The organism is Scytonema millei VB511283, from assembly GCF_000817735.3.
GTDB classification, from domain to species: domain Bacteria; phylum Cyanobacteriota; class Cyanobacteriia; order Cyanobacteriales; family Chroococcidiopsidaceae; genus Chroococcidiopsis; species Chroococcidiopsis millei_B.
Genome location: NZ_JTJC03000004.1, coordinates 115,344 through 230,686 on the forward strand (window position 1 = coordinate 115,344; position 115,343 = coordinate 230,686).

Annotated in this window: 102 protein-coding genes, 2 tRNA genes and 2 pseudogenes (1 of these 106 only partly in view); 61 read left to right on the plus strand and 45 right to left on the minus strand. The window is 45.1% G+C overall.

All coding sequences use genetic code 11. The features are described 5' to 3' along the window. Positions 1-840: the 5' portion of a helix-turn-helix domain-containing protein gene (locus tag QH73_RS15555; protein ID WP_039717221.1), read on the minus strand. 636 nt of this gene lie to the left of the window's left edge; the window shows 840 of its 1,476 coding nt (coding positions 1-840); it begins with the start codon at positions 838-840; the stop codon falls past the left edge of the window. A gap of 834 nt (positions 841-1,674) precedes the next feature. On the opposite strand from QH73_RS15555, the gene QH73_RS15560 reads away from it, so the two are divergent. The 5 genes from QH73_RS15560 to QH73_RS15580 all read left to right on the plus strand — a co-directional run bounded on the left by QH73_RS15560 (position 1,675) and on the right by QH73_RS15580 (position 8,129). Further along, on the plus strand, positions 1,675-2,556 hold the full coding sequence (locus QH73_RS15560) for a DUF2382 domain-containing protein (protein WP_039717220.1): 882 nt from the start codon (positions 1,675-1,677) through the stop codon (positions 2,554-2,556). A gap of 196 nt (positions 2,557-2,752) precedes the next feature. Further along, positions 2,753-3,187 (plus strand): hypothetical protein, encoded by a 435-nt coding sequence (locus tag QH73_RS15565; RefSeq protein WP_039717219.1) that lies wholly within the window; start codon positions 2,753-2,755, stop codon positions 3,185-3,187. Between the two features lie 61 nt (positions 3,188-3,248). Beyond that, complete coding sequence (locus QH73_RS15570) at positions 3,249-3,770, plus strand: hypothetical protein (RefSeq protein ID WP_039717218.1); 522 nt, start codon at positions 3,249-3,251, stop codon at positions 3,768-3,770. Positions 3,771-4,189: 419 nt separating this feature from the next. Beyond that, positions 4,190-7,330: a hypothetical protein gene (locus QH73_RS15575; RefSeq protein ID WP_039717797.1), complete on the plus strand. Its 3,141-nt coding sequence runs from the start codon at positions 4,190-4,192 to the stop codon at positions 7,328-7,330. Positions 7,331-7,394: 64 nt separating this feature from the next. Further along, entirely contained in the window at positions 7,395-8,129 is a 735-nt protein-coding gene (locus QH73_RS15580) for a hypothetical protein (RefSeq protein WP_039717217.1), read from the plus strand. Between the two features lie 163 nt (positions 8,130-8,292). On the opposite strand, the gene QH73_RS15585 is transcribed toward QH73_RS15580, so the two are convergent. From QH73_RS15585 to rbp, 3 genes are all read right to left on the minus strand, one after another. Continuing rightward, positions 8,293-8,499 carry a hypothetical protein gene (locus QH73_RS15585; protein ID WP_132867139.1) on the minus strand — a complete coding sequence of 69 codons (207 nt, stop codon included), beginning with the start codon at positions 8,497-8,499 and terminating at the stop codon, positions 8,293-8,295. Positions 8,500-8,602: 103 nt separating this feature from the next. Next, positions 8,603-8,791, minus strand: a complete 189-nt coding sequence (gene rpsU, locus QH73_RS15590; protein WP_015154529.1) for a 30S ribosomal protein S21 — start codon at positions 8,789-8,791, stop codon at positions 8,603-8,605. A gap of 130 nt (positions 8,792-8,921) precedes the next feature. Next, positions 8,922-9,218, minus strand: coding sequence for an RNA-binding regulator (gene rbp / locus QH73_RS15595; RefSeq protein WP_039717216.1), 297 nt, complete (start codon positions 9,216-9,218; stop codon positions 8,922-8,924). A 424-nt stretch (positions 9,219-9,642) separates the two neighbouring features. Between rbp and QH73_RS15600 the strand changes: the two genes are divergently transcribed. The 3 genes from QH73_RS15600 (at position 9,643) to QH73_RS15610 (ending at position 10,565) form a co-directional block, all read left to right on the plus strand. Then, complete coding sequence (locus tag QH73_RS15600; RefSeq protein WP_132867141.1) at positions 9,643-9,822, plus strand: hypothetical protein; 180 nt, start codon at positions 9,643-9,645, stop codon at positions 9,820-9,822. A 113-nt stretch (positions 9,823-9,935) separates the two neighbouring features. After that, positions 9,936-10,115, plus strand: a complete 180-nt coding sequence (locus tag QH73_RS15605) for an NblA/ycf18 family protein (protein WP_039717796.1) — start codon at positions 9,936-9,938, stop codon at positions 10,113-10,115. A gap of 24 nt (positions 10,116-10,139) precedes the next feature. Then, positions 10,140-10,565 (plus strand): hypothetical protein, encoded by a 426-nt coding sequence (locus QH73_RS15610; protein WP_052290234.1) that lies wholly within the window; start codon positions 10,140-10,142, stop codon positions 10,563-10,565. Between the two features lie 12 nt (positions 10,566-10,577). Here QH73_RS15610 and QH73_RS15615 read toward each other — a convergent pair whose 3' ends face one another. The 9 genes from QH73_RS15615 to QH73_RS15655 form a co-directional block, all read right to left on the minus strand. Then, positions 10,578-12,164, minus strand: a complete 1,587-nt coding sequence (locus QH73_RS15615; RefSeq protein ID WP_132867142.1) for a B12-binding domain-containing radical SAM protein — start codon at positions 12,162-12,164, stop codon at positions 10,578-10,580. Between the two features lie 247 nt (positions 12,165-12,411). Then, a complete protein-coding gene (locus tag QH73_RS15620) occupies positions 12,412-13,245 on the minus strand; it encodes an acyl-CoA desaturase (protein ID WP_374189042.1) in 834 nt (277 codons plus the stop codon). A gap of 192 nt (positions 13,246-13,437) precedes the next feature. Then, complete coding sequence (locus QH73_RS15625) at positions 13,438-13,686, minus strand: hypothetical protein (protein WP_132867144.1); 249 nt, start codon at positions 13,684-13,686, stop codon at positions 13,438-13,440. 348 nt (positions 13,687-14,034) lie between these two features. Then, positions 14,035-14,304 carry an RNA recognition motif domain-containing protein gene (locus QH73_RS15630; protein WP_039717213.1) on the minus strand — a complete coding sequence of 90 codons (270 nt, stop codon included), beginning with the start codon at positions 14,302-14,304 and terminating at the stop codon, positions 14,035-14,037. Positions 14,305-14,506: 202 nt separating this feature from the next. Beyond that, the gene (locus QH73_RS15635) at positions 14,507-14,812 is read right to left on the minus strand and encodes a P-II family nitrogen regulator (protein WP_039717212.1); all 306 of its coding nucleotides are present in this window, start codon (positions 14,810-14,812) and stop codon (positions 14,507-14,509) included. 155 nt (positions 14,813-14,967) lie between these two features. Beyond that, positions 14,968-15,453 carry an allophycocyanin subunit alpha gene (gene apcA, locus QH73_RS15640; protein ID WP_039717211.1) on the minus strand — a complete coding sequence of 162 codons (486 nt, stop codon included), beginning with the start codon at positions 15,451-15,453 and terminating at the stop codon, positions 14,968-14,970. Positions 15,454-15,704: 251 nt separating this feature from the next. Next, complete coding sequence (locus QH73_RS15645; RefSeq protein ID WP_015154540.1) at positions 15,705-15,884, minus strand: CAB/ELIP/HLIP family chlorophyll-binding protein; 180 nt, start codon at positions 15,882-15,884, stop codon at positions 15,705-15,707. A 92-nt stretch (positions 15,885-15,976) separates the two neighbouring features. Continuing rightward, positions 15,977-16,147 (minus strand): NblA/ycf18 family protein, encoded by a 171-nt coding sequence (locus QH73_RS15650; protein WP_039717794.1) that lies wholly within the window; start codon positions 16,145-16,147, stop codon positions 15,977-15,979. Between the two features lie 460 nt (positions 16,148-16,607). Then, on the minus strand, positions 16,608-16,805 hold the full coding sequence (locus tag QH73_RS15655; RefSeq protein ID WP_039717210.1) for a hypothetical protein: 198 nt from the start codon (positions 16,803-16,805) through the stop codon (positions 16,608-16,610). Here QH73_RS15655 and QH73_RS15660 point away from each other — a divergent pair. Then, positions 16,792-17,022, plus strand: a pseudogene (locus QH73_RS15660) (AI-2E family transporter); the annotation flags it as partial. The gene QH73_RS15655 and the pseudogene QH73_RS15660 overlap by 14 nt on opposite strands. 34 nt (positions 17,023-17,056) lie before the next feature. On the opposite strand, the gene QH73_RS15665 reads toward QH73_RS15660, so the two are convergent. After that, positions 17,057-18,628: a cation:proton antiporter gene (locus QH73_RS15665; protein ID WP_039717208.1), complete on the minus strand. Its 1,572-nt coding sequence runs from the start codon at positions 18,626-18,628 to the stop codon at positions 17,057-17,059. A gap of 199 nt (positions 18,629-18,827) precedes the next feature. Here QH73_RS15665 and QH73_RS28290 point away from each other — a divergent pair, with 199 nt between their 5' ends. The 3 genes from QH73_RS28290 to QH73_RS28300 all read left to right on the plus strand — a co-directional run bounded on the left by QH73_RS28290 (position 18,828) and on the right by QH73_RS28300 (position 19,424). Beyond that, on the plus strand, positions 18,828-18,995 hold the full coding sequence (locus QH73_RS28290) for a hypothetical protein (RefSeq protein WP_236147043.1): 168 nt from the start codon (positions 18,828-18,830) through the stop codon (positions 18,993-18,995). 5 nt (positions 18,996-19,000) lie between these two features. Beyond that, a complete protein-coding gene (locus QH73_RS28295) occupies positions 19,001-19,051 on the plus strand; it encodes a hypothetical protein (protein WP_236147059.1) in 51 nt (16 codons plus the stop codon). 205 nt (positions 19,052-19,256) lie between these two features. After that, positions 19,257-19,424: a hypothetical protein gene (locus QH73_RS28300; RefSeq protein WP_236147044.1), complete on the plus strand. Its 168-nt coding sequence runs from the start codon at positions 19,257-19,259 to the stop codon at positions 19,422-19,424. A gap of 65 nt (positions 19,425-19,489) precedes the next feature. Here QH73_RS28300 and QH73_RS15680 read toward each other — a convergent pair whose 3' ends face one another. Next, positions 19,490-21,577, minus strand: a complete 2,088-nt coding sequence (locus QH73_RS15680) for a cation:proton antiporter domain-containing protein (protein WP_039717207.1) — start codon at positions 21,575-21,577, stop codon at positions 19,490-19,492. 167 nt (positions 21,578-21,744) lie between these two features. Next, positions 21,745-22,266: an AI-2E family transporter gene (locus QH73_RS15685; protein ID WP_052290233.1), complete on the minus strand. Its 522-nt coding sequence runs from the start codon at positions 22,264-22,266 to the stop codon at positions 21,745-21,747. A gap of 175 nt (positions 22,267-22,441) precedes the next feature. Here QH73_RS15685 and cobO point away from each other — a divergent pair, with 175 nt between their 5' ends. Then, positions 22,442-23,113 (plus strand): cob(I)yrinic acid a,c-diamide adenosyltransferase, encoded by a 672-nt coding sequence (gene cobO, locus QH73_RS15690; RefSeq protein ID WP_039717206.1) that lies wholly within the window; start codon positions 22,442-22,444, stop codon positions 23,111-23,113. A 72-nt stretch (positions 23,114-23,185) separates the two neighbouring features. Here the strand turns inward: cobO and QH73_RS15695 are convergent, their stop codons facing one another. Both QH73_RS15695 and QH73_RS15700 read right to left on the minus strand, forming a co-directional pair. Further along, positions 23,186-23,347, minus strand: a complete 162-nt coding sequence (locus tag QH73_RS15695; protein WP_015154571.1) for a YqaE/Pmp3 family membrane protein — start codon at positions 23,345-23,347, stop codon at positions 23,186-23,188. Positions 23,348-23,515: 168 nt separating this feature from the next. After that, on the minus strand, positions 23,516-23,875 hold the full coding sequence (locus QH73_RS15700; protein ID WP_015154570.1) for a translation initiation factor: 360 nt from the start codon (positions 23,873-23,875) through the stop codon (positions 23,516-23,518). A gap of 181 nt (positions 23,876-24,056) precedes the next feature. On the opposite strand from QH73_RS15700, the gene QH73_RS15705 reads away from it, so the two are divergent. Both QH73_RS15705 and QH73_RS15710 read left to right on the plus strand, forming a co-directional pair. After that, positions 24,057-24,896, plus strand: coding sequence for a peptidoglycan recognition protein family protein (locus tag QH73_RS15705; RefSeq protein WP_039717205.1), 840 nt, complete (start codon positions 24,057-24,059; stop codon positions 24,894-24,896). Between the two features lie 47 nt (positions 24,897-24,943). Beyond that, positions 24,944-25,237 carry a hypothetical protein gene (locus QH73_RS15710; protein ID WP_039717204.1) on the plus strand — a complete coding sequence of 98 codons (294 nt, stop codon included), beginning with the start codon at positions 24,944-24,946 and terminating at the stop codon, positions 25,235-25,237. A gap of 81 nt (positions 25,238-25,318) precedes the next feature. Here QH73_RS15710 and QH73_RS15715 read toward each other — a convergent pair whose 3' ends face one another. The 9 genes from QH73_RS15715 to QH73_RS15755 all read right to left on the minus strand — a co-directional run bounded on the left by QH73_RS15715 (position 25,319) and on the right by QH73_RS15755 (position 36,598). Then, positions 25,319-25,945: a ribonuclease H-like domain-containing protein gene (locus QH73_RS15715; protein WP_039717203.1), complete on the minus strand. Its 627-nt coding sequence runs from the start codon at positions 25,943-25,945 to the stop codon at positions 25,319-25,321. A 224-nt stretch (positions 25,946-26,169) separates the two neighbouring features. Then, positions 26,170-28,956, minus strand: a complete 2,787-nt coding sequence (locus QH73_RS15720; protein WP_039717202.1) for a hybrid sensor histidine kinase/response regulator — start codon at positions 28,954-28,956, stop codon at positions 26,170-26,172. Between the two features lie 72 nt (positions 28,957-29,028). After that, the gene (locus QH73_RS15725) at positions 29,029-31,329 is read right to left on the minus strand and encodes a methyl-accepting chemotaxis protein (protein WP_132867145.1); all 2,301 of its coding nucleotides are present in this window, start codon (positions 31,327-31,329) and stop codon (positions 29,029-29,031) included. 265 nt (positions 31,330-31,594) lie between these two features. Continuing rightward, complete coding sequence (locus QH73_RS15730) at positions 31,595-33,988, minus strand: methyl-accepting chemotaxis protein (protein ID WP_052290231.1); 2,394 nt, start codon at positions 33,986-33,988, stop codon at positions 31,595-31,597. After that, entirely contained in the window at positions 33,978-34,121 is a 144-nt protein-coding gene (locus QH73_RS15735; protein ID WP_165587714.1) for a hypothetical protein, read from the minus strand. Before QH73_RS15735 ends, QH73_RS15730 begins: the two co-directional genes overlap by 11 nt. Positions 34,122-34,181: 60 nt before the next feature. Then, the gene (locus QH73_RS15740) at positions 34,182-34,703 is read right to left on the minus strand and encodes a chemotaxis protein CheW (protein ID WP_052290230.1); all 522 of its coding nucleotides are present in this window, start codon (positions 34,701-34,703) and stop codon (positions 34,182-34,184) included. Further along, complete coding sequence (locus QH73_RS15745; protein WP_015154562.1) at positions 34,703-35,062, minus strand: response regulator; 360 nt, start codon at positions 35,060-35,062, stop codon at positions 34,703-34,705. Before QH73_RS15745 ends, QH73_RS15740 begins: the two co-directional genes overlap by 1 nt. 67 nt (positions 35,063-35,129) lie before the next feature. Beyond that, on the minus strand, positions 35,130-35,318 hold the full coding sequence (locus QH73_RS15750; RefSeq protein WP_132867146.1) for a hypothetical protein: 189 nt from the start codon (positions 35,316-35,318) through the stop codon (positions 35,130-35,132). A gap of 89 nt (positions 35,319-35,407) precedes the next feature. After that, positions 35,408-36,598 (minus strand): response regulator, encoded by a 1,191-nt coding sequence (locus tag QH73_RS15755; protein ID WP_039717200.1) that lies wholly within the window; start codon positions 36,596-36,598, stop codon positions 35,408-35,410. Between the two features lie 224 nt (positions 36,599-36,822). On the opposite strand from QH73_RS15755, the gene QH73_RS15760 reads away from it, so the two are divergent. Continuing rightward, positions 36,823-39,957, plus strand: a complete 3,135-nt coding sequence (locus QH73_RS15760) for a UPF0182 family protein (protein ID WP_063777353.1) — start codon at positions 36,823-36,825, stop codon at positions 39,955-39,957. A 28-nt stretch (positions 39,958-39,985) separates the two neighbouring features. Here QH73_RS15760 and QH73_RS15765 read toward each other — a convergent pair whose 3' ends face one another. Both QH73_RS15765 and QH73_RS15770 read right to left on the minus strand, forming a co-directional pair. Beyond that, a complete protein-coding gene (locus QH73_RS15765) occupies positions 39,986-40,480 on the minus strand; it encodes a GNAT family N-acetyltransferase (protein WP_039717199.1) in 495 nt (164 codons plus the stop codon). Next, positions 40,455-40,754, minus strand: coding sequence for a type II toxin-antitoxin system TacA family antitoxin (locus QH73_RS15770; RefSeq protein WP_039717198.1), 300 nt, complete (start codon positions 40,752-40,754; stop codon positions 40,455-40,457). The genes QH73_RS15765 and QH73_RS15770 overlap by 26 nt, the downstream gene beginning before the upstream one ends. Positions 40,755-41,037: 283 nt before the next feature. Between QH73_RS15770 and QH73_RS15775 the strand changes: the two genes are divergently transcribed. Further along, positions 41,038-41,688, plus strand: a complete 651-nt coding sequence (locus QH73_RS15775) for a hypothetical protein (protein WP_039717197.1) — start codon at positions 41,038-41,040, stop codon at positions 41,686-41,688. Then, on the plus strand, positions 41,685-42,089 hold the full coding sequence (locus QH73_RS15780; RefSeq protein ID WP_052290229.1) for an OmpA family protein: 405 nt from the start codon (positions 41,685-41,687) through the stop codon (positions 42,087-42,089). Before QH73_RS15775 ends, QH73_RS15780 begins: the two co-directional genes overlap by 4 nt. A gap of 49 nt (positions 42,090-42,138) precedes the next feature. Here QH73_RS15780 and moaC read toward each other — a convergent pair whose 3' ends face one another. Continuing rightward, entirely contained in the window at positions 42,139-42,645 is a 507-nt protein-coding gene (gene moaC / locus QH73_RS15785; protein ID WP_039717196.1) for a cyclic pyranopterin monophosphate synthase MoaC, read from the minus strand. A gap of 36 nt (positions 42,646-42,681) precedes the next feature. Between moaC and QH73_RS15790 the strand changes: the two genes are divergently transcribed. Continuing rightward, positions 42,682-42,755: transfer RNA gene (locus QH73_RS15790), tRNA-Arg, on the plus strand. Between the two features lie 36 nt (positions 42,756-42,791). Here the strand turns inward: QH73_RS15790 and QH73_RS15795 are convergent. The 3 genes from QH73_RS15795 to QH73_RS15805 form a co-directional block, all read right to left on the minus strand. After that, positions 42,792-44,018, minus strand: a complete 1,227-nt coding sequence (locus tag QH73_RS15795; protein WP_039717195.1) for an MFS transporter — start codon at positions 44,016-44,018, stop codon at positions 42,792-42,794. Between the two features lie 75 nt (positions 44,019-44,093). Further along, positions 44,094-45,098 (minus strand): glycosyltransferase family 2 protein, encoded by a 1,005-nt coding sequence (locus tag QH73_RS15800; protein WP_039717194.1) that lies wholly within the window; start codon positions 45,096-45,098, stop codon positions 44,094-44,096. Positions 45,099-45,192: 94 nt separating this feature from the next. Then, positions 45,193-45,882: a C40 family peptidase gene (locus tag QH73_RS15805; protein WP_039717193.1), complete on the minus strand. Its 690-nt coding sequence runs from the start codon at positions 45,880-45,882 to the stop codon at positions 45,193-45,195. 62 nt (positions 45,883-45,944) lie between these two features. Between QH73_RS15805 and QH73_RS15810 the strand changes: the two genes are divergently transcribed. Beyond that, on the plus strand, positions 45,945-46,898 hold the full coding sequence (locus QH73_RS15810; RefSeq protein WP_039717192.1) for a serine hydrolase: 954 nt from the start codon (positions 45,945-45,947) through the stop codon (positions 46,896-46,898). Positions 46,899-47,071: 173 nt separating this feature from the next. Further along, a complete protein-coding gene (locus QH73_RS15815; protein ID WP_039717191.1) occupies positions 47,072-47,764 on the plus strand; it encodes a hypothetical protein in 693 nt (230 codons plus the stop codon). Positions 47,765-47,824: 60 nt separating this feature from the next. Here QH73_RS15815 and QH73_RS15820 read toward each other — a convergent pair whose 3' ends face one another. Both QH73_RS15820 and QH73_RS15825 read right to left on the minus strand, forming a co-directional pair. Further along, positions 47,825-49,159, minus strand: coding sequence for an ABC transporter substrate-binding protein (locus tag QH73_RS15820; RefSeq protein WP_039711219.1), 1,335 nt, complete (start codon positions 49,157-49,159; stop codon positions 47,825-47,827). A gap of 273 nt (positions 49,160-49,432) precedes the next feature. After that, a tRNA-Ser gene (locus QH73_RS15825) sits at positions 49,433-49,524 on the minus strand. A 149-nt stretch (positions 49,525-49,673) separates the two neighbouring features. On the opposite strand from QH73_RS15825, the gene QH73_RS15830 reads away from it, so the two are divergent. The 3 genes from QH73_RS15830 (at position 49,674) to QH73_RS15840 (ending at position 51,898) form a co-directional block, all read left to right on the plus strand. Then, positions 49,674-50,111, plus strand: a complete 438-nt coding sequence (locus tag QH73_RS15830; protein ID WP_039717190.1) for an NUDIX domain-containing protein — start codon at positions 49,674-49,676, stop codon at positions 50,109-50,111. 183 nt (positions 50,112-50,294) lie between these two features. Further along, positions 50,295-50,690: a RidA family protein gene (locus QH73_RS15835; RefSeq protein ID WP_039717189.1), complete on the plus strand. Its 396-nt coding sequence runs from the start codon at positions 50,295-50,297 to the stop codon at positions 50,688-50,690. A gap of 326 nt (positions 50,691-51,016) precedes the next feature. Beyond that, positions 51,017-51,898, plus strand: coding sequence for a DUF2382 domain-containing protein (locus QH73_RS15840; RefSeq protein ID WP_039717787.1), 882 nt, complete (start codon positions 51,017-51,019; stop codon positions 51,896-51,898). Between the two features lie 364 nt (positions 51,899-52,262). On the opposite strand, the gene QH73_RS15845 is transcribed toward QH73_RS15840, so the two are convergent. Further along, a complete protein-coding gene (locus QH73_RS15845; protein ID WP_039717188.1) occupies positions 52,263-53,180 on the minus strand; it encodes a histone deacetylase family protein in 918 nt (305 codons plus the stop codon). Between the two features lie 100 nt (positions 53,181-53,280). Then, positions 53,281-54,318, minus strand: a complete 1,038-nt coding sequence (locus QH73_RS15850) for a glutathione S-transferase family protein (RefSeq protein WP_039717187.1) — start codon at positions 54,316-54,318, stop codon at positions 53,281-53,283. A 373-nt stretch (positions 54,319-54,691) separates the two neighbouring features. On the opposite strand from QH73_RS15850, the gene QH73_RS15855 reads away from it, so the two are divergent. From QH73_RS15855 to QH73_RS15870, 4 genes are all read left to right on the plus strand, one after another. Then, a complete protein-coding gene (locus QH73_RS15855) occupies positions 54,692-58,369 on the plus strand; it encodes an NACHT and WD40 repeat domain-containing protein (protein WP_309476489.1) in 3,678 nt (1,225 codons plus the stop codon). Between the two features lie 257 nt (positions 58,370-58,626). Then, positions 58,627-59,478 carry a dioxygenase family protein gene (locus QH73_RS15860; RefSeq protein WP_039717186.1) on the plus strand — a complete coding sequence of 284 codons (852 nt, stop codon included), beginning with the start codon at positions 58,627-58,629 and terminating at the stop codon, positions 59,476-59,478. Beyond that, the gene (locus QH73_RS15865) at positions 59,465-59,989 is read left to right on the plus strand and encodes a lipocalin-like domain-containing protein (RefSeq protein WP_236147045.1); all 525 of its coding nucleotides are present in this window, start codon (positions 59,465-59,467) and stop codon (positions 59,987-59,989) included. Before QH73_RS15860 ends, QH73_RS15865 begins: the two co-directional genes overlap by 14 nt. 75 nt (positions 59,990-60,064) lie before the next feature. Further along, positions 60,065-60,802 (plus strand): DUF928 domain-containing protein, encoded by a 738-nt coding sequence (locus QH73_RS15870; protein ID WP_236147046.1) that lies wholly within the window; start codon positions 60,065-60,067, stop codon positions 60,800-60,802. A gap of 49 nt (positions 60,803-60,851) precedes the next feature. On the opposite strand, the gene QH73_RS15875 is transcribed toward QH73_RS15870, so the two are convergent. Together QH73_RS15875 and QH73_RS15880 are read right to left on the minus strand one after the other, a co-directional pair. Beyond that, a complete protein-coding gene (locus tag QH73_RS15875; protein ID WP_309476490.1) occupies positions 60,852-63,956 on the minus strand; it encodes a CHAT domain-containing protein in 3,105 nt (1,034 codons plus the stop codon). Beyond that, on the minus strand, positions 63,949-66,555 hold the full coding sequence (locus QH73_RS15880) for a beta strand repeat-containing protein (protein ID WP_165587715.1): 2,607 nt from the start codon (positions 66,553-66,555) through the stop codon (positions 63,949-63,951). The genes QH73_RS15875 and QH73_RS15880 overlap by 8 nt, the downstream gene beginning before the upstream one ends. Before the next feature lie 641 nt (positions 66,556-67,196). Here QH73_RS15880 and QH73_RS15885 point away from each other — a divergent pair. The 17 genes from QH73_RS15885 (at position 67,197) to QH73_RS15965 (ending at position 90,433) form a co-directional block, all read left to right on the plus strand. Then, complete coding sequence (locus tag QH73_RS15885) at positions 67,197-68,654, plus strand: hypothetical protein (protein WP_039717183.1); 1,458 nt, start codon at positions 67,197-67,199, stop codon at positions 68,652-68,654. An 8-nt stretch (positions 68,655-68,662) separates the two neighbouring features. Further along, positions 68,663-69,886 (plus strand): DUF1822 family protein, encoded by a 1,224-nt coding sequence (locus QH73_RS15890; RefSeq protein ID WP_039717182.1) that lies wholly within the window; start codon positions 68,663-68,665, stop codon positions 69,884-69,886. A gap of 2 nt (positions 69,887-69,888) precedes the next feature. After that, a complete protein-coding gene (locus tag QH73_RS15895) occupies positions 69,889-72,222 on the plus strand; it encodes a CHASE2 domain-containing protein (RefSeq protein ID WP_039717181.1) in 2,334 nt (777 codons plus the stop codon). A 350-nt stretch (positions 72,223-72,572) separates the two neighbouring features. Further along, positions 72,573-72,725 carry a hypothetical protein gene (locus QH73_RS15900; RefSeq protein WP_165587716.1) on the plus strand — a complete coding sequence of 51 codons (153 nt, stop codon included), beginning with the start codon at positions 72,573-72,575 and terminating at the stop codon, positions 72,723-72,725. 255 nt (positions 72,726-72,980) lie between these two features. After that, positions 72,981-73,115 (plus strand): hypothetical protein, encoded by a 135-nt coding sequence (locus QH73_RS28845; RefSeq protein ID WP_286194121.1) that lies wholly within the window; start codon positions 72,981-72,983, stop codon positions 73,113-73,115. A gap of 17 nt (positions 73,116-73,132) precedes the next feature. Continuing rightward, on the plus strand, positions 73,133-73,414 hold the full coding sequence (locus tag QH73_RS15910; protein WP_052290226.1) for a hexameric tyrosine-coordinated heme protein: 282 nt from the start codon (positions 73,133-73,135) through the stop codon (positions 73,412-73,414). Between the two features lie 47 nt (positions 73,415-73,461). Then, positions 73,462-74,154, plus strand: coding sequence for an alternative oxidase (locus QH73_RS15915; protein ID WP_132867149.1), 693 nt, complete (start codon positions 73,462-73,464; stop codon positions 74,152-74,154). A 577-nt stretch (positions 74,155-74,731) separates the two neighbouring features. Then, positions 74,732-75,838 carry a 4-hydroxyphenylpyruvate dioxygenase gene (gene hppD / locus QH73_RS15920; protein ID WP_039717180.1) on the plus strand — a complete coding sequence of 369 codons (1,107 nt, stop codon included), beginning with the start codon at positions 74,732-74,734 and terminating at the stop codon, positions 75,836-75,838. 4 nt (positions 75,839-75,842) lie between these two features. Further along, complete coding sequence (locus QH73_RS15925; RefSeq protein WP_039717179.1) at positions 75,843-76,994, plus strand: homogentisate 1,2-dioxygenase; 1,152 nt, start codon at positions 75,843-75,845, stop codon at positions 76,992-76,994. A gap of 6 nt (positions 76,995-77,000) precedes the next feature. Next, positions 77,001-77,195: a hypothetical protein gene (locus QH73_RS15930; protein ID WP_132867150.1), complete on the plus strand. Its 195-nt coding sequence runs from the start codon at positions 77,001-77,003 to the stop codon at positions 77,193-77,195. Beyond that, complete coding sequence (locus QH73_RS15935; protein WP_039717178.1) at positions 77,192-78,112, plus strand: hypothetical protein; 921 nt, start codon at positions 77,192-77,194, stop codon at positions 78,110-78,112. The genes QH73_RS15930 and QH73_RS15935 overlap by 4 nt, the downstream gene beginning before the upstream one ends. Positions 78,113-78,143: 31 nt before the next feature. Beyond that, positions 78,144-78,302 carry a hypothetical protein gene (locus tag QH73_RS15940; RefSeq protein WP_165587718.1) on the plus strand — a complete coding sequence of 53 codons (159 nt, stop codon included), beginning with the start codon at positions 78,144-78,146 and terminating at the stop codon, positions 78,300-78,302. Beyond that, positions 78,295-79,167: a geranylgeranylglycerol-phosphate geranylgeranyltransferase gene (locus QH73_RS15945; RefSeq protein WP_039717177.1), complete on the plus strand. Its 873-nt coding sequence runs from the start codon at positions 78,295-78,297 to the stop codon at positions 79,165-79,167. The genes QH73_RS15940 and QH73_RS15945 overlap by 8 nt, the downstream gene beginning before the upstream one ends. Positions 79,168-79,185: 18 nt before the next feature. Beyond that, complete coding sequence (locus QH73_RS15950) at positions 79,186-81,390, plus strand: AMP-binding protein (RefSeq protein ID WP_039717176.1); 2,205 nt, start codon at positions 79,186-79,188, stop codon at positions 81,388-81,390. A gap of 63 nt (positions 81,391-81,453) precedes the next feature. Beyond that, positions 81,454-82,425 (plus strand): 2-hydroxyacid dehydrogenase, encoded by a 972-nt coding sequence (locus QH73_RS15955; protein ID WP_039717175.1) that lies wholly within the window; start codon positions 81,454-81,456, stop codon positions 82,423-82,425. A gap of 539 nt (positions 82,426-82,964) precedes the next feature. Beyond that, positions 82,965-86,585: a WD40 domain-containing protein gene (locus QH73_RS15960; protein WP_039717174.1), complete on the plus strand. Its 3,621-nt coding sequence runs from the start codon at positions 82,965-82,967 to the stop codon at positions 86,583-86,585. Positions 86,586-86,869: 284 nt separating this feature from the next. Continuing rightward, positions 86,870-90,433, plus strand: coding sequence for a WD40 domain-containing protein (locus tag QH73_RS15965; protein WP_039717172.1), 3,564 nt, complete (start codon positions 86,870-86,872; stop codon positions 90,431-90,433). A 470-nt stretch (positions 90,434-90,903) separates the two neighbouring features. Here QH73_RS15965 and QH73_RS15970 read toward each other — a convergent pair whose 3' ends face one another. Both QH73_RS15970 and QH73_RS15975 read right to left on the minus strand, forming a co-directional pair. Then, positions 90,904-91,080: a hypothetical protein gene (locus tag QH73_RS15970; RefSeq protein ID WP_165587719.1), complete on the minus strand. Its 177-nt coding sequence runs from the start codon at positions 91,078-91,080 to the stop codon at positions 90,904-90,906. 81 nt (positions 91,081-91,161) lie between these two features. Then, complete coding sequence (locus QH73_RS15975; protein WP_236147047.1) at positions 91,162-92,217, minus strand: hypothetical protein; 1,056 nt, start codon at positions 92,215-92,217, stop codon at positions 91,162-91,164. Between the two features lie 861 nt (positions 92,218-93,078). Between QH73_RS15975 and QH73_RS15980 the strand changes: the two genes are divergently transcribed. The 7 genes and pseudogenes from QH73_RS15980 (at position 93,079) to QH73_RS16010 (ending at position 97,753) form a co-directional block, all read left to right on the plus strand. Further along, the gene (locus QH73_RS15980; RefSeq protein ID WP_039717170.1) at positions 93,079-93,654 is read left to right on the plus strand and encodes a hypothetical protein; all 576 of its coding nucleotides are present in this window, start codon (positions 93,079-93,081) and stop codon (positions 93,652-93,654) included. Positions 93,655-93,787: 133 nt separating this feature from the next. Then, entirely contained in the window at positions 93,788-94,399 is a 612-nt protein-coding gene (locus QH73_RS15985) for a helix-turn-helix domain-containing protein (protein WP_015155307.1), read from the plus strand. 38 nt (positions 94,400-94,437) lie between these two features. Further along, positions 94,438-94,656, plus strand: a complete 219-nt coding sequence (locus tag QH73_RS15990; RefSeq protein ID WP_039717169.1) for a hypothetical protein — start codon at positions 94,438-94,440, stop codon at positions 94,654-94,656. 338 nt (positions 94,657-94,994) lie between these two features. Then, positions 94,995-95,384, plus strand: a complete 390-nt coding sequence (locus tag QH73_RS15995) for a YdhR family protein (RefSeq protein WP_039717168.1) — start codon at positions 94,995-94,997, stop codon at positions 95,382-95,384. Between the two features lie 85 nt (positions 95,385-95,469). Beyond that, positions 95,470-95,721, plus strand: a pseudogene (locus tag QH73_RS16000) (DUF1830 domain-containing protein); the annotation flags it as partial. A gap of 184 nt (positions 95,722-95,905) precedes the next feature. After that, positions 95,906-96,577 carry a carbonic anhydrase gene (locus QH73_RS16005; RefSeq protein ID WP_201278195.1) on the plus strand — a complete coding sequence of 224 codons (672 nt, stop codon included), beginning with the start codon at positions 95,906-95,908 and terminating at the stop codon, positions 96,575-96,577. A 165-nt stretch (positions 96,578-96,742) separates the two neighbouring features. Beyond that, positions 96,743-97,753: a bestrophin family protein gene (locus QH73_RS16010; RefSeq protein WP_039717166.1), complete on the plus strand. Its 1,011-nt coding sequence runs from the start codon at positions 96,743-96,745 to the stop codon at positions 97,751-97,753. A gap of 174 nt (positions 97,754-97,927) precedes the next feature. On the opposite strand, the gene QH73_RS16015 is transcribed toward QH73_RS16010, so the two are convergent. The 4 genes from QH73_RS16015 to QH73_RS16030 form a co-directional block, all read right to left on the minus strand. Then, on the minus strand, positions 97,928-98,524 hold the full coding sequence (locus tag QH73_RS16015) for a GUN4 domain-containing protein (protein WP_039717165.1): 597 nt from the start codon (positions 98,522-98,524) through the stop codon (positions 97,928-97,930). A 66-nt stretch (positions 98,525-98,590) separates the two neighbouring features. Beyond that, positions 98,591-98,833 carry a hypothetical protein gene (locus QH73_RS16020; RefSeq protein WP_039717164.1) on the minus strand — a complete coding sequence of 81 codons (243 nt, stop codon included), beginning with the start codon at positions 98,831-98,833 and terminating at the stop codon, positions 98,591-98,593. A gap of 160 nt (positions 98,834-98,993) precedes the next feature. Next, complete coding sequence (locus QH73_RS16025) at positions 98,994-102,269, minus strand: efflux RND transporter permease subunit (protein WP_039717163.1); 3,276 nt, start codon at positions 102,267-102,269, stop codon at positions 98,994-98,996. A gap of 73 nt (positions 102,270-102,342) precedes the next feature. Continuing rightward, positions 102,343-103,584, minus strand: coding sequence for an efflux RND transporter periplasmic adaptor subunit (locus tag QH73_RS16030; RefSeq protein ID WP_039717162.1), 1,242 nt, complete (start codon positions 103,582-103,584; stop codon positions 102,343-102,345). Positions 103,585-104,302: 718 nt separating this feature from the next. Here QH73_RS16030 and QH73_RS16035 point away from each other — a divergent pair. From QH73_RS16035 to QH73_RS16075, 9 genes are all read left to right on the plus strand, one after another. Then, positions 104,303-105,556, plus strand: a complete 1,254-nt coding sequence (locus QH73_RS16035) for an NAD(P)/FAD-dependent oxidoreductase (RefSeq protein ID WP_039717779.1) — start codon at positions 104,303-104,305, stop codon at positions 105,554-105,556. 417 nt (positions 105,557-105,973) lie between these two features. Beyond that, on the plus strand, positions 105,974-107,506 hold the full coding sequence (locus tag QH73_RS16040) for a GMC oxidoreductase (protein ID WP_039717161.1): 1,533 nt from the start codon (positions 105,974-105,976) through the stop codon (positions 107,504-107,506). Positions 107,507-107,655: 149 nt separating this feature from the next. Next, positions 107,656-108,408, plus strand: a complete 753-nt coding sequence (locus QH73_RS16045) for a type 1 glutamine amidotransferase domain-containing protein (protein WP_039717160.1) — start codon at positions 107,656-107,658, stop codon at positions 108,406-108,408. Positions 108,409-108,588: 180 nt separating this feature from the next. Next, complete coding sequence (locus QH73_RS16050; RefSeq protein WP_039717159.1) at positions 108,589-109,392, plus strand: SDR family NAD(P)-dependent oxidoreductase; 804 nt, start codon at positions 108,589-108,591, stop codon at positions 109,390-109,392. A gap of 72 nt (positions 109,393-109,464) precedes the next feature. Continuing rightward, positions 109,465-109,770, plus strand: coding sequence for an antibiotic biosynthesis monooxygenase family protein (locus QH73_RS16055; protein ID WP_039717158.1), 306 nt, complete (start codon positions 109,465-109,467; stop codon positions 109,768-109,770). Between the two features lie 6 nt (positions 109,771-109,776). Continuing rightward, positions 109,777-110,529: an SDR family oxidoreductase gene (locus QH73_RS16060; protein WP_039717157.1), complete on the plus strand. Its 753-nt coding sequence runs from the start codon at positions 109,777-109,779 to the stop codon at positions 110,527-110,529. 67 nt (positions 110,530-110,596) lie between these two features. Further along, positions 110,597-112,987 carry a xanthine dehydrogenase family protein molybdopterin-binding subunit gene (locus tag QH73_RS16065; protein ID WP_039717156.1) on the plus strand — a complete coding sequence of 797 codons (2,391 nt, stop codon included), beginning with the start codon at positions 110,597-110,599 and terminating at the stop codon, positions 112,985-112,987. Between the two features lie 104 nt (positions 112,988-113,091). After that, on the plus strand, positions 113,092-114,009 hold the full coding sequence (locus QH73_RS16070; protein WP_039717155.1) for an FAD binding domain-containing protein: 918 nt from the start codon (positions 113,092-113,094) through the stop codon (positions 114,007-114,009). A 220-nt stretch (positions 114,010-114,229) separates the two neighbouring features. After that, complete coding sequence (locus tag QH73_RS16075; RefSeq protein WP_039717154.1) at positions 114,230-115,261, plus strand: glycosyltransferase family 2 protein; 1,032 nt, start codon at positions 114,230-114,232, stop codon at positions 115,259-115,261. Positions 115,262-115,343: the final 82 nt, after the last annotated feature.

Sequence of the window (115,343 nt, forward strand, 5' to 3'; positions counted from 1 at the left end):
TAAAAAGTACTTCGCCCACAATCCAGGTTGAACGATGACTTTTAAACCTGTCAGCTTCGGATTGCCTGCCTTATCTGTCTCAAAATCTCTTGCAACATTGACATTCCAGATTTTTAAATCGGCTACGGTAAAGGCTCCTACCTTGCCTTGTTTTTCCCAAACTACGTGAGCTAATATCTGTGCAGGCTGTCGTACCAGGTCATACAGAATTTTTAGTTGCTCATGTCTACATAAATCTCTACGTTTGATTAATCCGGTGTATTCCAGCAGTTGTTTATCATCTAATAGAAACTCACTTTGCCACGGATGATTCAGATTTGCAGCAGCAGCGCAATAAATTAGATGAATAGCGCCTGCTCTAGGATCGAATCGATCTATGACAGCTAAAGCTGCTGACTCAGATATGGTATCAGGAGACAAGTTTTCTAAATTGTCTGTGACGTAGTAAGAGATCGTGCCTTTTTTGCCATCAGCTGCTTTTTCATAGCTCAAATTGTTTTGGGTTTCGGTCTTCCAGGGTAGATCGCGCTTTTGAGATAACACTTCTGCCACTCCATGCAACAAGAGTGACAAAGCTGCAAGACTCGTCTTGCCATCTGGAAACAAAGAAGCTTTCTTGAATGGTTTGGTTGGAGATTTCAGCTGCCTAGACTTCAGAAGAATCTTTTTGACAGCCCCCAATTTGCTTGTCTGAGGTGATGTGGTATTTGATTCTGTAGCTATTGTTGCTTCGCGGTCTACCTCGGTCTTGCTTGCGTCATTTCGCCGAAGAATAACTATTTCTACTACCGGTTGAAGCAGACTCCCAAGCCGATTACGCAGTAATTCTGGTAATTTCATCTCTTGCTTGGTATACCAATCAAATCTCTCGTATTTTTTGCTCTTACTAGAAACGCAAATTATTGCACCTCTATATAAACATATCCCGGATTCAACGATATTTTCCTACCTAATTTGGTAGAACTTGCGGGGTTGATTGAAGTATTAATTACAGGAATGCTAATTAAGTGAAAGTGTGCGAGTAAATTTTATCTATCAAAAGGCATATTCTGAAAGTAGTACTGATAAAAGTAGGCGATCGCATAAGTGCCGTCTTCATCAACAGATTTGAGCCGATTGGATTTAATGTAGTTCTAAGGTACTAGGATCGGCTCACTTTTTTCAAAACGGGTTGCATAAATTGGCTTTAAATAGCATCAAAATCTTACCGAGCAATAGTTTTACAACTTTACACCTACTGCTAGCACTTAGTCACACTTTTGCTAGAAACAAGTCACACTTTTGCTAGAAACAAGTCACACTTTTTCATTGTGGGGCGTAGATTTAATATACTTGTATTAAAATCTTACATTTTTAACTCAAGCTAAAAATGTAAGGGCTATTGAATCGGTCGAATAATATATTTTTCTAAATCTACGGTTTTAGAGATAGCCTCAAAGTAAAATCATTGTAAATGAAATAATAAAAAACCTTACACCCTGTAAATTTTAAGGAATGTTACTCAATTAAAACAGAGATTGCTCGCCATAACGCAGTCAAATATCTATCTGCATGAGTAGTGAAAAATTCAAAGTTTGATTCTGCGGATAGGTGAAAAGAATGTGGCTTTGATGGCTTAATGTTGTGTGTATTGTCTTGTTACTCATGAATCATTTCTAAGTGGAGAAGAAAGTTATGCCATTACTAAGCATTAGTGATTTTGATACAGAATATCAAAGTACGTTTGAAGACAATGACATCAAAGGTATGGATGTTTATGGTGAAGGGGATGGGGAAAAGTTTGGTACAGTAAAAGATATTTTAGTAGACGAACAAGGTAATTTTCGGTATTTTGTTATTGACGTAGGATTCTGGATTTTTGGTAAAAAAGTACTACTGCCAGTTGGTCGCGCTCGGATCGATCGCAACGCTCATCGCGTCTATGCAAAAGGTTTGACTAAAGAGCAAGCGGATCGCTTACCCGAATATACAGAAGGCATGACAGCAGACTACGACTACGAAGAACGGGTCAGACGAGTTTATCGTACAGAAGCTTCTTTAGATGCATCAGCACCTCTAGACTCGGCATCTACTGCTGCGATGATGGGTACTGCTACCCCAACTAGCTATAACCGCGATACTTACACTTACGAGCATGACAGAGATTTATACGATACAAGCACTCATAGCGATCGCACCATTAAACTTTACGAAGAACGGTTGATTGCCAGCAAACAGCGCCGCAAAACTGGAGAAGTTGCGATCGGCAAGCACGTTGAAACTGAGACAGAACGAGTTTCAGTACCAATTGAAAAAGAGCGCGTCGTGATTGAAAGAATTACCCCAACCGATGCAGGTAGAGCTGTTGCACCTGGCGAAGTTGACTTCCATGAGGGTGAAGTTGCCCGTGTAGAAGTGTACGAAGAAGTTCCAGACATCCACAAAGAAGCCTTCGTTAGAGAAGAAGTCAGAGTCAAAAAGGTCGTAGAACAGGCAACTGTGGAAGCACAAGAAACGATTCGCAGGGAAGAATTAGATGTCGATGTCGATGGTCGCCCAGTTATCAGTGACCAGTGACCAGTTATCAGTTATCAGTTATCAGTTATCAATGACCAGTTATCAGTGACCAGTTGACTTTTGACTTCTACTGACCTGCGATCGGTGACCAGTTAATTCTAACTTCTGACTCCTGACTGCTTTTTACTGATAACTGATAACTGATAACTGATAACTGATAAATGTTCTATTCATTTGTAAATTGTAGGAGGTAGAAATGAGTTTGATTAAAAGGTTTCGGAAAATTGCGACTGTGCTGATGTTAGTTTTGTTTATTACTACAACTACAGCCTGTAGCAGTGCAGTTCAAGCCAAACAGCCAACAACGCTACCAACAGCTAGTCGGAGTGCAGATTACTCGCAAATAGCAAGAGGAAATACTCAAGCCGGACAAGATTTTGGCGGTTGGGTCGTGCAAACGGCTAGGGGAATGGTTAAAGATGCCTACGTGCGCGACAACAATAAATTAGGTGTTGTCATCTCACCTGAAGTTCGCCCAAACGAAGTTAAGCCATTAGCAAAATCTCTAGCTCAAGGTTTTCGCCGCAATTTCCCCAACCAAGATTTGACTGTGTTGATGTACGCACCGGATAAAAAGCTAATTTTGACAGCTAAGTACGACACTCAAACTAATCAGATTGAATACAAGTAGTGTCATTTGTCATTTGTCATTGGCTAGGAATGCAAATGGCAGTTGTAAAAAGGAGAAAAAAATGAGTAGTAGCGACAAATATAGAAAAGAAGTGATGAACGATCTCGCTCAAGGTAATGTGGAAAATCTTGGTGATGCACCTGCGAACTTAGAGCAAGACTACGAAAACTTTGATGATTTTGCTCAACGCTCATCCCATGACGAACGCCGTCGCTTATTCGGACGCTCTTTCCACCCAGATCGGATTCCGACAAACCAGATGGAACCGGAACTGCAAAAAGCGATCGCCCAGATTAAACCAAATGAAAGAGATGATGTGGCGCGGGCTTTCTTCAAGCACTTAGGTAAAAGAGGATTGCACGATCGCGATTTAGAAAAGCAACTAGGGCTATCTACCCATCACGCCAGCCGGATGAATGCCGACGATGTAAGTAAATTAGCTGCATTTGCTTATCACAACCATCCCGATATTTTTCAAGAGGTATTGGCGGAACAACCTGCATTCGTGAAATTCCTCAGCAATCCACTCGTCGGTGCTGCATTTGGTGCGATCGCGGCTAAATGGTTAGGTGGTCGTAAGTAAGTACAAATTGCATAGGTGAGAGAGACTACTACAAGCATTAACCGAAACAAAGCCGAGAAATGATTTTACTGTAACAGGTAAAGCTTGTCTCTCGGTTTTGGTATAGAAGGAGTCAGGGCTATTTCTCCCAATTTTAACGGTTGTTGGGGATGAATGACTTTGATTTTGGTATCGATCGCCTGCTTGACGATCGCATCAGCAAATACTTTTAGCGATCTTCTTTGTGTGAAACAAAATTTTACTTTTGAATATAACTTAAGCTCGCATCATTTCTAACAGCTCAAATACAATCCTTGAGGAGTAGAACATTCCTCACTTGGGAAAGTAGTAACGACCTTAGTTAATAGCTAAGCTGACAATTAAAAGGCAGCTCAAATAAGAAATTTGACTTGCGATCGAGCATGAATGGAGTGAATCATATGTGGGAAATCGCAGAAATAGCAAAACAATTTGACTTCGCAAATCTTTACTTAGCACAAGTTATAACGACTGAAGAAATTCTGACTCCAGAAGAAGCTGCTGCCATTTTTTCTGGACCGCAATTCTTGGTGGCATTAATTGCAGGTGTAGTGATGGCGTTTGCCTTTCAACTCCTGTTAACTAACTTTTCCGTGGCTCTAGGTATTTCCGCGTTAGGTGGGGGAGATGCTGACGATACGGATAATTTAGGCAACACAGTTCGCACAATCTCAACCGCAGTGGGTCTGTTGGCTTTATCCACTGGTGGCGTAGCTCTGTTCGCGGCTAGTTTTTTAGCAGTGAAGCTGAGTTTAGTCAGCAGTGCGGTATTAGGAGCAATTATTGGGGTAGTTATTTGGTCTACCTACTTTTCCATTTTGGTGTGGTTAGGCTCAACTACAGTCGGTTCGCTGATCGGCTCTTTAGTCAGCACTGCTACCTCTGGCTTTCAAGGACTGGTAGGGACAGCAGCTACCGCTTTGGGTGCTAATGCAGCCAAGAACCAAGCTGTGGATACGGCTGAAGCGATCGCCGCCGCAGTTCGGCAAGAATTCACTACAGGACTCGACCCAGACGCGATCGGTAAGACATTGCAAAAGTCTTTGGGAAATTTGCAACTACCACAACTGAATCTAGACGAGATTCGCGGTCAGTTTGAAACAATTCTCAACAGCTCGGATTTAAAATCTGTGGCTGATAGCGATTTGCTACGTAACATTAACCGCGAGACATTTGCAGATTTGGTCAGCGATCGCACGGACTTATCCAAACAAGACGTGAATCGGATTGTAGACCAGTTGCAAGGAGTTTGGCAGCAGGCGATCGGCAAAGGTGAAGCAGATCCACAAGCTCAATTAAGTCAATTTATTCAAGAAGCTTCTCCCGAACAACTCAATTCCAGCGATTTGAGCGAAAAACTGGAACAACTGGTACAAACAAGTCAATCGAACGGGAAGCAAAGCAACGGTTGGGGAAATCGAGCCGTGCAATTGGGTGTCAGCGCCTTGACAACAGCAGTACTCGAAAGAACTAATCTGGCTGGGGTTGATGTGGAGAATATTTCTGGTCAACTGCAAAAGTTCGTCGATAAGTTACCAGAAGTAGACCGAGAAAAGATTTCCGGTCAGTTACAGCAATTTAAACAGCAGGTGCAACAGCAAGCACAAAAACTACCAGCACTGCCAAATAGCACCATCCGCAGCGATGTAGATGACTATTTGCTGAAATCTTACCCGTGGCATCTCAACCGCGAAACGATTAAGCAAGAATTTAGAGATGTTATCTACGATCCGCAAGCCGATCCAAGTAAAGTCAAACGAGAGCTGGAGCAGTTGGACAAAGATTATTTCGTTCAAAAGCTGAATCAGCGTGGCGATTTACTTGAGAACAAAGTCCAAGAAGTTGCTCAGCAACTAGAAGAGATCCGCAGCGAGATTTTAGCTACGGTTTCTGCTGGTGCGTCACAAGCGCAATCGCAAGACCTGCGCAGCCGTGTAGAAAATTATCTGCGATCGACTGGCAAGGAAGAACTAAATCCTGAAGGAATTCAACGTGACTTCCAAACTCTTCTAGAAGATCCAGAAGCGGGTGTGGAAACACTCAGCGATCGCCTATCGCAATTCGATCGCGATACTTTGGTACAACTGCTCAAACAGCGCCAGGATATTAGCGAAGAGGAAGTAAATAATATTGTCGGTCAACTCGAAAGCACTCGCGATCGCGTTGTTAACCGTGCCAAAGAATTGCAAGAACAGGCGCAAGCCAAAGCAACAGAAATACGACAAAAAGTAGAAGAATATCTTCGCAACACCAATAAAGAAGAACTCAACCCTGAAGGGATCGAGCGCGATTTTCGCACCTTGCTAGAAGATCCGCAAGTGGGAATTTCTGTATTACGCTCAAGATTATCGCAGTTCGATCGCGAAACTTTAGTTGCTCTACTTTCGCAACGTCAAGATTTGAGCGAGGAGCAAATAAATCAAACTCTCGATCGCCTCGAATCAGTCCGCGATAATATCTTACAAGCACCGCAACAGCTAGCAGGTAAAGCCAAAGAGCAATACGACAAAACGACAACGGCGATCGCTGAATATCTGCGTAACACCAACTTAGAGGAACTCGATCCTGAAGGAATCCAGCAGGATTTGCGTAAAGTATTGTCAGATCCTCAAGAGGGAGGCATGGCACTGCGCGATCGCTTGTCTCACGTCGATCGGGAAACCTTGGTAAAACTGCTATCGCAACGGCAAGACTTGAGCGAAGAACAAGTCAATCGGGCGATCGACTCTGTGGAAGAAGCAATCAACAGCATTGTCCAAGCACCGCGCCGTTTGGCAAGCCGCGTCCAACAGCAGGCGAGCGATTTTGAGGCAACTTTAGAAGGTTACTTGCGGAATACGAATAAAGAAGAACTCAATCCCGATAGCATTAAGCGCGACTTGCAACTATTGCTCAACGATCCCCGCGCTGGATTGGGTACTTTAGGCGATCGCCTCTCGCACTTCGATCGTTCGACGATTGTGGCTTTACTGTCTCAAAGAGAAGATATCTCGGAAGAAGAAGCAAATCAAATTGTCGATCGCATCCTTGCCGTACGCGATTCTGTTGCCGAGCAAATTGAGAAAATTCAGCGTAGCGTGCAATCAGTTGTCGATGGGGTGTTCGAGCGCCTGCGTAACTACCTCAACTCGTTAGAGCGTCCCGAACTCAACTATGAAGGAATTCAGCAAGACTTCACGACCTTGTTTGACGATCCGCAAGCGGGATTTGAGGCTCTACGCAATCGTTTGAGCCAATTCGATCGCGACACGCTAATCGCCGTGTTGAGTTCCCGCGAAGATATTTCCCCAGCCGATGCCGAGCGGATTGTGGGTCAAATTGAAGGTACGCGCGATCGCGTTCTGCATCAAGCCGAACGCATTCAACAAGAAACGCAAAAACGGCTAGAAGCTTTGAAACAACAAGCTCAGGCAACAGCAATAGAAACCAAAAAAGCCGCAGCTGGTGCAGCTTGGTGGTTGTTTAGTACGGCTCTAACTTCTCTTGCCGCATCTGCGATCGCCGGAGCGTTAGCCGTGAACGGGATCGGCGGATTGTTTTAACCAAATAGAGACGCGATCGAATCGCGTCTCTACAGCCTTGAAACTTTGAAATTGGAGCAAAAAAATGACTTTAGGCTACCACAGACGAGCAGTAGGCACATTTGAGCGGCGTAAAGATGCGGAACGCGCCCTGAATGAATTAAAGCGTTCTGGTTTTGGGATGGGTCGGGTTTCCATCATCGCTCAAGATGCAGACAGCAAACCTGATATTGCTGGTGTAGATGTAGAGGATCGCGATCGCGTCGGTAACAAAGCTGATGAGGGCGCAGCAACCGGGGCGGTGACAGGCGGAGTTTTGGGCGGACTGACTGGCTTACTGATTGGACTAGGCACTTTAGCAATTCCTGGTGTTGGTCCAGTGATGCTAGCGGGCGAAGTTGCTACAGCCCTAGCTACAACTGCGGCTGGTGGTGCGATTGGTGCGGCTGCGGGCGGTTTGCTAGGCGCACTAATTGGCTTGGGGATTCCCGAGGAAAGAGCCAAAGTTTACAGCGATCGCGTTTCTAGAGGACATTATTTAGTTATTGTGGATGGCACTGACGACGAAATCGCCCACGCAGCCAGAATTCTCGGCAGTAGCGGGATTCAAGAATGGGGTGTATATAACAACCCAAATGCGACCAATACCCGCACCGATGTTGTGACTGATGTAGAGCGCGTGAATTGGACTAGACAGGCTTACCGCACTGAAGGCGTTGTCAATAACGTCAATACCGCTAACCCCACCTACCGCGCCGAAGCCAGTGTTGACGACACTCCTGAAGTCATTATTGTCGATCGTCGGGACGAGACTCACTGAACCAGCAGAGTATTGACTGGTTCCAGGTAATGCCTGCATTTGCCCCCGGAAAGCTGTTTGAAGAGATAGTAGCTCCCAGTAGCTACTTTTTCTAATTAGGGTAGGTGAAGTTAGCTACTTGAGAAGTGATGAAGAGCGATCGCTCTGGTTCTAAACAATAGCTTCAGCTTGCTAGATCGATCGAAGCATCTCGGTGAAATCGAACCACTCGTGAGAGTGAAATTCGATAATTGGTGGAAGGACATACTGTCAGTGCGATACTATCTCGCTCGGAAACTAGTATTTGCTTGACAGTACAGGCTTGTCTTTTGTTATTGCAGTAAGCAATAATGCGATCGCCGATTTGAATATCCAATACTTGAATTTTCATGACTTTGCTCTGTTAGGGTTTTCCTAACATTTGCTAAATTCCGTATGTGGTACAACAATGATGTCATTTCAATCTGGAAAAACTGAAATTTCAGACAGCTAGCTTAGTAGCGGGAACGTCTTTTACGCTGCTTATGCTTAGCGAGTTCCTTACGTTTATGTTTTTCAATTGGCGTTTCAAAGTGACGATGTTTCTTGATGTCTAAAAAAATCCCTGCTTTAGAAACTTCGCGCTTAAATCGACGCAAGGCTGACTCAATTCCTTCATTTTCACCCAAAATAATTTGTGCCATCTATTCTCCTCTCAATTGAGTAAATTAGGATAGAATTTGGGCAATTTATCCTGAAATTAAGTTGTTAGCAAAAAAGGGTAGACTCCCGATCTACCCTTAAACCTTAGAGTTAAATTATCTGTCTTAAAGCTTAGTAGCGACCAGAGAAATTACCTCTGCGATTACCACCGAATGAGCTTCTGTCTTCTCTAGGCTTTGCCTTATTAACCTTCAGGTTGCGCCCCATCCATTCAGCACCATCAAGAGCATCAATGGCAGCTGTTTCTTCAGTATCTGTATCCATTTCCACAAACGCAAAGCCGCGCATCCGACCAGTTTCGCGATCGGTTGGGAGTTGCACCCGCTTTACAGAACCGTACTCTGCAAAAGCAGCACTGAGGTCTTCTTGCGTTACCTCGTATGATAAATTGCCGACATATATAGACATATGATTGTCTCCAAAATCAAAAGGTGTAGAGATTTAGATTTCGGAGAGAAGCCTGTTAATTTTAAAAACAAACGATATAACCGAATTTTAGTCTCAGTAAATATATTAGCGCACTATTGAACTCTCGCACGAGAGCGATCGCGTCGGAATGGGCGTATTAATACATCTTAGTTAGTAATAAAAGACCTTCGCCATCTTTTAACGAGCTGTGTAAACGATCCCTCCGGCATCGCTAGATGTATGCGCTCAAAAGCCTTTGGTGCTTTGTTTTGTGGAACTTTCCTCTTGCTTTATATAGTTGGAATCTAGTCAAAAGATACATAACTCCGATTGAGTGCGGTCAAGACTAGTCGTTGAAATATTCAAGCAGATCGACAGAAATATTTTGTTATAATAATTTACATACGCTTACACGAGGGCATCCATGCGCTACACCGATAAAGAAGGGAATACCCTCAACCTGAATGAATGTATGACTGCCGATAGCTTCTTGATGGAGCCTGATGTTTATACCTGCGAACCACTGGAAATGCATTTCAACCAAAAAGGAGATCTCAAAGCAGGAAAGAGACCGAAGAAAGCAGTAGTTAGCAAATCTTTGTAGTGGCGATTAGCCCAGTATGACAATAGCGAGCGAACTAGGTATCTAACCTCAGACAAAGATATCTAGCTAGACTCGATCTTCTAGTTTTCGCCCCAGTGGGGCAGGAGTCAGCGATGAATCAGCCGATTAAATTATCTGTAGAGCAAGAATTTAGCCTCAGAAGCTTTGCCGACCAAGTGCAGCAGATGTCCCGCGAACAAGCCCAGGAATTTTTGATTGTGCTGCATAAGCAGATGATAATTCAGAAAACAATGTACCAGGAATTTCTGAAGCATGAGTGGCATCTGGACTAGGATCGCGCTTTTGGGGCAGAGCTGGTGAGAAAGCGCCTCCAAAACCTCTATCTACCTGCTTTATCCGATATATCTGGTGGTAATTCAATCTCTTTTGAAGCTGTGCGGCTACAGCTAATAGCCAACAATCGGGTGCAGATTTGGACTAATGCCAATCTAAGCAATGGCGAACTCGTGCCGATTAGTCTGAGTGCAACCATAACCATCGAGCGACGATGCCGCCTTGCTTTTTGCGAACCGAAGTTTGAAGCAGATAGCGTACCAGAATCTCGACGAGAAATCTCTCAAACCCTAAGCATCATATTGGTAGAGATTTTAGATCGCATGATCCATTTGGATCGCTTCGATCTCGATGGCATCACGATCCGACTCAACCAATTGGAAACCCAAGAAAAACTATTGATTTTCAGGGGCTACGCCCAAATTGAGCGCATCCCCGCCAACTCCTAGTTTGCTAGTAAATCAGGTGCTGACGTGCATCAGTGCTTTAACTGGTAGCGTCGCTTCTGCCAGTGGATCGTAGCCTAGCTGCTGGGTAATTCGCTCTCTTGCTAAAGCGCGGTACTCCCAGAAATGCTCTCCAGCCGCACACAGCCCCAGATACATATTCAGAACTTGAGGTTTCGCACGCACGATTACCCACAGCTGTCGCCAAAATTGCGCCCGAATTTCAGCTCGTCGCCAGCCCTGATGCCAGATCAACCGTGCTAATAGCCGCAGCCCCTTGCCTGGAGCAAAGCGCATACTCTGCTTTCGCCCAGCCGGGGGAACAATGCTAAGGCATTGTTCAAAACAGCGCTTGAGATAGTTTGCGGGTTCGTACAACATCCAGAAGCCTTCTACATACTCTCTAGCAATTTCAGCAACTGGTCGAGTGGGAATGAAATTCATCAACGTGTTCTGATCCCCGACTTGGGTGACACCAACGCTCTCTAATAAGCGCTGTTCTTTTTCCAGCCGATTCCAAAGGGCAGTATTAGGCAATGCTTGCAGAATTCCTAGCATTGGTTGAGGAATACTAGTTTGTTCCACAAATGCTTGAATTCGTTCTCCAGCGCCCGAGCGTTCTCCGTCAAAGCCCAGGATAAAACCTGCGTAAATTAACAATCCTGCCTCATTAATCTTGCGACAGGCTTCTATTAGCGGGTTACGGGTATTTTGCAACTTGCGAGTGGTTTGCAGGCTATCAGTATCTGGAGTTTCGATACCAAGAAAGACGGCATAGAACCCTGCTTCTTGCATGAGTTGTAGCAGTTCATCATCCTCTGCTAGGTTAACCGAGGCTTCAGTGATGAATGTGAAGGGATAGCTGCGTTCCTTCATCCAAGGAATCAATTCTCGTAGGAACCGTTTGACATTGCGCTGATTCCCAATAAAATTGTCGTCAACGATGAAAAGCGACCCCCGCCAGCCTAAGTCGTAGAGATTTTGCAACTCTGCTAAGGTCTGACTTGGTTCCTTAGTGCGCGGTTTACGACCATAAAGCGTGATAATGTCACAGAATTCGCAGTTGAAGGGACAGCCGCGAGAAAACTGAATCGCCATCATGAAGTAGGCATCCCGCTGGAGCAGATCGAAGCGGGGAATCGGGCTAGTGGTAACGTCAGGCTTCTCGGTAGCGCGAAATATTCCTTGTTCTTGACCTTGGGAAAGTGCTTCTAGAAATTGCGGGATAGTTAGCTCGCCTTCATCCAATACCAGGTAATGCGCTCCAGAGGCAAGGGCATCTTGAGGGACTGAAGTTGGATAGGGTCCCCCCACTGCCACCTTCTTGCCCAACCGTACAGCTTTTTGAATCAGGGCGTGGAAGTCCGGTTTCTGAACCAGCATGGCAGAAAGAATAACCATGTCGCACCACTGCCAATCGCCATCTGTTTCCTGGTTTACATTACGGTCATAAAACCTAATTTCCCAATCCTTTGGCAGCATTGCTGCAACTGTAATAATTCCCAATGGCGGAATGACTGCTTTGAGTCCAGCCATTTCCATACAGCGATCGTAAGACCAGAAAGACTGGGGAAAACAAGGGTAGAGCAAGAGTGCCTTCATACACGAAGTCTCCTCGTATGGATTGGATTTTAAGTGTGAAGAAGCGCGATCGCATCAGTAATTTCTGCTTCTGATGTGAATAGGAAAGCCTCTGGCACTACAATCGATAATGGTTTCAGATACTTGCTTTTAGATTAACGTAGGTACAAGTTCTACCTGCTACACTTAGCATTTTACTGGAATCAAGCCCACGTTCAGCAGGCAACATAGCATTAGCCTCTTCAACAAGCTAAGATTCGAGTGCGTGTTATGAGGCTGTTGGTGGTAAAACAATTTTTCGAGCTAACCCCATTTGCTTCAGGAGCAGAATTGTCCACCAGGTCAGATCGATTTCCCACCACTTCCAACCCGCTTTTGCCACGTTAGGATAGGCATGATGGTTGTTGTGCCAGCCTTCCCCGTAGGTGAGAATTGCTGCCCACCACAGGTTACGAGAATTATCATCGGAGTCATGGCTGCGGTAGCCAGTGATATGGCTTGCAGAGTTAATCAGCCAAGTACTGTGCCAAAGTATCACTGCTCTTAGGAATAGTCCATAGATAACCAATGACCAACCCCCAAGCAGGTATAGTCCAACTCCGAGTGGGATTTGCAGCAACAGATAGTAGCGATCGAGCCAACGGTAGAATCCATCTTTTGCTAAATCCGGTGCAAATTTCCGGTTGGATTCGTACTCAAAAAATTCTGGACGTTTGTACAGTAGCCAACCCATGTGGCTCCACCAGAAACCCCGTTTTGCAGAGTAGGGATCTTTGTCAATGTCTTCGGTGTATGTGTGATGTCTGCGATGTCCTGCGACCCAAAAGATCGGACCACCTTGCAACGCTAGCGAACCGATCAGGGCGATCGCGTATTCCAATCCCTTCGGCACTTGCAAACTACGATGAGTCAGCAATCGATGATAACCCAAGCAAATTCCAATGCTGCCAAATAACCAGTGGAGGAAGACTGCTACCCCCAGAGCCGACCAGGAGAAAAACCAGGGTGCTAATAAAGCTATAGCATGAACTGCCGCAAAAAACGTTATGCTCGTCCAATTCAATACGAGCGGCTGACCGTTCTCGCGGTCAGTTTCAACCATATTCGTCATGAAAACCTTACTTATTACTTATATTTCTTATCCTAGCCAAGTGTTTTATCGCTCGTGTCCGCCTAGAGTTTGAAGTAGCTGTATTGCTAAAGTAGAGAACTACAAATTATTGGAAGGTTAAGTCGAATACAAACTATCTTCACAACTTCAAGCTGTTGAGCTTGGCGATAACTACAGCAGGTCTCAGAGCTTGAGCTGGTTGGTCATTGCGATCGCTATTTGTGGTTGATAAACTGGCATTTCTTGGTAACAGTGACTACAACGCCAGTAAATTCCTGCCAAATCTATATGACGGAGCAAAATGTATGAACAACAAGGGCATGTAGACTTCCTCAATCTAGATTGCTCAGCATACACGGCTAGATTCTCTCGGCTGTTTTCAGTTGTATAAGGAGCCAGCGATTGAAGAGACTTATTTAATAAAACTTGCATTTTTCCAACCTACGTTTGTTAATATTCGATTTAATTTTTACTGGGATCGCAGTAATCTATAGTTGAATCCATAGCTCTTATTTGCACTTCAAGTTTAAAATCTCTCAATTAAGCCTTTAACTATGTTTTTTTCGGAAGTGACTGCGATCGCAATTCTGAAGCAACAAAGCGGGCAATGTCAGATGAGACAATTAGTAGGAATTAAAATAAAGATCGTTTGAATCTCGCGGTAGTAGAAACCTACTCGCAACAGTACGCATGTCCCATTTTTTACTGCACTGCTGCGTTCTTGTATATTAAACGGTTAGAGAAATCAAAAAAGCAATTGCTTCCTACTGAAAATCTTTTCTACAAGCGGCTCAACGAAACGTCTTTTAACTCAATCCTAGCTCTATTCACTGTGAGGATACGACCCATCCATTCAATGCCTCTAAGCATCTGAACTGCCGATATTTCTTCGGCACATGTTTCCATTTCTACTACGGCAAATCCTCTATTCTTGCCAGTTTTATGATTTGTAGGTACATGAACCTGTTTCACAATTCCATACTCTAAAAATATCCGCTTGAGGTCGTCTTCTTCAACCTCAGAAGATAGATTTTCTATATAAATTGACATACAATACCTCCCAAACCTATCAGGTGTAGAGCTTTAGATTCGGGAAGATGTCTATGGCGGAGTGTCTAATGCTTAGTCACTTAGCCGAAAATAATTCTCATTAACTTAATCTTAGCATAAAATGCTCGATCGCGCTTCAAGAACTAATTCTTGAGCAGCTTTTTCAGTAGCTTGTTAACTTCTTCAAACTCGCGTTTAACAATCAATACAAAGCTTCTACCTTTTGTCGGAAGGCAATTAAAGCGTGCTTGCCATGATGCTCTTTAAGTGCCAAGAAAATTGTATCTGACACTTCTGGCGACACAATTGTCTTGATTTCAATATTAGTGTTGTAGCCTGCCATGTCTCCCAAGCGTCTGCCGTGACCGCCCTCACCTTGCACTTGAATGATAGTATAGCCACTTACATTGTGACTTTTCAGTAATTGGACAATGCTATCTTTGAGTACTGTTTCGCCGATAATAGTAACTAGGACGGCGGATTGGACTGGGGTGGCTTCGGGTGACATAGGAAACTCCACTTTGGTATTTAGTTTTACTCTGTGTCATTTAACCAATTTTATCCGACCAGACCGACCAAAGCTTAAATCGCTCGGCAGAATTCCGATCGGAGTTATGTTACATCGACCTAAAATACTTAAATCGATCGGCAAAAGCCCTCGCTCTACTGCATAGCACCGATTAAGTAGTCGAAGTAAGCACCAGCTTCGCCAGCGTCTTCTCCAGACATCATCGTGCTGGTGACATTCTTCATGGCTCGGACGCTCTCGACGACAGCTTCGATAGGAGTCCCCAGAGATCTGTACATTTGGCGGACACCAATCACCCCAATTTCTTCAATTGGCGTAGCATCACCAGCCACAATAGCGTATGTAATCAAACGTAGATAGTAATCCATGTCCCGCAAACAAGTTGCAGTCATTTCCCGACCGTAAGCATTTCCCCCAGGAGAAACGATGTCCGGTCGCCTTTGAAACAGTTGACTTCCAGCTTGTTTGATAATGCCTTCTCGATTAGCTGTCAGCGCTTGAGCAAGGCGCAGGCGGCGATCGCCACTCTGGGCTAAGATCTTAATCTGCTCCAATTCGCCAGGGGTAGGATAGCGAGTTTCTGCGTCTGCGTTAACAATCAACTTCTTGACAATACTCATGAACAGACTCCTTTAAAGAATGAGAGCGAATTTATTCAAACTATCGCGATTCAATCTAAATATTAGGTCTAAACTTTTTGTTGACTTCTAAGTGGATGAAAAAAATCCCTGTTTCGGTTCCCTGTTTCATCCTCTCGCCCAGACGAGTTCAGATGAATAGATCTATTAAACAGCTTATTTGTCAGTGAAGCTGACCTCACTAACGACAAAGGCGCGATCGCGGTCAGCATCACAGTAGAACAACTGCTAACTTATAGAAGATTCCAGAAGTGAAGAAAACCTTGACTAGAAAATACTTCAATTAAGATGACAGACAAAAAACCAATCATTGCTAAACGACCGTTCCAAATTTCAGACTGGGGTGTAAATCCCCAAAGCCAAGCATTGCGATCTTTAAGCGAAGAAGAGGTAAGATTTGTGTTAGCAGACATCAGTTAATACTCCAATTTTTGTTAGCGATTTACTTAGTGATGTAAAATCATCACTGTTTCTTGGTTTCTAGCAAATCAAAATCTCGCTCTAGCTACCAATTTTTTTTCAGGAGTTCTTGATATGTCGTTTCCTGAATCATCATATGCTTGTACTGCACGAGCAAGAACTCTTGAGCTTGTTCGCGAGACATTTGCTTCACTTGGTCGGCGAAACTTCTGAGGCTAAATTCCTGCTCTAAAGTTAATTCGATAGCTCGATCCATAGCTGCCTCCTGTACCCAAGTTAGGGTGAAAACTGTCAGCCGATGTTGCATTAAAAGCTAGAAATCTAAATCTGAAATCAATCGACTCGTAGTGTTAACATCTTGCCAAAAGCAAACGCGGTTAACCCAATTGACGTAGCGATCGCAACAGTAAAGACATCTTGGAAAGCATTACAACATTACTCTCCAGATATGGGGTACTCAGATAGAAAATCGACTTTTTAATCGGGTAGGTATCGAACGTATCTTTGCGATTTGAGGCACACAGAGCTAGCTCTCCTACTTTTCACCTCGCACAATTAATGTAACATACTATTTACATATTTAGATACCTAGAGCTGATTGTGATGTTGCTTCTACCTTTACCAACAACTATGCACCGATCGCGCAGAAGTATGTTATGTCCTGCCATTATCAGGATTACTCCCGATTGAGAACATTTCGTCAATAGACCATGAGACTAATCGTAGATTTTTTCAGGAGGAGTTTTTAAATCCCATCCAATTCCCAGCCATGAAAGTAGTTTCAGAATGTAATGGGTAATATCTATTTCCCACCGATAAAAACCTTGTCGTTCCGAAGCAGGATAGTAACGATGGTTGTTGTGCCAACCTTCACCTAAAGTAATCAGGGCTAAAAGTAAGTTATATATCATCATTCAGAACGTTGAAAGTTATTGGTTAACTCCAACCGTGATGGCGCATCAAGTCGCGCTGTTACCTGCGGTAACGCTGACGGCACAAATTTTCTTTACTACCTTTTTTGGAGCTTTAGGGTTGCTAATGGCACTTCCCCTCGCAGTGGTTGCTAAAACCTGGATTGAAGAAACTTTGTTTAAGGATATTCTGGATCGGTGGCAGCATTCTTCTGAATAGCCCCACGTTTGGGCGAATAGAATTCGCCAAATACTTAATCGCTCTGCCCATCTCCAATTTGTAACACTTCTGGCAGAAACGGCGACAGTTCTCGATTTAATCGTCCGGCTTTGACAAATTCTGCATATGTATTCGCCTCCGTTGCTAACAGTTCGGAGCGTAATTGTTGGGCGCTAAAGTTCTTCAGATCGGGATACTGGTTTTGCAGTTGCTCGATTTCTGTTTGCAAATCCTCAATTGAGCCTTTAATCAGTGCTTCTTGGTAGCGATAAAACTCTGGCTCGATGCCTGGGCGCTGGTCTGCTTGTAACTGTTGCAGGACGCGATCGAGTGCCACCCGTCGCGCTAAAAATTCCATATACTGCTCTTGTTGGGGGCGATCGCCTAATAAGTTTAACTTTTGCAGCAAAGATTTAATTGTCAATCCTTGAAACAGTAAGGTAAATAGCACTACCCCAAACACGGTAGCGATAATTTTATCTCGCTCTGGCAGCGCAGCCGATACGCTCAACGCCAGAGCAATCGAGACGGAACCGCGCAATCCGCCCCACCAAAGTACGGTTTGGTCTGGTAAGGGGATATTGGATTTGGTCGTGTAATTACTCAACTGGCTGAGAATATAAATGGCGATCGCCCGCATGACAACAATCGCCCCCACCGTCACGGCAATAATGCCTAAATTCTCTCCCAATGTTGTAAAGTGAACTTGGTCGCCAATCAGCAGAAACACGATCGAGTTAACGAAAAATGCCAAAAACTCCCAAAACTCGCTGACAATAATTCGCGTGCGGGGATTCATCCCGATGCGAGAACCAAAGTTCCCTAAGATCAAGCCGCAAGTCACGACTCCAATTACTCCAGAACCGCCCAGATCTTCGGTAATTATGTAAGTGCCGTAAGCAGCAACCAAAGTTAAAGATTGTTCGACTAAAGGTAAATCGAATCTTTGCGTCAGATAGGAAATACCAAAACCAATTAAGCCTCCTACGGCAACACCAACGCCCACAACCACAAACAACTGAATTAAAATTGGTTGAACTCCCAAGTGGGTGTTTCCGAAAGACAGCGCCACTAAAAATTCAAACGCAACTACCGCCATGCCATCATTAAATAAGCTTTCGCCTTCCATTAAAGTTGTCAAGCGACTGCTGACACCCAACTCACGAAATACAGCCGTCACGGAAACCGGATCGGTGGCAGAAAGACTCGCGCCAATCAGCAACGCTGTCGTCAGGGGCAATGCGGCAAATTGATTTAAACTCAATCCTACGCCGACAATTGATATCACTACACCGACTACGGCATAAAGGCAAATTGGCACCAGATGTTGCTTTAAGTCCGACCATTTCAAATTCCAAGCCGCTTCAAATAGCAACGGTGGCAGAAAAATTGACAAAATCAGTCCAGGGGAGAGTTCCACGAGGCGAACATCTACAAACGCCAATCCCAAACCGACAATGACTAGTAGTAAGGTATAGGGAATTTGGCGAAACCAACTGAAGATTTGCGGTAGCGTTGCCACACCCAGAGACACTGCTAGAACTGCCAGAAATTGCTTGATGTTTGTCTCAATTGCCGCCTCTGCGATCGCCGATTCGATTACCATACGTCAATTTTTAGTCACTTCAAAAGTCAATCTTAATTAGACTCCTGCGCTGATGACGAACCTCTAGAGGTAGGACTTTAATCCAGTTATCGCCTGACCAGTGACCAAGTGAGAGAAAGGCTTGTTCAATAATATTCGCGATCGCTTCCAACACTTTAGAAACAGAAAATCTCATCCGGTGGAAATTTAGTGGGCATTCTTGGCTTTAACTGTTAGTTCCTATGTCATTGCAACTCTTGGCTTGCCGTCAAACAGTGCTGCCGTGATTCTTGGGGCGATGATTATCGCACCTTTCCTGTTGCCAGCAGCTATGCCAAGGCAGAACCAAAAAATTCTGGTAGTCTTGCCTAAACTGCAATTTCTGTAGCTTTGATGCCACCAATTTGCACGATTGGCTTGGGTTTATCGCGGGCTGATTGGTAGATGAGTTTGGGAGCGACGCTCCTTTACTTAACAGGACTTACGCAGTCGATCGCCCAAACCCCCTTAAAAAGGAGGCAAAAGTTCCGCCCTTTTTAGGGGGGGGGAACCAGGGGGGATCGAATCTTAACCGAGATGTATTGCCCTTGGTACGAGCTTTTTCCGCCTGATTCGACAAGTACAGCTAGAAACCAGTTTACAGCGAGCTTTGGTAGATCGAACTATGACTTTTCAACGGTTGGAGTTGCTGAGCAAAGAAACAAACTGGTTTACAAATCCACCCCAAGTCCGTTTGAACGTGCGGGCAAAAGAACCAGTGACACCTCAGCAAGCAAATGTAGGGATTAAACAACGCCGCCTATCGCCAGCAAATTAGCCCCTTCAGTTAGCCTTACTCTAGTTATAGCAATTGTCTTTTCCCTGCTCCCTACTCCCTACTCCCTACTTTTGAGGAAAATGAATCACAATAATCGAAACTTCTGGATGACTGCGAGCGATCGCTTCTGGTGCAACTCCTAAAGCTGGTAAACCGATAATATCTGGATGAGTTCCAGCTGTTAAGATCAATAAGTCATCTTGCCGCAGCATTTTGGAAACTCGATTAATAAAGTTACCCCTGAGTTGTTGAATTTGAGTATCTGAACTCAATCCTAATTCTTCAGGATTAAAAGACTTACGCCTGCGGGAATTGGCTGTCACCTGCAACAGTTGTAGCGATGCCTTGAGTTCGTCAGCTAGAGACTTAGCCAGCGACACCGTTTGTCCAAAAGCAGCAGACGATCTTTCAGTATCGGCTATTGCTAAAAAGACGCGATGAGTATTTTCAATTGGCTGGGCAAATCGAGCAATTAATACGGGAACTGTAGCACGACGTAACACGTTATCGATCGCGCTGCCAAAAAAATTTTCGCGATAAGTTGAAAACCCTTTCCAGCCACAAACAATTAGATTGGCATCGCGTTCTAAGGCAGAGCGTAAAATTCCTTTATCGACCGAATCATCAATACGTCCGATTGGTTCAACTGCCGTTACAGCTGCATGAGCGATTGTTTCTGCCGTGGCTAACAACTGGCTTTGCTGAATTTTTGCTTCTGGGGCGATCGTTCCTTGTTTATCAGCCAAAATATGTAAAGGTAGTAAAGTTCCCGCAGTTTTTTTAGTCAGAATCAAAGCCAAATGGAGTAAATTATCTTCAGTACTAGGGTTAGCTACAGGTACTAAAACGCGAAGATTTTGAGCTGCGGCAAAGCCTTGTTCTAGTTGCTTGTTTCCACGACTTTTGGCGGGAGTTGGCGCTTCATTTTTCACCCCTCGACCCCAACGACTAGTTACCCAAGGAGAAGTAATACAGGTAACTAAAATCATGGCAACAGTGCCGTTAACAGTTGCTTGGTCTACTAGTTGAATCTGAAAAGCGACTGTAATTGCTGCTAGGGTCGATGCAGCTTGGGCAACAGAAAGACCGAACATGACCATAATGCCAGGAAACTGAAAGCCAAATAGCTTACCACTGCCCCAAGCAGGGACAAATTTAGCAACGATCGCGACAACAATCATCACTCCTGCTACCAACAGCGATCGCGGATCGCTAACTAATAGCCTCGGATTAATCAGCATTCCCACTGAAATTAGAAAAAAAGGCACGAACAAGGTGTTGCCAATAAACTGAATCCGATTCATCAGCGGACTCAGTTGGGGAATCAGTTGAGTAATCGCAATTCCCGCTAAAAATGCTCCTACAATTGGCTCGATATCAATCAGTTCCGCCGCATAAGAGATAACAAATAAAGTAGCAACTACAAATGTAAACTCAGCTCCTTCGTCATGCCCAAAACGGCGAAAGAACCAACGACCAATTTTCGGAACTCCCCATAAAGTAGCAAAGGTATAAATAGTTAAAGCTGGAATTAGAAATAACCAAAAACCGAGGGAGAGGCTGCCTTGGTGTGCCTGAACGACGACGGCGAGAACGAGTAGAGCTAAGACATTGGTAATTAAAGTTGCTCCCAAAGTTGCCGTGACTGCCTGGGTACGCATAATTCCCGTTTTGGTCGCTACTGGTAACGCCAAGAGTGTGTGGGAAGCAAAACAAGAAGCTACAAGTATTGCTGCCAAGAAGCCGTATCCTATCGCCAGCATCGCCGCCGTACCCAGTGCCATCGGCACGATAAAAGTAGCAATGCCAAAAATTACCGCTTTGTCTGCGTTGTATTTTAGGTCGTCAAGGCTGGTTTCTAGTCCAGCCATAAACATGAGAAACAGCAAACCTACAGTACCGAGCAGGATAATTGTGCTATCTCGCTCTAAAACGCCTAGTCCATAGGGTCCTACTACTACTCCCGCTAAGATTAAACCGACAATTCCTGGTAGCCTTATCCGCTCAAATAATAGCGGTGCAACCAGCATAATCGCCATAATTGTTAGGAAAACGGGTACTGGATCGGTAATCGGACCAGCGAACACCGAGGGAGTCAAAAATTCGCGAACGCGATCGCCCCATATTTGCAATTGATGCCAAAAATTTATCATAAATTATGCGATAACGCAGACAGAAAGCAGGAATCCCTACATTTTTCATTTCATTATCGATTATTCCTTGCCTTACTGCATTTCTTGAATGTCGAGTAAACTAACTAATACTCCTGCCAGTGGTACGGAAAGGAAAACTCCTACCAATCGCGCTACTCGCGCCCTTACTAAATAAAGCAAAAAACATATTGCTGAAGCAAAACGCAACCGACTAATACTTGAAGCGCCAGCCAAATTCCTTGAGGCAATACAATCAAGAAAACAAGGGTAATTCCAATTGTGGCTCCAATTCCAGGAATTAAGTCAAAAACTCCGGCGATCGCGGCTAAAACTAAAGCAAAAGGTAAATCTAAAATAATAAATACAACCCATATCGATACGCCAAAGAAAATCGAAAGTAGTAACCTTCTCCAAAAAAAAACAATAAAGTTATGTTGAATCGCCTCAGTAATTTGGGGACGAAAATGTTCGGGAAAAGCCTTGAGAGCAAAATTCCAAATTCGCTTGCCATCGAGTAGCATGAAGAAAGCTACAATTGCAATGACGATGAGTTCGATAAAATTGGACAGGAATCTTTGTAAAGTCGCAAAATCCATCCCTACACCTGCTAAAGCTTGCTCTCTTAGCTGTTCTTCTAAAGTGCCAAAATCAACTTGAAAATTCCATCTAGTTAAGTGGGTTTGAAGCAAGAATCCCCCGATTTATTGGCAGGAGTGTCAATCTGACTGCTAAATTTAACTGTGTTAAGAGTTAGATACCTAATTCATCTACTTACTTTAGGAGATGACTGCACTGGTATGTTCGTCCATCCGTGTTCAAAGAAGTTTATCCTAAAATTATCCCAGTCTGTTTATTATCAACCTAATGCCAACCAACTCTCAACCCGATCGCAGCTTAGAAACCACCAGCGATGTCGCCGTCGCCGAATCATCTTCCCTCACGCCAGAACAATATCGCCAAAAAATGCAGCGCCGCCAGCAGGTACAACACGATCGCGTTGCTAAAGCCTCGAAAGAGAAAGGTTTGATTATTGTCAATACGGGTAACGGTAAAGGGAAAACCACAGCAGCTTTAGGCATGGTACTGCGATCGCTCGGTCACGGCTATCGCGTGGCGATCGTCCAATTTATTAAAGGTGCTTGGGAACCTGCGGAAAAAGCTATTTTCAGTCAGTTTGGCGATCGCTTAGAGTTTCATGCTATGGGAGAAGGTTTCACTTGGGAAACCCAAGATCGCGATCGCGATATCCAAAATGCCAATACAGCTTGGCAGAAAGGATTAGCCTACATCCTCAACTCAGACTTTAATTTGGTGTTATTAGATGAAATTAATGTAGCACTTAAACTGGGATATTTAGAAATAGGAGAAGTCTTAACTGGATTGGAGCAAAAACCAGTCAATAGTCACGTTATTTTAACAGGAAGAGGCGCACCTGCCGCGTTAATCGAAAAAGCAGATTTAGTCACGGAAATGACTTTAGTTAAACATCCATTTCGCGAACAAGGTGTCAAAGCTCAACCAGGAATTGAATATTGACAGTTATTAGTGGCTAGTAACTAGTGACTGATGACTAGAATCGAGCCACTAGCCACTCACTATTACCAATGCCTACTTTTTAGAAAGAATGATCCATACAGCGTGGACAATACCTGGAACGTAGCCTAGTAATGTTAACAGGACATTAATCCAAAAATCGATTCCTAAACCTACTTGTAAAAAAACGCCTAGTGGTGGTAAAAAAATGGCACACAGCAATCGAATAATGTCCATTTCATCCTCCCATGTAAATGTGCAAAAGTAACTTCCCGGCTGAAATAACCACAGATAAGCTACTGTATTTTTACCACTCTAGGTTGACATAATTGCTAAAACCGTGACATCACCATTGAGATAGATTTGGCTCTAGCAATAATCCAAAATCCAGAATATAACATCTTCTCAGCCGCCACTAATCTTGACTTTGTAACCTATTTGAGTCAAAACTTGCAGTAGTTTTTGCTTGTGGTCGCCTTGAATTTCAATTTCATTTTCTTTCACCGTACCCCCAGCACCGCACTGAGATTTGAGTTGTTTGAGCAATGCTGTCAAAGTTTCTGGCTTGGCTTGAAAACCTGTGATGACAGTGACAGTCTTTCCCTTACGTCCAGCACGAGAAGATTGGACGCGCAGGTTTTGCTGAGAGGGTGGTAAGTCTGGGACGGCTCTTTCTGTAGCCGCCGAGTTATCGCCACCAAATTCACGGTAGACAACTTTTTCTTGTTTGTTAGAATTAGACGATTTACGCTTTTCGGTTGACATAAATGCGATCGCTCTATGGGTAAAGATTTTTGTAGTGCCTGTAACTATTCCACTGTAAAACAGTCTAGTGCAAGAAAGCAGATGGCAAAAAGCAGAAGGTAGGAAGAAACAATGGAGTAGGGAGTAGGTAGCAGTGATAAATGACGAATGACAAATGACGAATGACAAATGACAAATGACTATGGAAATTAGTGTTTGGAAAACGAGAGCTTTACTAATATTTCTTCTATCTTTATGCGTTGCTGTAGCACTTTCTCTATTTCCGCAAACACCCCAGTTACAGCAAATAGATGCATCTGTTTTACCTGCTGTCCCTGTATCCTACGAAGAAACAGTTGTGCCTGCATCTGAAGTTATACAGCGCCAGGAGCAACAGCAAAAGGTTGACAATTCTCCCAAGGAGTCACAGATAGCTAATGCTGCTACTGCTATTAGCTATAAACCAAGATATCAGATTGCTTGGGCGCATCCGCTCAATTATGGCGATCGCTTCGCCACAGATATTTACGGCAAACCGGTCTACAACAAACCGATTATCGTCTTGCACGAGACTGTTTACTCCGCCGCTTCTGCAATCAATACCTTCCGAACTCCACACCAGCAAGACGATAAACAAGTGAGCTACCATACCCTAATTGGGTTAGATGGTACGGTAATATATATAGTCCCGCCAGAAAAACGCGCCTTTGGAGCAGCCAATTCTGTCTTTATAGGTAGTAATGGAGCCGAAACCGTCAAAACTCACCCCAGCCTTGCATCTTCAGTCAATAACTTTGCCTATCATGTCTCGCTAGAAACTCCAGCAGACGGACGCGATCGCGATCGCCGTCACAGTGGTTATACTCAAGCTCAATATAAATCTCTCGCTTGGTTAATTGCTCAAAGTAAAGTCCCTGATGCAAGAATTACCACACATAAAGCAGTCGATCGCTCTGGTAGTAGAAGCGATCCGCGCTCTTTCGATCGCCACAAGTTTCTCAGTTTGTTGCACGCTTATAGAGGAATAAGTCGTAAGTCGTAAGTCGTAAATCGTAAGTAACTGCTCCCTGTTCCCTGTTCCCTGAAACAATGGCTTTAAAACCCGATGATGAATTCAAGCATCGCCTTTTGCCTCAAGCAACTACTTTAGTTGAAAAGGCAGTAGGAACGGCTAATTCAGTCGTACTTGAAGCCCTACTTGATGCCTGCTATCTTTTGGAAAATAGCTCGAATAGCGATGCACCCATAGTGGCGATCGAGCGAGATGTCCGCACTGATACAGGAACTTATCATTTATTCGTCCGCCGCCTCAGCACTAGCATTCCTGCGGGTAAATTCCAAATTTTGATCGTCCGCGAACTAGCATCTGGCTTGATTCAGTGAGCAGTTATCAGTTATCAGTTATCAGTTATCAGTTATCAGTTATCAGTTATCAATGACAAATGACAAATGACAAATGACAAACTAATGTTCAAATAAATCTTTGAATTGCAATAAGTCAAGCGCAACGATGGTTGGCAAAGTTTGAAAACAGGTTTGCGCGAGTTCCCAGCGTTCTTCTCGTTTGAGCATTTCTGTGAGTTTTTGCCGCAACGAGATTAAATAGCGGACATCATTAGCAGCATATCGGAGTTGTTCTTCAGATAAATTTGCTGCATTTCCCCAATCAGAACTTTGGGCGCTTTTATCGAGTTCTACTAGTTCTAATTCTTGCACTAATTCTTTCAAACTGTGGCGATTCGTGTATGTTCGCACTAATTTGCTAGCAATTTTTGTACAAAAAATCGGTGCGACTTGAATACCAAGATGATGTTTTAGAGTGGCAAGATCGAACCGGGCAAAATGAAAAATTTTCTCGACATCTGCTTCTAATAATTGTTTTAAATTAGGTGCATCCGTTTGTCCTTTGGCAATGCGGACAACTGCAACTCTGCCCCGATTATCGCACAACTGTACCAAGCAAAGGCGATCGCGGTGGACAAGCAAGCCCATTGTTTCCGTATCTACTGCAATTGCTTTAGCATCCATAAATTGAGCTAAAGTCTCATCGCTCAGGTCGCGATCGCAAATCTGAAAATCTTCCCCTACCATTGCCTTACCTAGATCTTTCGTTACTAAAATACTACAAGGGAGTAGGGAGCAGGGAGTAGGGAGTAGGGGGGAGAAGAGAGCGGAGGGAGCTGAGGGAGCAGGGAGCGCTTCGGTGCAGGGAGTAGGGGGGAGAAGAGAGCGGAGGGAGCTGAGGGAGCAGGGAGCGCTTCGGTGCAGGGAGCAAGGGGAAAATAACTTACGACTTACGACTTACGACTTACGACTTACGACTTACAACTTACAAAAGAGCCTACTTTATTGAGCAATTCAGGGGTCGTGAATCCTTTGGTAAGGTAATCTGTTGCACCAACGCGCCGCGCTTCGTTGCTCCATTCTTCTGATAAACGGGAAGAAATGACAAGGGCGGGTAACTGCATACCTGCCTGCCGACAGCGATCGATCAGGGTGAAACCATCCATCCCTGGCATCTCAATATCGGTAATTAACAAAGCTGGTACGGGATGGCTAGAAAGCCAAGTCCATGCTTCTAAACCGTCGCGACAAGTCTCAACTGTGTAACCGTTTGCAGTCAAACTTGCTTCAATTCGCCGCCTCACCAGCGCTGCGTCATCAACAACGAGAATAGTACGACTGGCAGCAGCAGGTTCGGCAAATATTTCTGCTAGATCGAAGTTGGAAACGACAGTGCGATCGCCATCTCCAGTGGGACTCATCCACAAGTGTGCTGCTAGAGAGGCAGGTTCTAAAACCGCGATCGACATCCCATCGGTTTGTAAAGTCACCCCCATCAACCCTATTGGTGAAATTAAGGGAATAGGCAAAGGCTCGATTAATAGTTCCGACTGTTCTAGCAAGTCATCTGCTAGTAACCAAGCATCTCGTTCGGCTGTGACAGAGGAAAAAGTAGAACGAACCCGCAAACAAATTGCTGTATCTGACAACGGACGGTTTGCTCTTGCTCCTGGCTGCCAGTATTCTAATAGGTCAAGGCATGGCATTTTGGCTTCATCTTGAGTCACAAACCAGTTAGGAGCGTTAGACATTGGGTCGCGATCGCTGGGCGTTGCTGATAAATTACTCCAAAGAGTCGTAGTCACGATCTCTTCGGCAGGAATGGCAAAGTTGCGATCGCCTGCCTGTACCAGGACGCAGCGTACTAATAAGTGCGGTACGGGAACCTGCATCTGAAAAGTTGTCCCTGCTCCCAGTATCGTTTTTAGGTTGAGGTGTCCGCCGATAGTAGCAATTTGGGTGGCAACTACGTCCATCCCTACCCCGCGTCCAGAAATGTCGCTCACTTCGCTACGAGAGCTAAAGCCAGGTTGACAGAGAACGGCAAGTAAATCGGCGGGGGTATCGGTACGAGTCAGGGGTAGTCCTCGCGCTTGGGCAAGTTGGGAGATCTTGCTGGCATCGATCCCACCTCCGTCATCTTGCAAAGATAGCAGGTAAAATTTACCTTGGCGGCGTAGCGATAAGATAATCGTGCCTTGTTCCGGTTTCCCTAATGCTAGGCGATCGGCAGCAGGCTCTAAAGCATGGTCGTAGGCGTTACGCATTAAATGTAATAGAGCTGGCTCTAGGTGCTGTACCGTACCAGCATCGAGTTCCAAGTGTTCCCCCTGTACGATTAACTGAGCGGGCTTACCAAAGCGATTCATGAGATCGCGGAGAATACCTTTAGCTCGGAAGCCCAAAACCTTAAACGGGATCAGCCGACTTTCTTCTACTGTTTGTTGGAGGTTGAGGACATTGCGATCTAACAATTGCAAGCTATCTGCTGTCAGCCGCGAACTCGTCGCTGCTTCTGCACCCAATTCTGACAGGCGCAAACTCAGTTCTAGCAAGCGATTGACAATCGTATAACCTTGACGATACCGCTCTAAAACTGGAGCTGTTGATACACTAGAGCGCTGTTGCTGTAAGTTGTCTAAAAGGGCGTAATCGTCTTGAACTTGTCGTAACTGCGTCAGATATTGCACGCTATCTTGCGCCAACGATAGCAGTTGTCCGATTTGCGTCTGCAACGATTGATAAAATCCTTGTACTGCCCGTGCAGATAATAGTGTCTCCACCAAACGCTGAGACGATCGCTCCAAGCGTTCTAGAGGGACGGGAACTTGGATATTGGTTTCAGCGGGAGTCGGGAGTCGGGAGTCGGGAGTCGGAAGAGTGGCTGGTGGCTGGTGGCTAGTGGCTAGAATTGCTCCCTCTACCCCTCTTTCTTCCCCTGCTCCCTGCTCCCTGCTCCCTGCTCCCTTCCCAGCAGGCAACTTCCCACCCTGTCTGGCACAGTCTTTTAACAGGAGGAGATATTTAGACCACTGCGATCGCCAGAAATCGGTTTCGGGGCGACTGAGTAAAGCTTTGCTATAACGTAGCAAGTCTAACCAACCAGCCCCAAATTCTAAATCGTTACCGATTTGTATCAGTTGCTGAAGTGTTTGTTTTGCTGTTTTGATAACTTCTGGAGGCACTTGACCGCGATCGGGCATTTCTTCTAGTGCCATTTCCAAGTCCAGCACGACGAGATCGAAGCCTTGTTCGGCAAACTCTTGAAATAATTTCGTTTGTTCGTTGGTTTCCGGTAAGTAGAGTTGCTGAATTTCTTGGCGTAGAGCTGCAATGCGATCGACGCTAGGTTGGACGGCGGCGATCGCCGCTTCTCCTGTTGCTTCGACTTGCAAGCTTGCGGTCAGAAGTTCTCCCGCCTCTGCCAGCATTTGTGACAGATGACCGTCTTCTAGCGGCGGTGCAATTTGCAGGTAGCGCAAGTCTGAAAGTAAGTCCTCTAGAATAGTTGAGACATAAAGAATCCCATCAGCACCCACCGTCACAGCTCCACCTTTGATCGTGTGGACGCAGCGATACGTTTCTTGAATGTCTGCCGTCCAAGTTTGAGGCTGAAGCTTTTGGACGAGATTTATGTATGTTTGCAGATAGGTTTGAGTATCAACAGCAAACATACTGCGTAGCTCTTGCTGTAATTGCAGCTCGGCTACGTCAACAAAATCTGACTCAGCAGCAGTGGAGCTATATTGTTCCGACATATTAAGGTATATGGGTGTAGGATGTATTTACTGATAACTAGATACTGTGTAGGGATGTTACATGTAATGTCTCTACACTGCTCCCTGCTCCCTACCCCCTGCTCCCTGCTCCGCTTCAGCAATACGGAAGAAGCTGACTTTTTCTAATAACGTCCGCGCCATGTTGTCAATTAACCCGGCTTGTTCTTGGGTGAAACTGGATTGCTGTTCTGTCTTAGCAGCTACCGTCGCAATTTCTTCAATCGATCGCAGCGTTGTTTGTGCTTCTGCGGCGATCGCTTGGCTAGATGCAGTCACTTGTTGTCCTACCTGAGCCACGCGGTCAGTTACGGCTTTAATCAGCTCAAATACGTGTTGCGATTGTTCTACGCTACCAACGAATTGATTCACTGAATGGCTGATGCCTTGCACGTCTTGGTTAATCCCCGACACTACAGTTTGAATTTGGGCTGCCTGCTGCTGCAATAACAACAAGCCTTGATTTGTTTGAACCGCAAGATCGTTAACTTGAGTTGCGATGGTTTCAAACTCGCGGGCAACACTAGCAAATTGGTCGGGGTCTTGCTGTCCAGAGGCACGAGCGGCAATCATAGAAGCATTTAAAGCAAGTACCCGTGTGAGGGCGGCGACTCGTTTTTGGTCTTTGGCAAATTGGGCGGCTGAGGTCACGAAGTTAGTCAAAATTTGGGCGCGTTTGACGATTTGTTCCGTACCTGAGTGGAGAACTTTAATTTCTTCGGTCAGTTTCACCATTTCCTCCTGTCCTTGGGTGACAGCGATTTGTGCCTGTTGCACGGCTTGGTCTGATGCCAATGCTTGCTGCGCTGTTTGTTGGGACAAATCGGAGAAAGTGACAACTGAGGCTTGCACGGCATTGACCGATCGTGCCTGCTGCTGTGCTTGTTGGGCTGTTACTGCTGCTAGTTGTTCTAACTCTGTCGATCCGTGAGTCACTTGTTGGGCAGTAGATAACACAGTCGCCATGATTCGAGCCAATTCTTCAATCAGGCGGTTGAGAGTATCTGCTACAAGTCCAGTAGCGCGATCGCTGACAGGTGCTTGTACTGTCAAGTCTCCGCCTTCCAGTGCTGCTACTGCATCGAGTAGATGACCCACATCTGATTGTAAGACGTGGCTCTCCTGCTCGATTGCCTCTTTCAATTGTTTAATTTCAGCAGTTCCCTTTAAGTTATCTAACAAATCTTGGATTTGGTCAGCCATCTGATTGATATTGGCTCCTAGCATTGCTAATTCGTCACTGCCTTTGACTGCAAGACGTACATCCAAATCGCCCGCTCCCAACTTTTGGACGGTTTGAGTTGCTGCCTCAATTGGTTGGAGCGATCGGTTGACCAAAAGCACTGCGATCGCACTTACTGCAACTGCTGCTGCTAAGGTACCAAGGGCAAAAATTTGCGCCAAGCGATTGTTAACTGCAAAAGCAACGTTTCGGTCTGACAGAATAAAGCCATCCCAACCCAGATCTGGTAGTCCTTGGATTGGCTCGAACGGAGCATATCCCCCAACCACATGCCGCTGTTCTGAAGGTTTGTAAGATTCTGTCGGTGCAGCTTTTCGATCCTGGCGCAGTTGTGGAAAAGGAGTGAGGTGTTCGGCGGCATCCATGCCTAAAGTCTCGGCGGCATCATTGGTGACAAAAACCTTGCCTGCTTTATCAACCAAATGATAAGTTCTGTCATTTTCACCATAGCTCTTAATCAAATCGTCCAGAAACCGAACTGGCATTTGGGTACGCACGACACCAATTATTTTATTAGTGACTGAATCTCGCACGGGCGCAGCAAGGTAAATCACAGTTTTACCCGTAGATGGTGCAACTCTGGGTTGAGAAATAAATCGCTTTCCAGTGGCAAGGACGGCTTGAAAGTAATCTTCTGTTTTGTGACTGCCAAGTTTAGCCCCTTGGGAGACTAAGATATTGTTGCCGTTTAAATCGATAAAGGCGATATTGTCATAGACTTCATAAGTTTCGGCGTACTTGGTTAGTACCTGCGTACGGTCTTTTACAGAAACAACTTGCTTCACTTTCTCATTGCGCAAAATTGGCAGGTTGCTGAGAGCTTGAATATCGCCGTAACGCTCAAACAGAAAACGCTCAACTTTGTCCATCATTGCCACAGTTTCTTCCTGCTTGGCAAGCTCAATTTGCGCGTTTAACATGTTGGCTGCGATGAGATTGGCTGCGATCCCAGTAATGACTACAGGTAGCGTACCAATTGCTACTGCTGCCAAGGTTGTTTTCAAACGCAAACTCAAGCCTTTTTTGATAAATCCAATGGATTTACTTGAAGGTGATGGAGCTGCATTGTTGGGAGCAGATGGCGAGCCGAGGTCTGATGAATTCGTTGTCATAAGAGCAGGAAAAATGACTGGATAAGCAAATCAAAAGTCAAAAGTCAAAAGTCAAAAGTCAAATATTCGTAGGGGCGGGTTTAGCTAGGCGAGCGAGTGATGACAGAGTTGTTTTTTCCAAAACCCGCCCGTACAGACATCCGTAGGATGATAGTCAAATATTTGTAGGGGCGGGTTTAGCTAGGCGAGCGAGCGATGACAGAGTTTTTTTCCAAAACCCGCCCGTACAGACATCTATAGGGACGATATGCCGCACAGCGGTGCGTTAAGTTGTTGTCAGTTCGATAGCAACAGCATCTTCAACTTCAGACAATAATTCCAAATCTGAAAAAGTTGCATTTTGCTTCAGGGCAGATTCAGGTAAGCGGAAGAATTGAATACTGCTGAGTAGTTTGCGCGATAGCTGTTGCATCTGTTCCGATTGCAAGCGCGTACTCTGAGTTAGCAAAGCGGTACGTTTGGCTAGTTCGGCAATATCATTCATTGCTTGAGCTGTAGACTGGGTAGCGTGGAGAATGTCATCGCTAGAACGAGATACCCCTAATCCAGCCTGTACGACCTCTACGGTACTACTGCGGACGTTACTAAACACTTGGTTCGACTGTTCCACACCCGTCGTAAAGTCGCTCACCAATCCACCCAAGCCTTGTACTTCGCCGTCAATTGCCGATACTACACTATGGATTTGGTCGGTACGCTGTTGCAGAGTGAAGAGTCCTTCATTGGTCTGCTGTGCTAGGGTACTGACTTGAGCCGCGATCGCCTCAAATTCTCGCGCTACAACTAAAAACTGTCTCGGGTCGCGCTGTTCGGAGGCGCGGGCTGCTACCAGGGTGGCGTTTAAAGCTAGTACTTGGGTCAAAGAAGCAATCTGGCTTTGGTCTTGCACGAATTGGTCTGCTAGACCGACGAATTCGCCCAGAGTTTTCATTTTCTGAATAATTCGGTCAGTACCTTGACTGAGGACATCAATACCTTTAGTCATTGCTTCGAGGGCAACTTGACCTTGTTCTACTGCCGATTGCACTTCGGTGAGAGATTGATTCGAGCGATCGACCGTTCCCGCAGAGTCTTGCGCCGATTGACCTACCTGTTGGGTTAACTGTAGTACCTGTTCTACTTCTTGTGCTTGGGTTGCCGCGTTATTTGCTACAGTTTCAGCTAGCTGTCCCAAGGCACTAGAACCAACGGAGACTTGTTCTGCTGCGGCATATACCTGAGCTAGCACTTGCCCGAGCTTTTCTAGCAGGCGGTTGAGGGTGTCTGCCACGAGTCCAGTCGCGCGATCGCTTACATCAGCTTGCACTGTTAAGTCACCTTCTTCTACTGCCGATACCACATCGAGGATGTGGATCACCTCCATCGACAGCGCTTCCCCTTCTTGTTGGTTGAGTTCTGCTTGTTTTAACTGTTCTTGCGTAGATACCGTCCGCGATACTTCCTCCCGAATCCGATCCTCGTTAGCCGCAACCTGTTTCAACAAGTTAAAAAACGAAGTTGACAACCGACCGATCTCGTCTTGCTGCTGCATTTGCATTTCGGTCTCGGTATCCGCTTGTGCTAGCTTGTTACATTCATCTAGAATCGGGCGCAGGCGACGATTGAGACTGCGCACGAAGAGTAAAACTACGGTTGTTAATAACAAACCCGCACCTAACGCACCAGCAATCGTAATTGTCAATACTGGACCGAGAACAACTCCTTCCGGTACTGCTGCCATCATTAACCAATTGGTGCTGGGAACTCTTTGATAAGCCCAGAATTTACCTCCCGTCCACAATAGTCCCGATCGCTCTTTTTTGTCTGGCGATGATATTTTCGACCAGATGGCTTTGAGTTCTGGAACTGTCTCGTAACCGCTCTGATTTTTAGCGCGGTCGGGTGCGGGTGGGTAAGACATGAGTTTACCCTGTTCGCTGGCAAGGACAAAATAGCCCTGGTTACGAATCACAGATTTGGAGATCTGGTCGCTCAAAGCCCCTAAGTTTACGTCGATCGCGGTAATACCAAGAATTTTATTGTTGCGATCGCGTATTACCTTACTAAAACTGGTCATGGGGATGTTATACCAGGAGTAAGGCTCAGTCCAGCTCTCGCTTCCCTGTGCTATGGGATCTTTAAAGTATGATTGATTTGGATAATTGTCCTCTTTGAACAAATCCACTTGAAAGAGTTGGTCGTAAGGTGCAGCTAAACGCTTACCTGGCTGCTTCGGGTCTTTCTGGTCTATATAAAAATACGTTCCATGCCATTGACGGTCTGGAAGAATTGCATAAGCAGTTTGTTCCATTGCCATACCCATAGCCAAAGTAGGGCGTTTGTGAAAAGCCTCTAGAATCAAACTGTCGTACAGCTCTGGATTTAAAGTTTTCTTGCTGCTCAATAACTCAGATGTACCAGCCAAATCGCGCATCGATTGCTTAACGGGTTCTAACTTACCTTCAATCGAAGTCACCTCAGTGTTTAAGTTATCGCCGATCTGAGCAAGGATTTGTTGTTTTAAAGACTGATAGAAGAAAAAACTAATACCACCGAGACTAACTAACGCACCGCCCATGACGGAGATAAACAGTACTGTACCGATGGAATTAAACCGAATTTTTCGCCCAGGACTGTTTTGCGGGGCAGACGGGGAAACGGTAGGTTGATTAGTAGTCATATGATTGAGAATATTGTTTACAAGAAAGGGAGTCGGGAGTCGGGAGTCGGACAAGGGGGACAAGAGAGCTGAGGGAGCGATCGGGAGCGATCGGGAGCTGAGGAGATAAAATAACTAACTGGTCACTGGTCACTGGTCACTGGTCACTGGTCACTGGTCACTGTCACCTCACACCCCACACCCTATTTACTGGTCACTGGTCACTGATAACTGATAACTGCTCCCTCGATCGAGTCGATCGCCATCTTAGGGGTTGCCACAATGAATCTGCTAAGATTTCCGGTTTGAACAGTCGCATGTTTGGCTCAATGTTTGACTGTACGGCATCAAATAAATCTGGTGGCAATTGGGAATGCGATCGCATTCCCAGGGTGCGATCGACAACTAACCCTAGTCCTGCTTGTTCCGCCGCCGCAGCGCTTAATTGCACCACTGTCAGTCTTTCTGTGGCAAAACCCTTGGCGATACCCAAGAGTTGACGTAGAGAAACTAACGGAGTAACGTGACCTGCATGATGGAGTACCCCCATCACCACTGGCGAGTAGAACGGCATCACAAGGATCTGCGATCGCTCGACAATTGGAATTTCTGCTACTAGAGTTAGCGGCAAGACAAAAGTAAATTGTTCGACTTGAGTGAGGATATATCGCTGTTGCTTTTCCTCAAACTGGATCGATGCATCATTTTGGGCGATCGCGTCAGGAGAGGGATTCATTAGCGTACCTTTTGTAAAGCTTGCTCGACGGTTTCCCGCGTCACGGGTTTGATCAAATAATCATCGGCTCCAGCCCGTTTCATGCCATAGTCAATCTCCAGAGGAGTCTTTTTAGTCGAACAGAAAATGACGTGCTGCTTTGCAGTTTTCTGGTTAGAACGCACCTCACGCAAAAACTTGTAGCCGTCCTGTTCTGGCATCACAATATCTAGAAATACAGATGCATAGTCTCGATCTGTAAGCATTTGCATAGCTTCCTTCGAGTCGGAACAAGCATCGACTTGATGCCCTAAACCTTCTAATAAAGAAGTGAGTAAGTGGCGATCGACCGAGCTATCATCAACAACTAAAAATTTCATGAGTTTGTCGTCCTTTAGTGTGGTTTAATTGACCTTAATATTTAGAATTCCCATCAACAGTTGTCAGTTATCGTAGGGGCGGGTTTTGAGTGCAGATTGCTGCCGTCAAGCGCGTATCTTTTGCTAAACCCGCCCGTACTGTAGGGGCGGGTTTTGAGTGCAGATTGCTGCCGTCAAGCGCATATCTTTGGCTAAACCCGCCCGTACCCAAGTTTAGTTGTCGTAGGGGCGGGTTTTGAGTGCAGATTGCTGCCATCAGGCGTAACTCTTTTGCTAAACCCGCCCGTACTGGTGCATAAAGAAAAGGTATAGGGTATAGAATTTAATCGTAAATTGCACATCAAATTACACAACCATATCTTTAGTAGTAGGAGCTATTTCAAATAGCATTTGCCGCAAATCCGTGCGAAATGTTGGCACTTCGGCAGGGGTACGGGGCTTAGCTAAAAACTTGCAGTTTGCCCACTGCGCTCGCCATTGGTTAGAAACAGATTTCTCGGCTGTTAGTAACACGAGAGGAAGCGATGCTAGTTGGGGTTGTCGTCGAATTTGCTTGATCAAGTCGAATCCAGAAGCTCCTGGCATATTGATATCGAGAAAAATTGCTAAGGGTTGAGATTCCATCATTGTTTGCACCGCAGTCAGAGCATTGTTGGAATACTTCACTTGGTATCCCCAACCTTCTACGAGCTGACGAAATTGTTGGATTAGTAGAGGCGAGTCATCGACGATAAAAATTTCTGCTGAAGCTGGAGAATTGTCAGGAGTGTTAGCTGACTTTTCTATTTCTACTAAGCCTTTTTCGATCAAACGGCTAAAGAATTTTGCGACTTCTAAAGGATCTTTTCCCATCGTGCGGGCGATCGCCGCTAAATTTTTACCTGGTTGGACTAAGTTTTGTAACTGCTGCTGTTGTGCTGTTGGCATAGAAGCAGCTGCTATTGCCTCCTGTTTCAATATCAGAGTGCTATCGAGGGAAGGAATGTATTTTTGCAGTTGCTTCCATTGACTTTGGCGGTTTGCGGCTTCTACAAACAAACCACTCAACTCAAAGCCGCGAATTGGAGTATTGACCACAAGTTCGGGTTCGGAAAAAAACTGAGCTTGTCCGGCGTAGTCAAACAAATATGTATCTAAATCGATGAGAATTTTTTGCCGCAGTGCTTGCGTTACGTCGTCGTGAGTGACCAATTTCATATTGACCATCTCTACGACAATTTTGCTTAAAGGCGTGGCTTCCTTGCTAGATAATTCCTGTTGTAGCTGTCCGAATGCTTGTTGTGCTTGTGGTTGGCGCAGTTGAGGTATAGATTGATTTAGAGTTGCTAAAAAAGGCTTCCACGCTGCTAGTTTCTCAATTCCAGAAGAAATGACCCGCCCTTGCACAACTCCTAGATAGCGAGGTTGAGGAATACGAGAGCGCTCTCCTTTGCTTAATTGAATTTGCCAGTACCCTGTCAGGGTATCGTCAAAAACTTGCTTCAGTCGGTCGGTTAGTTCTGATGCCCCAAACGAAAAGCTTAAATTTGATTGCATACCAATTATCCGCGAAAGTCCCTATACTCTGGCAACCCTAGTTTTCTCGCTTTTATAGTTCCCTAAATTTTCAGATTGCTAACATCTTCGTCAAGAATTTAAGTGCAGGCGATAACGGCAACAAAGGGCAAAAGCTATCTATACTTTTTCTTAAGAGTCGCTAAGTAAGCGAGTTTTCTGCATTTAACGAACATAAAATTTTTTCAGATATTGACAGTAAGAAAGTGTTAAGAAAACCTATATTTTTGCAGCGCTGTTTTCAATTTATCGCAATTGCCTTTGGCTTGTGGTTAATTTTCGATCTTGTCACCCGTCTGGGGGCAGAGATTTTTTGGTTTCAAGAAGTCGGTCACTTGCCAGTATTAAGGCTGCGACTATTGACCCAAGGTTTATTATGGGCGATCGGCTTTGGCATCACGGCTTTGTATTTGTTAGGTAATTTGGTGGTGGCTGAACGACTGGCGCGGGAGTCGGGAGTCGGGAGGAGCCAGTCGCTTGCGGGGGTTCCCCCCGTTGTGCGAACTGGCGTTCGGGAATCGGGGAACAGGGAGCAGGGAGTAGGGAGCAGAGGAAGAGAGCTGAGGGAGCTGAGGGAGCAACAACCGTTAACTGTCAACCGTCAACCGTTTTCACGCAGTGTAGCGCCAGCGTCTACCGTCAACAATCAACTACCAACTACCAACTACCAACTACCAATTACCAATTACCAACTACCACCACACCTATTTCTCCCCCTAGTCCTGTTATTAAATCTTTTGGTGGGGCTGTTGTTGTGGCATTACGGTCAAATTGCTAGGCAGTATTTGCAAACTGACTTGAACTTACCGAATATATCGCCGCTGATTCCCAAGTTATTTAGACCAGCATCAGTTTTCTCTCTGGGGGAACGCTTGTTTTCTCAAGCTTGGGCGCTGGGGGTGTTGGCAGGATTAACGATCGCCCTATTATTCTATACGCGCTTTTTTCTGTGGGCGATCGCGATTGCGTTCAGTGGAATTTTTGGTCTAGTTCTGTCTGGGAATTGGGCAAGAATACTGAAATATCTCAATCCCACCACTTTTAATACTGCTGAACCCGTCTTTAATCGCGATATTAGCTTTTATATCTTCACCCTCCCATTAGGAGAATTATTAGAATTTTGGCTGGTGGGGATGTTTTTGTATGGTTTAACTGCTGTCGCCCTGACTTATCTTTTAGCTGGAGATAATTTAAGTCAAGGGCGATTTGCCAGGTTTACGCGATCGCAACAGCGACATTTAGAGGGATTAGGCGGCTGCTTCATGCTAGCGGTTGCTCTCAGTTATTGGTTGAACCGCTATGAATTACTCTATTCTCGCCGTGGCGTGTCCTTCGGTGCAGGTTATACGGATGTAACGGTACAACTACCAGCCAATACTTTCTTAAGTTTACTGGCAGTGGCGATCGCTATTTTTTTGTTTTGGGGCGCAGTTTTTAGTTATCCCAAGCAATTCAGACGCAAGTTTTTAATTGGGAGTGTTAGCGCATATGTACTCATTGCTCTGGGAACTGGTACGTTATTACCGTCAGCCGTGCAGCGTTTTGTCGTACTCCCGAATGAGTTGGAAAGAGAACGAGCATACATTCAGCGAAGTATTGTATTAACTCGTCAAGCATTTAACTTGGGAATCGATAACCGTACCTTCGATCCACAAAATAATCTTACCTATAAAGATATTCAAGCCAACGACCTCACCATTCGCAATATTCGCCTGTGGGATCAACGTCCGCTATTAGAAACAAATCGCCAATTGCAACAAATCCGACTGTATTATCGGTTTCCCGATGCCGATATCGATCGCTATACCTTACTACAAGATACAGTTGCGCGCCGACCCAGTGCCGCACCACCATCTACAACCGAACAACAGCAACCTGGTGTAAATGCAACCAATACGGAAACAAGGCAAACTCTGATTGCCGCAAGAGAGTTAGACTACAGCGCCGTACCTCAAGAAGCGCAAACGTGGGTAAACCAACATCTGATTTATACGCACGGTTATGGTTTTACCCTCAGTCCCGTAAATACGGCGGCGGCTGGAGGACTACCGGAGTATTTTGTCAAAGATATCAGCGATACAACGACTGATGGCAGTACTCTAGCTGTCTCTAGCGCAGCAATCCGCGATAGTATTCCCATCGGACAACCGCGAATTTATTTTGGGGAAATTACAGATACCTACGTCATGACGGGTACGCAGACAAAAGAATTAGACTACCCAAGTGGTAATGATAATGTTTATAACGTTTATGACGGTCGAGGTGGGATTAACATCGGTTCGTTTTGGCGGCGGTTGCTGTTTGCTAAGTATTTAAATGACTGGCAAATGTTATTGACGCAGGATTTTACACCCCAGACGAAGTTACTATTTCGGCGTAATATTAATCAGAGAATTCGGGCGATCGCTCCCTTTATTCGCTACGATCGCGACCCTTATTTGGTAGTTGCAGATGCGGGAGATCGGCAAAGTTATCTTTACTGGATTGTCGATGGATATACGACTAGCGATCGCTATCCCTATGCCGAGCCTGGTAATGAGGGAATTAATTACATCCGCAATTCAGTTAAAGTTGTTATCGATGCCTATCACGGTACGGTCAATTTCTATGTTGCCGATCCTAGCGATCCGATAATTAACACTTGGCAAAAAGTTTTTCCTGGTTTGTTTCAACCTTTAGACAATTTACCAAAAACTTTGCGATCGCACATTCGCTATCCCCTGGATTTGTTTAGCATCCAAGCAGAACGGTTGACGACATATCATATGACCGATCCGCAAGTATTTTATAACCGAGAAGACCAATGGCAAATTCCTACCGAAGTCTACGGCAACGAAGCAAAATTAGTCGAACCTTATTATTTAATTACCAGCTTACCGACCGTACCGTTTGAGGAATTTATCCTTTTATTGCCTTATATTCCTAGTCAAAGAACGAATTTAATTGCTTGGTTGGCAGCGCGCTCGGATGGCGAGAACTACGGCAGATTATTGTTGTACGAGTTTCCTAAACAACGACTGGTTTATGGTCCAGAACAAATCGAAGCGAGAATTAATCAAGATCCAGTCATCTCTCAACAAATTTCGTTGTGGAATCGACAAGGTTCTAGAACAATTCAAGGAAATTTATTGATAATTCCCATAGAACAATCGCTGTTATATGTCGAACCACTTTACTTAGAAGCAGCGCAAAATAGCTTGCCAACTTTAGTACGAGTCATCGTGGCTTATGAAAATAGAATTGTGATGGCAGAGACTTTAGAGCAAGCATTAAAAGCTATTTTTCAACAAGAAGAAACGCCTGCAACGCCAATTATTCGTCCGGTAGAAGAACCTAGCTGAAAATAAACCTCTAGTGTGACTCAGATACTTATTTGAAGAACGACTCAATAGTTTGCAAAGGAAGAAACATTTGTAAGGGAGAGTCAAGACTTTCAAAACCAAAACGCAAGTAATAGGCTTTAGCCGTTTCATCTTTAGCATCCACAAACAGCCCAATTCCACCTGCATTTTCTGCTACAACCAGCGCCCGCTGCATCGCCTCAACTACCAGAATTCCGCCAATTCTTTGTCGTTGCCAATTTGTGCCCACTGCTAAACGAGCTAATTTTACCCCAGGGATAAGGGAAGGATATTTCTTCGCCCATTTTTGGGGCAGTGCTTGTAAGCGTATCTCGCACAAAGTCAAGGTAAAAAAACCAATAATTTCTCTAGGACAAGCGCAATCAATGAGAACGAAAGTACGAGAAATGCCTTTCTGTATATGCTGCCGTGCTGTCTGTTTCAGAAATTGGTTAAGGGCTTCGTTGCCACAGTCAAACTGTTCGCGTTCGTGAGATTTATCGAGTAGTTGAATGACTTTCACTAAAAAAATCTTGGTGTCGAGCAATTGCTGAGAGCAGTTTTTGATTGGCAGCAGGTGGGTTTTCTAGTGAATGAAAAATCTTGTCTGCATCTTGTTGTGTAATGCTAATTATCCGTTCTGCTTCTAGAACTTTTTGGGCTTCTTTGAGGGCTGCTTGGATGAGAAATTGGTTCAAGGTAGCACCAGACAAGTCAGCAGCTTTTTGTAAGGTTTCTTTGACTGAAGCAGAAACCCTTGCCGTGACTCGTTCATCATTTTGAGGGCGTTTAGGCATGATACATTTTGGCTTTTTATAGTGTTACTATAACTGAAGTGGTGACAAAATGACACCAACTTTTGCTTTTTAGTTTTATTTACCTAGTTTAATTTACATAAAGAGGAAGTTGACTTGAAAGAACCTTTTTGGTAGCTATCTTGAGGTAGGTGTATAAAAAGATGCCTGTTAGCATCGGAGTTTAATTAAAAATTAAACATTAAAATGCAGTATTTAATGTACGTCTAACTTCAAAAGCAACGATCGCACCGAGTCAGAAGTTACGAATCGTACGAGCGGACAAGTGAGCGATCGCCCGCGTGCGGAATCAACTGTCGGACGCAGCAACAATGGAATACTCGTGTTTTTGCTGGGTGTAGTTTTCACCCTACTACTAGTCGTTTTAGTCGGTGGTGGATTGTATATATTTACGCAGCAGCGATCGACTCAATCGGCGACAAACCTAATACCATCAAATAGCGAACCTCAACCCAACGCTGCGCCGCCTCCAACTCAAGCTGAGACGAGTACGACAGCCGCGAGTCCTCCTGCTGCAACAACTGCGATCGATCCTGCGTTACCCGCGCCACAAACTCTTAGCCTCCAAGTCAATCATGCAAATGCCACGACAGCGCGACTTACGGAGATTACCTTTTCTGACGACCACATCACCGCCGATCTCAGCGTGACAAACGGTCATCGTCATGCCATTCGACTCAATAACAGTCACGATATGGTAATCGCAGATAATTTGGGCAATCAGTATAATCTGGCAGAACCACCAAACAACGAAGATATTAGAATTGACCCCAACACGACCCTTAAAGGAAAATTTGTCTTCAACGGTCGAATTGCTCCTGATGCAACTACTTTGACCTTAACTACAAATAATAGATTTGGTGGCAATGAAAATTTTAGTAATAACCCGAGCAAACAGCAGTCCAAAAAGCTTTGACAGATCTAAAAGCCCAAGAAACTAGCACAGGTATTCTAATTAATTTACCAGAAAATATTTTATTTGATTTCGATAAATCGAATATTCGTCCTAGTGCTAAACCAACGCTACAAAAACTGAGCCTACTGCTGAAAAACTATGCCAAAGCACCCGTTACTATCAACGGAAACACTGATAGTAACGGCAGTGATGCTTACAATCGAGTTCTTTCTCAGAAACGGGCGGAAGCAGTTAAAAACTATCTGGTACAAAACTTTAGTACTAACGGCAGCCAGATGACAGCTAAAGGTTGGGGTGAAAAACAGCCCATCGCCCCGAACGCGAAGTCTAATGGTGCAGATAATCCCGCAGGAAGGCAGAAAAATCGGCGGGTAGAAGTGATTATAAGTCGTAAGTCGTAAGTCGGGTATTCGTAAGTCGTAAGTATTTCACGCACCACGCAGCTATCAACTATCCATTACCTATTACCGCATAATCTCCCGACTTCCCGCCCGTCTTACTCACCAAATGTATCGCTTCAATTTGCATCGATTTTTCTAGGGCTTTTGCCATGTCGTAAAGTGTTAAAGCAGCGACGGAGACGGCGGTGAGTGCTTCCATTTCTACACCCGTTTCGGCTTTGGTTCTAACTGTGGCAATAATTTGATAGCCAGGGAGTTCGGGATCGGGGGTAATTTGGACTTCGATTTTTTGTAGTGGTAAGGGATGGCACAGGGGAATGAGATTGGATGTTTGTTTGGCTGCCATAATTCCGGCTAGTCTTGCCGTTCCCAATACATCGCCTTTAGGGGCGTTGCCAGCTTGGATCGCTGCCAAAGTATCTGCTTGCATCCTCACTCTACCAGAGGCGATCGCTTCTCGGACTGTTGGCTGTTTGGCGGAAACATCTACCATCTGAGCTTGCCCTTGCCAATCGAGATGAGTCAAATTAGCGGTAGAAAAATTTTCTTGTGTCATTTAGTCAAAGTGTGTGTTACTATAAGTTTCTGGCAAGGGTGTGTAGCTCAGTGGACTAGAGCACGTGGCTACGGACCACGGTGTCGGGGGTTCGAATCCCTCCTCGCCCGTTTTTCATGTGTGGGGGCAGGTTTGCAAACCTGCCCCTATTTTAATGCGTATGCATCCTGACCCCTGCCCAAGGCAAAACGTAAAGAGGCAGGAAAACTTTTGCTCGAATGGGTCAGAAAAATGAGTAAAGCGAGGAAAGTTAGCCCGCCAGCCGCACCAAACATCGCCCGATAACCGACTTGTTCGGCTATTAAACCTAAGAAGGGACCCGCGATCGCAATTCCCACATCAAACCCCACCATACACACGCCAAAGATTCTCCCCCGTTCGTCTGGCTGGGCGCGGTCTACCAAGAGTGCGGCAATGGTAGGCAATAGCATTCCTGCCCCAGCCCCTTCGATAATTGCTGCCCATAAAAACATAGTGGCATTGGTAGCTTGCCATAGCAGCAGCATCGATACCGAGTAGAGAATCAAGCTGATAGAAATAAATAAACCCCTGCCGTAACGGTCGGAAGCTCGTCCGGTCGTCAAGCGCACAACAAAACTGGCGATCGCAGCTGCGGTGTAAAATAAGCCTGCATTTAAATCTACTTGAGTCGATTTAATAAATAAGGGTGCAAAAGTACTTAAAGTACCGAAAGCCAAACCGACGAGTAATAAAACGATCGCGGGGATACGCAGTCGCGGACTGAATAATAAACTCCAAAACCGATCTGCTGAAGGACTTTCGGTTGCCACTTTCGCGATCGGTGGATTGTAGACTTGGGAAGTAAACAAGATGCCCAAGAATCCCAACCCTGCTGAGAGGAGAAAGAGGGGTGCATAGCCAGCCCCAGCTTGTAAAAAACCGCCGATGGCGGGTCCCACTGCCATTCCAATCGCGGTCACTAAACTCATATAGCCGATAACTTCACCGCGATGTTGGGGGGGTGCAATATCGGCGACTAGGGCGCTGTAGCCTGTGGTAAACGCGGCAATACTGATCCCGTGGAATGCCCGTAGTACCATCAATAAAGGCAAAGATGTAATGACTAAATAACCTAAAGGAGCGATCGCCACTACAGCCGTGCCGATATACAATACCAGCTTACGACTGCGGCGATCGGCAAGTTGTCCTAACCAAGGACGAAACAATAACAGTCCAATGGCAAAACAGCCCATCACCATACCAATTTGTTGCTTGTTCGCCCCCACATCCTCAATATAAAGGGGCAGAACGGGCAACAATGCTGTCAGACTAGACCAGAAACTCAGCCCAGCACAGAATAAAATCAGCAGATTTCGTCGCAAACTGCGATCGAATTTAAGAAAAACGTTCAAGGTTTAACAGAGGGAGTAGGGAGTATCGGGTGTAGAGAGGTTACATGTAACCTCTCTACACCCGATATTTTTACTTTACTTAACATTATGACCTACCACCTCTCGCACGCGATAGATTGGGCGACCTTGAGATTCATGATACGTCCGCATCAAAAGTTCTGCCAATAGCCCGAAGCAAAACAACTGTACCCCAGTGATGAATAGCAAGACAGACAAAATCAATAAGGGACGATTGCCAATACTTTGACCCAAACCCAATTTTAAGAAAGTCAAATATAGCCCGATCGCCGTACCTAAGACTAGAGACAGCAGCCCAAAAAGACCGAATACGTGCATGGGACGGGTGAGAAACTTCTTCATGAAGGAGATTGTCAGCAGATCCATCAACACGCGAAACGTCCGCCACAACCCGTACTTGCTGCGACCAAAACGCCGTGCGTGATGTCTCACGGGCATTTCGCCAATTCTCGCCCCTTCAATAAAGGCTAAAGCGGGTAGAAAGCGGTGCAATTCTCCGTAGAGATTCATATCGGCTACGAGTTCCGACCGATAAGCTTTGAGAGAACAGCCGTAGTCGTGTAACTTGACACCTGTGGTGATGCCAATGAGTTTGTTAGCAATTTTAGAAGGAAGTAAGCGAGTTAAAGCTGCATCTTGTCGTTGTTTGCGCCAACCGCTTACCAAGTCATAGCCCGCATCTAGTTTGGCAAGTAAAGCAGGAATATCCGCCGGATCGTTTTGTAAATCTGCATCCAGAGTGACGATCGCTTTCCCTGTAGCATATTTAAATCCAGCTGCCATTGCTGCTGTTTGTCCGTAGTTGCGTCGTAACAGGACGGCTTTTAAATCGGTGCGTTCTGTTGCTTGTTGCTTGAGGAAATCCGCCGAACCGTCTTTGGAGCCATCATCAACGCAAATGATATCGTATGTTAAACCACTGGCTTTCATGGTAGAAGCGATCGCCTCCAGCAAATGAGGTATGCTCTCCACCTCGTTGTAAACTGGTACGACCACCGAAACATCGAGTTGATTTGAGGCGATCGCCCCATTGGATTGAGTTAAGCTATCGGAAACGATCATGAGTAGTGAGTAGTGGCTAGTGGCTAGTAGCTAGTGGTTAGTGGTTAGTTAATTGTGACTTGTGACTTGTCTCTTAATTTTTGACTTCTGACTTTTAACTTTTGACTTTTGAATTCCGAGTTCCTTCGTAACACTTAACGACTCTGCCGTAGGAACGCAGTTGTTGAAAGTACGAGCGACTGATTTCGTCTCCTTCTGCTGTTAAGCAATCGATCGCAATACCATTGCGCCCCATTTTTTGCCCAGAACTATGTATATAAGATCCAGCGCCCAAGTACAGTCCCACATGGGTAGCTTTCTTATCCGTCCCAAAGAATACCAAATCCCCAGGTGAGAGTTCTGCTTCAGAAATTGTTTCGACAAAGGCTTCTTGTTGGTAAGCATCCCTGGGTAGCCAAACACCCACTGAAACAAAAGCTGCTTGGATCAAGCCCGAACAGTCATAGTTTGGTCCTAAGGTTCCACCCCATAAATAGTAATTGGGTTGTTGCATTGCTTGACGTGCATAGTCAATCACTTTTGGCAAGCAGCGATTAATTTCTGTAATAGAAAGAGCGATCGCCTGATAGGGAGCTTTTGCTGTAGCTAGCTTTTGTAGATCGGACGCTGGTAGCCAACCTGGATAATCATCTTCACACAAACACACCTCAATTGCTGACGTGTTGTCAGGTATGGTCGTTACTTGTAAATGTCTTCCTGCTGCTGCTTGAGTTGCCAAGCGATCGCACTCAGGAGAATCATATATATTTAGAGGACTGAGGCACTGATATTCAATGTTGGTCATTGGTCATTGGTCATTGGTCATTTGTAATATAACTCCCTGCTCCCTGCTCCCTGCTCCCTGCTATGGTATTTTTCCGCAAAGACGAACAACTAGAAAATTTGGGCGATCGCGTTTTAGAAGTGACTTGGGCAGAATTTCCCACTTTGGCGCGTAATCAAATTGCTCTGACGTGGATTGTCTACGATCCTCCAGTCCCCGTCAATACAGGTGGCGCTTTGAGTCCCCAAGCCTTTTGGAATTTTCCAATTCGGGGGTATAGCTATCGCGGTGTGGAACGAATCTATCCTGCTAGTATCGTCAAACTATTTTATTTGGTGGCGATTCAAGAATGGCTAGAAAAAGGCATGGTGGGGTCTTCGCCAGAAATCGAACGCGCCATGCGCGATGCGATCGCTGATTCTAGCAATGATGCAACTAGTTTAATTGTTGACGTTCTCAGCGGTACGACGAGCGGTCCCGAACTCCCAGCCGCGCCTTTTGAAACTTGGAAAACTCAACGCAACATCGTTAATCGCTACTATCAGTCTCTTGGTTGGGAGGAGATGGCAACAATTAACGTCAATCAAAAAACTTGGTGCGATGGTCCCTACGGGCGCGAACGAGCGTTTGTAGGAGAATTGATGGACAATCGCAACATGCTGACAACCAACGCTACAGCAAGATTGTTACACAGTATTGTAGGTGGGGTAGCTGTGTCTAGCGGGCGATCGCAAGCAATGATGGCATTACTCAAGCGCAGCCTCAATCCTGCCGATTTATCAACAGATAATGACGAAGACCAAATTACGGGATTCTTAGGTGGCGGATTACCCCCAGAAGCACAATTGTGGGCAAAAGCTGGCTGGACGAGTCAAGTCCGCCACGATGCTGCTTATATAGAAATTCCTAATTTGCGACCATACTTATTAGTCGTATTTACCGAAGGTCGCGCCCACAGCAAAAATCGTCACATCTTACCCTTTATCTCGCAACAGATCGCTACCGCAGTCGCTACTTTGGGAAGCCGGGAGCAGTGACCAGTGACCAGCGATCGGTGACCAGTTAACTGTCAACCGTCAACCGTCAACCGTCAACAAATGACAAATGACAAATAAATATTGACAAATTCTAAAAAGCTAGAGCTAATAACTAATAGATAGGTGAATTATGCAAGTTTTCGGCATAAAATCTTCTAGGAGTGAACGCAAATATGCTTTTTTCTCGTCATTTGCCGTTGGTGTTCGGTGTTGCAACCTCGATCGTGCTTGGTGGGAGTTTATCCACTCAAGCTCAAACAGCTAGTAGCGATCGCTTACAGTTAAACCAACCCGCACAACCTCCAGATCGTGTCGTCCCGATGCCAGGAACGTCTGTGACTTCAGCTACGACTCTTACTACTGAGCCTGCTACAATTCCAGAGTTAGAAACGACAAAAATCGATAATGCCCAGATCGCACAAGTTGATAGCGCCGATGTGGGACGCGCAGTTATTGGTGGTTCTAGCTATGTTGGCATTGCCGCTAATATAGGTTTGGATGGGGACACGGATTTAGGCGACTCTAACTTTGCCGTAATTAGCAAAATTGGGCTACCTGGTAACTTTTCAGTGCGTCCATCTGCCGTCTTTGGGGGAGATACGGTTTTTCTGATTCCCCTAACTTACGATATTTCTTTGCCAGGAGTCGATGTCATAGATGCTGCGCTACCCATATCACCTTACATAGGTGGGGGAGTTGCGATCGCCTCTGGCGATGACAGTCAAACCGACTTCTTGCTTACTGGTGGGGTAGATTTTCCCCTGACTAATCAATTCACTGCTACGGCTGGGGTAAACGTTGCCTTTTTTGACGAGACTTCTATTGGTTTACTACTAGGAGTCGGCTATAACTTCCCTGGCTTCTAAAAAGAGTAGAGACGTTACATGTAACGTCTCTACATCGGTCATCGTTAATCGATCGCTGAATTATTTCGGACTAACTTTACCAATCGTACCTAGAGTACCGTCGTCTTTGACCGTCCAAACGTCATAGACTCCGACGACATCACCGTTAGCATCGACATCGACGTTACCGCTAGCGCCTTGATAATTGATATCTTGACCTTTGCGTAGTAACTCTAAACCTTTGCAAACGTCAGTGACTGCCGTACCTGGGGCATTGGCTACTTCCCGTAGTTTACCCGCGATCGCTTCTCCAGAGTTTGCCTTGGCTGCTTGCGCGGCGAGGACGAGGAGTGCTGTCGCATCCCAAGCTTGAGGAACGTATTCCCCAACTGCCTGATTTTTCTTTTGTTTCCACAGTTGGGTTAACGCTGTCAGTGCTTTGCCATCTGCACCTGGCACAGTCCCAATTGCTCCAGTGACGATATATTTACCGTCATCTTTCTTGCCGACTTTTCCAGGGAAGGTAGCGGACTTCACCCCATCGGTGAGCATCACCTGTACTCCCTGCATTAATCCTTGCTCGTATGCAGATTTCAGTAAGATGCTGCCTGTTTCTTCATACATTACGGCAATGACTGCCTGGGGTTTGCCAGCAAAAGCAGCTGCGGCTTCAGTTTCAAAGGTTGTTGCTTTAGGATCGTAGCGAGTTGGTCTACTTTCGTTAACTATAGTTCCACCCAGTTTTTTAAAAGTTTGAACAAAAGCTTTTTCAAAACCTACGCCGTAGTCATTATTGATTACTACAGTCGAGACTTTGTTAAAACCACGTTTTTTTGCCAATTGAGCTAAAGCTTCCGCTTGGTAGGTATCGGGGGGAGCTGTCCGCGCCCAAAAGCCTTTAAATTCTCCTTTTTTAGCTCTTTCGGTAAAGACAGGGCTAGTACTACCAGGCGAGATCAGCACCACCTTATTACGCACGGCAATTGGCACAGCCGCGCTAGAAACGCTACTAGCAAAAGAACCGACTACACCCGCTACCCGATCGACGTTTGCTAGTTTCGTCATGGCTGCCGCACCCTTACGCGGATCGGTTTCGTCATCTTCTGCCACTAGGGTTACAGGTGCGCCATTCACACCACCGCAAGCATTGACTTTCTCAACGACTAAGGGAACAGCGCCTGACATTTGCTGTCCGATGGGACCTAGATCGCCCGTAGCAGGGAGGAGAGAGCCAAGCTTCAGTGCTTGCGTGCTAGCTTGTACATTTGTTGCAACCGGAGCTGTTGCCGGTGCAGAATCGGCAGTTGTTGTTTGGGGCGTGCTGCTTGTTGTTGTGGTTTGTTGACAAGCCGCAGCCAAAAAACCGAGCGAGAGAGTAGCAGTAGCTAGGGCGAGAGTACCTGATAAGCGTTTCACCAAAACAGGATCGGTCGTTTTCATAGAGTTGTTTATCGTCGATGCGATTGAAAATTAATGCAGATTATTCTTGCATAACTGGGTAGAAAACTGGATCTAATTACACCTACCCAATGGCGGAGATATTTTCTTCAGCAATAAAGTTCCCCGATCGCCACAATTTCTCCCAAAAGACAGAGGAACGAAACGATTGGCAATCGCTGCAATTCTTTTTCAGCTATGGGCTTATGAGGTGTAATTCACCCACAGCAGAAATCTGGTAAATTTTTAAAACGGAGAGGGAGGGATTCGAACCCTCGGATGGGTCTTACGAGTCCATCAACAGATTAGCAATCTGCCGCTTTCGACCACTCAGCCACCTCTCCTGGTGACATGGCTTCATGATTATAACAAGCTTTGCGCCAAGAAGCAAAAGATCGGTTGTCAGTTATCAGTTGTCAGTTATCAGTGACTAGTGGCTAGACTTTCCTCCTTGTCCCCTCACCCCTCACTCCTCGCCCCTCACTCCTCGTTTATGGCTTACCGCAATCCCGTTCCTACAGTTGACGTTATCATCGAATTAATTGACCGACCGCAGCGACCGATTGTCTTAATCGAGCGCCATAATCCTCCTTACGGTTGGGCGATCCCTGGCGGTTTTATTGATTATGGCGAGTTAGCAGAACTAGCCGCACGTCGAGAAGCTGAAGAAGAAATTGGCTTGCAGGTAGAATTAATCGAACAGTTCCACGTTTATTCCGATCCCAACCGCGATCCGCGCCAGCATACGTTAAGCGTAGTATTCATTGCTACGGCGACAGGCGAACCCAAAGCTGGAGATGATGCTAAGGGTGTTGGCATTTTTGAATCTTGGCAAGTCCCTACGAACTTATGCTTCGATCACGATCGCATCTTGCGCGATTATTGGCGTTACCGTCATTACAATATTCGTCCCTTGTTAACGAGTGAGTAGGGTTTACTTAACATAGTTGTTGTTCTACTGTGATATTTGGCGAACAAACTTCTACAAGTACAGCTAACCTTACGCCAAACTAGGCTGTCACGCATTTAACTTGCATCATCAGCCCAGACCTTTTGACTTTTGACTTTTGACTTTTGACTTTTAACTTTTGACTTTTGACTTTTAACTTAACTTATGACTCGCAAAATCATCCGTACCGATGCCGCACCCGCACCCGTGGGACCATATAATCAAGCGATTGCGGCTAGCGGACAAATGGTATTTGTCGCTGGGCAAATTCCCCTCGATCCTCAGAGTGGGGAAATTATCGGTACGGGGGATGTAACTGCCCAGACGAAGCAAGTGATGGCAAATTTAGAGGCAATTCTCGCCGCAGCAGGAGCAAAGTTTCAGGATGTGGTGAAGACAACCGTATTCTTAAAAGATATGAATGATTTTGCGGCGATGAATGGGGTTTATGCTCAATATTTTGATGAAGCAAATGCCCCAGCGCGTGCTTGCGTGCAAGTATCGCGGTTGCCGAAAGATGTGTTAGTGGAGATTGAGTGTATTGCGGCGATCGGTGCTTAATTGCATGGTTTGAGTGGCGCGATCGCGTTCAGCTATTGCTTAGCAACGTCGAACCACTCAATTAATTTTCTATATTATTACAAGATTATTACAAGAACCTAGCTTTTATTTTTTTCTATCTCAGTTTGAAATAATAACCTATACCCAATCGCAGATTGATAGCTATTTGGTTTATTAGTTAGCTTGCCATTTATTGAGCGTAACTACATCAAAAGGTAGAGTGATTGTATCACTAAAAACATTTTATCTCTATCGCTAGCAAGATACATTATTCAGATAAAGTTTTAGCCTAGTTAATAAGTTCAAACTAAATGGAAGGAATTAATATGGCTCTTCACAAACTTGAGGACTTTGATACTAATTATCAAGATTCTTTTGACGGCGACGATATTAAAAATTATGAAGTTTATTCAGATAGAGATAATGAAAAAGTAGGCACTGTCAAGAATATCTTGGTCGATGAAGATGGTCGTTTTCGTTATTTAGTTGTTGACACTGGCTTTTGGATTTTTGGTAAACAGGTCTTACTACCAGTGGGACGTTCTCGCATTGACCAAAACCAGCGACACGTTTATGCAGTTGGCTTTACCAAAGAGCAAGCGGAAAGCTTACCAGAGTTTAGCGACGATCTGAAAATTGATGACGCATATGAAGAACGGGTGCGAGGAGTTTATCGCGATCGCCCCCTAGAATCATCAGCAGCATTAGGTTCGACAGCTCCAGCAGCAAAAACAGTTAATTCCGATCGCAGCACTTACAATTATCAGCAAGAGCCAGATCTGTACGATATGAACCAGCCAGATCGTCAATCGCTCAAGCTGTATGAAGAAAGGCTGATTGCGAATAAAACCCGTCGTAAAGCCGGAGAAGTTTCCGTAGGCAAGCGCGTTGAAACTGAAACAGAAAGAGTTTCAGTTCCAGTAGAAAAAGAACGAGTTGTGGTCGAGCGCGTCACGCCAAATGATGCTGGTAGACCAGCTGCTCCAGGAGAAGCAAACTTCCGCGAAGGTGAAGCTGCACGTATGGAGATTTATGAAGAAACTCCCGACATTCGTAAGGAAGCTGTTTTACGTGAAGAAGTCAGAGTTAGAAAGGAAACCGATCGCGAAATGGTCAACGCCGAAGAAACAGTGCGGCGAGAAGAACTCGATTTGGATGCTTCGGGTCGTCCGATTGTAGATAAGAACGATCCTAACTACCACCAATAGAGCATTTACGTTTGATGGAAAGGCGACGCACACTCGTGTCTTCTAGACATGAGTTAGTCGCCGGATCTATGGTGTAATCGAGTATAAATAAACACCTTATTTAGCGATCGCACCATAAGTAAGTCAAAAGTTAAAAGTCAAAAGTCAAAAAACTGAAAACTAGACCTCCTGCACGAATGCCCAGCGAATGGAATTCGGGGCTATACAAACGTAGACGCAAAGCGGCTTCCCGAAGGGTAGTCCGCAAGGCAAGGACTGACCCTTTCATGTGGCTATGAGTGTGCGCTCGTCACACTTTGTCTGTGTAGCTGCGAATTCTATTCGCCTGCTGCGACAGCTTGCCAAAAATTAATTGAGAGAAACACTACAGCCGATATTGATGAAACACCTCGCTAGCGGCGCGGTGGACGAGGGAATGACGGTAAACGAGAGATTCCATATCTTCTGCATACCCGCCACCAATGACGCAGGCGACAGGATAGCCAGCCGCAACGCAGGTACTCAAAACTTGCATGTCGCGGCGAAATAAACCAGTATTGGTTAAAGCTAATTTCCCCAAGCGATCGCCTATATGCGGATCGACTCCGGCATCATATAATACTAGGTCTGGCTGAATCCTTGATAGTAAATCTGGTAAATATTGAGCAAGAGTTTGTAAATATTCATCGTCTTCCATGCCTTCGGGTAAAGGCACATCTAAATCGCTTTTCTGTTTTGTCCCAGGAAAGTTAATTTCGCAATGCATTGAGAACGTAAACACGCTGGGGTCATTTTGAAAGATAAAAGCCGTACCATCGCCTTGATGTACGTCTAAATCTACAATCAAAACTTTGCGAACGAGATTTAATTCTTGTAATACACGAGTGGCGATCGCCAAATCGTTAAAAATACAGAAACCAGAACCATAACTGGGAAAAGCATGATGGGTTCCTCCTGCTGTATTGCAAGCTAATCCGCACTCTAACGCTAACTTGGCGGTTAAAACAGTTCCCCCGACTGCAACACAAGTACGGTTGGCTAAAGCTGGACTCCAAGGTAAGCCAATTCGCCTTTGTGCTTTAGCATCTAATGTTCCATTACAGTATGCTTGGACGTATTCCGGTACGTGTACCAACTCAATCCACTTCTGCGACGGACGTTCGGGAATCTGAAATTGTTCTGGATATGCTACGCCATCAGCTATCAGTAACTCGTAAAGCAACTGAAACTTCGGCATGGGAAAGCGATGAGTATCGGGTAAGGGAACGACGTAATCGGAGTGATAGACCAGGGGTAAATCCATGCTTAGCTAAATTGTTCCACATTTAATTTGCAAGCATATAGCAGCTAAAAGCCTTGCTGCAACTACATTTTCCCTTTTTAACTTTTAACTTTTGACTTACTTATGACTTCCCTATATTTTCTCTCCCATGCGGTACAAGTAAGCTTGACATATCTGGACCTGCGGGAATAATCCCACCAGGATTTAAGGGAAATAGATTGCCGTAGTAATCTTGCTTGACACTTTCTAAATCGCAAGTATCAGCTACCCCAGGTAATTGATACAAATCACGCAGATACGCTCCTAAATGGTGATAATCTTGAATGCGGCGGCGGTTGCACTTAAATATGCCGTAGTAGGCAACATCAAACCGAAATAAGGTGGTAAATAGCCGGATGTCTGCTAGAGTTACGCAATCGCCGCACAGATACCGACTGTTTGCCAAGACTACATCAATTTCGTCCAAAGTCGCAAATAATTCGTTGCAAGCTTCTAAGTATGCCGCTTGTGTCTGAGCCAAACCGCAACGATATACCCCATTATTGACAGTATGATAGATTTTTTCATTCCACCAGTCAATCTTTTCTCGCAAATCTTCAGGATAAAGATCTAATTTTGGCTGCTGAGCAAACTCGTTCAAGGCATTATTGAAAATGACAATAATTTCCGCGCTCTCGTTATTGACGATCGCCTTTGTTTGTTTATCCCATAAGACGGGAACCGTACAGCGTCCTTGATATCCTGGTTTTGCCAACTGATACAACTCTGCTAAGCTGCGACAGCCTTCTTCTTGCTGAGGTAGTACCCAACCGCCTTGAATTGGATCGGGTGTGGCGATCGCCACTGAGATGGCATCTTCTAAACCCTTGAGCGATCGGATCGCGAGCGTTCTATGCGCCCAAGGGCAACTAAGTCCGACGAAAAGTTGGTAGCGTCCTGTTGCTGGTGGGTAAGGACTGTCTATACCAATAGAGTCGCGAAACTGACTGCTAGGACGAAGATATTCTCCCGATTTACCACGGGGTGCAAGCTGCGACATCATCAACTGCCAAAGTGTCGTCCAAACAAATTTGCCCAACCAGATAATTAACTTGGGTGGTAAAGATTTCCCCTTCTGCTTGGGTTTGGAAGCAGTTACATTTTGGTTATCAGCGCTCATTTTCAGACAAAAATCACCGATTTATTGTCAGCTTGGCTTTCTCGATCGACCGTCTATAAAGGCTTAGAAAGTTGGAAAAGTCAGGAAATGCAAATGAAAAGACATGAACCTTCACATCTTGCGATACTATAGCCTAAATCTAGCTGCACTCTTTTTATTATAAAACTTTTAAGGATTTAATCTGGTTTTTGCGCCCAATTTAAACCCATAGCCAAAATCTCTGGATATTTTGACCGAGTGTTTTGCTTCAGGTGCTTGCTGTTAGAATGATACTCAATAAACTAAACTCAAACAGCGAAAATTGACGCAAAAGCAAATATAATTTCAGCTAAGCTCCGAATTACCTCAAGTCTCGTCACTTTACTAGTTGTTTATGGCTACCATGCCTCCAGCTAAATCTAAACGCGAGCGTGGTGTCATTCTCACTCCTCAAGGATGGCAAAAACTACAACGGGCAAAGCAAGCGGTAGAGGTAGAGTCGAACTGGGGTCGGCGCTTAACTCGCGAACAACTAAGCGATCGCACGGGTTTATCGCTACATACCATTTCCCGCATTCTCCAGCGCCAAGAACGGGTAGATCGGCAGTCGCTAGAGTGCTTTTTTCAAGCCTTCAGCCTAGAATTATCCTCGGGAGACTGTACCATATATGAGTTGCCTGTTCTAGGTGGGGCATCTGGGCAAGAGAATCGACACCAGGACTGGGGAGAAGCGATCGATGTCTCAACATTCTGCGGTCGAGAGGCAGAACTAGGACAACTGCGGCAATGGTTGCTGGAAGAACGCTGCCGTTTAGTAGCATTATTGGGGATTGGTGGCATTGGCAAGAGCGCGTTAGCGGTGAAGCTAGCGCAGCAAATTCAAAATGAGTTTGAACTTGTAATTTGGCGATCGCTCTCCAATGCACCGCTATTAGAAGAGTTACTCGAAAGCATATTGCAATTTCTGCTCCAGAAGCGAGGAGAAGATCCAGCCCCACCTGCGAGCTTAAACGATAAATTATCAAAGCTGATGGAATGTTTGCGCTCCTCGCGCTGTCTGCTGATTCTAGACAATGCAGAAACAATTCTACAGTCTGGGAAAGCCGGACAGTATCGTGTCGGCTACGAGGGTTACGGTCAACTACTGCGCTATTTCGGGGAAGTGTCCCATCAAAGTTGCGCGATCGTTACGAGTCGAGAAAAGCCGAAAGAGGTAGCATTTCTCGAAGGCGAATGGCTACTGACGCGATCGCTACTGCTAAAAGGATTGAAACCAGCCCAAGGACGCGAGATATTTCGGCAAAAGGGTCAATTTACGGGAACCCAAACAGAGTGGAACCTCCTGGTGGCTCATTATGGGGGCAATCCACTAGCGTTGAAGTTGGTAGCAGCAGCAACCCAAGAACTATTTGACGGCAGAATTACTCCAGTTTTGCAGTATGTCGAACAAGGGATCTTAATTTTTGAAGATATCCGCGATTTGCTAGAGCGGCAGTTTCAGCGCTTGTCAGCGGTCGAGCAAGAAGTCATGTATTGGCTGGCGCTGCATCGGGAACCGATCGCGATCGCTCAGTTAGCAGAGGCGATGGTGACAACCGCCTATCAGCGCAAATTACCAGAAGCGATTGACTTTTTGTTAAGGAGATCTCTAATCGAAAAGGCTGCGTCTGCGCCGTTCGAGACAAGTGGCAAGAATCTGTCACTCCAACCAATGGTCATGGAGTATGTGACGGAGCGATTCGTCGAGCTGGTAGGTGCAGAATTGACAAGCCAGCAGCTCGATTTGTGCCAGCGGTTGCCATTGATGCAAGCACTTGCTAAAGACTACGTGCGGGAGACGCAAAGACGGCTGATCGTACAACCTACGATTGAGCGTTTGCTGACTCAGTTAGGCAAACGACAAGCGATCGCGCAATTGCGGGAGTTGCCAAACCAACAGCGGCAACGATCGCGCTCTCAATTGGGCTATGCAGGAGGTAATGCGATTAATCTGCTCGTACAGATGAAAACAAATTTGCGATCGCTTGACTTTTCAGAACTAGCAGTGTGGCAAGCTGATTTACGGCAAGTGAATTTATCTGGGGTAAATTTTGAAAAGGCAAATCTGCTGAAGTCTGCGTTTGCTGAAACCTTAAGAAGTGTAGTTTCAGTCGTATTTAGTCCCGATGGCAACCTCTTAGCAACGGGTGATGTAGATGGAAAAATTCGCTTATGGCAAGTCGTAGACGGCAAACAGCTTTTGACACTTGAGGGACACACGGGTTGGGTTTGGTCAGTTGCCTTCAGTCCTGATGGTTTAACTTTAGTCAGTGGCAGTCATGACACTTCGGTGCGGTTGTGGGATGTCCGTACTGGTCAATGCTTGAAGGTTTTGCAGGCACACACGAGCGGCGTGCGATCGGTGGCTTGGAGTCCAGATAGTCAAACTATAGCGAGTGGTAGTTTCGATGCATCGATTCGGTTGTGGGATGTGACTGGTGAGTGTTGGCAAGTTTTGCACGGTCATACGAGCGGAGTTTGGTCTGTCACCTTTGCACCCAGTACGGATACTTGCGTTCTCGCGAGTGGCAGTCACGACACCTCGATCCGACTGTGGAATATTCGGACTGGTCGATGCTTGAAAGTCTTGCCAGGACATACAGGTGGCGTGCGATCGTTGGCTTGGAGTCCAGATAGTCAAACTATAGCGAGTGGTAGCGAAGACTCGTCAGTGCGATTGTGGGATGTGAGGCGCGGTCGGTGTCTTAAAACATTGTACGGGCATACAAATGGAGTTTGGTCTGTTGCCTTTGCACCGGGTCAAGAGACGAGCGCTCTTTTAGGCGATCGCATTCTCGCTAGTAGCAGTGCTGATTCCTTAATCCGGTTGTGGGATGTCAATAGCGGTCAGTGTCTCAAGGCGTTATCGGGACATACTAACTGGGTTTGGGCAGTTGCTTTTAGTCCGAATGGTATTGCCTTAGCCAGTGGCAGCCACGATGCTTCTGTACGATTGTGGGATGTAAAAAGCGGTCGATGTCTGAAAGCTTTATGCGGCTCTACTAATGGCATCCGCTCGGTCAGTTTCAATTTGGATAGTAGTACCCTAGCTAGTGGTAGCGAAGACGCGATCGTGCATTTATGGGATGTCAAGAGTGGTAAGTGTATGCAAGTGCTACACGGTCATTCTAAGGAGGTGCGATCGGTTACCTATGCACCTGTAGATTCCAGTAGCAGTCAAGATGGTAGCATCTTGGCAAGTAGTAGTGCCGATTTCTCAATCAAATTGTGGAACGTGCAGCGGGGTCAGTGTCTCCAAACACTAAACGGACATACCAATTGGGTATTTTCTGTTATTTTCAGCCCTGATGGTCAAACTTTGGCTAGTGGTAGCTTCGATCGCTCGGTGCGATTGTGGGATGTCAAGAGCGGTGAATGCCTGCAAATTTTACAGGGTCACACTGATTGGGTCTGGTCGGTCAGCTTTAGCCCAATCCCCCCATCGGAAGGTTTAGGGGGGATCTTAGCTAGTGGTAGTGCTGATGCGTCGATCCGTTTGTGGGATGTCAACAGCGGTGAATGTCTGCAAATTTTACGCGGTCATGCTGGTTGGGTCTGGTCGGTCAGCTTCAGCCCAATTCCCCCATCGGAAGGTTTAGGGGGGATCTTAGCTAGTGGCGGTGCTGATGCGTCGATTCGTTTGTGGGATGTCAACAGCGGTGAATGTCTGCAAATTTTACGCGGTCATACCAGTGGGGTACGCTCGGTTGCCTTCAGTCCAGACGGCATGATGTTGGCTAGCGGTAGCGATGATTGCTCGGTGCGATTGTGGGATGTGGTGAGTGGCGAATGTCTGCAAGTGTTATTGGGTCATACGAGTTGGGTGTATTCAGTGACTTTCAGCCCCGATCGCCTGTTGCTGGCTAGTGGTAGCCAAGATGAAACGATCGCGCTTTGGGATCTTGGTTCGGGTCAGTGCCTACAAACGCTACGAGCCGACCGACTCTATGAAGGCATGAAGATTGCAGGTGCGGTCGGTTTAACCTCAGCTCAAACAGCTACGTTGTTGGCATTAGGGGCAGTCGATCGTTAAGTTAGTACCTAAGTGGGCGATCTTGCCTGGTCAAAATTCAGAATTATGCCGAAGCTAGATATAAGAAATCGTAGGGGCGGGTTTTGACCAAAAATCTACAGCTCAAGTTGTGAATCTATTAGCTAAACCCGCCCGTACAGGAAATTGGAGAGCAGGGGCTTTTGCATAAATCGAGCGATCGCCACCCATGTAGAGGAGAGGAAAAGGTTTGGATTTGACCCAGACACAGATGAATTTTCAGTTGGAGGAGTTAAGTCATGCAAATTACTCTCGACAACATTACTCAAACAGTCATCGATCACGGTGATGGTGGCAAGGCGCACCCGCGACTTTACGAAATTTACCGCAGCCTAATTACACATCTGCACGCCTTTGCTAAAGAAGTGAATTTAACCGAGCAAGAGTTGCAGTATGGGCGCGATTTTCTCAATCGGGCAAGTCACCATACTCAAGAGATTCCCAATGGGGAAATTCATATGCTGACGGACTTGATCGGCATCTCCGAACTAGTGGAACTGTTACACGACGCAAACGGTACAGCAACAGAAAGCAATCTGGAAGGTCCGATGTACGTACCGGATACGCCAGAACGCAACATGGGCGATCGCCTGGGGATAGATAAAGCAGGCGAACCGCTGATTCTTTCAGGCTACGTATTAGACTTAGACGGTAAGCCAATCGCTAACGCGATCGTCGATGTTTGGCAACCAAACTCTCAAGGACTCTACGATCTTCAAGATCCATCCCAACCAAAAGATAACTTTCGCGGTCGTTTCCGAACCAAAGCGGATGGAATATATACATTTGAAACTGTAGTTCCAACAGGGTATCACATTCCCGCTAGCGGACCCTGCGGCGAGGTATTGGAGCTATTAGGACGGCATACTTGGCGGGCTGCACACATCCATGTTAAGCTCAGCGCTCCTGGCTACACTCCGCTAACAACACAGATATTTATTGCTGGCGATCCCCACATCGATTCCGATACAACTTTCTCAGTCAAAACTGCGATCGCCTCTTTGCAAAAACACGATGCCGTTGACGAACTGATGGCAAGCGGTCGGCACGTACCGTTTTATACTACAAATTTTAATTTTGTGTTGCGATGATGGTGAGTCGGGAGTCGGTAGGGGCGCACAGCCGTGCGCCCGTACTAGGGAGTCGGGACAAATGACAAACAACCAACTTTTAGGAACTTGGAAACTAATTTCAGCGATCGCCATCCTTCCTGATGGAACTATTGAGCCTGATGTGTATGGAAATAATCCAGTTGGATATATTACTTATACGCCTGACAGTCGAATGATGGTGATGTTTGCCAGGAGCGATCGCACTCCCTTCAGTATAGATGTCAAGTCACCGTTGGGTAAGGATATACAAAAACTACCAGTCGCGGAACTAGCAGCAGCTTTTACTAGCTTCAATGCTTATGCTGGGACGTACAAAATAAATGGAAATACTGTAGTTCATCACATTGAAATAGCGTCAATTCCCAATCGATTAGGTACAGACTTAGTTCGCACTTTTAGCTTCAATGGCGATCGAGTCACCCTGAAAACGCCACCTACTCTAAGCGATGGTGTTGTCAAAGTTTTTGAATTGGTATGGAAACGAGTTTGAGCAGTCACAATTCATCCAAGCACCCAATTTCCTCGCTACTCAATCAACTCTATCCATTTTAGAGGAAGTCATTTTATGCGAGTCAAACTTAGCCTCGCCTTGACTATAATCTTCGCGAGTTCGTTCGGCAATCCTATGTTAGTGCTGTCACAGGGCGATCGCTCAGTCAGCATTTTTAATCAACAACAAATCGACGGCTCAAGTCGAGGTAGACCAGGTAGAAGAGAGGGAACGGGTAGCCGTGGTGATTGTCCGGTGGCGAATATTCCGCTCACGGCTTTAGTCCCCGCTAATAACTCAGGTTTAGCAGTAGAAGAGAATCCTACTTTTTGGTTTTACGTACCTGCTATCTCCCAAAAGACGGTTTGGGGAGAATTTTCCTTGCAGAACGAACAAAATCAAAATGTCGATCGCATCACTTTCTCGTTACCCAACAAATCGGGCATTATCAACGTGAAATCGCCATCCACAAAACCTTTAGAAATTGACAAAACGTATTATTGGTATTTTAAACTTTACTGCGATCGCCAAAAATTGTCTGCTCCCGTTTTTGTCTACGGACGAGTACGACGGGTAGCACCGTCACCTAATTTAAAAAACAGCTTAAAAGCCGCGATCGCACCACTAGACCGCGTGACTCTCTACGCTCAAAATGGGATTTGGTACTCAGCCCTCACTGAATTAGCGCAACTCCGTCAAACTCAACCCCAAAACATAACTCTCGATCGCCACTGGACTGACATATTAAGCGACGTTGGCTTAGAAAAACTATCTAAAGAACCAATATTAAAAGTCGTAAGTCGTAAGTCGTAAGTCGTAAGTCGTAAGTAACTGATAACTGATAACTGATAACTGATAACTGTCAAAGCCAATTTCCCACTAAAACATACGCAGCCCAAAAATAGGGAATTTCATAATTTTTCAATAGCGTTAGTTGAGCGCGACGTAAGGCTTCGGCTTTAGTGACTGTGGCGTTTTCTAATTCTTGGTAGAAATGAGTCATCAATTCAGCAGTAGAGCGATCGTCTACCGACCACAGTGTTGCTAGAGTACTCCGCGCCCCTGCACGAACGGCAATTCCAGCTAATCCCAAGGCAGCTTGGCGATCGCCCGCAGCTGTTTGACAGGCACTGAGAACTAACAATTCGATCGCTTTAGGTTGGCGTTGACTGCTTAATTGCAACAATTTATCAAAATCTTTGACTTTAATGAGTTGTTCCCAAGCAAGAATGAAAGTTTCTTCAGCATTGGAACTAAATTCGCCATGAGTAGCAATATGAACGACAGAAAACTCAGCCGCATCTATCTGACTTTGAATATTTTGTTTAGTGAAAGCTTGGTTGAGAAGTTCTTCACTATTAGGAACTTTATTTTGAATTTGCTGCAATTCCAGTAGGACATTTTCGAGTGGAGAGAAATTTCGTCCAGCAATTTGGCGTTCTTTGCTAATTCCAGCAATGAGAACTTTAAGTCTTTGTCGTTGTAAAGGTTGAGGATCGACCAGTTGCAAACCAGGAGCAAGGGCGATCGCATATTTTTCGATCAGATATTGTTTTTGCTGTTTATCATAAAGTACTGCCATTGGTATATTCCGCAAAGAACCATCCAGTACGAATACCAAGGTTTTGATTTTTTGGCGATCGAATTCGGTGACAAAGGGTTGAATTAGCCAGTCATACACCTGCTGAGACAATTCTTTAATATCATTAATTCGGTCTGGTTCTACTAAGAATAATTGCAATTTTTCTATACTATCTTCGATTTCTTGACGCGATCTATAAGTTGTGTAATGGCGTAGTTCTGTTTGATTTGGCAACTTAACAATGACTTCCAAGCGGTCTGGTAAGATAATCGGATAAACGACTGCTGCTGTCGGATCTGTTTTGTCAACTACTTCGTCAATCTGTCTCGGCTTAGCCTGCAAACAAGCTTCACGAAAGAAGTTTTCTAGTTCAGTTAACTGAAGCGCTTCAATTGCATTTCTGGCTTGTTGTAAGTTTTGTTGCTGAATTTGTGTGGTGCGTGATGCAGAATTGCGACTCCCGACTCCCGACTCCCAACTCCCGCTTTCCGATCGCAAAAGCAGATCGACTAATTGCCGATAGACGGGTTCTACGCTGTTTCTAAAGGAAAATTGGATGTCTGGATTGAGAGCGACGAGATCGCTGCGTAGAGATTGTAATGTATTGACTGCTTCAGTGTAGGAGGCGATCGCACCTTTTAAATCTCCTTGTAGTTTGAGTAGATACCCTGACTGCCACTGCCACAAATAAACGATATCATTTGCTTGGATTGCTTGGGCTAGTGTCAAAGCTTGTGTTGTTAATTCTTGGGCATATTGTAGAGACGATTTGTGTAACGTTTGTGCGTCTTCTGGTAAATCCTGGGATTCTAAATACAATCCACCCAAAGCACCCAAAGCATAAGCTTGCGATCGCACATCACCAATGCTGCGGGCTTGTTGAATGGCGGTGGCGAAAATTTGAGCAATTTCTTTCCAGGTGAGAGCATTGTTAACAGTGGCGTGTTTCAAACACCCCAGGCTTTGAGCCAAGTTGATTTGAGCAAAGATGGTGGCATGACTGGGCGATAAATTCGTCAGTTCTGGTTGTAGGTTAGTCCATATTTTATGGATCTGCGCTCGCTGCTGGAGTTCTAGTAATATATTTATTTGATTGACTTTTGCTTGAATTCGTGATGCGGGCAAGGGTGAAGCGATCGCTGCTGCTTGATAATATCGCTCAGCCCTTTGATAGTGAGAAATTGCAGCGTTTTGGCTCAATTTCTCATTTAGTTGACCGATATTACAGCGTAACGAAGGATATATGTCTTCATTGACCATATTTTGCCGCATTTGGACTCGATTACCCCAAGCGCGCTCTGTATTGCCCAAGCTGAGTAATGCTGCACTTATTTCTGAGGGAGATTTTAAACGTTTGGCGAGATCCAAACTTTGTTGTAACACTTTCATCGACTGCTCTAAATTGCCAACCAATTGCAGCACATCGCCCAAATTGCGTAAGGCAATGGCTTTGAGTAATGAATCTGGCTGTTGCTCTAGAGTTTGACTGACTTGCTCTAATGTTGCTAGGGCTTGACGGTAGAAACCTAAACTTTGCCGTGCAAGACTTTGGTTAATTAAGGTGCGAGCGATCGCAACTTTATCGTCGAGGCGATCGTATATGCTAGCAGCTTGTTGCCAAGTTTCTAAAGCTGGTGCTGCCTGTCCTAGTTTGAGTTGTAAATCGGCTTGAATTTCCAGGGTTTGAGCTAAGATTTTGAGATTTTGAGCTGGTAATTGGTAATTGGTAGTTGGTAGTTGGTAGTTGGTGGTTGACTGTTGACTTTCTGCTGGCTCTCTTTCTTCTCCAGCTCCCTCAGCTTCCTCAGCCTCCTCAGCTCCCTCAGCTCTCTTCTCAGCTGGATATCCTAAAAGATTAAGACTAAAGGCGATCGCTTGTGTTGCTTTTTCCCATTGTCCGAGTTGTTGGTAGATAAGAGAAAGATTGCTCAGGGCGATCGCCTGTTGCAGTTTATCTCCTTGAGTTTGAAAAGCTGAGGCGGCTTGCTGCAAAACTGTAACGGTGGCTGAGAATTGTCCAGACTTGTAGAGTTCTCGCCCGCGATCGAGTAATGCTTGAGCATCTGGCTGATTTTGGGCAATTGGACTTTCGATTGCTTGAGCCGATCGAAGTGTAAGCCTGAAGATATGTCCATCTATTTTGGGGATAATTCCCCCAGCAACGATCGATGCAATTGAGACAACAATTACAAACTGACACCACCCGATCTTGCGATCGCTCCTAGCTCCCCTTTTTAAGGGGGTTTGAGGGGATCTCTTAGCCCCCCTTTCCAAGGGGGGTTGGGGGGATCTGCCCTGCCGAAGTCGAGACACAGCAATACCAGCCGCCCTCAATACAGCGCGTGCTTTGTGAAAAATCCGCAGCAGTCTTCTGTGTTTAATCACTGCAAGAACTAGGATGAGATAAAGGCATAAAAGTTTGGCGATCGCCACTAGGTACAGTTGCCACCAAAATCACGTTACCGTTATTGTCATACAACCAGCTTTGAGCTTCTGAAATTGGATTTTGGTAGTTGGTAGTTGGTAGTTGGTAGTTGCTTCCATGTCCCCCATGTCCCCCATGCCCCCTATGTCCCCCATGTCCCCCGTCCCCGACTTCCGACTCTCGTACGGGCGGGTTTTGAACGAAGATTTGTTGTCTCAACTGCCGATGATTTTTCTCTAAACCCGCCCCTACAACTCCCGCCTCCCCCAGCGACACCCAATCAATTGCAACAGGCTCATTACTGCGGAGGGCTTCGTCTGGCAGTGATGGTAAGCCGCCGCGTCCGGTTATGGTAAAAGTATTGCCTTCGTTTGCCGGACAACCTTGAGCAATTAATTTCGTGCGATCTATGGGAATAGTGGGTAACTCTGTTAATCCAGAACTGGGGTCAATTTCTGGGGTGTTAATTTCTACCGCGCCACTTAATTCTGAATTTGCCCCAGAAGCCGTGATGTCACTTTCGGGAGTAGGAGAGTTGCGGAACTGAGTCCCAAAAATACCTTGGGCGTTGATGCGGACATTGCCACCCCGAAAATTCTCGGAATTGGCACTGATATCGCTATTCTCTGTGGGAACGATCGCGAGTAGAGGAGTATCAATGTTGATATTGCCACCATTGCCGTTACCAGAAGCCGTGGCAGATATTGAACTATTGTGGCGCAACAGAAGCAAATCCCTTACCGTAACTTGAATATTGCCACCTTCACCGGATGCTGTTGCTGCTGTAATACTAGCCCGATCGCTTAAGATAATAGAGCGAGCATTGATACTGAGCGTTCCTGCATCCCCCGAGCCATCGTTCCTGACATTAATTAAGCCACCATCCGTAACACTCAACTGCCCTGTGTTAATGGTCATGTTTCCAGCTTTTCCACTTGGCACTGGGGGTAGTTGATAAGCTTGTCGTATGACCTCCCTTCCAAGTGGAGCAGACGCACCCATGTAACTGAAAAGAGAAGACCCTCGCACTGTACCACTTACCTCGACAGACTCAGAAGCGTTGATGGTAACACTTCCAGCATCGCCAGTCGCCAAGGTAGAGGAAGTTACCCTTCCCCCATCCCGAAGTACCAATCTTGACGTGTTGAGGGTCAAGCTGCCAGCATCGCCAGCATTGAAAGTTGAAGCAGCTAAATTGCTGATCTGAAAAGTGGTTGGTTGCCATCCAATCAGTTCTATGAAATCTGTGGCATTCACAGTCACATCCCCTCCTATTCCAGTTCCAATGACTGTAGATGTGATGATTCCTCCATCTAGAACAGTTAACTGCTTTGTTGAAATTGAGATATCACCTGCATTTCCTGTACTTAAATTTGCAGTGCTGATGTTGCTACTCAAAGTGGGATTAATGAGTGAAGACCCAATCAGTTGCATGGAATCAGAGGTACTCACAGTCACCTTGCCTGCTTTACCGGAACTAAAGGAGCGAGTCATTATTGCTGCTCCACCTTGAATCGCTAGCTGCTTGGCAGATATTGCGATATCTGCTCCATTTCCAATACCTTCTGTTTCACTTCTTAATCCACCAGGAAACCTAGCATCTGAGTTAGTTCCACTCATGCTGAGAGACTGAGCAGCATTAATGCTAATTATTCCCTCTTGTTGCTCTTTTTTGTTTTGAATCAAAATGATTGAGCCATCAGTGAGGGATACATTATTGCCTTGTACCTGAATCGAACCGCCACCACTAGCATCGATTAACGCCTGCTGCGATAGCTGAATATCTCCTAAGCGGCTCACGCCTTGATATCTCAGGTCAAATCCCTGAGGAATGGAACTGAGGCTAACTTGCCCATCGCTCACGCTACCTAACTCAATTCGGCCCTGCTCTGCCGTCAGCACGCCGCTTTCTAGATTTATATCACCCCCTACTAACGCAAGTGTCTTTCCTGGTTGTACCTGTAGACTACTTGAGCTACTGTTCCTGGCGATGGGTAAGAATATTGGCTCCCGAACAGATAAATCATACCCCGTACCCTGCACGCGAATTGCTCCTGGATTTTGTCCAAACTGCAAGCCCGTAGGAACGCTAATTGTCAGCAATGGCGTAGTCTGGGGCGCAGTTGCACTAAACTGAGTGCCATCGGCAAATTTCAGGCTACTCGCCGTCGTCCCCACAAACGAGCCACCAATATTTAATCTGGCATTTGCGCCAAAGATCAATCCATTTGGATTGAGCAAGAATAAGTTAGCAGCACCGTTAGCTTGAATTAACCCGTCAATATTAGATACAGATCCACCCGTGACGCGGCTAAAAATATTTTGGATCTCGACAGCATTATTAAAAGCCGCCGTCCCACCCGTAGGAATGGAAAATGAATCGAAACTATGAAACAAATTCGTTCCAGCTTGAGTTCCGCCAGAAATGACATCCGTGTTGCCGGAAGTCGTGACAGTAGTATTGACTGGCAGGGTTGTATCTGGGACGACTTGAGCCAGGACTGACTCAGTGTTGCATAAAGCAGCTAGCACGCCACCATATATGACTATTCTCCTCAATACCCCCCTTGTGAAGGGGGGTTGGGGGGATCTCATCGCCCCCCTTGTGAAGGGGGATTGGGGGGATCTCATCGCCCCCCTTGTGAAGGGGGATTGGGGGGATCTCATCGCCTCCCTTGTGAAGGGGGATTGGGGGGATCTCATCGCCCCCCTTGTGAAGGGGGATTGGGGGGATCTCATCGCCCCCCTTGTGAAGGGGGGTTGGGGGGATCTTCTCTGCCGTAGTCGAGACGAAATGAGACAAAATATGTTCATAGGCAAAAGCCTGCTAGAAAGTGCTACTATCTATAGCGAGACCCGCTAGTGACGGGTGCTGAAAGCCGAACAAAATTGTCAAGAGTCAAGTTAAATAGCCGCTGCACTACCCTCCTACAGCCAGATATCAACAGTATCCAGTGTTTCCCAGGTTCATACCAGGCAACTTAACCCAGTTAAGCTCTGACTTAAGTAGAAAAATATAGAAACCTGCATAATCACCCTGCTGCCGTACCCATAGATAAAGAGTACTGGTTTAATTCATTCGGTCGGAGGGATTTATGTAGTTGTAGATCCGCGCATCGGATCTCGTCAGAGATTTAACTGTGTCGCTCATGGGTGCAGCCTGTTTTTGAGATATTAAGTTAGATCGTGAGGAAAACTTCATGAAACAGCGTGAAGATATCGTAAAAAAATTCTCTACTTTTTTCTGCTTTAATAGCAAAAATTGCTGTTGGCAGGCTGAACTCGAATTAGAACATTCTATGCAATATTTAGTCCAGTCAGACCCAGACGCTAAAGCAGAATTCTGGGCGCGATATTTCTTAAAAGTTTTGCGAGAAATATCCTCAATACCCACACATCACTCTCATACGATCGCACAAATGCACGCCCCTGCTACACATCGCTCTCAGTTAAGAGCTGAAAAGCATATTTCAGCATACTTACAAGAAGCTTGTCTTTGGGCAGCGCAAAAAGCACACAAAAGACTCTCATATTTAAAACACAAATATGTATTAGAAGACTACTTTCAGATTGCTAATCTTGCTAGCTGTTTGCCAGCAAAACTACTCAAAACTTTCAACTTAGAATACTCTCAATCCAACATAGAAGGCTATGCCAAAACAGCGATATTACGTTTTGTTAGCGATAAAATTTATTGTCAAGATATAGAAGCAAAGAGACAGAAATTTTCTGATTACGGTTTGCTCAAAGATTTGAGTGCTAAAGAACTAAAGGAAGCATTGATATTACAAGGAATAACTAGTAGCCAGCTCGATTTACACTCTCTCGCATGGCGATGCTTTGATGACATTTATCAACCAGATCGTAGTCAAGTCAGTCGCATCCTAGAACCACCTAATCAAGAAGATCTACAACAAATAGTCGCCTATTATAACAAGCAGCGCGATCGCCTCAATTTTCCCACAGCCATAGCTACAACAGAAACAATTCAAGCCATGTTAACAACCTGCATCCAAGCCGCACGCGATCGCCGCACGATGCAATTTCTCCCTTTAGATAACTACAGTAATATATCAGATTTCATTCCTACCCCTTTAGATACAGCAATTCAAATTGAAGAACAAGAACAAGTTAAATCTTTGATTGTCAAATTATTTACCTCAATGCCGATCGCAGGTCAAATATTATTTACACTTTGGCAAGGATTAAACTTAACTCAAGCAGAAATAGCAGCGATCGTCCAGCATAAATATCCAGAAATGCAAAAGCAATATCAAGTTGCGCGTCAATTAGGACGATACACGACCAAGTTATTACAAGACTTTTTGCAAGAGTGGAACCAACTTAATCCAGACATTCAAGTTCAAGGCGATCGCGATCTTGAGTATCTCAAAAATTCTTTAATAGAGTGTTTGCGATCGCATTGCGTACAATCCCTCAATTCAATTTTAGAAAAAATTAAAATACAACTGTTCGATGAAAATAAAGTTACTAGTTTTCAAGAGCAAGAAATACAAAAGAATTTGATCGATTATTTTTATCAAGAATTAGCAGTCAACATGAATACCACTAAAAAATCATTAAGCGTAGCAGAAGCTAAAATAGCTACCTTTATTCATGAATGGTTGAAAAGCGAGCAAGTCGTATTCAAAATATAGGAGATACAATGACGCTTCAACTCAACGAATTAGTGACAATCTATCCAGAACATCTTTGGATAGAATTACCATCAGAAGTTCAAGGCAAAATATGGCAAATTGTGACTCAAGAGGCTTATTCTAATCATGCTGCCCGTTGGCGAGGATTTTTGAATCATTTGTGTTTGCATACACTGTTCAATTGGCTGCCAATAGAACCCGAAACACCTATTATCTGCCCGAATCGAGCTGAACTTTCTAGTTTTTGGGAAATAGTCAACGGCACAGTACTAACTGTAGGTAAAACTCGACTCGCACTCATTCCTAGCGATAAAAGCAGTCAAGCAGAATTTCACATTCCTCAAGAGTGGGTTGATATTCCTAACTGGGCAGTCAACTATTATTTAGCCGTACAGCTAAACTTAGAAGCAGGCTGGTTGCGGGTATGGGGGTATGCAACCCATCAGCAAATTAGAGAGGAAGGAAAATACGATCCCATCGACCGAAATTACTGCTTAGAGCCAGAAGATTTAATTGCAGATATTAATATGATGTGGATAGCACGAGAGCTTTTTGCGCCTCAGAAACTAGAGATTAAATCATTACCTAAATTATCTACTGCACAAGTAGAAAAATTACTAGCACAACTTAGTCAACATACTCCCTTCTCGCCTCGTCTTTGCGTTCCATTTGGACAATGGGCAGCACTTATTACTGCTGACAAAAATCGACAATCATTATACCAAAAGCGATTACAATCTCGCAGCTGTGCTGTAAAATGCCAGCCTCAAATTAATAACTTAAGCCACTGGTGGCAAAATTTCTTTACAGGGGGTTGGCAGCCGCTCGATTCACTTTTACATCCTCAACATTTAGCATTTCAATTTCGTCATGAAACGGATGCAAATACAATTCGCGTCCAAGGGGCAAAACTGATCGATCTGGGAATGCAATTAGAAGGTGTAAAAGTGGTGTTATTAGTTGCTCTAACATTAGAGAGCGATCGCAAAGTTAGCATTCGCGTACAACTGCATCCAGCCAGCGGACAAACTTACCTACCAGCCAATCTCAAACTCATTTTACTATCTCAAGCAGGGACAATGCTTCAGGAGGTACAATCGAGAAATCTCGATCGCTTAATTCAACTGAAACGATTTAAATCTCCTTTAGGAAAAAGTTTCGGGATCGAAGTAGCTTTAGGTAATGTCAATATTAGAGAAGATTTTGTCCTCGAATCGCCAATTGGCGCGTAGCCATGAATAAGTTGGTTATTCTCAAACTGGGTAAGGGTGACTTCCAAGCAGGTTTTCCTACGGTAACAGCTCAATTGTGGGAAGATGGTAATCCCGTGCCAATACAATTTACTGGTAGCTTACCTCCTGCACCAGAGTTATACGAACTTTATCAACGCTGGCAGTTACTTTATCAACTACTTTATGAGTCTTTTGATCGCCACTTAGATTGGCGCGGATATATAGAAATAGAAGATTTAGAAATTGATACGGAAGATATTACGCATGTTTCTTCAGTAGAGTTTAGCAATTTATGCAATGAGTTTAAAAATCGATTTAATCTTTGGCTTAAATCCGAAACTTTTCTCAATATTGACCGCAAATTACGTACCAAATTAGCCCCACATGAAGAAATCCTCGTAGCACTAGAAACAGAATCAGACCAAGTACGGCGAATTCCCTGGCATTTGTGGGATTTTTTTGAAGATTACCAACAGGCGATCGCTAGCCTCAGCGTGCCAGAAGTAGATCGAGTTAAACCGTTACGCAAACATTCGCCCAGAAAAATTAGAATTTTAGCTGTTTTAGGTAACAGTGAAGGAATCGATATCCAAAAAGATCGAGACATTCTAGAGCAATTACCAGGCGCACAAACTGTTTTTCTCATAGAGCCACAACGCCAAGAATTAGATCGATGGTTGTGGGATAAACAAGGTTGGGACATGCTATTTTTTGCTGGACATAGTGCGAGTCAAGCTGATGGTGAGACTGGTCAAATTTACCTCAATCGCACCGATAGTTTAACGATCGCCCAATTAAAGAATGGACTCAAAGCCGCGATCGCCCGTGGTTTGAGATTGGCAATTTTTAACTCTTGTGATGGTTTGGGACTGGCAAAAGAACTTGCGGCTCTACACATTCCTCAAATTATCGTAACGCGAGAACCGTTACCAGATTTAGTTGCCCAAGAATTTTTGAAATACTTTCTAGAAGCATTTGCTAGCGGCGAATCTTTCTATCGGGCGGCGCGAGAAGCAAGGGAAAGGTTGCAGGGATTAGAAGATCGCTTTCCCTGCGCCAGTTGGCTACCCGTAATTTGCCAAAATCCCACAGCAGCACCGCTAGTTTGGTCAAATACCTCCCAACATCGCCCATTACCACTGCGTCAAGTTTTCCTCACAATTTTTCAAGCGAGTTTAATTGCAACGACCTTAGTGATGGGAGTGCGATCGCAAGGCATCTTGCAGACATGGGAACTTTCAGCGTTTGATGCCTTGATGCGAATTAGACCAGCCGAGCCGCCAGATCCGCGTATTCTAGTCGTCACCGTTACCGAAGCCGACGTACAGGCACAACCAGCCAAAGAAAGGGGAGCTGCATCGATCTCAGATCGAACGCTGGCTCAACTGATTCAAAAACTAGAGCAATTTCAACCCCGCGCGATCGGTTTGGATATCTATCGCGAGAACCCTGTGGGAGAAGAATATGCAGATTTAGCTCGGACAATGCAACAGAGCGATCGCTTTTTTGCGGTCTGCAAAGCCAGCGAGGAGGATAAAAAATCTGGTGTTGCGCCACCTCCAGAAGTCCCCAAGCAACGTTTGGCTTTTAGCGATGTCGTGCTAGATGCCGATGGCATTCTGCGCCGTCAGCTCTTAGCTATGGCTGCTGCACCTCCTTGCACGACTGACAAATCCTTAAGTTTGCAATTAGCCACCCGTTACCTAGCCGATTTAGGCATTCAACCACAACTGACCTCAGAAAATGATTGGCAGATTGGTAAGGTCATTTTTCAAACTTTAGAGGAGAATACTGGTGGCTACCACAACATAGACAGTCGCGGCTATCAACTCCTACTCAATTATCGCGCTGCTAATCCAATTGCAAAGCAAGTGACAGTTGCGGATGTTTTTCACAATCGACTCACTGCCGATCTAGTCAAAGACCGGATCGTTCTGATTGGTACGATCGCCGAAAGCTTTCACGATTATTGGTCTACTCCTTACAGTTCCAGTCAGTTTCTTCACCAAAAAATGCCAGGAGTCGTTGTACAGGCGCACATGCTCAGTCAAATCCTCAGCGCCGTTTTGGATCGCCGACCGTCGATCTGGGTTTGGTCGCAGTGGAGTGAAGTTTTTTGGGTTTGGTGTTGGTCCGTTGTTGGCGGCATACTCGCTTATCGCCTGCAAGGGTTACGTTTGGGACTAGCAGGAGCGATCGCCTTTAGCGTCGTGTATGGAGTTTGTTTTAGCCTCTTGCTACTAGGTGGCTGGATACCGTTGATTCCTGCTGCATTAGCTTTAGTTCTTGCGTCTGCATATGTAGCAGTATATGTAGGATTCAAAACTCAGAAATAGCGCTCGTCTAACACTCAGAAGTTACGCAGTCGATCCCCCAACCTCCTTAAAAAGGGGGCTTTTATTTCCCCACTTTTTAAGTTTAATATGTTGGTTCAGGCGTATTTTGCAATCAACCTTAACAGGGGGCTTTTATTTCCCCACTTTTTAAGGGGGGTTAGGGGGGATCGTCGAGAGCTGAAATTTAAAGTGCGTATCTCCTGACACTGTTATTTTTATTGACTTCAATTTTCGCGATCGCTGCATAATTCGATCGCAACTCCACCCATTACATAGATAAGGAAGAGCGGATAACAACAGCATGAATTTGTCACGAAATTCATGAAAACTTTGTTAAATAACTAAAATCTATGCACGCCAAAACTACTTCTTACTCACTAGATCGAGTAGATGTTGACATACAACTCAAAAATCGCCGTTCTAAATTATCGATGATTTGGGTGAAAGAGTTTGACGGCAAACGTCATCATTTAGTAGCACGATGGATTTCACAAGATTCGTAAATAGTTTGTTTAAAATCCAATCTCCATTGCAAGCAACTTCATAAACGGAAAAAAAATGAAAATCAACTCTGTTAGACACCAAGCTTTTCTTCATTTGATGAATAACTTTCAAGCTCAGAGACTTCAGCGTTTGCGTTTGCTGGGTCGTTCGATGAATACAATTGGCATTTACGACTTGAGATCGGAGTTCAGACAAGAATAATCTAGATTCAAACAGATTTGTAGCTTTGTAAAACAATAACTTACCAAGTAATCATGTCATACCAAGAAGAAAAAATGAAACAAATTGAAGCGATCGTTCCTGCTGACAGTTTGGCTTTATTTAAAACTGTTCTTGTCAATGCTGAGATTATCGACATGACCGTTTCAACAGTCCGTAAAAAACGCTAATTGTAGGAGATTTTGATATGGATAACGTAACTGCTCCAAACCATGCACCTGTTCTCACACCACCGGAAATTACATTAATCCCAAACAATTCACTCTTGACCGAGACACCAGAAGAAGGACGGCAACTTGCAGTTAAAATGGCACGGCTGATTATTAAGTTGACTCAACCTGATGAAGAAAAGCGCAAACAACTGCGCAAGGTTTATGACAATGATGCCATGATGCTAATTGCCGCGAGTCAAGTTGTTGCCGCAGAATTTGCCACGATCGCCGCTGCTAATAACTACTGGCGAAAGTAGCATTTCAATAATCAGTCATGTGTTCTGAATATCAGGAGAAATACGCGATGAAACTTTTGATTCGAGCGATCGTTAGCTTTTTTGTCTTCGTTGTCGATGTTATCTACGGTAATCGTTCTTACGCTCGGTTTTACGTGCTAGAAACGATCGCTCGCGTGCCTTATTTTTCCTATCTATCGGTGCTGCATCTCTACGAGACTCTTGGCTCTTGGCGTAAAGCAGACTGGTTGAAAGTTCACTTTGCCCAAACCTGGAACGAATTACATCACCTATTGATTATGGAATCTTTGGGGGGCGATCGCCACTGGCTCGATCGCTTCATCGCTCAACATATTGCTGTGATGTACTACTGGGCGATCGTGCCACTTTACATGCTATTTCCCGAATACGCCTACTACCTGATGGAACTGATTGAAAGTCATGCATATCATACCTATGACGAGTACTTGAAGGCACATGAAGCACAGTTGAAAGCTCAAAGCGCTCCTCAAGTTGCGATCGCCTTCTATCGCGATGGCGATCTCTATATGTTTGAGGAAGTTCAGACAACAGGCGATCGTGAATTTCGCCGTCCTAAAGTGGATAATCTGTACGACGTGTTTGTGAATATTCGCGATGACGAATGGGAACATGTAAAAACAATGGAGGCACTCCAGAAACCAGAAGTGCAACCTACCTTTCACAGTCCTCATACGGTTTTCGTTGCAGCAAAAGCTTTATCGAGTGAAGGAGAAGTTTAAATTGCATCAAAATTATAGTTCCTCACTCAAACTGCCCATTCGACGAATAATTTACAGCTCGCAACTTTTTCATTCTTATGTGCACCCTGGTGTTGAGAAATTGACTTAATAGGCTAATTCGGCACTCATTATGCAACTGTTTTCTTGTAAGAGAGACAACAGTTGTCGATTTGTGTCGTCCATGTGATTCTTTGTCACTCTATCTCTTGGGATGGACTGCTCGGTTACGCTTAAAGGATTACACCTAAAGATAGATAAATAAAATACATAAACCAAGTTTACTAGCGCATCATTCATACTAGATGGAGCTAGAAAATAAGTTTTATAATCTTATTAGAGTCTTTTGGTTAACAACAACTCGAATATCAAATTAAAAGACAACTTCAGCTCTTCAGCAACAACGGTCTCACACAAATGTGACGCAAAAGGTATTGCGGTAACGTTCGTGTCAGATTGTGCTGACTCGGTAACGCAAATAGAGAGTTAGAAGTGTCTGCGTTTCAAGCGCTCCAATTGTCTTATGAGATTCAGTCGCAGGTTGGGCAATTGGACAAGCTTCTTCAAAGGAGAAATCCAAATGAGCGATTTTTGCCCGATTCAGCGATTCGACCACCTTGAGTTCTATGTTGGGAACGCAAGGCAAGCAGCCCTATTTTATTCCAAGTGTTTTGGATTCAAGATCGCTGCCTATCGAGGACTAGAGACTAATAGCCGCGCCACTGCCTCATACGTACTAGAGCAAGGGAATATTCGCTTTGTTCTGAGTACGGGACTGCATCCAGAACATCCTATCTCCAAAAGTGTACTCAAACACGGCGACGGAATTGCCATCATTGCTTTAGAAGTCCCTGATGTTGTCAGTGCCTATCAGGAAACCACTCAACGAGGTGCGGTGGGAGCGATCGCCCCGACGGAAGCACAAGATAACTATGGAGCGTTACGCTACTCTGCGATTCATGCTTACGGCGATACTTTAATTAAGTTCGTCGATCGCAGCAATTATGCAGGTGTTTTTGCTCCTGGTTTTGAACCTCGGAATCTACATGCCAACTCCAAAGGGGTAGGGCTGAAAACCATCGACCACGTAGTTGCAAATGTAGAACTAGGGGCAATGGAACGATGGACGCGATTTTTTGCTGAGACGATGGGTTTTAACCTATTAATACATTTTGACGATCGCGCCATTTCTACTGAGTACTCAGCCTTAATGTCCAAAGTGATGCAGGACAGCACGGGTACGATTAAATTGCCAATTAACGAACCAGCTTTAGGCAAGGCGAAATCTCAGATTGAAGAGTACTTGGAATATTACCACGGAGCCGGAATTCAACACGTTGCCTGCGCGACCGACAGCATTATCGAGACAGTCACTCAGATGCGGGCAGCAGGAGTTGAGTTTCTCTCAACACCAAAAACGTACTACGAAAACTTAGAGGAGCGAGTAGGAAAAATTGACGAGCCAATCGAGCGGCTAGCCGAGTTAGGCATCTTGGTAGATCGAGAAGCAGATGGGTATTTATTACAAATTTTCACCCAGCCAGTGCAGGACCGACCGACGCTGTTCTTTGAGGTGATTGAGCGACACGGAGCGCAAGGCTTCGGTGAGGGGAATTTCAAATCCTTGTTTGTCGCGATCGAACGCGAGCAAACGTTGAGAGGCAATTTGGCGATCGCAATGGTGTGAAACCATGACTTACTACTATTATTTGGGGAACATTTCCCACAAACGACACACTCAATTTCGTCAACTAGATGGCTCTCTGTATCACGAAGAATCAATCGGGCTTCGCGGCTTCTCAGGCGTGCAATCTTTGCTCTACCACCTGTATCCACCCACGCAAATTCAAAAAATTTGGATCGAGGGCAATGTAGAAATTCCCTACGAAGACCAAAGCCCCTTGCATCACCGCCACCTACGCACCGCAACTATGACAGCGAAAGGCGATGCTGTGGAATCGCGCCTCCCCTTGATGGCAAATGCAGACATATGCATATCAGTCGCTTGTCCAACGCGACCTATGCAGTATTGGTATCGATTCGCCTGGGGTGATGAAGTCATTTTCATCCACGACGGGAGCGGCATATTAGAAACTCAGTTTGGCAATCTCTTCTACCGACCTGGCGATTACTTGGTGATTCCCACGGGAGTTCTTTGGCGTATCCTCCCTGATGCAGCAGTCGAGCAGCGCATGTTGGTTGTAGAAGCTTACGGACACATTGAGCCACCAGCGCGTTATCTCAATCGCTACGGTCAATTTCTCGAACACTCCCCCTACTGCGAGCGCGATATTCGTCCGCCCAACCAACTAATCGTCCATGACGAGGAAGGAGAATTTGAGGTTCGAGTCAAAGCCGGAAACCAGATTACTAGCTACCTCTATCACCATCATCCCTTAGACGTTGTGGGATGGGATGGGCATCTCTGGCCCTATGCCTTCAACATTGAAGATTTCGAGCCGATTACAGGTCGGGTTCACCAACCGCCCCCAGTGCATCAAACGTTTGAAGCCCCCGGATTTGTTTTGTGTTCCTTCGTACCGCGTCTGTTTGATTATCATCCTTTAGCAATTCCGGCTCCATACAACCATTCCAACGTCGATTCAGATGAGGTGATTTACTACGTTGAAGGGAAATTTATGTCGCGCAAAGGAATTGAACGGGCATCAATAACCATTCATCCCAGGGGTATTCCCCACGGTCCTCATCCAGGCATGTACGAAGGGTCAATTGGGAAAGAACGGACTGACGAACTCGCTGTGATGATTGACACCTTTCGTCCGCTGAAGCTGACGCAGCACGCTCTTAAATTTGAGGACAAAGACTATTCATATAGTTGGTAGTTGGTAATGGGTCATGGGTCATTGGCAAGAGGTTGGAGAATTGTCAATTGTGAATTGATTGTTTCTCTCCATTACCAATTACTGATGAATGCCATGCATGACTTCATAAAGAAAAAGTGGCATATCACATCAACTACCAACTACCAACTACCAATTACCAATTACCAATTACCAATTACCGTTAGGAGTAATAAATTATGACTTTTCTTTTGACAACATCTTCAAGTAGATTAACTATTTCTTCGCGGATTGAGGAACGCTTGCGCCAAGGCGAACTCACGCAGGATCGAGTAGACGAGTTTAGAGATTTTCTGGTAGAAGTCGATCGCGAATTCATGCAGCACCGCATCATTACTAATAACGCCTATACCCGTTGGTTTCGCGAGGGTAGGGCTACCGACGAGGAGCTAGTCTACTTTATTAAACAGTTTTCAGTTTTTTCTAACCAATTTCTAATTGCTGCTTTACAAAAAGTCATCAACTCACCAACGCTACAACAATCGCGTGCTAGCCGAGAAATTTTGCTCAACGAGCTAGGCGTAATCTATCGCAAGCTAGGGCAGGTAGGTAGCAGCCGCGTTACCCAGAGTCAAGAAAAAGACCGCGAAGGCGATCCTGAACTGGTCAGCACTGAGGGTACAGTAGACGGTGGAATTTGCCGTTTTCAAGCAGCTCATTTTGAGTGGCTAATTGGTGTTGCTGAGGGGTTAGGTCTGAGCTATGCCGATATTGGTAAGCGCAAGCATGGCAGTCCGACAACTTTGCACTTCTGCGACGAGTTGATCCGCCTCTACGGTAGCGCCGATCCGCAGATCGCCGAGGGTGCTAGCTTTGCAGTCGAGAACTGGGCGGCGGCTGGCTTTTGGCAAGAACTGGAAGATGGCTTGACGCGCATCAAGCAAACGCGGTATCCGCACTTGCGCCTCGCATTTTTCACCTGGCACAACCGCGTTGAGGCACAACACGCCGGACATACGCTGGAGGAACTGGAGGAAGTCTATTTCAAGCCAGACTTCGATCGCACCAAATTTATCCAAGGTGGTCGAGAAATTCTCGATGCGATCGCTGTTTTTTGGGACGGACTTAACAGTTATCAGTTATCAGTTATCAGGGAGTAGGGAGTAGGGAGCAGGGGGAAGAGAGCTTCAGGTGCAGAGGGGCAGAGGAGCAGAGGAGCAGAGGAGCAGAAGGGAAAATCAATTCAATATCCAAAATCTCCACACCCCACACCCCACACCCCACACCCTACACCCCACACCCTCTTCACGACTTACGACTTACGACTTACGACTTATCAATTATGGCTAGCATATCTTCCTTTCCCAATATTGGCACGATAAGCTCGATCCGAGCCTTTGTCGAGCTTTTTCGGCTGTCATCTGGTATCCTTGCAGCTTTAGCAGGCTGTGCCACAATCTATGCTCTCGATGCCACAGTTGCACGACCACAATATCTGCTGACGGCAATTGTTTTAATTTGCATGACCTCTGCTGCTTGTGCCATCAATGACTACTGGGATTTAGCTAAAGACCGCATCAATCACCCCGATCGCCCTTTGCCTTCCGGTCGTCTTTCAATGCAACAGGCTTGGTGGGCGGCGGCAATTCTGTTTGGCTGTGCCGCGATCGCTGCTATCCCTTTAGGTTTTTCTCCCTTCGTTTTAGTCGCTGTCAGTACTGTTTTGCTTTGGAATTACTCGCATTTAGTAGCATATAATGGTATTTTTGGCAACATAATCGTAGCTGCAACTATTGCGGCTTTGATTTTCCTGGGTAGTCTAGTTACCCACCGACCATTGGCGATGCTCTATCCGATGGGGTTTTTATTCTGCTATGCCTTGGCTAAAGAAATCGTCTGGGACGTGCATGATGCGGAGGGCGATCGCATTCAAGGGATTGTCACGGTTACAAATCGGTGGGGAGATCGAGTGGCTTTCGCGATCGCTTGGGGTTTGCTGGGGGTGTTGATGGGTTCTATACCCGTGGCGCTTCGCCTCCTGTCGATGGTGCATCCCCTTTTGTTCGCGACGTTTTCGGCGATCGCCTTATTGAGTTTGGGAATGGCGCTGGCGCACTACCAACAGCAACGTAGCGAGAGCGCTTACCAACAATTTAACTTCTGGGAGCGTTTAGGTACAGCATTTGGAGTCATCGCCCTGTTAGGTACTGCCTGAGCAGGCAGGAGGTGAACGGTGAAGCAATTATCGTTGGAGCAAATAGTTAATTGTGGGGTCGAGCGAGAGACGGCGATCGCAATTCTACCGCAAGTCGAGCGGTGGCTGGCTGCCTTACCTGCCATGAAGTGCTGGCAGCAGCTAACTCGTCACGTCCTCAAGCCCGATTGCCCCTTTGCATTGCACGAACTCCTTTACGAAACTACCTTCTCCGACTGGGACGCATCCCGGAAACCTGCTCCTGCTTGGTTTCCCTCTCAAGAAGAAATTGAGTCTACCAATATCGCTGCTTTCATGCATCAGTTGCAAATTGCCTCCTATCGAGAATTTCATGCTTGGTCGGTGCAGAATCGCGATCGATTTTGGGAGGTGACGATCGAACGATTGGGTATTCGTTTCCGGCAGAAATACACTCAAATTGTCGATCTTTCACGGGGGGTAGAATTTCCTCAATGGCTAGTGGGCGCTCGTTTTAATATTACTGAAAGCTGTTTTCAAGCACCTGAAGATTCCCCTGCGATTATTTTTCAACAGGACGGCGGTTTGCTTTCCACCATGACTTATGGAGAGCTGCACGCCTTGACCAATAGAGTTGCTAATGGGCTTGTGGACTTGGGCTTTCGTCCTGGGGATGCGATCGCGATCGCCATGCCCATGACTGCGGAATCTGTAGCGATTTACCTGGGAATTATCAAAGCTGGTTGCGTGGTGGTTTCCATCGCTGATAGTTTTGCTGCTAACGAGATCGCCATCAGATTGCGTATAACTCAGGCAAAGGCAATTTTTACCCAAGACTATATTCAGCGTAGTGGTAAACAGTTACCCCTCTATGCCAAAGTTATCGATGCCGATGCCCCTAAAGCAGTCGTGTTGTCGTCCAATTCCTCCGTGTCTATGAAACTGCGTTCTGGCGATTTAGCTTGGCAGGAATTTCTCAGCTCAAAGGCACGATTCGATGGTGTCGCTACCACACCGGAAGCTTATACTAATATCTTATTTTCCTCTGGCACTACAGGAGAACCCAAAGCTATTCCTTGGACTCAAACTACACCGATCAAATGTGCAGTTGACGGACATTTGCACCAGGATATTCACCCGGGAGATGTCGTAGCTTGGTCAACCAATCTAGGATGGATGATGGGACCTTGGCTGATTTATGCCAGTTTAATTAATCGGGCAACTATTGCTCTCTACTACGACGCACCCACCGAGCGAGGATTCGGTCAATTTGTTCAAGCGGCACGGGTGAATATGTTGGGGGTAGTACCAAGTCTAGTCAGCATTTGGAAAACAGCTGTTTGTATGCATGGGCTTGATTGGAGTGCGATTAAAGCATTCAGCTCGACGGGCGAATGTTCTAATCCACAGGACATGCTATTTTTGATGTCTCTAGCGGGATACAAGCCAATTATTGAATACTGTGGTGGGACTGAAATTGGTGGAGCTTATATGACTGGGACGCTGGTACAGCCTGTGGCTCCTGCAACTTTCACAACTCCTGCATTAGGGTTAGATTTTGTCATTCTCGATGAAGGCGATCGCCCTACCAACAAAGGCGAGTTGTTTATTATCCCCCCCTCAATTGGACTTTCTACCGCATTACTCAACAAAGATCATCACCACGTCTATTTCGCTGATACTCCTTCTCTCTCGTCTGGTGTCAGGGCGGGTTTACCAGACCAACTTGTGGGTCAACCAGTCACCCCCCAAGAAAACCCGCCCCTACTTCCGTCTGGTGTCAGGGCGGGTTTACCAGACCAACTTGTGGGTCAACAAATATCTTTCCAAGAAAACCCGCCCCTACTCTCCCTGCGTCGTCATGGAGACTGGATCGAATGTCTACCCAATGGATACTATCGCGCTTGCGGTCGCGTTGATGACACGATGAATTTGGGAGGCATCAAAGTCAGTGCAGCTGAAATCGAGCAAGTTGTCAATTCTGTATCCGGAATTTATCAAACTGCCGCGATCGCTGTCTCTCCTCCAGAAGGGGGTCCTAGCCAGTTGGTAATTTTTGCGGTGGTTGCACCAGATCGACAGCAGGATAAAGCAACGCTCAAAACCCAGTTACAAAAGGCGATCGCTTTGCAGCTCAATCCTCTGTTCAAGATTTACGATCTGGCGATCGTTGATGCTTTACCTCGCACTGCCTCAAATAAAGTGATGCGCCGTGCCTTGCGCGATCGCTATCAAGCCTCTAGCACAAACATATTTCACAAATGACGAACGATCGATGACCAATGACAGCCATAACGCGCTAATCTTATGAATGACTGGGATTGCTCTATGGCTAAATTCAAAGTTTTTGTGACTCGTCGCCTGCCGATCGCCTTAGATCGACTTTACCAAATTGCTGATGTCGAAGTTTGGTTAAAGCGCCAACCACCCCCTGATGACGTGTTACTGGAAAAGATCGGTGCGATCGATGGCTTGCTGTGCCTGCTTACCGACCGAATCGATCGGCACTTAATCGAGGCAGGAACGTCACTCAAGGTCATCAGCCAAATGGCAGTTGGCTACGATAACATTGACATCTCGACTGCGACTGCCAGACAGCTTCCCGTAGGTCACACGCCTGATGTTTTGACAGATGCCACCGCAGACTTTGCTTGGACGTTGTTGATGGCAGCAGCACGGCGAGTTGTAGAGGCAGATCGGTTCGTGCGTGCGGGTGAGTGGCAGACTTGGGAACCGGACTTGTTGCTAGGAGCGAATATTGCCGGAGCCACTCTAGGTATCGTTGGTTTGGGGCGGATCGGTCAAGCAGTAGCTCGCCGTGCCAAAGGGTTTGACATGCGCATTTTATATGCAGATCGACAGCGATCGCAAATAGAAGACTCTCTGGGTGCGGAGTGCGTGACATTCGATCGCTTACTGCAAGAGTCAGATTTTGTGACGATTCACGCTCCCTTGACTGAAGATACCGATCGTCTTTTTAGCCATTCGCAATTTCAGTGTATGAAGCGATCGGCAATTTTAATTAACACGGCACGGGGACAAATTGTAGATTCAGAGGCTTTGTATCAAGCACTGAAGGAGCGTCAAATTGCTGCCGCTGCTCTGGATGTCACCGATCCAGAACCCATTCCGCCTCAAAGCTTGTTGCTAACGTTGGACAACCTGATAATTACACCTCATATTGCTAGTGCCGGCCGTCCGACACGAGAAAAAATGGCAAGCATGGCGATCGCCAATCTCGTTGCTGGACTGAGGGGCGATCGTCTGCCACATTGCGTTAATCCTGAAGTGTACCAATAGCGATCGCCAGAAAAAAGACAGCATTTGGACAGTGCGATCGATCTCCTCGTTTGATAGCAATTCTCGATTGCGTGCGTGACATCTGTAGGGGCGCACAGCTGTGTGCCCCTACAGATCGCGTGTTTTACCCATTGATAACCGCTATGAGGAAAAATTATGCGTGTCTAGCTGGATTAGATCGATCGAGGGGAGACGTGTATCTTAAGTTAAGTTTATTACCGATCGCTTCGGGGTGAGTGCTGAATGCAATTCGATCTACAATTCATTGAAATGTCCTAGTTTTTATAGCAAAAATCCTTTTTACGAGGGCAGATTGTTAGTAAGAATCATCTTAACTCGGTCAATTTTATTACTTAATTAATTGCAGTAGTTGCACGTAAAATTAAATTTTGCTGTAATTGTATACCTTTAGGTGGATTGCAAAATTTAAACTGATGCGATCGAAGATACATCTTGAATTCGGTTGCAAACCTCCGCGATCGGCAGATATTATGTCATGGGCAGACGAATGATACATTTCTTAAAAACCCGCTGTTCTAATGAACTTAAACAAGCTAAGGCGTAAGCGAGGGATCGTTTTAACTCGTGAAGGATGGCAAAAGTTTCAGAACGCAAAACTAGAGTTAGAGTTTCATGAAAAGTATGGGGAAAAATTTACACTAGAAGAATTAAGCGGACGCACTCAATTAACAACTGCTACCCTCGCCAAAATACTAACTCGTGAAGAAGGGGTTGACAAGCGAACCCTAATTAATTTATTCGCAGCATTTAATTTAGAGCTGAATACAAGTGACTATTCACAGCCTAGCCTAGATGCAAAGCAACCAGAATGCGCGATCGCATTTACACATCAAGACTGGGGGGATGTTATTGATGTATCCATATTCTACGGACGTGCGGCAGAACTCGCTACGTTAGAGCAATGGACTATCGAAAGTCGCTGCCGAGTCGTAACGCTGTTGGGTGTGGGAGGTATTGGTAAATCGACTCTAGCTGCTAAGTTAGCAGAACAAGTTAAGGATAAATTCGAGTTTTTTCTTTGGAGATCTTTGTCCAATGCTCCATCACTCAAAGATCTTCTCGATAGCTTGCTACAATTTTTCTCTAACGAGCAGCAGGTTGAAACCGCTTTGCCAGACAATAATAGTCGGAGATTGTCGCAACTGATCGATTATTTACAAAAATACAGATGTTTACTATTACTCGATAACACTGAAACAATTATGCAATGTGGCGTTCAAACTGGGCGCTACTGTCAGGGATGTGAAGATTACGGTCAGCTTTTCAAACGGTTGGGAGAAGTTCCCCATCAAAGCTGCGTGCTACTTACTAGTAGGGAAAAACCTAAAGAATTAGCCTTATTAGAAGGAGAAGCACTACCTGTTCGATCGCTACAACTGAGTGGTTTAAGTAAGTTAGAAGTAGAAAAAATCTTTCGCCTCAAAGGAATCTCCGGTTCTGACAAAGAATGGCAAGCATTAGCCGCTCGCTATGCAGGCAATCCATTAGCATTAAAAATTGTTGCTACGACTATTGGAGATATTTTTAATGGTAGCATATTGGAATTTCTGCAACAAACTAATACAGTATTTGGCGAACTACGCGAACTTTTAGAACAACAAGTTGAACGGTTATCAGATATAGAGAAAGAGTTAATATATTGGCTAGTCATCAATCGAGAGCCAGTTTCGATATTGCAATTGCAAAATGATATTTTCTCTCAGTTAACATTGACAAACTTGTTAGAGGCTTTGGAGTCGTTAAGGAGGCGATCGCTGGTTGAGAAAAGTGCGGCGCTTTTCACCCTCCAGCCTGTAGTTATGGAGTATGTGACGGCTCAATTGATGGGATTAATTTGTGCAGAAATAGTCAATCAAAAGATCGTCATTCTGAGAAAGATAGCTTTATTAAAAGTCCAGAGTCAAGAGCGGGTAAAAGCTGTTCAAATCAGCTGTTTGATCGAGCCAATTCTAGAAGAACTACTGACTATTTTTAGAACCAAAAGCCAGATTAAGCAACAGCTATCTCAACTTTTAGCTAAATTAAGAGTAGAATCTCCCCACGAACAGGGATATACGGCGGGAAATTTGCTCAATCTACTTTGTTATCTCCAGACAGATTTAACGAATTATGACTTTTCTCATCTGAATATTTGGCAAGCCGATCTGCGCCAACGCACCTTACACAATGTAAATTTTGCCTACGCCGATCTCTCCAAATCTATATTTACTAAATCCTTTAGTAATATTTCCGCGATCGCCTTTAGTGACGATGGTAAAGTTTTGGCTGTGAGTGACGCTAGAGGCGATATTTGCTTATGGCGAGAATTTGTCGATGGCGAACAAATTTTAACCTTGCAAGGACATACAAATTGGGTACAAGCGATCGCCTTTTGTCCCGATCGGGAGATCGTTGGTAGTGCTAGTACTGACCAAACTTTAAGATTGTGGAATATCAGCACTGGTGAATGTCTGAGAACTTGGCAGGGGCATTCTGAAAGAATAAACTCAGTAGCATTTAGTCCTCAAGGTCATGCGATCGCTAGTAGTAGCGACGATCGCACGGTAAAGTTGTGGGATACCAGCACTGGTGAATGTATGAGAACAATGCAAGGACATACAGACTGGGTGTTTTCAGTCACATTTAGTCCTCAAGGTCATATCTTGGTCAGTGGTGGCAGAGATCGCACGATTCGCTGTTGGGATGTCAATACTGGTCGAATTGTGCAAACTCTACAGGGGCATACTGGTTGTATCCGCACAGTTGCTTTCTGTCCTGATGGACAAACTTTTGCCAGTAGCAGCGACGATTGCACGGTGAAAATTTGGGATGCGAGTACTGGGAAATGTTGCCAAACCTTGCACGGACATACAGGTTGGGTGTTGTCAGTATGCTATAGCCCAGATGGACAAATTCTGGCTAGCAGTAGTAGCGATAGCACCATTAGATTGTGGCGTGCTGTCACTGGTGAGTGTATCAAAGTTTTGTCAGGACATACTGGAGCAATTCAGTCAGCGACTTTTAGTCCCGATGGTAACACTCTAGCCAGTAGCTGTGATGGTCAAACAGCTATGTTATGGGATGTTAGCACTGGAGAAGCCTTGAGAACTGCACGAGGATATCACGACGGTGTATGGTCGGTAGTCTTTAGTCCCGATGGTAAAACTATAGCGACTAGCGACAATAACCAGAAGGTGAAGCTGTGGGATACTAGCACTGGTCAATGTCGCAAAGCTTTGCAAGGACATACGGGTTGGATCAGAACAGTTACCTTTAGTCCCGATGGACAAACTTTTGCTAGTGGTTGTGACGATCGGACAGTAAAAATCTGGCATACCAACAATGGGCGTTGCTGCCAAACTTTGGAAGGTCATGCTAGCTGGGTAAAATCAATTACCTTCAATCCTCAAGGAAACGTTTTAGCTAGTGGTAGTGACGATCGGACAGTGCGGCTATGGAATCTTAGCACTGGACAATGCGTTAATGTTTTGGAACACACTCATGGAGTGTGGTCTGTTGCCTTTAGTCCTCAAGGTAAAATCTTAGCCACTGGCTGCGATGACCAAAAATTGTGGTTGTGGGATTGTAGCACTGGCGAATGCGACAAGATTCTCCAAGGTCATGCGGGTTGGATATTGTCAGTAATTTTCTTACCGATCCCCCTAAATCCCCTTGAAAAGGGGGGCGAAGAGGGAATCTTGGCTAGTGGCAGTAAAGATAAAACCGTGCGGTTATGGGATGTTAGCACTGGTCAGTGTCTCAAAATTTTAGCGGGACATACAGGTTGGGTAACATCAGTTGCCTGTTCTGCGCAAGCACCTGTGGCAAATAGTCGAGATAGCCCAAATTTGTTGGCTAGTGGTAGCACTGACGCAACTGTCAAATTATGGAATGTCAGCACTGGTCAATGTGTCAAAACTTTTCAGGGACACACTCACTGGATTCGGTCAGTTGCTTTCTGCCCTCAAGGTAAAATTCTGGCTAGTAGTAGCGAAGACGAGACAGTTAAGCTGTGGGATATTTCGACTGGTGAGTGCATCAGGACTCTTAGGAGTAAAAAGCCTTACGAAGGCATGAACGTTACTGGCGTTACAGGTTTAACAGTAGCAGCGATCGCCTCTTTAAAAGCTTTAGGCGCAGTTGAGCATCCAGAAGAATAGTCCTAAGTGGGGGGTGAGTGAAGCATGGATAACTCGGCATTTGCCTCCCTGGTTAATCTTTGCGTCACTTAAAAACCCAAACTTGTCTACCACCCATAAATAGATTTTTATCAAAAAATACATTAGAATTACTAAGAAAAAGTCTCTAAAAATCCGAAACTTGACGCAGATAGTCCCATATGCATCGAGTTTCGGAAATTTTTCTGGGCGCAGCTCGTCCAAATCTAACCGAACAGCAGCAAATTCCAGTAGGGCTAAGAGTATAAAAAACACTTGTTTTGTCTATGAACTTGCTAAAACCAAAACGCAGTCGAGGTGTGATTCTCACTCGTGAGGGGTGGCAAAAGTTTCAGCAAGCGAAACTCGCTCTAGAAATACTAGAGAAGGCTGGCAACAAGTTCACGCTGGAAGAATTAAGCGATCGCACGGGTTTAACGACTGTCACTCTGGGAAGGGTAATAAGTTGTAAAGAAGCAGTTGACAAGCGCACGCTTGTCAGCTTGTTTATGTCATTTAATCTAGAGTTGCAAAAAAGCGACTATATTAACCCCAACCAAGTTAACACAAACGAAAATTTGGAGGAGCAACTAGAAGTTCAGGTTACTCCTAAGCGACAAGATCTCAAAGAAGCAATTTGCGTTTCAGTATTCTACGGACGTATAGAAGAAATTGCCAATTTGGAGCAGTGGATACTCGAAGATCGCTGCCGAGTGGTAGCATTATTGGGCATGGGGGGAATTGGTAAAACTTCTCTGGCTGTCAAGCTGGCAACACAAATTCAGGATCGGTTTGAATACGTGCGGTGGATTTCGCTACGAGACGCGCCACCTGTCGAGACTGTTTTGGCTCAAGCGATCCAATTTTTATCTGATGAGCAAGAAATAAATTTACCAGAAAGCACTGGTGAGAGAATATCGCGATTGCTTTTCTACTTGCGATCGTCCCGTTGTCTGTTGATTCTCGACAATGCCGAGTCGATTTTGTGTAGTGGTAGTCGAGCCGGACAATATCAGGAAGGATATGAAGGTTATGGGGAACTGTTAAAAAGAGTGGGAGAAACTCCCCATAATAGCTGCTTGCTGTTGACAAGTCGGGAAAAACCTAAAGATTTAGTCCCGCTTGAAGGCAAAGGATTGCTCGTGCGATCGCTTCCGTTGAATGGTCTGAAGGCGACGGATGGGGAGAAAATCTTTAAAATTAAGGGGGTTTCTGGAGCGATCGAAGAATTAGAAGTACTGGTCGATCGCTATGCAGGGAATGCTTTAGCATTAAAAATAGTGGCGACGACGATTCAAGATGTATTTGATGGTAGTGTTTCGGAGTTTTTGAAACACAGTACCGTAGTTTTTGGCGATATTCACGAACTTTTAGAACAGCAGTTTGAGCGGTTAATAGATTTAGAACAGGCGATCGTCTACTGGCTGGCGATTAATCGAGAACCCGTTTCACTGTCGGAATTGCGATCGGATTTTGTCACGCCAGTATCGCCAGCAAAATTTATAGAAGCTGTAGAATCTCTGTCACGGCGAAGTTTAGTTGAAAAAACTGAGGCGCTTTTCACCCTCCAGCCTGTAGTCATGGAATATGTAACTGAGCGATTGGTGGCTCAGGTTTGTTTGGAGATTTGTAGTGAAAAAATTGCCCTGTTCAATTCCTATGCCCTGATGAAGGCTCAAGGAAAAGACTATGTTAAGGATACTCAAATTCGCCTCATCCTCAAACCAGTCAGCGATCGCCTGTTGAGTATATTGAGAACGAAAAAAAGTCTAGAAAAGCAGCTAAATAAAATTAGAGTAACGCTGCAAGAGCAATCGCCATTAGAACCTGGGTATGCAGCAGGAAATATTCTCAATTTGCTTTGTCATCTGGAAACTGACTTAAGTGGCTATGATTTTTCTAACCTAAGTGTTTGGCAAGCAGACCTACAGCGGGTGAAATTGCACGATGTCAATTTCCAAAACGCCGATTTAGCTAAATCTAGTTTTGCTGAAACTTTTGGTGGTGTTGCATCGGTTGCTTTTAGTCCTGATGGTAAACTTTTGGCTATGGGCGATAGCAATGGCGAGATTCGCTTGTACCAAGTTGCAGATGGCAAACCAGTCCTCACCTGTCAAGCACATAATAACTGGGTTACATCACTTGCTTTTAGTCCTGATGGCAGTACCCTTGCTAGTGGTAGTAGCGACAGCAAGGTAAAGTTGTGGGAGATCGCCACAGGTCAATGCCTTCATACCTTGCAAGGACATGAGAATGAAGTGTGGTCAGTTGCATGGAGTCCAGATGGTAATATATTAGCCAGTGGCAGTGACGACTTCTCAATTAGGCTGTGGAGCGTTCGTAATGGTAATTGCCTTAAAATCTTCCAGGGACATACAAATCATGTAGTCTCGATTGTCTTCAGTCCTGATGGAAAGATGCTAGCCAGTGGTAGTGCTGACAATACTATCAGGTTGTGGAATATCAATACTGGTCAATGTTTCAAAACTTTTGAGGGACACACTAATCCAATCCGCTTGATAACCTTTAGTCCTGATGGACAAACACTGGCGAGTGGCAGTGAAGACCGCACAGTAAAGTTATGGGATCTCGGCAGTGGTCAATGCCTCAAAACTTTCCAGGGACATGTTAATGGAGTATGGTCGGTTGCTTTTAATCCGCAAGGCAATCTTCTAGCCAGTGGCAGTCTCGACCAGACAGTCAAGTTGTGGGATGTCAGCACTGGTGAATGCCGCAAAACCTTCCAGGGACATTCTAGTTGGGTATTTTCAGTCGCCTTCAGTCCACAGGGCGATTTCCTAGCTAGTGGCAGCCGCGACCAAACAGTAAGGCTATGGAATGTTAACACGGGTCTTTGCTGCAAAACTTTCCAAGGGTATACTAATCAAATACTCTCAGTTGCCTTTTGTCCAGATGGGCAAACTATAGCTAGTGGTAGTCACGATTCTTCGGTTCGATTGTGGGATGCCGGCACTGGTCAAACTCTGAAAACTTTTCAGGGACATCAGGCTGCTGTGCAGTCAGTTGCATGGAGTCCAGATGGTCAAACGCTAGCCAGTGGCAGTCAAGACTCCTCGGTTCGATTGTGGGATGTCGGCACTGGTCAAGCCTTGAGAACTTTTCAGGGGCATCGTGCTGCAATTTGGTCAATTGCATGGAGTCCCGACAGTCAGACGTTGGTAAGTAGCAGTGAAGACCAAACAATAAAGTTGTGGGATGTCAGCACTGGTCAAGCCTTAAGAACTTTTCAGGGGCATCGTGCTGCAATTTGGTCAGTTGCTTTTAGTCCGTGTGGGAGAATGCTAGCAAGTGGCTCTTTAGACCAGACTCTCAAGCTGTGGGATGTTAGCACTGATGAATGTATTAAAACACTTGAAGGACATACGAACTGGATTTGGTCGGTTGCATGGAGTCAAGATGGTGAGCTGATAGCAAGTACCAGTCCAGACGGAACCTTAAGATTATGGAGTGTCAGCACTGGTGAGTGCAAAAGAATAATACAAGTAGATACGGGTTGGTTGCAATTAGTTGCCTTTAGTCCAGACAGCCAAACGCTAGCAAGTAGCAGTCAAGATTACACCCTCAAGCTCTGGAATGTTAGCAATGGTGAATGCTTCAAAACTTTGCTAGGACATACGGGTTGGGTTTGGTCAGTTGCATGGAGTCAAGATAATCAAACTCTGGCTAGCGGCAGTGATGATGAGACAGTTAGACTGTGGGATGTAAAAACAGGTGAGCGTGTAAAAACTCTAAGGTCTGAGAAACTCTACGAAAGCATGAACATAATAGGAATTACAGGCTTAACCCCAGAGACAGTGGCGACGTTGAAAGTACTGGGGGCAGTGAATTAATAAAGACTTAGCAGATGAAATTCATAGTTAGACAAACTAAGTCAGCAGACCACACAAAAATCAGCCATTCTATAACTTGCAACCGCTAGGTTTTGCTTGTGCCCTCGCTGTCATTTTTGCAGTTTCATTGGCAAGATACAAAATTTACCAATCGGAGGTTGTAGTGTAAATTACGCAGAGTTAGAATGAGCAGAGCTATCGCTCTACTCATCCCATAACTATTTATGACTGCCTATTCAGGAACATAAATTATTAATTAGGTTTGCTCCATCAAACGAATAAACTAGTGAAATATATGGCTCTTCTAGGAATCAGGTGAAAAAAGTTATTTATGATACAATTTTGTCATTCTGAGCGTAGCGTCAGCGAAGCGAAGAATCTGCGAGATGCTTCGCTACACTGCGTTTCGCTCAGCATGACATCAAATATGAGTTTTGGTTATCACCCAAAAGCCAGGAGAGCCAAATATATCAGAGAGAGCATTCGAGATCGTTTGGCAATCCTTGCTCAAATGCCTTAATCAAGATACTTTCCAAATCAACCTCCATGTCATCCAAGATCTTGAAGATGCTCTCATTCAGGCTGCTTGTATCATAATTACAATCCAAAGATTGCCGAGCGATCGCGGTAGCTGTTAAAGTTGCCATGATTTTCTCCTTGTAATTGTTCTAAGTAGGTTTGTTGAAAGTGTTGTGGGTGAGTTTTGGTTATATGCGAATAGCTGAGAATCAGATTTCATCAGTGCTTGCTTGCTCTAATCCTTTCAACACATGCGCTAGTTCCTCCTCTGATATGTAATCTTCACTAGGCGGACTGAAACACAGCAGTGCAGTCTCGTAGCAAGCTCTTGCCACCTGGACACGCTCATCAGATGTAAGCTCAGTCATCATCTCTACTGTCTCGTCTACGTGTCCGACATCATTACCAACACCACTATGCACCCGCAAGCAACGAGTGGCATGGGTATTAGGTGGCAGCAAAGCCTCTACCCTTTGGATGTAATCTTCTTTAATCCCCATAGCTAAACGCTCCATTGTATAGGAATAACCAGCACAACCAATTGGATCTCTTGCCTGTACGCTCCGAGTGAAATAATCTACCAAATTTACTGCTGCTGGGGGAACAAGTTCTTTCACCACAGCCTCAGCCTTATATCCCATTGACTGAATATCGAGCAGGGCGAGTCGGTCGTGACCCGCTTCCTCACTGGCTTTCTGTGCAGCCCACCCAGCTAAAACCATGCGTCCGGCTGAAGCGAAGCGCCAAGCAGCTGTCTCCATCAGTTGTTGCGTGGGTTGGCATAGATGATAAGAACCTGCTAGTCGCCATACCCAACGTGTGGGGGTCAAGGCTGGTGGTCTGCGGCGAGTCTTCACCCGACTCCAAGCTAACGCTATTGCTCCATCCAACTGCTTTTGAGTTTTAGCTTTGTTGCTTGCGTCAACTGACTTTTCAGTGAAGATAATGCCTTGCTTTGCAGAACTAGGTTGATGCGCCCAAGTGCGTTTAGCGGTCTTCACCACCGTTGTATCAGCCACAAAACCCGTCGATGTATCATCAGTTGCAGATTGTTGGTTACTATTAGGCTGGCTACTATTAGATGTATACTGCCAAGAGCCGCTAGCAGTTTTCATCACTGTTGTATCAGCTACAAAACCCGCTGATTCAGCACTCTTGAAAGAAGTCGTGCTATTTGGCGATGGTATAGAAATCTCAGATGTTTGTTCGCCAGCCTCAAACTGTTCGGTCATTTGCACTTCCTCGGTTTGATGTTTAGCGTTCATTGTTAGCAAACTAGCTCCAATAAAGGTTGACAAACAGCTCTAATCGTGCATCAAAAAGTATTGGACGACTTTCCTCATCTCTAAATAGCAGATTTATTTGCGATCGTGAGGACAAGATACGTAATGCTGCTTCTGTTGATTTCGCCTTGCCTTCTCGAATGCGTCTATCGAGAGAGGCGTTATGAATTTCAGTTTGCTAGCTTCAAGATAATTTTCCAAGCAAAGATAACAAAGTTAAGGAAAAAACTTGAAGCTGTGGATCTCAACAGCAGCTCAAAGCTAAAACCAGAAATAGTTTCAACTACCCAAAAGTTTACAAAAATATAATTTTTAGAATTTCTTAACATTCTTAAGTTTTAGATTGTCGGCTTAACTTGCTTAAATTTTAAAATTTTATAAAATTCACGAGTGGGAATAGGCAGTAACAGTTTAGCTTGTCAAACACTGGCGATCAGGTCTGGTTGTTCTATATACTGCGATCGCCACAGAGGATACAATAACGCTTCAGTCACGACTTTGCGATCGCTCTAAGTTTAGCGAAAATCTAAGCAATTGCTTGAGTGTCAATAAAAAAACTAAATTTAAGAACGTTAGCCAATTTTAGCGTTTATGACAGCTAATCACTGAAATCCTTGTCCGATGGAAGTTAGAGCAACTTCTAGCTAAAGAATTTCAGAGAAATTTCAATTTTTTTCTTATCTTTTTTATCTTTACTTGCTAAAACCCGATCCAAGTAGCACATTGGTAGTCACTGGCAACAATTTCCACAGCAGACAGCAAACTCTACAGTCAACTAAAGGATTGACGATTCCAACACAATTCAGCTTCTACTCCTTTTTACATGGTAGAGGTTTTTAGGTGATGCAGCGGTTCAATTACTACAAAAACTTGCTCGCAGATTATTCCAAGCCAGATTTGATTTCCAACGAGTTAGCGGTAAAGCTACTCAACGATGCAGAAGTATACATTTCTCTGCACGAGGAGACACTTCCTCAAATTACCACAAACTACAACCTAGTACAAATAGAACGAGAAAACAAAGATTGGTGGTCAACGCATTGTGAAGCCTGGCGACAAGGACGGGGTGATATTTTAGCAAAGGAGTACACTGATGGACTGGTATACCTTTGTGCGGACGGACCTTTTTACAGCAGAACCGCAGCAAAGCACAGAGAAGAACATTGGTGGGCAATTACCGCTCAACCAGGTGTCACGATGAGTTGGCCCATTGTGATGTTCCATGATGAAGTCGTCTATACAGAATGGTGCTGTATAGATAACGAGGTCAATGAAACAATTGCTAAAGGTAATGAGACTATACTACGACGCGGACACCGAGGTGGCTGCTATTTAAAAAGCGCGCATCTAGATTTTTCTCGCGATGTTTATGCACCAAATGAATTTTTATACTGGCTCAGACGCGAACCAGAAACTTAGTAGTTATTCGGACGATAAGCTAACTCAAAGCATTGTTTTTAAGTAGTGAGGAGTAAAAGAATTCCAAATTCGATTGAATCTAGGAAAAGCCAAGAAGAAAGTTGCAGTTTCTTTAAGTAATGGGTGTGATTTTATGAACTCTAATCGCTTACTTGAGAGCCAAGAATTCCACACTGTCGATATAGACTCGCTGATTGAAAATGCTAGAATGGTGGGATTTCAAAAGTTCTTGCTTCAGTCTCATCCTCTTTTGAGTAAAGTTTTTGAATTCATCGAAGCACGCTATTGCGATTCAATTAGTCTGCGAGAGGTGGCTGAAGCGGTTGGTCGTTCTCCAGCGTACTTGACTGACCTTGTGCGGCGGGAAACTGGAAAAACTGTGCTGAGCTGGATTGTGGAACGCCGCATGGCAGAAGCACGTTGTCTATTACTTGAAACTGGTCAGTCAGTAGAGCAGATTGCTGAAGCAGTAGGTTATTTTGATAGACGGCATTTCAGTCGCTTGTTTCTCCGGTTCCACGGATTGACTCCACAAGCTTGGCGGAGAAAATATCAAAGTAGGAGCGTTCCACTTTTGCAAGTAGACCTGAAAGAGGAAAAGCCAAGCAATCTGATTGAGCAAAGAGCCAAAACTATAACTGCTGTAGAAGCTCAAAGACTACAGGTTTGTATACAAGAGATTGTTGAGATTCTGTATCAAAACATAACAATTGGTCAAGAGAACTTGAATGAGGCATTTCTGTAGAAACTTGTAGATGCTATCTATTGGGAGTTGTTCAAATTATGAACCAACATCTATTTCACGATGAAATTACTCTGGCAGAACAAGCAGAAGAATTAGCAAAAAAGGCAATTAAGTTAGGGTTAATTCCAAGTTTTGTCGTCCGCCACTTTCCAGATAGTTGGGAATTCTACATTCCTAACGAAAAGGAATCTGCTGCTCTGACTCCAGAAGAAGCATATCTTCAGTTAAAGAAACTAACTGGAACTTTTAGCAAGTAGAGACGGAATAAATCTGCTAGTCTTCACTTCAATTGAGAACCAGAAAAAAAATAGCAGACTTGTCTCCAAAGTTTAGCCCTTGTATTTGTATTTAGAGAAACATAAACTAATACAAAGTCACGTTCCTAACAACTAATAGACGGAAGCAGTGCGGAACGTATTGTGTATACGATCTATGTCTTTCACAATACATTCCGCTTTTTCATATTTATGAAAATACAATTGGTCAGCCAATCGAGAGCTGAGAAAAACTAGTTTTTATTTAACCTTGTTTATTTAAGCCGCAATCACCGTAGACGGAGTACGCCTTGTTTCAATCAATCGAGTTGATGAGAAAAATGGCAAAAATTATCCAAATCGACTTCAAGCGCGATCGCTCGCAGAAGAAAACAGCTAGTAGTAAAACAGTTATGCTAGATTTTACCCTAGCGCTTGCTCAAGTTCCGGGGCTAATCCAGAAAATTTGGATGATTAACAATGAAACTACTTCAAAAGCAGGGGGTATTTACCTGTTTGAGGATGAAGCGAGTGTTTTTGATTATTTTAACGGACCAATATTTAATCGGATTGTCAGCGATCCAAACTTTGAAGAGATTGTCGTTAAATCATTCGACCTTAATGAAAAGCATGGTTTTCTAGCCGAAGGATCTGTTACCGATCTACTCAGATGTTTAAGCGGTTTCAAGTCAAATAGTTTTAAAACTAGTGAAAGTATTTTGTTTCAATAGGAAACATTTTGTGGTTCATGACTGTATTAGTGTGAATGCGATGGACTGAATCTGACAATTTGATTTGGTAGGAAAATTGTAACAGATGGCTCTCATATTTGCTCCTCCACAAACTCAGCGTTCTCTAAAGATTCTTTGTTGCTATGTGAATAGCACTCGAAAAATTCAGATTCTCCGAATTACGAATGTTTCAGATTGTCACTTTGAGCGCGTTATTTTCTCAGGTCAACGTATTTTATTTGAGGCTCCGAGAAATGCTCAATTAGAAATCCATACATGCGATATGTACAGTGCTATCTTGTCGGATAAGATACCCTGCGATCGCCTCCAAATGAATTGACTGGCAGCGCTCTTTTAAGTAGATTTAAGCTGGATTAGAGAAGGCGATCGCAAAAATAAATATCGCTATGATTAAATTAATGAATTTATTAAAAAAATTATAGAAATAAGTTTTTAAATATACGTATTTGTTCGCCCGCTCTCCTGTAGTTATCCATTTAGCGAGGTATCAAGCAATGTCCATGCAAGATATGGTTAAAGGTGTAGAGAAGTTCCGCATCAATTACTTTTGCTCTCACCAAGAGATGTTTGGACGGCTAGCTCAAGGTCAGGCTCCACAGGTACTCTTTATCACCTGCTCTGACTCTCGAATCGATCCAAATCTGATTACTCAAACTCAACCAGGCGAACTGTTTGTCATTCGTAATGTTGGTAATATTGTTCCGCCTTTTGGTACTGCGAATTTTACTGAAGCCGCAGCAATTGAATATGCAATTCAAGCGTTAGGAATAAAAGACATTATTATCTGCGGTCATTCCCATTGCGGCGCTATGAAGGGATTATTGCAATTAGGTAGCCTCGCTCAAGAGATGCCTTTGGTTTACGAATGGTTACACCATTATGCAGCAGCCACTCGTCGCCTAGTTCAGGATAACTATCAAGAATATGAAGGCGAGGAACTTTTAAGTCTTACCGTTAAAGAAAACGTTTTGACGCAGATAGAAAACTTAGAAACTTACCCAGTCATTCGCTCTCGACTGCGATCGGGACAACTCTTTCTTCATGCTTGGGTTTATGAGATTGAGACTGGAAATGTCATTGCCTACAATGCCAACTTAGGTCAATTTGTACCGATTAAAGATCCGCTACCTGTACCTGACCCCATAGCTGCTGGCACAATACTACTCAGTTAAGATTCGATCCCCCCAACCCCCCTTTTTAAGGGGGGCTAAGAATAGCTTTTTTCCCCCAATTCATCGGGGGATTAAGGGGGATCTCCAAAGACTATATACTCTAACCGAGAAGTATTGGCTGCTGGTATGCACTCAGGTTTATCGGAGTTAATGGAGTTGTAAAATATGAACTTTATCAAGCCTAATAATGCCCTAGAGCAGTGCAAACGTTTGCTCAATAAGGCAAGAAATACATTTAAAGGAAAACATCACCTTTACACTGGTGAAACGCTAAATTGGTTTCAAGTTATTTTACGGCTTGAAAGAACAGTTATTCCAGTGATTTTTCCTTGGGTACTTTTTTGTAGTGGATATGGTTTTTTTATATCATTAATTCACCATTTTGACACAGAAATAGTGTTTCCAGAAAAAAATGGTGTCATTACTAATGCCATTTTAAGTTTCAACGTAGGTCTAACTTTATTGTTAGTTTTTCGCACGAATACAGCTCACGATCGCTTTTGGGAAGCCCGCAAACTTTGGGGAAGGTTAGTCAATACAGTTCGGAATTTAGCTCAGGGAATTTACATTGTAGTTAAAGATAAGTCACATCAAGAAAGAGTAGAAAAAGAGGCAATACTCAAGCTGTTAGTGGCTTTTCCAATTGCTATGAAATTACATCTAAGAGCAGAACCAGTGGATAAGCAGCTAGCTTCATTGATGTCAGAAAACCAGTATTTTCAACTCAAATCCGTCCGTCATTCTCCACTACAAATCGTCTTTTGGATTAGGGGTTATCTGCAACATCAATACGAATGTAATTGTTTGAATATCTATCAACTAACTGCCTTGCACGCTCTGCTAGATGAGTTAATCAATATCTTGGGAGGCTGCGAGCGCATTTTGAAAACACCACTACCTTTAATCTATTCCATTAAATTTAGGCTACTGGTATTAATCTATTGCTTAATACTGCCGCTGGAATTAGTGAAAAACTTGACTTGGTGGACTGGTTTAATTATGGCTTTTGTAAGTTTCACCTTGTTAAGTATCGAACAAATTGGCTCGGAGATCGAAGAGCCTTTTGGATACGATGCCAACGATCTACCCCTAGATGTTATTTGCAACACTATGCGACAAAATGTTGAAGAGTTAATCGCAGTTGCTCCCAGCAGCAGTTGTTCTTGGCGAGACTAGTCGCAATTCTCGATTGCGTGCCATCTTGTAGGGGCGCACAGCTGTGCGCCCCTACGGTCGTGTGTTTTATCCAATTAAAAACCGCTATAAGATTGGGAACAGGTTGACATTTTGTAATTTCCAATTCCTAGAGTGGCACAAAAACATAGCAATGTTAGCTATGCTGTTACCGACCTAGAGATTGCATGTGAGTAGGCGATTAAAGAAATAGTTTGTCATTTTTGAACCAAAGGGCGAATTCCACCACCGAGAGGGGTGACAACCTATTGGTGCAGCAAGAGTGTAATCGAGGCGATCGCATTTTTGCCATTTGCCATCGACGCGCCAGCCTATGCGATCGCCGAAGCGTTCGATAACAGTATTATCCTGAGCAATAGTGGTATTAAGAGAACCACCTACGTTTTGATAAATCTGCATCTGCACGCTGAAGCCAAAGCGACCCTTGCTATAAGTTGTCCAGAGGCTATCAATTACGTGCAGTTCGTTGCAGGGAAATTGCTTCACGTCTTCAGGAGTAATCGATTCCAGTTCTCGCTGCCCTGTTATCGCCAGAATGACCCGAATAGTTTCCCAGTCCGCTTCTTGTAAATTCCCTGCTGCTAATAAATCTCGTAGCTTTTTGTATTTGTGGATATCTGCAACTAGTCGCAAATCATCCTCTGACTGAGTAACTCGTTCGCTAAGGCAAGATAAAAGTTGATTGAATTGCTGTAATTGCTCTTCCATTACGGCTAAACGAGCAATGACTTCAGACTCATATGTAGTAGACATTGGGTTTCTGATGGAAGTACTTGTTTTGAGTTCCTGAAAAGATAAATTAGCGAGCTGCTACTTGTTTTATTGCTCTATTTCTCTATCTCTTGCAGTTTTCAGCTCTCGAAGGCATTCTTGTCCGGCACCGACAAGAAATCCTAAACTTGCACCAATCAAAGCATATTTTTTATGCAAATTCTGGTAAGACTGGCTTTCGTATTGCAGTTGATTAAAGTTACGCTGACCAATTTTGGTAGCAGCTAAACTAATAACTAAGCCGACAAGAGCAGTCATAATTCCTGACAAAATAATTAGCCTGACCTTCATAGTTATCCTATAGAGTAAATTGGATTAGTGGTGTAAGAAAAAGGAATAGAACAGATAGAAAATGGTGGCAACAAACAAGATGTGGTTGAGATAGTCGTTGAAATTCCATTTACGAAACATTACCGTTACCTCGGAATACTACTTGACTAAATCGGATAGTTCATTCGTGTTGAGAAGAAGCTTGAAAATTGGGCAGAGCTTGTTCCCGCTCGTCTTGAATCGGCGGTTGTGGAAATTGTTCTGACTCGCTAGGTGTACCTGATTTACCTGGTTTTAAGAAACGCTCCTCTAGTTTCTTGATTGTGACGTACAGAACTGGTACTAAAAACAAGCTCAAGATTGTCGAAATGAGGTAGCCACCAAAAAGCGCTGTCCCTAAAGACCAACGACTCATTGCTCCAGCTCCTTTAGCAATTACCAAGGGCCAGAAACCGACAAGACCAGCAAAAGCAGTCATCAGAATCGGTCGCAAGCGTTCTTTAGCAGCTCGAACTGCTGCCTGGGTAATGTCCATACCTGTCTCTAACGACTGGTTGGCAAATTCTACAATCAGAATTGCGTTCTTACTCGCCAAACCAATCAACATTACCAAAGCTACCTGGGCATAAATATTATTGTTAACGACTGGCCAAACTCCACCAGCTTGGAAAATATTTGCCCGTAAGACAACTGCACCAATAGCACCCAAGATCGCCAAGGGTACTGTAATCATGATGATGGTGGGATCGACGTAACTTTCATACTGAGCGGCTAGCACCAGAAAAACCATCACAAAAGCTAAACCAAAAATAATCGGTGCAGCACCCCCAGAGGATTTTTCTTGAAAAGCAGTTCCCGTCCAGGCGTAGCCAAATCCCGGTTGCAACACTTCTTGAGCAACCTCTTCCATCGCTTGCATGGCTTGTCCCGTACTGTAGCCTGGTGCTGCTGCGCCTTGAATTTTGATCGCAGGATAGGCGTTGTAATGGCTCACAATCGGCGGATAGTTCAATCTTGTCAAGTTTACGACATTGCTCAATCGGACTAGGTTGTTATCTTGAGAGCGTACGTACAAACGGCTTATATCCTCGGGATTAGAGCGCACCGTTCCTTCCGCCTGGGCATAAACTCGATACAGCCGCCCGCCAAGAACGTATTGATTAATGTATCGCGCGCCTAAATATGTCTGTAAGGTATTGAAAATGTCGTTAATTTCGATGTTCTGCGCCTTGGCTTGGCTGCGATCGATGGAAATTTGCATCATTGGCGTACCGAAGGTAAATTGAGTAAACACTCCCGCCAATTCTGGTCGTTTCTGGGCTGCGGCGATCGCCTTTTGAGTATTGTCGATCAGCGCTTCCATAGGCAGGGCAGCTTTATTTTGGATGTATAGCTCAAACCCACCTGTAGAACCTAATCCGTCTACTGGCGGTGCGTTGACTGCAATTGCCCGGGCTTCTGGAACTTTTGCCTGTAACCCCTGGTTAACCTTTTGCAGAACCCCAAAAACTGACTTATCTGCACCAGGACGCTCCTCCCAGTGTTTCAACTTGACAAATAGCAGTGTCTTGTTACTAGCATTTCCTTCAAACCCATAGCCAGCAGTACCAAATGCGTGTTCGACTTCGGGTAAGGGCAGCATCACTTCTTCAGTAATCCGCGTCAGTAGCTCGGCACTGTAGTTTAAAGAAACCCCCGCTGGAGCTTCGACGATCGCAAACAAATAGCCCTGATCCTCTTCAGGGATAAATCCTTGGGGAGTCGTCTGATAGATCCAACCCGTCGCGATCAATCCGGCAATAAAAACAGGAATGACAAGCAGCCGAATCCGAATCAGAAATTCTACTGTCTTGGTATATCCTGCCTTGAACCAGTCGAAAACCTGATTAAACCAGCGAAACAACACTCCCAAAGGTCCGTGTACTTCTTCCTGCCTGCGTAGGATAATAGCTGACATACTAGGAGAGAAGCTCAGGGCATTAAACGTAGAAATGGCGATCGAGAAAGCAATAACCAGCGCAAATTGCTTGTAGACAATTCCTGTCGTCCCAGGGAAGAAAGTCACGGGAATAAACACCGCCATGAGTACAACTGATGTCGCGACAACCGCCCCTGTCAGTTCCCCCATAGCATCTAGGGCTGCTTGCAGTGGTTTCATTCCTTGAGCTAACTTTGCAGATATTGCTTCCACCACCACAATTCCATCATCTACCACAAGACCAGTTGCCAAGATGATGCCAAACAAAGTCAGTTGATTGAGACTAAATCCTAATACAAATGCCAAAGCCATTGCCCCAACTAGCGAAACTGGAATGGCAATAGCAGGAACGATGGTGGTGCGCCAGTCCTGCAAAAAGATAAAGATGACTAAGAACACCAACGCGATCGCATCGATCAGGGTTTTGAAGGCTTCGTCAAGGGAAGCTGCCACAAATAAAGTATTATCTAAGGCAACTTCCGCTTTCAATCCAGGCGGAAAATTCTGTTCTAGCTCCGCCATTTTTTCTTTGACCAACTTAGCCGTGTTCCAGGCGTTTGTACCGGGAAGTTGGTAGACTAAAAGCCCGACTGCTGGCGCGCCATCGAACATTGCGTTGGTACTATAATCTTGCGCCCCTATTTCCGCTCGACCCACATCTTTAATTCTGATCAGCGTGCCATCCGCACCTACTTTCACCACTGTATTTTCAGCTTCTTCGGGAGTCGTGAATCGACCAGCTGCTCTCAGGGCAAATTCGTAACGTTGCTCGGAGGGAGTGGGCTGCTGACCAATTTTGCCTGCTCCTACCTGAATATTCTGTTCTGAAATGGCATCGATCGCATCCTGAGCTGTCAATTGTCTAGCGGCAAGGGCATCGGGATCGAGCCAGATCCGCATGGCATACTTCCGCTCTCCCAGAATTACGGCGTTCCCCACCCCCTCGATCCGCTTGATTTCATCGAGAATTTGGCGATCGACATAGTTACTCACGAAAACAGGATTGTATGTGAATCGATCGTTCTTATCCTTATCAGCATAAAAGGCATAAGCGATCGTAATCGTGGGAGATTGTTTTTGGGTGATGACACCAGTTCGGTTCACCTCTTCAGGTAACTCGGCTTGAGAAACGGCAACATTATTTTGGACAAGAACTTGAGCGGTGTTCCTGTCCATTTCCGTTGGGAAAGAAATGTTGATACTCGTATCACCATTATTCGTCGTTTGAGAGGACATATATACGACCCGCTCTGTGCCATTGATTTGCCGCTCCAGAACAGTGGTGACGTTTTCTTCAGAGGTTTTGGCATCACTACCCAGATAGTTAGCAGTTACAGTCACCTGCTTTAGAGCCATTTCGGGTAGCTTATCTAAGGGAAGTAGGGGAATACAAATTCCGCCAATCAAGAGAATCAGTACAGTGCAAACTGTAGTTAAAATCGGTCTTTTGATGAAAGTGTTAGCAATACTCAACAGCATAGTCCAGGAGTTCCTATTAATTTTTGGGACAGTGGAAGTGTTGGGACAGTAGAACAGAGCTATTGCTGAGAATTTAGGATTCAGACGCTATCGGCTGCACGGGGGCATTATCTCTTAAGTTCAAAATTTCCGTGATAGCAATCTTTTCTCCTGGCTTAACTCCATTGAGTACCTGGTATTTCTGACCTTTAATATTTCCCAACTGTACGGGCTTTTGCCGCACGACTGTTTTGCTCCCTTGTTGCTCGACGCTATAAACAAAGCTTTGGTCGCCGATGGTAAATACGGCATCTGTAGGAATTAAGACTCCAGGGCTTTGGCTCCAAATCACTCTTGCTTTGACAAATTCGCCATCACGTAATTGCCCATTTTGATTAGAAAAGCGAGCTTTAGCTAAGATTGCTTGATCCCCAGTGTTGACTTGAGGATTAATAAAAGAAATACTGCCTGTGGCTATGCGCTTATTTGTGTTGGGGTCGATCGATTCTACAGGCAACCCTAATTTGAGTTGAGATGAGTGTTCGATCGGAACCGAGAGCCGCAGGTCTACCGAATCGTTCTGGGTGATGTTGGTCAGGGTTTGACCGATATTAACGTAGTCTCCCACCTTGACAGGAAAATCTCCCACTTCACCTGCGATCGGTGCTAGCACTTGTTTGTACTGAAGAGAGACATTGGCAGCATTTGCTTCTGCTTGCGCTTGCTTAATCTCAGTCTTCATTTGATTAGAGCTGGATTTGGCAGCTTCTACATCTTCTTCAGCAGCGTGGAGGGCTGCAATGGCTGTATTCAAATCTCTATGCGCAATATCTAATTGCTGCCTAGCTTGTACCCCTTCTTTGACTAGTCGCTCGGCTCGCTGATACTGTATTTCCTGAAGTTCTACTTCCGATGCAGCTTTAATTTTGTTAGCTTCTGCTGCTTTTAGTTGCGCTAAAGCAGTGATGCTGACTGCTCTCGCAGAGTTGACCTTAGCAATAGCACTGGCATATTCGGCTTGAGTGCGATCGGAGCGCAGTTGTACAATTGGCATTCCCTTTTCCACTCGATCTCCATTGGAGACGTGAATTTTGACAATCCGACCCTCAATTTCTGGTTGTAGGACTACTCTCTTGACAGCTTCTAACGTGCCGACAAATTCAGAATTATCTTGAACCAAACTAGATTTGAGTGTTTGCAACTTAACAGGAATAGCAGCAGGGGATTTGCTTGCTGTAGCAGGAAGCGTACTCGATTTACAGCCACTAGTGAAGGTGGAAGCTATAAGGGCTACACCTATTAGTTTTGCTGTCAGTAAAGCGTTGGATTTCAACATTGTAATTTTCCATCAGTATAATTTTACTTTTTTTACTTTGATTTGAGATTTTTTGCTAAGTATTAAGTATAAATAAATAAAGATTAAAGAAAGTTAAGGGCTAAAAGTTTTCTTATTGTAAGCAGATGGAAAAAGAATTTGAGAAATCAGGGGATCGCACTAGTAGCATTTATCCTCGTGTTTGACGGTCGATGTATACTCGCCCATTCTAAGAGTGAGGTTGCAAGGTCACTAGGGTGAATATTTCTGAGTAAGTTTGTTTTTTTTGGCTCAGTACAGGACAAAAGCTAGAAAAATGCACTGAGGAAAGGGTTTTATCAAAAACGCCACATTATTTGGGTAATTCTTCGAGTGGTTTTCCAACTAATAAATTAAATTGTAGGCAAAGCAGCTTTTAACAAATTCAGATGGCGATCGCCTGCGATCGCTAGAAATATTAATAACAAAATACAGGTCAATCCGATTTAAAAGCTTGAGCTAAACTTCGTTGCGATCGCTCGATTTGTGACGCTTCTGTTGTACAAAGAATACAGACTTGCTCCGAAAGAGCGACCCTTGCAACCGTGCTTTGTACTTCTTACTATTTAGGAAATCACAGATCGAAATTGCCACTCATAAATCCAAAATTTGCGGGTTAATCAACTGCTTAGTTTTTACTTCGTCCGCTACTGCTCAGCTTCTCGATTTCATTCCAATCTGGTACATCTTTGGAGGTCAAATGAGCCAATCAACGCTGCGAACTGCGATCGTGGGTAGTGGTTTTACTGGATTGTTTACTGCCCTTTACCTGAGTCATCTAGGCTATACGGGTCAGATAATTTTGATCGATCGCTCCGAGCGTTTTGTTTTTAAGCCCTTGCTATTTGAATTTCTCAACGGACAGATGGATGCAAACCAGGTTTGGCCCCAATATGAGGAACTACTTCAAGGAAGTGGCGTGACGTTCGTGCAGGACACCGTTGAGCATATAGACTTAGCCGGACGCAAGATCGAACTGGCTTCTGGCTTGCATTATACCTACACTAATCTCGTGCTTGCTGTAGGAAGCACAGTAGGATACTTTGGAACTCCGGGAGCTGAAGAGTACTCTTTCCCGTTTCGCAGCGGGCTGGATGTCCTCGCCCTACGTCAGCATTTACGCCAATCTCTACAACGCGCTAGCCAAATTGAAGATTTCCAGTTGCGCCAGAAATTACTAACAATTGCTGTTATCGGTGCAGGTCCAACGGGTGTTGAATTGGCAAACACGCTGGCAGATTTTTTGCCTAACTGGTATGCCAAGTTAGGTGGCAATCCTCAGGAAATCCGGCTAGTGTTGATGAATCGCAGTCAAAATATTCTCTCTGGTGATGTGAACGCTTGTTTGCGCGAGACTGCTTATACTGCTCTACAGAAGCATGTCATTCCCGTTGAACTATTGACTGGAGCTGCTGTCACTGCTCTAGATTCAGGTAAAGTGGAGTATACTCGCGATCGACAACCTGCCGTGCTTGAAGCTGAAACGATGATTTGGACGGCAGGTACAGCCATCAATCCGCTAGTCAAAAAATTGCCTATCTCCGACGAGCAGCGCGACAAACAAGGTCGTCCCTTCGTCACGCCAGCCCTTAACCTAGTCGGCTATCCAGAAGTTTTTGCTGGAGGTGACTGCGTGACGCTGCTCAAGCCCGAGCCAGCTCTAGCGCAGGTTGCCTATCAGCAGGCAAAGGCGATCGCCCGTAACCTAGTTGCTGTTTCAGTAGGTGAGAAACCCAAGGCTAGTCGCATATTCTTGCGCGGAACGTTGATGAAACTGGGTACGCAAGAGGCTGCTGCTGAAATATTTAACAAGCACGAAGTTAAAGGCAGAATAGGTCATGCAATCCGTCAACTAACTTATCTGGAGATGCTGCCTACACCAGTTCACAATTTAAAAGTTACTACTGAATGGCTCAGCGAAGAAGTATTTCATCACGCTAAAAATTTGGTTTGATTTCACAGAAATTGTTATGAAAGTCGCAAACATTTTACTATTGTTCGCGATCTCGATAACGATTGCGATCGCTAGTCTGTGGGTCGAACAACGAGCATATTTTTGGCTACTCATTCAAGCAGTGTAAAGAATGCACCCCTGCTGCAAAAAATTGACTCTTGTCGTCGTATTTTGCGAGATTTAAGCTTTGAAATGTTGAGTTTCACAAAATTCACTTGAATCAAGCTAGAAAGAATAAGAGCAACATTATTAATGCAAAATATATAGCGGTTCTAAACCAATTGTGAAAAGATCGCCCATCTGTCTGTAACATGCTAATCGTGCTTTCACAAATGACCAATAACCAATGACCAATGACAATCGTAACGAGCAGCTCACAACTCAAATGAACACGCTATAGACACATGAGGAGGTTTTATGGTTCATAAACTATATAAAAATGATGAGTCTGTAGAAGCTCTTGTGATCGGTAGTGGTTTTGGTGGAGCCGTTGCAGCTTTACGCTTAGGACAAGCAGGGATCGATACAGTCGTGCTAGAGCGAGGTCGTCGTTGGTCGATTACACCTGCCCAAAATACTTTTGCTACTCCCCATAATCCTGATGGACGAGCCGCTTGGCTGAGTCCAGCAACTATCTTTGGACAGCCGATCGATGTCCATACAGGTGTGATGGAAACCCTAGTTGAAGATGGAATTATTGTTTTGAATGGGGCTGGGGTTGGAGGCGGGTCATTAGTTTACAACAGTATTATTTATCAACCGATTCTCGAATTGTTTCAAAAGGTTTTTCCTAGTTCGATTAGCTATGATGAATTGGCTGAAATTTATTATCCTCGCGTCCATTCGATTTTACAGCCTTCGCCAATTCCTTCAGATGTTTTAAATACTACTTATTACGATACAACGCGGTTATTTCTTCAACACGCTACTCAGGCAGGTTTCCGCAATCATCTACTAGACTTAGCTGTTGATTGGGATATAGTTCGTGAAGAAATCAACGGGACAAAAGTACAGTCTACGATTATCGGAGACCATTGGTGGGGTATCAATAGCGGCGCTAAAAAGAGCTTGGATCGCAATTACTTATTCCAAGCAGAGAAAACTGGTTTCGTAGAAATATTTCCTCTACATGTAGCAGTCGAGATTGCTGAAGATCCTGAAACTGGCTACCAAGTTTCATGCAATCAGATAAATGAATCAGGAGAGGTTGTCGAACAAAAATCTTTTCGCTGTCGCTATTTATTTTTAGCAGCTGGGTCTATGGGGACTTCTAAACTTTTGGTCAAAGCTAAAGCAAAAGGTTCGTTACCTAAATTAAATGACTACGTTGGTAAATTTTGGGGTTCTAATGGCGACACCATTGCTACTCGTTCAAATTTACCACCTGTATCTGGTAAAGGGGGACCTGCGGGTGCAGTGCTGGAAAACTTCGATGACCTCGATCGCCCAATAGTACTGATAAATCTTGAAAATTGGGCTAGTCCTGAAGGAACGCAACAATGTCTTGGTTTGGGTCTACCCTCACAAAGCGGAACCTTCACGTATGATGCATCCACAGATTCTGTCAAGTTACACTATCCCCGAGAAACTCAACTCATGGCAGACACAGAAAAAACCTACAAAACCCTTGACAGTAAAAATGCCATTTCTACCAAAACGCCCATGACGGAAATGAGATTTTATACTCCCACGACTACAAACCGACCCACTTCTGAAACTGATTCTGAAACCGACGTTGTTATCACTGCCCATCCACTGGGAGGCGCAGTTTTAGGAAAAGCGTGTGATGACTACGGGCAAGTCTCTGGTTATCGAGGACTTTATGTCGTCGATGGGGCGCTGATTCCTGGCTCTACAGCATGTACAAATCCCGCATACACGATCGCAGCTTTAGCAGAACGCTGTATGGATCGAATCATTGCAGATATTCACTATACCACTAGTTTTTAAGGCATTGTTAACTGAATGCATGACACGAGCTGAGATGATTTGGAAGACTTTACCTATCACCGTACAGTCTAAGTTGTACCGCAAGCTGTTAAACGAGCAATGCTATGTTCCTTTATTTTCAACTGTAATACCAAGGAGTATTTAACACCATGAAGATTCTCATACTGATGACCAACTCAGCTACCCTCACCTTGTCAACCGGAGAGAAACATGCTTCAGGATTTTGGGCTGAGGAGTTCGTCCTCCCTTATCAAATCTTTCAGCAAGAGGGATACGAAATTGATGTAGCGACAATAGGTGGTCTTGCACCGAGCGTGGATAAAACCAGCATCGATCCGAACTTCATGCCATACGTCAGACCAGTAGGATCGCAGGTAGATGACTCCGCGCAAGCCAGAGAGTTTGTTAAGTTTATTGAGGCATCATCCGATCTCAAAAAACCCCTGAATTTGGATGAATTTACTAAAGCACAAGTCGCCTCCTACGATGGTATTTTCCTGAGTGGAGGTCATGGTGCGATGCAGGATATGCCGAAGTCGGATACGATGACGCAACTCTTCCGTTGGGCGATCGAGTTAGATAAGCCAATCGCAGCTGTTTGCCACGGAGGCAGTGGACTTTTAGCGCTGAGAACCCCCGAAGGTGACTGGCCGTTTGAGGGCTACCGCATGACCTGCTTCTCCCACGAGGAAGAACTGGTGACACCAATAGCAGGGATGCTACCCTTCATACTACAGTTTGAGATAGAGCGGTTAGGTGGCATTTACGAGAAAGCAGATGTTATCTGGGGTTCGCATGTAGTAGAAGACCGCAACCTTGTCACGGGGCAGAATCCTTATTCCTCTGATGCGGTAGCCAAAGCCTTTGCTAAGAAATTAAACAAAGTTAAAGTTCCAGCTTAGAAGTTGGCACGCCTGGAGAGCGTCGGAATTGGGGGTAAGAGAGTTTGGCAAGTGCGATCGAGAGGATGGCTGTATAGGCAGTATAGTTACTTGCCAAAATTAACGTTGCATTTTTGAGGAGGAGCAGTCTTTAATGTAAAACAGTCAAACGACAAACAATACTTTTTGTGAGTCAAGTTTATGGATTTACAGCTACGTGACAAGCGGGCGCTGATTACCGGAAGTAGTAGCGGTATTGGTGAGGGCATTGCGAAGGTGCTGGCTCAGGAAGGCGCGATCGTTGTCATACACGGTCGAAAGGAAGAACAGGCGAATCGAGTAGCTCAGGAGATTACCTCAGGTGGCGGAAAGGCAGTAGTTGCCATTGGAGATCTCTCAACCGACGAAGGCGCATGTCAAACAGCAGACAAAGCATTGCAGTCTCTTGGCGGCGTGGACATTTTGGTCAATTGTGCGGGCATGTTTCTCAACCGAGGCTGGATGGACACTCCGACTGAGGGATGGCTGCAAATGTACAACGCCAACGTGGTTTCTATGGTGCGCATGATTCGCCTTCTCGTACCCCAAATGAAGGAACTCGGCTGGGGGCGTATTATCCAGATTGCCAGCACAGAAGCGACGCAGCCTTTTGCAAATATGCCCGACTACGCGGCTACCAAAGCGGCAATCCTCAATTTGACGGTGAGCCTAGCCAAGGAGTTAGCACAAACGGGGGTAACGATCAACTCAATCAGCCCCGGCATTGTCCGAACTTTAGGACTTGAGCGTTTTTTCCGCGAAACTGCAGCTATCAGAGGCTGGGGTACGGACTGGGCGGAGATTGAAAAAAACGTACTCAAAGAGATTTGGTACAACCAAGTCGGTCGTTTGGCACGGGTTGAAGACATCGCAAATCTTGTTGCTTATGTAGCAAGCCCCCTTGCGGATTTCATCAATAGCGCGAACCTCCGAGTGGACGGTGGTGGCACAAGTACTGTCAATTGATTTGACAGCATACGTTTCTAACACGCTACCCTCTTTTCCGTACAAGTTGAATTCATCTATGGAGCAAGCCTCATGGTGATTGAAATCATTAGGTACAATATTCCCGCCGGTCAAGAAGCTGCTTTTGAATCTGCTTACGAACAAGCGCAGCAATATTTAGCAGAATCTCCTAACTGTCTGGGCTATCAGCTGGCTCACTGTGTAGAGGAACCGAATCGTTACATTCTTCGTATTGATTGGGATTCCATTGAAGGTCATATGCAGGGTTTTCGGAACAGTTCGTATTTCCCAAAGTTTTTTCAATTGGTATCCCCTTACTTTAAGTCAGTTGATGAAATGCAGCATTACAAGGAAACACCTATTTACCTGAAAAAATAAAGTTTTATGACAGATCGATTGTATGGAAAAGTTGCCCTTGTCACTGGGGCTTCATCAGGTATTGGTCAGGCAACAGCACTTGCATTTGCACGCGCTGGAGCGAAAGTCGTGGCTGCCAGCCGTCGCGATGCCGAGGGGCAGGAGACCGTGCGCCGCATACAAGAGGCAGGAGGTGAAGCCCTTTTCATCAAGACTGATGTGTCAAAGGCGGCTGAAGTAGAAGCGCTGGTCAACAAAACTATGGATACTTACGGTCGTTTAGACTGCGCTTGTAACAGCGCTGGTGTCATCTCGGCATCCAGTCTACTCACCGATGTGTCAGAAGATGAATGGGATCGTCATATCAACGTAAACCTCAAAGGAACGTGGCTTTGTCTCAAATACGAGATCCCAGCAATGCTCAAACAGAAGAGTGGGGCGATTGTGAACTTGGCTTCTGCCGCTAGTATCGTTGCTTTTGCGGGCTATGCCGCTTACGCTGCGACTAAAGGCGGAATCCTTGCCTTAACGCGATCGGCAGCGATAGAGTATGCCAAGTCTGGTATCCGTATTAATGTCGTGAGTCCTGGTTCCATCAATACCGATATGTTGAACAGCGCCACTGACGATATAGTTTCTCAACTTGCAGCAGCACATCCCGTGGGACGTGTTGGCGAACCAGAGGAGGTAGCGGAAGCTGTGGTGTGGTTGTGTTCAAAAGCAGCTTCCTTCGTCACCGGACACAATATGCTGATCGATGGGGGATATAGCGTCCAGTAAGGTGAGCGAGATAAAACCAAAGGCAATCTCGGCAAAAAATTCAGCACGCTCGTAAAACAGGAGCAGCATGGCTAACAAAATCTTAGGGACATCAGTGAAGCGACGCGAAGACCCAGAACTTCTGCGAGGGGAAGCTAAGTTCACAGCCGACATCACGTTGCCTCATATGCTGCATATGGCAATTTTGCATAGCGATCGCGGTCATGCACTGATCCAAAGTATAGATACTAGTGCCGCAGAGCGAATGCCTGGGGTTGTACGGGTGATTACTGGAGCTGATACTAGTTCCATTATGCCCCTACCGTGCATCATGAATCCTGGTGGCGCAGAATCCCGTTTTCCCTCCTACCCCTACGGACTCCCCGGAGCCCAAACTGTTCTAGCTACAGACAGAGTTCGTTACATCGGTGAATTTGTAGCAGTGGTGGTCGCCTTAACCCGTCAGCAAGCTTATGATGCCCTGCCAGCGATCGAGGTGAAATACGAGCCGTTACCGGCGATCGTCAATGCAGAAGAAGCGCTTCAGCCCGATGCACCTCAACTACACAACACAGTACCCAACAATCTCAACCAGTACATCTCTCACGGAGATAAACAGGCGACGGAGCAGGCGATCGCCAATGCTGAGGTGGTCGTCAAGCAAAGAATCCGCTACCAACGAGTCATCCATAACCCCGTAGAACTTCGCGCTTCCATCGGCGATTACAACCCCGAGACTGGGGAGTACACTCTGTGGACGAATACCCAAATTCCTCATGGAAACCGCTTTCTGCTCTCTCAACTCGTGATGGGTATTCCCTACAACAAGCTGCGTGTCATCGCTCCCCATATTGGCGGTGGCTTTGGTTCCAAAGGTTATCTTTACCCAGATACGGCGCTTGTACTTTTTTTATCTAAGGAGTTAGGTCGCCCTGTCAAGTGGGTTGACACGCGCCGAGGCTTAGCCCGCTCTACAGTGCAAGCTCGCGATCAAATCCAGTATGTAACTATAGCTGGGACAAAAGAAGGTCAAATTACTGCACTTCATTGCACGAACTACGCCAATTTAGGAGCTTACCCAGCTACGAATGGACCAGGCGCTCCTGCAATCCTCACAGGTTGCAGCATTACCGGAGCCTATGCGATCGCGCATCCCTTCTACGAAGTCTACTGTATGTTTACTAACCTTGTTCCCAATGGTCCGGCTCGGGGTGCTGGTCGTGCTGAGGCAATTTTCCTCATTGAGCGCATGGTCGATCTCTTTGCACGGCAGATCGGCATGGACCCGGCTGAAGTCCGTCGTAAAAATATGGTTGCTGCCGATCGCTTTCCCTATAAGAACGGTCTGGGCTGGACTTATGACTCTGGCAACTATGAGGTAGCGCTCGATAAAGCTCTAACGACAATCGATTACAACAACATCGCACAGCGGAAGGCGGAAGCTAGAACGCGCGGCAAACGTCTCGGAGTTGGAATTGGTTCGTATGTCGCGATCGCAGGTGTTGGTCCCTGCCCCCTAATGGCTAGAGATATAGGGTTGAATGGGAGTACTTGGGGAAGCGCCCATATCCGCGTTCATCCAACGGGTGATATCACTCTGATTACTGGGGCGCAACCTCACGGTCAGGGTCAGGTGACATCTTTTTCTCAGATTATCGCTGAGGTGCTTGGTGTTGATTTAGAGCAAATTGAAGTGCTGCACTCCGATACTAAGGGTGCTATCTATGCACAAGGCAGCTATGGTTCGCGCTCCTTCAGCGTGGAAGGAGCGACAGTGTACAAAGCTACCCAAAAGATCGACGCGAAAGCACGTCAAATGGCAGCCCACATCTTCAAAGTGGCAGAGTCAGATGTGGTAGTCGATCGAGGTAAATTTTATGTTAAAGGTGCGCCCGAGCAGTTCAAAACTTTAAAGGAGATTGCACTGGCGCTTTGGTACGCTTGGGATTTACCAGCAGGGATGGAACCTGGTTTGGAAGCGATCGCCTACTTCGATCCACCAGATTTCAATTATCCCTTCGGCACTCACATTGCCCTAGTCGAAATTGACGAACAAACCGCTCAGATTGAAGTCGTTCGTTATGTAGCGGTAGATGACTTCGGAAATGTGGGAAACCCAACGATCGTGGATGGTCAAACGCACGGTAATATCCATTTTGGTATCAGTCAAGCCCTGTTTGAAGAGGCTGTATACGATCGCGACGGACGAATTCTGACGGACGAATTTACGACATACGCGATCGCCAAAGCTTCGCAGTTACCCAAGTTTGAACTCGATCGCACTGTCACACCTACTCCCCATAACCCGCTTGGAGCGAAAGGTGCAGGTGATGTCAGCATTACAGCTGTACCTCCGGCGATCGTCAACGCTATTTGTAACGCCCTTTCCGACTTGGGGGTCACTCACATCGATATGCCTGTAACGCCAGAAAAAGTTTGGCGGATGATGCATGAAACCCCCAGGAATAATGAGTCTTGAGGAGGGCGATCGCGAGATCGTATGGGTTACGGACAGATATTCATCTACTACTCCCACTTGATTTTTTCGACTGACGCAGAACAACTGATAATGGATAAAGTCTCATGATTCCAGGTCAATTTGACTACGCTGCACCTGAAACTCTGGAAGCTGCGGTGAATCTGCTAAAAGAGAACGAGGGAGCAAAGATTCTTGCCGGTGGTCACAGCTTACTGAGAGAAATGAAGCTAGGTCGAGTCTCCCCCTTACTACTAGTAGATCTAGGAAAAATTCAGGGCTTGCAAGGGATTGGACTCAATCGCGATCCGAACGGTGTCGTCCAAATTGGTGTTATGACTACCTATGCCCAAACTGCTAATGCCCTCAAGGTCAAGGAAAACTATCGCGCTCTGGCTGAAGCAGCGTTGAGCATTGGTGATGCCCAGATCCGCAACTGGGGCAGAATTGGTGACATCTTTGCCTATCGTGACCTAGCCTGCGATTTACCTGCCGCTGCTTTGGTTCTAGAAGCAACGTTCAACACGATCGATCCAAGCGGTCATCGTGCGATTCTGGCTGAAGAGTTCATCAACGCCTCTTTCAATTTAGGGCTGGAGCCTGGTGAAATCGTCACTTCGATCGATCTGCCACCCTATGTTACCGGAACTAATAGTGCCTACGAAAAGTTCCAGCACCCAGCCAGTGGCTATACCATTTGTGGCATTGCGACCTTGATTAGGCGATCGTCCAGCGGTATTGTGAGCAAATGCCGTGTGGCTGTTACTGGCGCTCATGCTCATGCTATCCGTCTGCGTCAGGTCGAGGCAGCACTGGAGGGCAAAGCACCGACAACAAAAAACATTGCGGCTGCGGCTAATCTGGCGACAGAAAGCGTGTCCATAAGCCAGGAAGCTAGCCAAGTACTGAATAGCCTTTCTAACAACTACATCTCCACAGAGTATCGCACTCATTTAACGGGTGTGCTTACTGCTCGATCGCTCACTCGCGCTACCGAACGTGTCGAGATTCGCAATTATACTTGATTTGCAACCGAGAAATGCGATCGCAGTCTTTTCACTATTACTTTATCATCTCTAAACCCATTTGCATCTGTAAGCAGAGAAACTAAAGTAGCTGTAGGAAAATGTCTATAAACTAGTGCCTGCAACTTATGTGCTGGGAATACTTGGAGCGGATTTCTCATCTGTCCATTTCACAGCCAGTCGTCCGTTTGTTAATTGATATCATTATGTTTGGGAGGTAATGTTGGAAACGGAATTCAGTAGTTTTGTCACAAATCCGTTAGTTAGTATTCTGATTAATAACTATAATTACGGTCAGTTTTTAGGAGAGGCGATTGACAGCGCCCTTAACCAAACTTATTATAACGTTGAGGTAATTGTCGTTGATGATGGTTCTACTGATAATTCTCCTAACGTGATTGCTGGATACGGCGATCGCATTATTTCAATTTTCAAAAAAAATGGCGGACAAGCTTCTGCTTTTAATGCAGGGTTTCTTGCTAGCAAAGGTGAAATTATTTGCATTTTAGATTCCGATGATGCTTTTGACCGAACGAAGGTAGAAAAAATTGTTGAAATTTTTCAACTAAATTCAGATATTGGTTGGTGCTATCATCCTCTCAAGTTGCTCGACTATAGTAAAAATACGGTTATAAGAAGCGATCCAGATGGCATCTCTAGCCACAAAGTAGACTTTAGACAACAGGTACGGCAAGGAAAATTACCATATTTTGTTCCAGCGACATCAGGACTTTGTTTTCAGCGATCGCTACTTCAACAACTCCTACCAATGCCAGTTGCTCAAAATATCTCCTTAGGAGATCATTACATCAAATTTACAGCTTTAGCATTATCATCTGGATTCTTTCTAAATGAGGACTTAGCCATTCAGAATGTTCATGAAAATAATGCTTTTACCTTAGATTTTTTTCATGGTAATAAGAAACAAGTTGAAGCCAGAATCTTAACTTTAACTGCTTATTGGATGCGAAAGAAATTTCCAGTTATGATTAATTTTGCTAATAAAATTTTTGGCATTGGTCTGGGTATATATTGGCAAACAGGTGGCATTGAGCCAGGGTGTAAGTCCTTTATTGAGGAATACCTGTCTAATACTTCCGCAATAGAAAAGATTGAAATCTATTTGCGGGCATATTATCATGCAAATCCACTTTTTCTAAGCATTCGACGTTTTCGGTTGCTCCGCGATCTGCAACGAGTCAAAACAATCGCAGATACTGGAGAACATTCGACTGTCACCACACCCATCTAACACCGTGGAAGTTCTGAAACAGATTTTTCCTACACTAACGAAGCGATCGTCTAGATTGTCAGTATTCGTTCAATAGTCCCGA

Excerpts from the sequence above, each read along its gene's own strand:
- hppD (WP_039717180.1), top strand. The coding sequence starts at position 74,732 with ATGAGCGATTTTTGCCCGATTCAGCGATTCGACCACCTTGAGTTCTAT.
- QH73_RS15970 (WP_165587719.1), bottom strand. The coding sequence starts at position 91,080 with ATGGCAACTTTAACAGCTACCGCGATCGCTCGGCAATCTTTGGATTGT.
- QH73_RS15955 (WP_039717175.1), top strand. The coding sequence starts at position 81,454 with ATGGCTAAATTCAAAGTTTTTGTGACTCGTCGCCTGCCGATCGCCTTA.
- QH73_RS15755 (WP_039717200.1), bottom strand. The coding sequence starts at position 36,598 with ATGCAATCAAATTTAAGCTTTTCGTTTGGGGCATCAGAACTAACCGAC.
- QH73_RS15835 (WP_039717189.1), top strand. The coding sequence starts at position 50,295 with ATGACTCGCAAAATCATCCGTACCGATGCCGCACCCGCACCCGTGGGA.
- QH73_RS16055 (WP_039717158.1), top strand. The coding sequence starts at position 109,465 with ATGGTGATTGAAATCATTAGGTACAATATTCCCGCCGGTCAAGAAGCT.
- QH73_RS16020 (WP_039717164.1), bottom strand. The coding sequence starts at position 98,833 with ATGAAGGTCAGGCTAATTATTTTGTCAGGAATTATGACTGCTCTTGTC.
- QH73_RS15630 (WP_039717213.1), bottom strand. The coding sequence starts at position 14,304 with ATGTCAATTTATATAGAAAATCTATCTTCTGAGGTTGAAGAAGACGAC.
- QH73_RS15745 (WP_015154562.1), bottom strand. The coding sequence starts at position 35,062 with ATGAAATTTTTAGTTGTTGATGATAGCTCGGTCGATCGCCACTTACTC.
- QH73_RS15915 (WP_132867149.1), top strand. The coding sequence starts at position 73,462 with ATGAAACTTTTGATTCGAGCGATCGTTAGCTTTTTTGTCTTCGTTGTC.
- QH73_RS15925 (WP_039717179.1), top strand. The coding sequence starts at position 75,843 with ATGACTTACTACTATTATTTGGGGAACATTTCCCACAAACGACACACT.
- QH73_RS16025 (WP_039717163.1), bottom strand. The coding sequence starts at position 102,269 with ATGCTGTTGAGTATTGCTAACACTTTCATCAAAAGACCGATTTTAACT.
- QH73_RS15945 (WP_039717177.1), top strand. The coding sequence starts at position 78,295 with ATGGCTAGCATATCTTCCTTTCCCAATATTGGCACGATAAGCTCGATC.
- QH73_RS15870 (WP_236147046.1), top strand. The coding sequence starts at position 60,065 with ATGCGAGTCAAACTTAGCCTCGCCTTGACTATAATCTTCGCGAGTTCG.
- QH73_RS16030 (WP_039717162.1), bottom strand. The coding sequence starts at position 103,584 with ATGTTGAAATCCAACGCTTTACTGACAGCAAAACTAATAGGTGTAGCC.
- moaC (WP_039717196.1), bottom strand. The coding sequence starts at position 42,645 with ATGACACAAGAAAATTTTTCTACCGCTAATTTGACTCATCTCGATTGG.
- QH73_RS15985 (WP_015155307.1), top strand. The coding sequence starts at position 93,788 with ATGAACTCTAATCGCTTACTTGAGAGCCAAGAATTCCACACTGTCGAT.
- QH73_RS15805 (WP_039717193.1), bottom strand. The coding sequence starts at position 45,882 with ATGACCAACATTGAATATCAGTGCCTCAGTCCTCTAAATATATATGAT.
- QH73_RS15585 (WP_132867139.1), bottom strand. The coding sequence starts at position 8,499 with ATGAAAATTCAAGTATTGGATATTCAAATCGGCGATCGCATTATTGCT.
- QH73_RS15655 (WP_039717210.1), bottom strand. The coding sequence starts at position 16,805 with ATGATGATATATAACTTACTTTTAGCCCTGATTACTTTAGGTGAAGGT.
- QH73_RS15635 (WP_039717212.1), bottom strand. The coding sequence starts at position 14,812 with ATGTCACCCGAAGCCACCCCAGTCCAATCCGCCGTCCTAGTTACTATT.
- QH73_RS16050 (WP_039717159.1), top strand. The coding sequence starts at position 108,589 with ATGGATTTACAGCTACGTGACAAGCGGGCGCTGATTACCGGAAGTAGT.
- QH73_RS15730 (WP_052290231.1), bottom strand. The coding sequence starts at position 33,988 with ATGACTACTAATCAACCTACCGTTTCCCCGTCTGCCCCGCAAAACAGT.
- QH73_RS15830 (WP_039717190.1), top strand. The coding sequence starts at position 49,674 with ATGGCTTACCGCAATCCCGTTCCTACAGTTGACGTTATCATCGAATTA.
- QH73_RS15890 (WP_039717182.1), top strand. The coding sequence starts at position 68,663 with ATGACGCTTCAACTCAACGAATTAGTGACAATCTATCCAGAACATCTT.
- QH73_RS15575 (WP_039717797.1), top strand. The coding sequence starts at position 4,190 with ATGTGGGAAATCGCAGAAATAGCAAAACAATTTGACTTCGCAAATCTT.
- QH73_RS15860 (WP_039717186.1), top strand. The coding sequence starts at position 58,627 with ATGCAAATTACTCTCGACAACATTACTCAAACAGTCATCGATCACGGT.
- QH73_RS16075 (WP_039717154.1), top strand. The coding sequence starts at position 114,230 with ATGTTGGAAACGGAATTCAGTAGTTTTGTCACAAATCCGTTAGTTAGT.
- QH73_RS15850 (WP_039717187.1), bottom strand. The coding sequence starts at position 54,318 with ATGAGCGCTGATAACCAAAATGTAACTGCTTCCAAACCCAAGCAGAAG.
- QH73_RS15605 (WP_039717796.1), top strand. The coding sequence starts at position 9,936 with ATGAATCAGCCGATTAAATTATCTGTAGAGCAAGAATTTAGCCTCAGA.
- QH73_RS15695 (WP_015154571.1), bottom strand. The coding sequence starts at position 23,347 with ATGGACATTATTCGATTGCTGTGTGCCATTTTTTTACCACCACTAGGC.
- QH73_RS15815 (WP_039717191.1), top strand. The coding sequence starts at position 47,072 with ATGCTTTTTTCTCGTCATTTGCCGTTGGTGTTCGGTGTTGCAACCTCG.
- QH73_RS15750 (WP_132867146.1), bottom strand. The coding sequence starts at position 35,318 with ATGGCAGCAATCTGCACTCAAAACCCGCCCCTACGACAACTAAACTTG.
- QH73_RS16005 (WP_201278195.1), top strand. The coding sequence starts at position 95,906 with ATGCAAGATATGGTTAAAGGTGTAGAGAAGTTCCGCATCAATTACTTT.
- QH73_RS15665 (WP_039717208.1), bottom strand. The coding sequence starts at position 18,628 with ATGGTAATCGAATCGGCGATCGCAGAGGCGGCAATTGAGACAAACATC.
- QH73_RS15770 (WP_039717198.1), bottom strand. The coding sequence starts at position 40,754 with ATGCCTAAACGCCCTCAAAATGATGAACGAGTCACGGCAAGGGTTTCT.
- QH73_RS15580 (WP_039717217.1), top strand. The coding sequence starts at position 7,395 with ATGACTTTAGGCTACCACAGACGAGCAGTAGGCACATTTGAGCGGCGT.
- QH73_RS16045 (WP_039717160.1), top strand. The coding sequence starts at position 107,656 with ATGAAGATTCTCATACTGATGACCAACTCAGCTACCCTCACCTTGTCA.
- QH73_RS15800 (WP_039717194.1), bottom strand. The coding sequence starts at position 45,098 with ATGATCGTTTCCGATAGCTTAACTCAATCCAATGGGGCGATCGCCTCA.
- QH73_RS16060 (WP_039717157.1), top strand. The coding sequence starts at position 109,777 with ATGACAGATCGATTGTATGGAAAAGTTGCCCTTGTCACTGGGGCTTCA.
- QH73_RS16040 (WP_039717161.1), top strand. The coding sequence starts at position 105,974 with ATGGTTCATAAACTATATAAAAATGATGAGTCTGTAGAAGCTCTTGTG.
- QH73_RS15990 (WP_039717169.1), top strand. The coding sequence starts at position 94,438 with ATGAACCAACATCTATTTCACGATGAAATTACTCTGGCAGAACAAGCA.
- QH73_RS16010 (WP_039717166.1), top strand. The coding sequence starts at position 96,743 with ATGAACTTTATCAAGCCTAATAATGCCCTAGAGCAGTGCAAACGTTTG.
- QH73_RS16070 (WP_039717155.1), top strand. The coding sequence starts at position 113,092 with ATGATTCCAGGTCAATTTGACTACGCTGCACCTGAAACTCTGGAAGCT.
- QH73_RS15960 (WP_039717174.1), top strand. The coding sequence starts at position 82,965 with ATGAACTTAAACAAGCTAAGGCGTAAGCGAGGGATCGTTTTAACTCGT.
- QH73_RS15720 (WP_039717202.1), bottom strand. The coding sequence starts at position 28,956 with ATGTCGGAACAATATAGCTCCACTGCTGCTGAGTCAGATTTTGTTGAC.
- QH73_RS15965 (WP_039717172.1), top strand. The coding sequence starts at position 86,870 with ATGAACTTGCTAAAACCAAAACGCAGTCGAGGTGTGATTCTCACTCGT.
- QH73_RS15995 (WP_039717168.1), top strand. The coding sequence starts at position 94,995 with ATGGCAAAAATTATCCAAATCGACTTCAAGCGCGATCGCTCGCAGAAG.
- QH73_RS15615 (WP_132867142.1), bottom strand. The coding sequence starts at position 12,164 with ATGAAGGCACTCTTGCTCTACCCTTGTTTTCCCCAGTCTTTCTGGTCT.
- QH73_RS15700 (WP_015154570.1), bottom strand. The coding sequence starts at position 23,875 with ATGTCAACCGAAAAGCGTAAATCGTCTAATTCTAACAAACAAGAAAAA.
- QH73_RS15895 (WP_039717181.1), top strand. The coding sequence starts at position 69,889 with ATGAATAAGTTGGTTATTCTCAAACTGGGTAAGGGTGACTTCCAAGCA.
- QH73_RS15680 (WP_039717207.1), bottom strand. The coding sequence starts at position 21,577 with ATGATAAATTTTTGGCATCAATTGCAAATATGGGGCGATCGCGTTCGC.
- QH73_RS15855 (WP_309476489.1), top strand. The coding sequence starts at position 54,692 with ATGGCTACCATGCCTCCAGCTAAATCTAAACGCGAGCGTGGTGTCATT.
- QH73_RS15625 (WP_132867144.1), bottom strand. The coding sequence starts at position 13,686 with ATGCAAGTTTTATTAAATAAGTCTCTTCAATCGCTGGCTCCTTATACA.
- QH73_RS15710 (WP_039717204.1), top strand. The coding sequence starts at position 24,944 with ATGGCTTTAAAACCCGATGATGAATTCAAGCATCGCCTTTTGCCTCAA.
- QH73_RS15910 (WP_052290226.1), top strand. The coding sequence starts at position 73,133 with ATGGATAACGTAACTGCTCCAAACCATGCACCTGTTCTCACACCACCG.
- QH73_RS15715 (WP_039717203.1), bottom strand. The coding sequence starts at position 25,945 with ATGGTAGGGGAAGATTTTCAGATTTGCGATCGCGACCTGAGCGATGAG.
- apcA (WP_039717211.1), bottom strand. The coding sequence starts at position 15,453 with ATGAGTATTGTCAAGAAGTTGATTGTTAACGCAGACGCAGAAACTCGC.
- QH73_RS16015 (WP_039717165.1), bottom strand. The coding sequence starts at position 98,524 with ATGTCTACTACATATGAGTCTGAAGTCATTGCTCGTTTAGCCGTAATG.
- rpsU (WP_015154529.1), bottom strand. The coding sequence starts at position 8,791 with ATGGCACAAATTATTTTGGGTGAAAATGAAGGAATTGAGTCAGCCTTG.
- QH73_RS28845 (WP_286194121.1), top strand. The coding sequence starts at position 72,981 with ATGTCATACCAAGAAGAAAAAATGAAACAAATTGAAGCGATCGTTCCT.
- QH73_RS15980 (WP_039717170.1), top strand. The coding sequence starts at position 93,079 with ATGCAGCGGTTCAATTACTACAAAAACTTGCTCGCAGATTATTCCAAG.
- QH73_RS15645 (WP_015154540.1), bottom strand. The coding sequence starts at position 15,884 with ATGTCTGCTAACACAAATCTTACCTCTTCTTCGCTTAAAGATCGCAAT.
- QH73_RS15900 (WP_165587716.1), top strand. The coding sequence starts at position 72,573 with ATGCACGCCAAAACTACTTCTTACTCACTAGATCGAGTAGATGTTGAC.
- QH73_RS15570 (WP_039717218.1), top strand. The coding sequence starts at position 3,249 with ATGAGTAGTAGCGACAAATATAGAAAAGAAGTGATGAACGATCTCGCT.
- QH73_RS15560 (WP_039717220.1), top strand. The coding sequence starts at position 1,675 with ATGCCATTACTAAGCATTAGTGATTTTGATACAGAATATCAAAGTACG.
- QH73_RS15620 (WP_374189042.1), bottom strand. The coding sequence starts at position 13,245 with ATGGTTGAAACTGACCGCGAGAACGGTCAGCCGCTCGTATTGAATTGG.
- QH73_RS15845 (WP_039717188.1), bottom strand. The coding sequence starts at position 53,180 with ATGGATTTACCCCTGGTCTATCACTCCGATTACGTCGTTCCCTTACCC.
- QH73_RS15650 (WP_039717794.1), bottom strand. The coding sequence starts at position 16,147 with ATGGATCGAGCTATCGAATTAACTTTAGAGCAGGAATTTAGCCTCAGA.
- rbp (WP_039717216.1), bottom strand. The coding sequence starts at position 9,218 with ATGTCTATATATGTCGGCAATTTATCATACGAGGTAACGCAAGAAGAC.
- QH73_RS16035 (WP_039717779.1), top strand. The coding sequence starts at position 104,303 with ATGAGCCAATCAACGCTGCGAACTGCGATCGTGGGTAGTGGTTTTACT.
- QH73_RS15725 (WP_132867145.1), bottom strand. The coding sequence starts at position 31,329 with ATGACAACGAATTCATCAGACCTCGGCTCGCCATCTGCTCCCAACAAT.
- QH73_RS15810 (WP_039717192.1), top strand. The coding sequence starts at position 45,945 with ATGGTATTTTTCCGCAAAGACGAACAACTAGAAAATTTGGGCGATCGC.
- QH73_RS15600 (WP_132867141.1), top strand. The coding sequence starts at position 9,643 with ATGCGCTACACCGATAAAGAAGGGAATACCCTCAACCTGAATGAATGT.
- QH73_RS15885 (WP_039717183.1), top strand. The coding sequence starts at position 67,197 with ATGAAACAGCGTGAAGATATCGTAAAAAAATTCTCTACTTTTTTCTGC.
- QH73_RS15975 (WP_236147047.1), bottom strand. The coding sequence starts at position 92,217 with ATGAACGCTAAACATCAAACCGAGGAAGTGCAAATGACCGAACAGTTT.
- QH73_RS15705 (WP_039717205.1), top strand. The coding sequence starts at position 24,057 with ATGGAAATTAGTGTTTGGAAAACGAGAGCTTTACTAATATTTCTTCTA.
- QH73_RS15740 (WP_052290230.1), bottom strand. The coding sequence starts at position 34,703 with ATGAATCCCTCTCCTGACGCGATCGCCCAAAATGATGCATCGATCCAG.
- QH73_RS16065 (WP_039717156.1), top strand. The coding sequence starts at position 110,597 with ATGGCTAACAAAATCTTAGGGACATCAGTGAAGCGACGCGAAGACCCA.
- QH73_RS15840 (WP_039717787.1), top strand. The coding sequence starts at position 51,017 with ATGGCTCTTCACAAACTTGAGGACTTTGATACTAATTATCAAGATTCT.
- QH73_RS15565 (WP_039717219.1), top strand. The coding sequence starts at position 2,753 with ATGAGTTTGATTAAAAGGTTTCGGAAAATTGCGACTGTGCTGATGTTA.
- cobO (WP_039717206.1), top strand. The coding sequence starts at position 22,442 with ATGCCAACCAACTCTCAACCCGATCGCAGCTTAGAAACCACCAGCGAT.
- QH73_RS15935 (WP_039717178.1), top strand. The coding sequence starts at position 77,192 with ATGACTTTTCTTTTGACAACATCTTCAAGTAGATTAACTATTTCTTCG.
- QH73_RS15930 (WP_132867150.1), top strand. The coding sequence starts at position 77,001 with ATGGGTCATGGGTCATTGGCAAGAGGTTGGAGAATTGTCAATTGTGAA.